This is a genomic window from Stenotrophomonas sp. 21LCFQ19 (assembly GCF_056861425.1).
In genome coordinates, this window is record NZ_JBSPUF010000007.1 from 110682 (window position 1) to 226024 (window position 115343).

General features: G+C 64.5%; 91 protein-coding genes, 1 tRNA gene, 1 pseudogene and 1 riboswitch (1 of these 94 only partly in view). Of the genes and pseudogenes, 54 read left to right on the top strand and 39 right to left on the bottom strand.

Annotated elements, in window-relative coordinates:
• Positions 1–93 precede the first annotated feature (93 nt).
• The 4 genes from ybgF to AC13FW_RS09755 all read left to right on the top strand — a co-directional run bounded on the left by ybgF (position 94) and on the right by AC13FW_RS09755 (position 2430).
• Entirely contained in the window at positions 94–822 is a 729-nt protein-coding gene (gene ybgF / locus AC13FW_RS09740; protein ID WP_482988919.1) for a tol-pal system protein YbgF, read from the top strand.
• A gap of 33 nt (positions 823–855) precedes the next feature.
• On the top strand, positions 856–1545 hold the full coding sequence (gene queE / locus AC13FW_RS09745; protein WP_296253826.1) for a 7-carboxy-7-deazaguanine synthase QueE: 690 nt from the start codon (positions 856–858) through the stop codon (positions 1543–1545).
• 77 nt (positions 1546–1622) lie between these two features.
• Positions 1623–2294 (top strand): 7-cyano-7-deazaguanine synthase QueC, encoded by a 672-nt coding sequence (gene queC, locus AC13FW_RS09750; RefSeq protein ID WP_296253817.1) that lies wholly within the window; start codon positions 1623–1625, stop codon positions 2292–2294.
• Between the two features lie 60 nt (positions 2295–2354).
• A tRNA-Lys gene (locus tag AC13FW_RS09755) sits at positions 2355–2430 on the top strand.
• A 235-nt stretch (positions 2431–2665) separates the two neighbouring features.
• Here AC13FW_RS09755 and AC13FW_RS09760 read toward each other — a convergent pair.
• Positions 2666–3478 (bottom strand): DUF5694 domain-containing protein, encoded by an 813-nt coding sequence (locus tag AC13FW_RS09760; RefSeq protein ID WP_296253597.1) that lies wholly within the window; start codon positions 3476–3478, stop codon positions 2666–2668.
• Between the two features lie 549 nt (positions 3479–4027).
• Here AC13FW_RS09760 and AC13FW_RS09765 point away from each other — a divergent pair.
• Together AC13FW_RS09765 and AC13FW_RS09770 are read left to right on the top strand one after the other, a co-directional pair.
• Complete coding sequence (locus AC13FW_RS09765) at positions 4028–4648, top strand: ECF-type sigma factor (protein ID WP_296253595.1); 621 nt, start codon at positions 4028–4030, stop codon at positions 4646–4648.
• Between the two features lie 23 nt (positions 4649–4671).
• Positions 4672–7425: a protein kinase domain-containing protein gene (locus AC13FW_RS09770; protein ID WP_296253593.1), complete on the top strand. Its 2754-nt coding sequence runs from the start codon at positions 4672–4674 to the stop codon at positions 7423–7425.
• Between the two features lie 37 nt (positions 7426–7462).
• Here AC13FW_RS09770 and recQ read toward each other — a convergent pair whose 3' ends face one another.
• Together recQ and AC13FW_RS09780 are read right to left on the bottom strand one after the other, a co-directional pair.
• Entirely contained in the window at positions 7463–9265 is a 1803-nt protein-coding gene (recQ, locus tag AC13FW_RS09775; RefSeq protein WP_482988920.1) for a DNA helicase RecQ, read from the bottom strand.
• A 468-nt stretch (positions 9266–9733) separates the two neighbouring features.
• Entirely contained in the window at positions 9734–10330 is a 597-nt protein-coding gene (locus tag AC13FW_RS09780) for a Dps family protein (RefSeq protein ID WP_282273315.1), read from the bottom strand.
• A gap of 88 nt (positions 10331–10418) precedes the next feature.
• On the opposite strand from AC13FW_RS09780, the gene hrpA reads away from it, so the two are divergent.
• Positions 10419–14645 (top strand): ATP-dependent RNA helicase HrpA, encoded by a 4227-nt coding sequence (hrpA, locus tag AC13FW_RS09785; RefSeq protein WP_482988921.1) that lies wholly within the window; start codon positions 10419–10421, stop codon positions 14643–14645.
• A 12-nt stretch (positions 14646–14657) separates the two neighbouring features.
• Here hrpA and AC13FW_RS09790 read toward each other — a convergent pair whose 3' ends face one another.
• Positions 14658–15170: a DUF4124 domain-containing protein gene (locus tag AC13FW_RS09790; RefSeq protein ID WP_482988922.1), complete on the bottom strand. Its 513-nt coding sequence runs from the start codon at positions 15168–15170 to the stop codon at positions 14658–14660.
• Positions 15171–15247: 77 nt separating this feature from the next.
• Positions 15248–15763, bottom strand: coding sequence for a hypothetical protein (locus tag AC13FW_RS09795; RefSeq protein ID WP_296251173.1), 516 nt, complete (start codon positions 15761–15763; stop codon positions 15248–15250).
• Positions 15764–15824: 61 nt separating this feature from the next.
• Here AC13FW_RS09795 and AC13FW_RS09800 point away from each other — a divergent pair, with 61 nt between their 5' ends.
• A complete protein-coding gene (locus tag AC13FW_RS09800; protein WP_482988923.1) occupies positions 15825–17981 on the top strand; it encodes a RelA/SpoT family protein in 2157 nt (718 codons plus the stop codon).
• A 13-nt stretch (positions 17982–17994) separates the two neighbouring features.
• Positions 17995–19542 (top strand): hypothetical protein, encoded by a 1548-nt coding sequence (locus AC13FW_RS09805; RefSeq protein ID WP_482988924.1) that lies wholly within the window; start codon positions 17995–17997, stop codon positions 19540–19542.
• 156 nt (positions 19543–19698) lie between these two features.
• On the opposite strand, the gene AC13FW_RS09810 is transcribed toward AC13FW_RS09805, so the two are convergent.
• On the bottom strand, positions 19699–21801 hold the full coding sequence (locus tag AC13FW_RS09810; RefSeq protein ID WP_482988925.1) for a glycosyltransferase: 2103 nt from the start codon (positions 21799–21801) through the stop codon (positions 19699–19701).
• Positions 21802–21897: 96 nt separating this feature from the next.
• On the opposite strand from AC13FW_RS09810, the gene mrcB reads away from it, so the two are divergent.
• The 4 genes from mrcB (at position 21898) to tsaB (ending at position 27833) form a co-directional block, all read left to right on the top strand.
• Positions 21898–24324: a penicillin-binding protein 1B gene (gene mrcB / locus AC13FW_RS09815; RefSeq protein WP_482988926.1), complete on the top strand. Its 2427-nt coding sequence runs from the start codon at positions 21898–21900 to the stop codon at positions 24322–24324.
• An 8-nt stretch (positions 24325–24332) separates the two neighbouring features.
• Positions 24333–24866 (top strand): tetratricopeptide repeat protein, encoded by a 534-nt coding sequence (locus AC13FW_RS09820; protein WP_482988927.1) that lies wholly within the window; start codon positions 24333–24335, stop codon positions 24864–24866.
• A gap of 153 nt (positions 24867–25019) precedes the next feature.
• Positions 25020–27116 carry a DNA repair helicase YoaA gene (yoaA, locus tag AC13FW_RS09825; protein ID WP_482988928.1) on the top strand — a complete coding sequence of 699 codons (2097 nt, stop codon included), beginning with the start codon at positions 25020–25022 and terminating at the stop codon, positions 27114–27116.
• Positions 27117–27125: 9 nt separating this feature from the next.
• A complete protein-coding gene (gene tsaB, locus AC13FW_RS09830; protein WP_482988929.1) occupies positions 27126–27833 on the top strand; it encodes a tRNA (adenosine(37)-N6)-threonylcarbamoyltransferase complex dimerization subunit type 1 TsaB in 708 nt (235 codons plus the stop codon).
• Positions 27834–28205: 372 nt separating this feature from the next.
• Here tsaB and AC13FW_RS09835 read toward each other — a convergent pair whose 3' ends face one another.
• Both AC13FW_RS09835 and gshB read right to left on the bottom strand, forming a co-directional pair.
• Complete coding sequence (locus tag AC13FW_RS09835) at positions 28206–29096, bottom strand: energy transducer TonB (protein WP_481547704.1); 891 nt, start codon at positions 29094–29096, stop codon at positions 28206–28208.
• On the bottom strand, positions 29096–30043 hold the full coding sequence (gshB, locus tag AC13FW_RS09840; RefSeq protein ID WP_482988930.1) for a glutathione synthase: 948 nt from the start codon (positions 30041–30043) through the stop codon (positions 29096–29098). Before gshB ends, AC13FW_RS09835 begins: the two co-directional genes overlap by 1 nt.
• A gap of 240 nt (positions 30044–30283) precedes the next feature.
• Between gshB and pilG the strand changes: the two genes are divergently transcribed.
• From pilG to AC13FW_RS09875, 7 genes are all read left to right on the top strand, one after another.
• Positions 30284–30685 carry a twitching motility response regulator PilG gene (pilG, locus tag AC13FW_RS09845; RefSeq protein ID WP_057628851.1) on the top strand — a complete coding sequence of 134 codons (402 nt, stop codon included), beginning with the start codon at positions 30284–30286 and terminating at the stop codon, positions 30683–30685.
• 17 nt (positions 30686–30702) lie between these two features.
• Positions 30703–31065 (top strand): response regulator, encoded by a 363-nt coding sequence (locus AC13FW_RS09850; RefSeq protein WP_282271119.1) that lies wholly within the window; start codon positions 30703–30705, stop codon positions 31063–31065.
• Entirely contained in the window at positions 31065–31595 is a 531-nt protein-coding gene (locus AC13FW_RS09855; RefSeq protein WP_282271121.1) for a chemotaxis protein CheW, read from the top strand. The genes AC13FW_RS09850 and AC13FW_RS09855 overlap by 1 nt, the downstream gene beginning before the upstream one ends.
• Positions 31596–31635: 40 nt before the next feature.
• Positions 31636–33672, top strand: coding sequence for a methyl-accepting chemotaxis protein (locus AC13FW_RS09860; RefSeq protein ID WP_282271122.1), 2037 nt, complete (start codon positions 31636–31638; stop codon positions 33670–33672).
• 108 nt (positions 33673–33780) lie between these two features.
• Positions 33781–40704 carry a hybrid sensor histidine kinase/response regulator gene (locus AC13FW_RS09865; RefSeq protein WP_482988931.1) on the top strand — a complete coding sequence of 2308 codons (6924 nt, stop codon included), beginning with the start codon at positions 33781–33783 and terminating at the stop codon, positions 40702–40704.
• Positions 40691–42034: a chemotaxis protein CheB gene (locus AC13FW_RS09870; RefSeq protein WP_482988932.1), complete on the top strand. Its 1344-nt coding sequence runs from the start codon at positions 40691–40693 to the stop codon at positions 42032–42034. The genes AC13FW_RS09865 and AC13FW_RS09870 overlap by 14 nt, the downstream gene beginning before the upstream one ends.
• Before the next feature lie 25 nt (positions 42035–42059).
• Positions 42060–42536 carry a chemotaxis protein CheW gene (locus AC13FW_RS09875; protein WP_282271128.1) on the top strand — a complete coding sequence of 159 codons (477 nt, stop codon included), beginning with the start codon at positions 42060–42062 and terminating at the stop codon, positions 42534–42536.
• A gap of 195 nt (positions 42537–42731) precedes the next feature.
• Here the strand turns inward: AC13FW_RS09875 and AC13FW_RS09880 are convergent, their stop codons facing one another.
• A complete protein-coding gene (locus AC13FW_RS09880) occupies positions 42732–43466 on the bottom strand; it encodes a 16S rRNA (uracil(1498)-N(3))-methyltransferase (RefSeq protein ID WP_482988933.1) in 735 nt (244 codons plus the stop codon).
• A gap of 124 nt (positions 43467–43590) precedes the next feature.
• Between AC13FW_RS09880 and nudE the strand changes: the two genes are divergently transcribed.
• The 11 genes from nudE to AC13FW_RS09935 all read left to right on the top strand — a co-directional run bounded on the left by nudE (position 43591) and on the right by AC13FW_RS09935 (position 51007).
• Positions 43591–44139: an ADP compounds hydrolase NudE gene (gene nudE, locus AC13FW_RS09885; RefSeq protein ID WP_296252621.1), complete on the top strand. Its 549-nt coding sequence runs from the start codon at positions 43591–43593 to the stop codon at positions 44137–44139.
• Entirely contained in the window at positions 44136–44945 is an 810-nt protein-coding gene (cysQ, locus tag AC13FW_RS09890; protein ID WP_482988934.1) for a 3'(2'),5'-bisphosphate nucleotidase CysQ, read from the top strand. Before nudE ends, cysQ begins: the two co-directional genes overlap by 4 nt.
• 78 nt (positions 44946–45023) lie before the next feature.
• On the top strand, positions 45024–45845 hold the full coding sequence (gene mazG / locus AC13FW_RS09895) for a nucleoside triphosphate pyrophosphohydrolase (RefSeq protein WP_482988935.1): 822 nt from the start codon (positions 45024–45026) through the stop codon (positions 45843–45845).
• Entirely contained in the window at positions 45842–46165 is a 324-nt protein-coding gene (locus AC13FW_RS09900; RefSeq protein ID WP_296252628.1) for a YnfA family protein, read from the top strand. The genes mazG and AC13FW_RS09900 overlap by 4 nt, the downstream gene beginning before the upstream one ends.
• A gap of 39 nt (positions 46166–46204) precedes the next feature.
• Complete coding sequence (locus tag AC13FW_RS09905) at positions 46205–46507, top strand: Mpo1-like protein (protein WP_296252631.1); 303 nt, start codon at positions 46205–46207, stop codon at positions 46505–46507.
• Positions 46508–46575: 68 nt separating this feature from the next.
• Entirely contained in the window at positions 46576–47544 is a 969-nt protein-coding gene (locus AC13FW_RS09910) for an SPFH domain-containing protein (RefSeq protein WP_296252634.1), read from the top strand.
• Between the two features lie 3 nt (positions 47545–47547).
• A complete protein-coding gene (locus tag AC13FW_RS09915; protein WP_282270620.1) occupies positions 47548–47979 on the top strand; it encodes an NfeD family protein in 432 nt (143 codons plus the stop codon).
• A gap of 90 nt (positions 47980–48069) precedes the next feature.
• On the top strand, positions 48070–49191 hold the full coding sequence (gene gcvT, locus AC13FW_RS09920; protein ID WP_482988936.1) for a glycine cleavage system aminomethyltransferase GcvT: 1122 nt from the start codon (positions 48070–48072) through the stop codon (positions 49189–49191).
• An 86-nt stretch (positions 49192–49277) separates the two neighbouring features.
• Entirely contained in the window at positions 49278–49673 is a 396-nt protein-coding gene (gene gcvH, locus AC13FW_RS09925) for a glycine cleavage system protein GcvH (RefSeq protein ID WP_282270622.1), read from the top strand.
• Between the two features lie 300 nt (positions 49674–49973).
• Entirely contained in the window at positions 49974–50177 is a 204-nt protein-coding gene (locus AC13FW_RS09930; RefSeq protein WP_482988937.1) for a hypothetical protein, read from the top strand.
• A gap of 287 nt (positions 50178–50464) precedes the next feature.
• A complete protein-coding gene (locus AC13FW_RS09935; RefSeq protein WP_303747130.1) occupies positions 50465–51007 on the top strand; it encodes a hypothetical protein in 543 nt (180 codons plus the stop codon).
• Positions 51008–51942: 935 nt separating this feature from the next.
• Here the strand turns inward: AC13FW_RS09935 and AC13FW_RS09940 are convergent.
• Positions 51943–53358, bottom strand: coding sequence for a serine hydrolase domain-containing protein (locus tag AC13FW_RS09940; protein ID WP_482988938.1), 1416 nt, complete (start codon positions 53356–53358; stop codon positions 51943–51945).
• Between the two features lie 79 nt (positions 53359–53437).
• Between AC13FW_RS09940 and AC13FW_RS09945 the strand changes: the two genes are divergently transcribed.
• Positions 53438–54043, top strand: a complete 606-nt coding sequence (locus tag AC13FW_RS09945) for a LemA family protein (RefSeq protein WP_482988939.1) — start codon at positions 53438–53440, stop codon at positions 54041–54043.
• 29 nt (positions 54044–54072) lie between these two features.
• Positions 54073–55998, top strand: coding sequence for a M48 family metallopeptidase (locus AC13FW_RS09950; RefSeq protein WP_482988940.1), 1926 nt, complete (start codon positions 54073–54075; stop codon positions 55996–55998).
• 206 nt (positions 55999–56204) lie between these two features.
• On the opposite strand, the gene AC13FW_RS09955 is transcribed toward AC13FW_RS09950, so the two are convergent.
• Entirely contained in the window at positions 56205–57800 is a 1596-nt protein-coding gene (locus AC13FW_RS09955) for a GMC family oxidoreductase (RefSeq protein ID WP_482988941.1), read from the bottom strand.
• Positions 57801–57969: 169 nt separating this feature from the next.
• Between AC13FW_RS09955 and AC13FW_RS09960 the strand changes: the two genes are divergently transcribed.
• Both AC13FW_RS09960 and AC13FW_RS09965 read left to right on the top strand, forming a co-directional pair.
• Positions 57970–59298, top strand: a complete 1329-nt coding sequence (locus AC13FW_RS09960) for an NTP/NDP exchange transporter (RefSeq protein WP_482988942.1) — start codon at positions 57970–57972, stop codon at positions 59296–59298.
• Positions 59299–59347: 49 nt separating this feature from the next.
• Complete coding sequence (locus AC13FW_RS09965) at positions 59348–59704, top strand: DUF1304 domain-containing protein (protein ID WP_482988943.1); 357 nt, start codon at positions 59348–59350, stop codon at positions 59702–59704.
• A gap of 127 nt (positions 59705–59831) precedes the next feature.
• On the opposite strand, the gene AC13FW_RS09970 is transcribed toward AC13FW_RS09965, so the two are convergent.
• The 4 genes from AC13FW_RS09970 to AC13FW_RS09985 form a co-directional block, all read right to left on the bottom strand.
• A complete protein-coding gene (locus AC13FW_RS09970; RefSeq protein WP_482988944.1) occupies positions 59832–60236 on the bottom strand; it encodes a hypothetical protein in 405 nt (134 codons plus the stop codon).
• 3 nt (positions 60237–60239) lie between these two features.
• Positions 60240–60722: a hotdog fold domain-containing protein gene (locus AC13FW_RS09975; RefSeq protein ID WP_482988945.1), complete on the bottom strand. Its 483-nt coding sequence runs from the start codon at positions 60720–60722 to the stop codon at positions 60240–60242.
• A 66-nt stretch (positions 60723–60788) separates the two neighbouring features.
• Positions 60789–63269, bottom strand: a complete 2481-nt coding sequence (locus AC13FW_RS09980; RefSeq protein ID WP_482988946.1) for an acyl-CoA dehydrogenase — start codon at positions 63267–63269, stop codon at positions 60789–60791.
• Positions 63266–64171 carry an alpha/beta fold hydrolase gene (locus AC13FW_RS09985; RefSeq protein WP_482988947.1) on the bottom strand — a complete coding sequence of 302 codons (906 nt, stop codon included), beginning with the start codon at positions 64169–64171 and terminating at the stop codon, positions 63266–63268. The genes AC13FW_RS09980 and AC13FW_RS09985 overlap by 4 nt, the downstream gene beginning before the upstream one ends.
• Before the next feature lie 164 nt (positions 64172–64335).
• Here AC13FW_RS09985 and AC13FW_RS09990 point away from each other — a divergent pair, with 164 nt between their 5' ends.
• The gene (locus tag AC13FW_RS09990; RefSeq protein WP_296252580.1) at positions 64336–64938 is read left to right on the top strand and encodes a TetR/AcrR family transcriptional regulator; all 603 of its coding nucleotides are present in this window, start codon (positions 64336–64338) and stop codon (positions 64936–64938) included.
• A gap of 50 nt (positions 64939–64988) precedes the next feature.
• Here the strand turns inward: AC13FW_RS09990 and AC13FW_RS09995 are convergent, their stop codons facing one another.
• The 5 genes from AC13FW_RS09995 to hslO form a co-directional block, all read right to left on the bottom strand.
• Positions 64989–66071: a class I SAM-dependent methyltransferase gene (locus tag AC13FW_RS09995; protein WP_482988948.1), complete on the bottom strand. Its 1083-nt coding sequence runs from the start codon at positions 66069–66071 to the stop codon at positions 64989–64991.
• A 276-nt stretch (positions 66072–66347) separates the two neighbouring features.
• Entirely contained in the window at positions 66348–68903 is a 2556-nt protein-coding gene (locus tag AC13FW_RS10000) for a TonB-dependent receptor plug domain-containing protein (protein ID WP_482988949.1), read from the bottom strand.
• Positions 68904–69070: 167 nt separating this feature from the next.
• Positions 69071–70819, bottom strand: coding sequence for a tetratricopeptide repeat-containing sulfotransferase family protein (locus AC13FW_RS10005; RefSeq protein ID WP_482988950.1), 1749 nt, complete (start codon positions 70817–70819; stop codon positions 69071–69073).
• A 58-nt stretch (positions 70820–70877) separates the two neighbouring features.
• Positions 70878–71702 carry an XOO1806 family protein gene (locus tag AC13FW_RS10010; protein WP_282265870.1) on the bottom strand — a complete coding sequence of 275 codons (825 nt, stop codon included), beginning with the start codon at positions 71700–71702 and terminating at the stop codon, positions 70878–70880.
• 151 nt (positions 71703–71853) lie between these two features.
• Complete coding sequence (gene hslO / locus AC13FW_RS10015) at positions 71854–72747, bottom strand: Hsp33 family molecular chaperone HslO (protein WP_482988951.1); 894 nt, start codon at positions 72745–72747, stop codon at positions 71854–71856.
• A gap of 74 nt (positions 72748–72821) precedes the next feature.
• On the opposite strand from hslO, the gene mtgA reads away from it, so the two are divergent.
• Genes mtgA through AC13FW_RS10030 form a run of 3 tightly spaced genes read left to right on the top strand, consistent with a single transcriptional unit; the run spans position 72822 to position 75018 of the window.
• On the top strand, positions 72822–73577 hold the full coding sequence (mtgA, locus tag AC13FW_RS10020) for a monofunctional biosynthetic peptidoglycan transglycosylase (RefSeq protein ID WP_481533520.1): 756 nt from the start codon (positions 72822–72824) through the stop codon (positions 73575–73577).
• Positions 73578–73604: 27 nt separating this feature from the next.
• Positions 73605–74627, top strand: coding sequence for a glycosyltransferase family 2 protein (locus AC13FW_RS10025; protein WP_482988952.1), 1023 nt, complete (start codon positions 73605–73607; stop codon positions 74625–74627).
• Positions 74587–75018: a CBS domain-containing protein gene (locus AC13FW_RS10030; protein ID WP_296252567.1), complete on the top strand. Its 432-nt coding sequence runs from the start codon at positions 74587–74589 to the stop codon at positions 75016–75018. Before AC13FW_RS10025 ends, AC13FW_RS10030 begins: the two co-directional genes overlap by 41 nt.
• A gap of 11 nt (positions 75019–75029) precedes the next feature.
• On the opposite strand, the gene AC13FW_RS10035 is transcribed toward AC13FW_RS10030, so the two are convergent.
• From AC13FW_RS10035 to AC13FW_RS10065, 7 genes are all read right to left on the bottom strand, one after another.
• Positions 75030–77000 (bottom strand): AsmA family protein, encoded by a 1971-nt coding sequence (locus AC13FW_RS10035; protein WP_482988953.1) that lies wholly within the window; start codon positions 76998–77000, stop codon positions 75030–75032.
• A 118-nt stretch (positions 77001–77118) separates the two neighbouring features.
• On the bottom strand, positions 77119–77754 hold the full coding sequence (trhA, locus tag AC13FW_RS10040) for a PAQR family membrane homeostasis protein TrhA (RefSeq protein ID WP_482988954.1): 636 nt from the start codon (positions 77752–77754) through the stop codon (positions 77119–77121).
• An 84-nt stretch (positions 77755–77838) separates the two neighbouring features.
• The gene (locus tag AC13FW_RS10045) at positions 77839–79443 is read right to left on the bottom strand and encodes a peptide chain release factor 3 (RefSeq protein WP_282265802.1); all 1605 of its coding nucleotides are present in this window, start codon (positions 79441–79443) and stop codon (positions 77839–77841) included.
• A gap of 95 nt (positions 79444–79538) precedes the next feature.
• Complete coding sequence (locus tag AC13FW_RS10050; RefSeq protein WP_482988955.1) at positions 79539–80909, bottom strand: hypothetical protein; 1371 nt, start codon at positions 80907–80909, stop codon at positions 79539–79541.
• Positions 80906–81814 carry an ABC transporter ATP-binding protein gene (locus AC13FW_RS10055; protein ID WP_482988956.1) on the bottom strand — a complete coding sequence of 303 codons (909 nt, stop codon included), beginning with the start codon at positions 81812–81814 and terminating at the stop codon, positions 80906–80908. The genes AC13FW_RS10050 and AC13FW_RS10055 overlap by 4 nt, the downstream gene beginning before the upstream one ends.
• Entirely contained in the window at positions 81811–82203 is a 393-nt protein-coding gene (locus AC13FW_RS10060; protein WP_482988957.1) for a GntR family transcriptional regulator, read from the bottom strand. Before AC13FW_RS10060 ends, AC13FW_RS10055 begins: the two co-directional genes overlap by 4 nt.
• Before the next feature lie 75 nt (positions 82204–82278).
• Complete coding sequence (locus tag AC13FW_RS10065) at positions 82279–83088, bottom strand: M23 family metallopeptidase (protein WP_482988958.1); 810 nt, start codon at positions 83086–83088, stop codon at positions 82279–82281.
• A 116-nt stretch (positions 83089–83204) separates the two neighbouring features.
• Positions 83205–83324, top strand: a riboswitch (SAM riboswitch).
• 71 nt (positions 83325–83395) lie between these two features.
• Between AC13FW_RS10065 and metX the strand changes: the two genes are divergently transcribed.
• The 4 genes from metX to rarD all read left to right on the top strand — a co-directional run bounded on the left by metX (position 83396) and on the right by rarD (position 87864).
• Positions 83396–84424, top strand: a complete 1029-nt coding sequence (gene metX, locus AC13FW_RS10070; RefSeq protein ID WP_482988959.1) for a homoserine O-succinyltransferase MetX — start codon at positions 83396–83398, stop codon at positions 84422–84424.
• A complete protein-coding gene (locus AC13FW_RS10075; protein ID WP_482988960.1) occupies positions 84421–85671 on the top strand; it encodes an O-succinylhomoserine (thiol)-lyase in 1251 nt (416 codons plus the stop codon). Before metX ends, AC13FW_RS10075 begins: the two co-directional genes overlap by 4 nt.
• On the top strand, positions 85668–86735 hold the full coding sequence (locus AC13FW_RS10080) for a homoserine dehydrogenase family protein (protein WP_482987663.1): 1068 nt from the start codon (positions 85668–85670) through the stop codon (positions 86733–86735). Before AC13FW_RS10075 ends, AC13FW_RS10080 begins: the two co-directional genes overlap by 4 nt.
• Positions 86736–86982: 247 nt before the next feature.
• A complete protein-coding gene (rarD, locus tag AC13FW_RS10085) occupies positions 86983–87864 on the top strand; it encodes an EamA family transporter RarD (protein WP_482987664.1) in 882 nt (293 codons plus the stop codon).
• A 4-nt stretch (positions 87865–87868) separates the two neighbouring features.
• On the opposite strand, the gene AC13FW_RS10090 is transcribed toward rarD, so the two are convergent.
• Both AC13FW_RS10090 and AC13FW_RS10095 read right to left on the bottom strand, forming a co-directional pair.
• Positions 87869–88747, bottom strand: coding sequence for a hypothetical protein (locus AC13FW_RS10090; protein WP_482988961.1), 879 nt, complete (start codon positions 88745–88747; stop codon positions 87869–87871).
• Between the two features lie 172 nt (positions 88748–88919).
• A complete protein-coding gene (locus AC13FW_RS10095; protein ID WP_296249371.1) occupies positions 88920–90302 on the bottom strand; it encodes an L-serine ammonia-lyase in 1383 nt (460 codons plus the stop codon).
• A 96-nt stretch (positions 90303–90398) separates the two neighbouring features.
• On the opposite strand from AC13FW_RS10095, the gene AC13FW_RS10100 reads away from it, so the two are divergent.
• Positions 90399–90629, top strand: coding sequence for a glutaredoxin family protein (locus AC13FW_RS10100; protein WP_481534277.1), 231 nt, complete (start codon positions 90399–90401; stop codon positions 90627–90629).
• Positions 90630–90791: 162 nt separating this feature from the next.
• On the opposite strand, the gene AC13FW_RS10105 is transcribed toward AC13FW_RS10100, so the two are convergent.
• Genes AC13FW_RS10105 through AC13FW_RS10115 form a run of 3 tightly spaced genes read right to left on the bottom strand, consistent with a single transcriptional unit; the run spans position 90792 to position 92622 of the window.
• Positions 90792–91364, bottom strand: coding sequence for a YceI family protein (locus AC13FW_RS10105; RefSeq protein ID WP_296249376.1), 573 nt, complete (start codon positions 91362–91364; stop codon positions 90792–90794).
• A complete protein-coding gene (locus tag AC13FW_RS10110; RefSeq protein WP_296249378.1) occupies positions 91361–91939 on the bottom strand; it encodes a cytochrome b in 579 nt (192 codons plus the stop codon). Before AC13FW_RS10110 ends, AC13FW_RS10105 begins: the two co-directional genes overlap by 4 nt.
• Positions 91936–92622 carry a YceI family protein gene (locus AC13FW_RS10115; protein ID WP_482988962.1) on the bottom strand — a complete coding sequence of 229 codons (687 nt, stop codon included), beginning with the start codon at positions 92620–92622 and terminating at the stop codon, positions 91936–91938. The genes AC13FW_RS10110 and AC13FW_RS10115 overlap by 4 nt, the downstream gene beginning before the upstream one ends.
• A 182-nt stretch (positions 92623–92804) precedes the next feature.
• Here AC13FW_RS10115 and AC13FW_RS10120 point away from each other — a divergent pair, with 182 nt between their 5' ends.
• Complete coding sequence (locus tag AC13FW_RS10120) at positions 92805–96335, top strand: hybrid sensor histidine kinase/response regulator (RefSeq protein ID WP_482988963.1); 3531 nt, start codon at positions 92805–92807, stop codon at positions 96333–96335.
• Positions 96336–96381: 46 nt separating this feature from the next.
• The gene (locus AC13FW_RS10125) at positions 96382–99939 is read left to right on the top strand and encodes a hybrid sensor histidine kinase/response regulator (protein ID WP_482988964.1); all 3558 of its coding nucleotides are present in this window, start codon (positions 96382–96384) and stop codon (positions 99937–99939) included.
• Between the two features lie 9 nt (positions 99940–99948).
• Here AC13FW_RS10125 and mdtD read toward each other — a convergent pair whose 3' ends face one another.
• The 5 genes and pseudogenes from mdtD to AC13FW_RS10150 form a co-directional block, all read right to left on the bottom strand.
• Positions 99949–101370, bottom strand: a complete 1422-nt coding sequence (mdtD, locus tag AC13FW_RS10130; protein WP_481534272.1) for a multidrug transporter subunit MdtD — start codon at positions 101368–101370, stop codon at positions 99949–99951.
• A 230-nt stretch (positions 101371–101600) separates the two neighbouring features.
• Positions 101601–102674 (bottom strand): uroporphyrinogen decarboxylase, encoded by a 1074-nt coding sequence (gene hemE, locus AC13FW_RS10135; RefSeq protein ID WP_296249391.1) that lies wholly within the window; start codon positions 102672–102674, stop codon positions 101601–101603.
• A 60-nt stretch (positions 102675–102734) separates the two neighbouring features.
• Complete coding sequence (locus AC13FW_RS10140) at positions 102735–102986, bottom strand: WGR domain-containing protein (protein WP_282265842.1); 252 nt, start codon at positions 102984–102986, stop codon at positions 102735–102737.
• A 223-nt stretch (positions 102987–103209) separates the two neighbouring features.
• Positions 103210–104319, bottom strand: a complete 1110-nt coding sequence (gene aroB / locus AC13FW_RS10145) for a 3-dehydroquinate synthase (protein WP_296249412.1) — start codon at positions 104317–104319, stop codon at positions 103210–103212.
• Positions 104320–104337: 18 nt separating this feature from the next.
• Positions 104338–104859, bottom strand: a pseudogene (locus AC13FW_RS10150) (shikimate kinase); the annotation flags it as partial.
• Between the two features lie 99 nt (positions 104860–104958).
• On the opposite strand from AC13FW_RS10150, the gene AC13FW_RS10155 reads away from it, so the two are divergent.
• Entirely contained in the window at positions 104959–105162 is a 204-nt protein-coding gene (locus AC13FW_RS10155) for a dodecin family protein (RefSeq protein WP_282265844.1), read from the top strand.
• A 136-nt stretch (positions 105163–105298) separates the two neighbouring features.
• Here AC13FW_RS10155 and AC13FW_RS10160 read toward each other — a convergent pair whose 3' ends face one another.
• Complete coding sequence (locus tag AC13FW_RS10160) at positions 105299–106132, bottom strand: kinase (protein WP_482988965.1); 834 nt, start codon at positions 106130–106132, stop codon at positions 105299–105301.
• Positions 106133–106141: 9 nt separating this feature from the next.
• Here AC13FW_RS10160 and pdxH point away from each other — a divergent pair, with 9 nt between their 5' ends.
• From pdxH to AC13FW_RS10175, 3 genes are read left to right on the top strand one after another with little or no spacing between them, the layout of a single operon-like run.
• Positions 106142–106774 carry a pyridoxamine 5'-phosphate oxidase gene (pdxH, locus tag AC13FW_RS10165; RefSeq protein WP_296249414.1) on the top strand — a complete coding sequence of 211 codons (633 nt, stop codon included), beginning with the start codon at positions 106142–106144 and terminating at the stop codon, positions 106772–106774.
• A gap of 18 nt (positions 106775–106792) precedes the next feature.
• The gene (locus AC13FW_RS10170; RefSeq protein WP_482988966.1) at positions 106793–107137 is read left to right on the top strand and encodes a YqfO family protein; all 345 of its coding nucleotides are present in this window, start codon (positions 106793–106795) and stop codon (positions 107135–107137) included.
• On the top strand, positions 107137–107937 hold the full coding sequence (locus tag AC13FW_RS10175) for a cobalamin-binding protein (protein ID WP_482988977.1): 801 nt from the start codon (positions 107137–107139) through the stop codon (positions 107935–107937). Before AC13FW_RS10170 ends, AC13FW_RS10175 begins: the two co-directional genes overlap by 1 nt.
• A 179-nt stretch (positions 107938–108116) precedes the next feature.
• On the opposite strand, the gene AC13FW_RS10180 is transcribed toward AC13FW_RS10175, so the two are convergent.
• Entirely contained in the window at positions 108117–109340 is a 1224-nt protein-coding gene (locus AC13FW_RS10180; RefSeq protein ID WP_482988967.1) for a citrate/2-methylcitrate synthase, read from the bottom strand.
• Between the two features lie 121 nt (positions 109341–109461).
• Here AC13FW_RS10180 and prpB point away from each other — a divergent pair, with 121 nt between their 5' ends.
• The 4 genes from prpB to prpF all read left to right on the top strand — a co-directional run.
• Positions 109462–110346, top strand: a complete 885-nt coding sequence (gene prpB, locus AC13FW_RS10185; protein ID WP_293713941.1) for a methylisocitrate lyase — start codon at positions 109462–109464, stop codon at positions 110344–110346.
• A gap of 221 nt (positions 110347–110567) precedes the next feature.
• A complete protein-coding gene (gene prpC, locus AC13FW_RS10190) occupies positions 110568–111725 on the top strand; it encodes a bifunctional 2-methylcitrate synthase/citrate synthase (protein ID WP_296249403.1) in 1158 nt (385 codons plus the stop codon).
• A gap of 323 nt (positions 111726–112048) precedes the next feature.
• Positions 112049–114664 (top strand): Fe/S-dependent 2-methylisocitrate dehydratase AcnD, encoded by a 2616-nt coding sequence (acnD, locus tag AC13FW_RS10195; protein WP_482988968.1) that lies wholly within the window; start codon positions 112049–112051, stop codon positions 114662–114664.
• A 184-nt stretch (positions 114665–114848) separates the two neighbouring features.
• On the top strand, positions 114849–115343 hold the 5' end (the start) of the coding sequence (gene prpF / locus AC13FW_RS10200) for a 2-methylaconitate cis-trans isomerase PrpF (protein WP_482988969.1). 699 nt of this gene lie beyond the right edge of the window; 495 of the gene's 1194 nt are visible here — the first part of the coding sequence; its start codon is at positions 114849–114851; the stop codon falls past the right edge of the window.

Genomic DNA, 115343 nt, shown 5'->3' on the forward strand with positions numbered 1-115343 from the left:
CCGCACTCCCCCGCCCCCACCCCCCCCCCGGCGCGGCGGGCGCCGCCGCCCGGGGGGGGCCCCCCCGCGCCCGCGTATGCACAGCGGGCAAGTTTGGCTGACCGTGTTGGCGTGCTGGAAACGCAGGTCAACAACAGCCAGGCCAATACCGACATGCTCAATCAGCTGCAGCAGCTGCGTACTGAAATGCAGGCGTTGCAGGGCACGATCGAGCAGCTTCAGCACGAGAACGAACAGCTGAAGCAGCGCAATCGCGATCAGTATCTGGACCTGGACGGTCGCCTCAATCGCCTTGAAGGCGGTGCTGGCGCTCCGGCAGCTCCTGCCACTGGCGCGGTGACGCCTGCCGCTGCGGCCGCAAAGCCGACAGCGGCTGCTGCCGAACGTCCGCCGACGGTACGTGGCGATGCCGGTACGCTGGCTTCGGCCGGTGATGAGCGCGCTGCCTACAACGTCGCGTTCGATGCGTTGAAGGCCGGCAACTATGCCGACTCCGCGCAGTTGTTCCAGAGCTTCCTTGAGTTGTACCCGAATGCTGCCTACACACCCAATGCCTTGTATTGGCTGGGTGAGAGCTTCTATGCAACCCGTAATTTCAAGATGGCTGAGGCACAGTTCAGCGATCTGGTTGCCCGTTATCCGACCCATGACAAGGCTGCCGGCGGTCTGCTGAAGCTTGGCCTGTCGCAGTTCGGTGAAGGCAACAATGCCCAGGCGCAACAAACCCTGGAAGAGGTTGTTTCCCGTTTTCCCGGCAGTGATGCGGCCCGTACTGCCCAGGACCGACTGCAGTCGATCCGGCTCGGCCAGCAGCTGCGTTGATGTGGTGCCGCACCGACGGTGCGGCCAATGAATATGAACTCTCCGAACGCCGCTGTTCCCAGCGAGATCGTGCAGTCGCCGTTGCCGCGACTGAAGATCACTGAAATCTTCCTGTCCCTGCAAGGCGAAGCCGATACCGCTGGCTGGCCGACCGTGTTCGTGCGCCTGACCGGCTGCCCGCTGCGCTGCCAGTATTGCGATACCGCCTATGCGTTCCATGGCGGCGACTGGTGGGACATCGACGATATCGTCGCCGAAGTGTTGAAACAGGGCGTGCGCCACGTCTGCGTGACCGGCGGTGAGCCGTTGGCGCAGAAGCGCTGCCTGATCCTGCTGCACAAGCTCTGCGAAGCCGGCCTGGATGTGTCGCTGGAGACCTCCGGCGCACTGGACATCGCCGATGTGGATCCGCGCGTATCACGCGTGGTCGACCTGAAGACGCCGGATTCGGCGGAAATGGCGCGCAACCGGCTGGAGAACATTCCGCTGCTGACCGCCCGTGACCAGCTCAAGTTCGTCATCTGCAGCCGTGGTGACTACGAGTGGGCCAGGTCCATGCTCAGCGAGCACCGTTTGCCGGAGCGCTGCATGGTGTTGTTCTCACCGAGCAAGTCGCAGGTCAGCCCGCGCGAGCTGGCCGACTGGATCGTCGCCGATCGCCTGCCGGTACGCTTCCAGATGCAGCTGCACAAATTGCTGTGGGACGACGCACCGGGTTACTGAGCCGGCGTCGCCCCCTCCAATCGTTACCCCGGCGCGGGACAGCGTGCTGGCTTTCCTCTCCCAACCGGATCATCACCATGAAAAAGAAAGCAGTCGTGCTTCTTTCCGGCGGCATGGACTCAGCCGCCGTCGTCGCCATCGCCCAGGAACAGGGTTTCGAAGTGCATGCCATGAGCGTGCGCTACGGCCAGCGCCACACCTCCGAACTGGAAGCCGCCGCACGCGTAGCCGCCGCCTTGGGCGTGGCCGGGCACAAAGTGGTCGCGGTCGACCTGCGCAGCATCGGCGGCTCGGCGCTGACCGACGACATCAACGTGCCCGAGGCCGGTGCCGGTGACACTATTCCCGTCACCTATGTGCCCGCCCGCAATACCATCATGCTGTCACTGGCGCTGGGCTGGGCCGAAGTGCTGGGTGCCAACGACATCTTCTGTGGTGTCAACGCGGTTGACTACTCCGGCTACCCGGACTGCCGTCCTGAGTTCATCGCCGCCTTCCAGGCGCTGGCCAACCTGGCCACCAAGGCGGGCGTGGAAGGCGCGGGCATCCGAGTGCATGCGCCATTGCAGTACCTGAGCAAGGCACAGATCGCACTGGAAGGGCAGCGCCTGGGCGTGGATTTCGGCCTGACCGTGTCCTGTTACCAGGCCGACATGGACGGCAAGGCCTGCGGCCACTGCGACGCCTGCCAGCTGCGCGCCGATGGCTTCACTGCCGCCGGCATGGCGGATCCAACCCATTACGCATGATGTTGTTTTTGCGTTTATTGCGTTAGAATACGCGCCCCGGCTACGGCCGGGTCTTTGTTTGGGCCGTTAGCTCAGTCGGTAGAGCAGAAGACTTTTAATCTTTTGGTCGAAGGTTCGAATCCTTCACGGCCCACCAGCATTACCAAGGCTTCGGAGCGATCCGGAGCCTTTTTTGTTTTCCCGCAGGAAGGTGACCGTTCCGCAAGTTGCCTGCACTGGCAGCTCGAGCGTAGCCCGGTAGGCGCAGCGCACCCGGGAGATGGCAATCCTGTGATCTTGACGGTTGTCGCTGAGAAGCCGCGGGAGCGCTGCGCTTGCCCGGGCTCCGGTCAGGTCGGCACGGCCGCGGCTTTCGCCACGGCCTTTGTGCGTTATTTCAGCAAGGCCTGCTGGACATCGACGATGCGCACATCGTGCATCTGCTCGAGATAGGCATCCAGATACGCCTTGTGCGAGGCGCCAACCAGAACCAGGGTGCGCATGCCCGGGGTCGGCCCCATCAGGTCGCGGATGTTGGCGGCCATGCGCAGGTTGCGGGTTTCCCAGGACGTGACATACATCCGCCCGTAACCCTGCGGGGAGGGTTCTTCCAGCGCTGCTCCGTAGTCGCTTTCGAACGCGGCCGGGGCGACGTCCGGGCCGTTGTCACGCCGATACATCGCCAGTGCGTTCTCGGGTGTGTCGAGTTGGGTCTCCAGGTCGCCGTGCAGCGCTGCCCGCTGCTTGCTGGCAGGGTTGTCCCACGCCTTGCGGACAGCCTTCACGTAGGCCTTTGGGTCCGGGCCATAGCGGTCGGCACTGTGGTCGTCCATCGGCCAGAGCCGTTGGTGGCCCAGTCGCACCGCCAGCTGTGCAGCGATCAGCGTGTTCTCGTTGCGACTGCTGCGCAGTGCTTCCAGCGCCTCCACCAGCTCCTGGTTCAAAACGCCCTCCGCGCGCCGCTCTGGCGCGGGCAGGTGCAGCCATTGGACAAGGGCGGAATCGTGCTCTCCGGCAGCGAGGAACTTGGCTGCCAGTTCGCGACGCTGGGCAGCGCTTGGTTGCGCCGGCCAATTCACCAGCATTTCCTCGGCGGCCGCAGTCGCTGCTGCCACATCCAATCCGGTCGCCTTTGCCGCCGCTGACACGTCAGGGCAGTAGTCGCTCACCGTCAATGCGTAGCGGGCAGGGTAGCGGCGCAACATGTCGCATTGCTGTCCCGAGACTGTCTCGACGGCGATTGCCTGCGGTTGCCACGCAGCAAGGCGGTCAATCAGCGGGACGAGCGTCGATCGATCAAAGGTTTCCGGCAAACGTGCCAGATGCGCCGTGGCTAGCACTGCGACTTCGTTCTGAGCCCCGAGTCGAGGGCCCTTGTGCGCGCCGGGAGCAAAGGACTCGGTTTGCCCGGCTTCAGCCTGGGCTCCTGCCGCCAACAGTGCGCAGATCAATATGCCTCGTCCCCACATGCCTTGCATCACGCCCTGTTGCATAGAATCTGCCGATTGAGCGCTTGGTGGGCGCGAAGTGGCGCAGCGTCCTTCTCCGGCCAGACTTTGTCAACGGTCAGGCAGGCCTCTGCTTCAGCGTTGTCGGGGCGGATCAACGAAGAAAACCAGCGAACGTCCCGGTGGTCCGTGCGGTTTGTGACGGTGTTCGCCATTTGTGGACTGGTGTGGCAGAAGCAGCTTCGGCAGATCGCTCAGTGCTGCAGCAGGAAAGAGCAGCATCAGCTGCTGTGGTTGGAAGTCGCGATGTCTGGTTCTAATATGCGGGATGCACCGTCGGTTGCCCTGGTGGGCGTCCATGCACTGGGGACAGGGTTGAGCAAGCAGATCACGCAGTTACTGCACCGATGGCAACAAGGCGACATGGATGCGCGCGAGCATCTGTTCGAAGCCTTGTACTCGGATTTGATGCTGATTGCCCGCAACCGCTTGTCGCAACAGACCAGTGGTACCTTGCAGCCGGCGGCGTTGGTCAACGAATCGTTGATGCGCCTGCTGGGCACCGATGCGGATTACAAGGACCGCGCCCACTTCATCGCCATCGCCGCGCTGAAGATGCGTTCGGTGCTGGTCGATCACCTGCGCGCGCGTGGGGCGGACAAGCGTGGTGGCAATGCCGAGCAGTTGACGCTGTCGTACGCGGACCAGGTGCAGGACGATTCGGCCGTCGGATACGACGTACTGGCCCTGCACCAGGCATTGAATCAACTGGCCGAACTCGAGCCGCGTGCAGCGAGCACCATTGAACTGACCTACTTCGGCGGCATGAGCCGCGATGAGATCGCGCTGGTGCTGGATGTATCCGCACCAACGGTTGACCGCGACCTGCGCTTCGCGCGGGCCTGGTTGAACCGGCAGCTGCGCTGAGCAGTGATGGCAGTGATGCGGTGATGGCGACGGAGCGTTGGCGGCAGGTTCGTGAGTTGTTCGATGCCATCTGCGAGCTACCGCGCGAGCAATGGCAGCAGGCACTCGACACGGGCAGTGACGACCCCGCGGTGCGCGAGGAAGTGTTGCAGCTGCTGCGCTCACAGACCGTGGGCCTGAGCCGGGTCAGCAATCGTCTGGATACCGCGCTGGCGCGTGCCCTAGCGCCGGAACTGGGCGTGGGTGAGCGGCTCGGGCCATGGCGGCTGACCGAGCGCATCGCACATGGCGGCATGGGTACCGTGTTCAAGGCCGAGCGCGCCGACGGTCTCTACCAGCGCATGGTTGCCATCAAGCTGTTGCATGGCATGCCCGGTGCCACCGAGGTGGAGCTGCTTGGCGCCGAGCGGCAGGTGTTGGCCGGCCTGCAGCTGTCCAATGTCGCGCGTCTTTACGATGGCGGCACCACGCCGGATGGGTATCCCTATCTGGTGATGGAATACATCGACGGGGTGCCGCTGGATTGCTGGTGTGCCGAGCAGGGCCTGGGCCTGCAGCAACGGCTTGCGCTGTTCCTGGAAATCTGCAGCATCGTGCAGTCGGCACATGAGCAGCTGGTGCTGCATTGCGATCTCAAGCCGCCCAACGTGCTCGTGCAGGCCAATGGCCAGCCTGTGTTGTTGGATTTCGGCTTGGCGCGCCTGCTCAACGAGGCGCGCGACAAACGCGATTCGGGTTACTGCACGCCGGGTTATGCAAGCCCGGAGTTGATCGCCGGGCATTCCGTCGGTGCCGCCAGCGATGTCTACAGTCTTGGTGTGATGTTGCTGGAGCTGCTGTCGACACAACCGTCGATGCGCGAGGCGCAGAACACGGGTGAGGCATTGATTGCGCCCAGTGCCAATACACCCGCTGATCTGCCTTGGCGGCGGCGCCTGCGTGGCGACCTGGATGCCATCGTCGCACGCGCATGCGCCAGCGACATCTCCCTGCGCTACCGCTCGGTTGAGGCCTTGATGGCCGATCTGCGCCGCTATCTGGAGATGCAGCCGGTACTGGCACGCAACGGTGGCCGCCTGTATCACCTTGGGAAAGCGCTGCGCCGGAACTGGCAAGGCACGGCAATAGGTATGGGTGCAACCGCGCTGCTGGCGGTGTTCGTATTTGGTTTGTGGGAGACCCGGCGGCAGGCGCAGGAAGAGGCGGTTGTGGCGCAGCAGATCAGCAACTTCATGGTTGGCATGTTCGAAACCGCTGATCCGTTTCTACGCACCGAGCGCGGTGCCGAGGAGTTGAGTTCGCGCCAGTTGCTGGACAAGGCCACGCTGCAGGTCGCGCGTGATCTGGCCGATGCCCCGGCACAGTTGGCACGGATGCGTGCAGTGCTCGGTGTTGCCTACCAGAACGCTGGTGCTTCGCATCAGGCCGACACACTGCTGCAACAGGCTTACGCCGGCTTCATGGATCCGCGCGTCGCGCGGCCATTGGATGCCGCGAATGTGCTGGCGGATCTGTCGGTGCAGAAGACGCTCGACGGTGATGGTGAGCAGGGTCGACAGTTGGCGGAGCAGGGGCTGCAACTGATTGGCAGCAAGGCGCCAGCCGTGGTGCAGGCACGCCTTTACAGTGCAAAGGGTCTTGCCTTGGTGAATCAGCAGCATTTTGATCTGGGCGAGGCGGCCTTCAACAGCGCGGCGGCGCTGTATCAGAATGCGAGGGACGTTGACGTCAGCGCCGAGAAAAGCGAGTTGTCGTACAACAAGGGCCTGATGTACCTGCGCTGGGGTCGGCAGGCATCGGCTGAGCAGGAGTTCCGGCAGATGCTGGACAACCTGCATGGTCGCCGGACCAGCCTGGCGTTGGCTGCCGAGACGCGGTTGGCGCAGATACTCCGCGAACAGGGCAAATACGAACAGGCGTTGCCGCTGCTGCAAACGGGTATGCAATATGCGCTGGAGCTGTATGGTGCGGAGAGCAGCTTTGTCCGCATGCAGTACGACGGCCTGGCTGACCTGTACCGGGATTCCGGTGATTACGCAGCTGCTGAGCAGCATTACCAGAAACGGAATGCCTTGAGCGCACGTCTGGATGGAGAGGATTCGGTCGAGTATTCGATGGGTCTGTTCAATTACGGTTCGTTGAAAGTGCTGCGCGGCGAACTGGCAGCGGGCGAAGCGCTGTATCGGCAGTCCTGGATGATCCGCAAACAGAAGCTGGGCGAGGATTCTCCCACCAGCCTGCGTGCCGAAAGCGAACTGGCGCGGCTGCTGATGCGTGATGGGCGGATGGAGGAGGCCGGCGTGATGCTGATGCACGCTGACAACGGGTTGAGCAAGAGCCTGCCGGCCGATGCCCCTGGTCGCGTGCAGGCCCACTTGAACCGGATCGATTGGCATGTGCGCAGTGGACAGTTGGCGCAGGCGCGACAATTGCTCGAGCGAATGGATGCACCCGTGGCGGATGAGCTGCAGCTGCGGCTGCTGGGAATCCGCGCTGACCTGGCGGTTCGGCAGGGCGAGGGTGAGCTGGCGCTCACGTTGCGCAAGGCTGCGCTGGAACTCGCCAGCAGCAGGCAGGGCAAAGGCAGTGCCGCCGTTGTCGAGGCGAGCCTGGCGCTGGCCGAGTCGTTGCTGCAATTGGGGCATGCGCGTTTGGCCAAGGAAGAGCTGCAGCGTGTGCTGCTGCTTATAGGGCGGTTGCAGGTGGCTGGCTCGCCGGATCGGCGCAAACTGGACGGGCTGCTACTGCTGGCCGAGCAGAATCTGAGCCAGCGTTAGCCGCCCCTGGCAGGGCTGGGCAGCTCGTCGCTGCGCGTCAGCCCTGCTCGCGCACGATCTCGACCAGGCGCTGGCCGTAACGGGCCAGCTTGCTGCCGCCAATGCCGCCAACCTTGCCGAGTGCGTCGACGCTGGTCGGGCGCTGCTCGGCGATGTTGCGCAGGGTGCTGTCGTGGAAGATCACGAATGCCGGCACGTTCTGCTCGCGCGCCAGTTCCGCGCGCAGCCCACGCAAGGCCTGGAACAGTGACAGATCGCCGGCTTGCACCGGCAGACCGGTGCGCGGGCCGCCGCGCTCGCGCTCGCGGGTTGGTGCCGCGTCGCGGCGCATCATCATCTGCCGGCGTCCGGTCAGCACATCGCGGCTGGCATCGGTCAGGCGCAGGCCGCCGTGGCTTTCCGGGTCCACTTCCAACAGGCTGGCGGCAACCAGCTGGCGGAACACGCCGCGCCAGGCGCGCGCATCCAGATCATTGCCGATGGCGTAGGTGCTGAGCTTGTCGTGGCCGAGCTGGCGGATGCGTTCGTTGTCGCTGCCGCGCAGGATGTCGATCAGGTGGCCGACGCCAAAACGCTGGCCGCTGCGGTACACGCAGCTCAGCGCCTTCTGCGCCGGAATGGTGGCATCCCAGGCGGCGGGCGGGGTAAGGCAGTTGTCGCAGTTGCCGCAGGGCTTGGGATAGGTTTCGCCGAAGCCGGCCAGCAGCACCTGGCGGCGGCACTGCATCGATTCGCAGTATCCGAGCAGATGGTCGAGCTTGGCACGCTCCAGCTGCTTGCGTTCCTCGCCGGCCTCGGACTGCTCGATCATCTGCTTGAGCAGCACCACGTCGCCCAGGCCGTAGCACAGCCAGGCTTCGGCGGCTTCGCCATCGCGGCCGGCACGGCCGGTTTCCTGGTAATAACCTTCCATCGATTTGGGCAGGTCGGTGTGCGCGACAAAACGCACGTCCGGCTTGTCGATGCCCATGCCGAAGGCGATGGTGGCGCACATCACGATGCCGTCCTCACGCAGGAAGCGGCGCTGGTTGGCGGCGCGTACCTCCGGCGGCATGCCAGCGTGATAGGGCAGCGCCTGCATGCCTTCGCCACACAGGAACTGCGCGGTCTCCTCGACCTTGCGCCGGGACATGCAATAGACGATGCCGGCCTCATCGCGGTGATTGCGCAGGAAGCCCAGCAGCTGGCGTTTGGCGTTGTCCTTCTGCACCACTGTGTAACGGATGTTGGGGCGGTCGAAGGAACTGACGAAATGCTGGGCGGTGGACAGGTCCAGGCGCTCGGCGATCTCGCGCTGGGTAGGCGGATCGGCGGTGGCGGTCAGGGCGATCCGCGGCACCTGCGGCCAGCGCTCATGCAGGATCGTCAGCTGCCGGTATTCGGGGCGGAAGTCGTGCCCCCATTGCGAGACGCAATGGGCCTCATCGATGGCGAACAGCGAGATGTGGGCGCGGCCCAGCAATGACAGGAAGCGCCCGGTCAGCAGGCGCTCCGGGGCGACGTAAAGCAGTTTCAGGTCACCAGCCAGCAGCTCGCGTTCGACCCGCGCGGCGGTTTCGGCGTCCAGCGTGGAATTGAGGAACTCGGCGCGCACGCCGACCTGGTGCAGCGCCTCCACCTGGTCCTGCATCAACGCGATCAGCGGCGAGATGACGATGCCGCAGCCTTCACGCAGCAGGGCCGGGATCTGGTAGCACAGGGATTTGCCGCCGCCGGTTGGCATCAAAACCAAGGCGTCGTTGCCGCTGGCAACGTGCTCGACGATGGCCTGCTGATCGCCGCGGAAACTGTCGTAACCGAAAACGCTGGAGAGCAGTTGTTGCGCGGGACTCTGGGGCATCGCGCTAGTTTACCCGTTGGCGGCCCGCGCTGAATGACCGATACAGCGTCAGGCAGGCAGCGACCTGCCTGTAGTGCCGAGCCATGCTCGGCAGGGGCCTTGCCGATAAACCCCCCGTAGTGCCGAGCCATGCTCGGCAGAGGCCTTGCCGATAGAGCTTCTGTAGTGCCGAGCCATGCTCGGCAGGGGTCTTGCCGATAGAGCTCCTGTAGTGCCGAGCCATGCTCGGCAGAGGCCTTGCCGATAGAGCCCCTGTAGTGCCGAGCCATGCTCGGCAGAGGCTTTGCCGATAAAACCCCTGCCGAGCATGGCTCGGCACTACCGAAAGCCGCTGCGATCCATCTTGAGCAACGCTCCCTTGAGTCAAGGGGGCGGGCCGAAGGCGGGGGGCTGGCCAGCAGATGAAGCAGGGTCCAAGCTTCCGTTCACGGAAGCTTGGAAAAACCGGAGGTGCGAAGCCCTACGGGTTTACTGAAGCAGCGACCGCAGCATCCACGCATACTTCTCATGAATCTGCAGGCGCTGGGTCAGCAGGTCCTCGCTGGGGGCGTCGTCGGCATCATCGGCCTGGTCCAGCACCTTGCGTGCGGTACGGCAGACGGCTTCATTGCCGACCACCAGCTGGCGGACCATCTCGCGCCAGTCGGCACTGTCATTCAGGCCTGGCTCTTCCGCAATCGAGGTCAACGCAGCGAACTCGCGGTAGGAACCCGGCGCGTTGAAACCCAGAGCGCGGATGCGCTCGGCGATCTCGTCCAGGGCGTTCCACTGCTCGGTGTACTGGTCCATGAACATGTTGTGCAGCGAGTTGAACATCGACCCGGTGACGTTCCAGTGGAAGTTGTGGGTCTTCAGGTACAGCGTGTAAGAATCGGCCAGGAAGTGCGACAGGCCGTCGGCGACCTTCTTGCGATCTGCGTCCTTGATCCCAATATTGACCGCGGGGGCCGAGGGCGCCGCGGCGGCCAGCTTCTTCTTGCCGATCTCGGTGCTGGTGGCAGCTGCTGCGACGGCCTGCTTCTTCTTTCCGGCTTCTGGTTTGCTGCTGTTCTTGGCCTTGGCCATGACGCTTTTCTCCTTGGCGGGTTGAATGGCTACACAATAGCGCTCCACGCACCATACCTGCATTTCAAGTTTTCACGTTGAACGATTGATGAGCACTATCGAGAAAGACCTGTCCGCGCGCCTGCGCGCTGCCCGCCCCGCGATTGACGGAGGCATGAGCCGTGACCGTGGGCGGCTGTTGGGGCTGCTGTCGCGCTGGCAGGGCAAGCCCGCGGACGCGGCGGCCGAGCAGGCCTTCCAGCAGCAGCTGCAGCGCTCGCACGCGCAGCGCCAGCAGCGCGCTGCGCGGCCGATCGCGGTCAGCATGGACGAAGCGCTGCCGATCGCACGTGAAGCCGAGCAGATCAGTAGCCTGATCCGGGCCCATCAGGTAGTGGTCATCGCTGGCGAGACCGGCTCCGGCAAGACCACCCAGCTGCCCAAACTGTGCCTGGCGGCCGGTCGCGGCGAGGCTGGGATGATTGGCTGCACCCAGCCACGGCGCATTGCCGCCCGCGCGGTGGCTGCTCGCGTGGCCGAGGAACTGCAGACCGAACTGGGCACAGTGGTCGGTTACCAGGTGCGCTTCACCGACAAGGTCGGTGAAGACAGCCGCATCAAGTTCATGACCGACGGCATCCTGCTTGCTGAAATCGCCTCGGACCGCTGGTTGTCGCGCTACGACACCTTGATCATCGACGAGGCGCACGAACGCAGCCTCAACATCGACTTCCTGCTGGGTTACCTGAAGCAGCTGCTGCGCAAGCGCCCGGACCTGAAGTTGATCGTGACCTCGGCCACCATCGATACCGAGCGTTTCTCGCGCCACTTCGACAATGCGCCGGTGGTCAATGTCGAAGGCCGCACCTACCCGGTGGAGGTGCGTTACCGGCCGCTGGAGGACATGGGGCAGAGCGCCGACAGCGCTGCGGCGCCGGCGCGCGGCAAACGCAGCGAGGCGGACAGCGATCCGGCGATGGATCCGGTCGCGGCCATTGTGGCTGCCGTCGATGAAATCACCCGCAGCGATGCGCGCGGCGACGTATTGATCTTCCTGCCGGGTGAGCGCGAGATCCGCGATACCCACCAGGCTTTGGAACGTCGCAAATACCGCGAAACCGAAGTGCTGCCGTTGTACGCGCGGCTGTCGGCCAAGGACCAGGACCGGGTATTCAATCCCGGCCCGAAGCGACGCGTGGTACTGACCACCAACGTCGCCGAAACCTCGCTGACCGTGCCGCGCATCCGCTACGTGGTTGATCCGGGTTTTGCCCGCGTCAAACGCTATAGCCCACGGCAGAAGCTCGATCGCCTGCATATCGAAGCGGTATCGCAGGCCAGCGCCAACCAGCGCAAGGGTCGCTGCGGTCGTATCTCCGAGGGCGTGTGTTACCGGCTGTACTCGGAGGCTGATTTCCTGAGCCGATCCGAGTTCACCGATCCGGAAATCCGTCGTTCTTCGTTGTCCGGCGTGATCCTGCGCATGCTGCAGCTGGGCTTGGGCAAGATCGACGAATTCCCCTTCCTGGAAGCGCCGGACGAGCGTGCGGTGGCCGACGGTTGGCAACAGCTGGTAGAGCTTGGTGCGATCGACGAGGAGCGCAAGCTCACCGCTATCGGCCGGCAGATGGCGCGCTTGCCGGTGGACACGAAACTGGCGCGCATGCTGGTGGCCGCGCAGAAGGGCGGTTGCCTGCGTGAGATGCTGGTGATTGCCTCCTTCCTTGGTATCCAGGACCCGCGCGAGCGGCCACCGGAAGCACGTGAGGCGGCCGACAATGCACACGCCTTGTTTGCCGATGCACGCTCCGAATTCATCGGCATCCTGCGGCTGTGGAATGCCTACCGCGATGCCCACGAAGAGCTCACCCAGTCCAAACTGCGCGACTGGTGCGGACGCCATTTCCTCGGTTTCCTGCGCATGCGCGAATGGCGCGAGCTGCACCGCCAGCTGCGCCTGCTGTGCGAGGAGCTGGGCTGGGCGATGGGCGAGGACGAAGCCTTCGGCAAGGCGCTGTTGGCGGCGCCGCCGGCCATGCCGGCCGGTGGTGATGCCGAGGCCAAGCGCAAAGCCACGCGTGGCGAGCAGCACAAGGCTGCACGTCTGGCCCGCGAGGGAAAACCGGCTTTAAAACCGGGGTCAGAGTCGGGTTTCCCAACTATTCATTCCGCGGCGGACAAAGTTCGGGGGAAACCCGACTCTGACCCCGGTTTTAAAGTCGGTTTTAACTCCATCCCGGACAAGGTACGCATTGCGGCATACCAGACCCTTCATCGCGCAGTTCTTGCAGGCCTGCCAACCCAGATTGGTCATCGCACCGACAAGGGCGACTTCCAGGCGCCGCGTCAGCGCCGTTTCCATCTGTTCCCGGGTTCGGCCCTGGCCAAGCGGCCGCCGCCGTGGGTGCTCAGTGCCACGCTGTTGGATACGGCGCGCGTCTGGGGCATGACCAATGCCTCGATCGAGCCGGATTGGGTGATTGCCGAGTTGCCGCATCTGCTGGCGCGCAAGCACTTCGATCCGCATTGGTCGCGTGCCCAGGGCCAGGTGCTGGCCTCCGAGCAGATCAGCCTGTTCGGGCTGGTGCTGGCGCCGAAAAAGCCGGTGCATTACGGCAGGATCAATCCCGGCGAGGCGCACGACATCTTCGTGCGGCAGGCGCTGGTGACTGGCGAGATCAATGCCCGCGCCGGTTTTGTCGCCGACAACATGAAGCTGTTGGAGCAGGCGCGCGAAGAGGAAGCCAAGCTGCGCCGCGCCGGTATCGTTGCCGACGAGGATTGGCAGGCGCGCTGGTATCTGGATCGGGTGCCATCGCATATCCATTCGGCCAATCTGCTCGATGGTTGGTACAAGGCCCTGCCACCGGAGCAGCGCCGCAGCCTGCACTGGTCGCTGACCGATCTGTTGCCGGGCGAGGGCAGTGAGCAGGATCGCTATCCAAAGTATTTCCCGTTGGGCGATGCAAGGTTGGCCATGCACTATCGCTTCGAGCCAGGCAGCGAGGAAGATGGCGTCACCCTCGACGTGCCGTTGCACCTGCTCAATGCACTGGATCCGGCGCGACTGTCATGGCTCGCCCCCGGCTTTGTCGCCGACAAGGCCTCGGCCCTGATCCGCAGCCTGCCCAAGGCCATGCGCCGCAACTATGTGCCTGCGCCGGACTTTGGCCGTGCGTTTGCGGAAGCCTGGGCGCAGCCGTCGGCTGACGACATCCGCGGCGAGCTGGCGCGCTTCCTGTCCAAGGCTACCGGTGCGATGGTCGCTGCGACGGACTTTGATATGGACGCATTGGACCCGCACCTGCGCATGAATCTGCGTTTGTTTGAAGCAGCATCCGGTAGCGCAACACGTGGCAAATCGGCTGGTGCTGGTGAGAAAGAAGGGATGAAGCTGCTCGCCATGTCACGTGACCTGGATGCACTGCGTGCCCGCTTCGGAGAGCGCGCCGGTAGTGCGTTTGCTGCACGTGCAGGCGCGGCCCTGGCAGCCGAGGGGCTGCGCGAATTTCCAGCCACCGCCATTCCCGAGCAGGTTCCGGGTGAAGCCGGGGTGCCGGCCTATCCGGCGCTGGTCGATACCGGCGAGGCCGCTGCGCTGCGCATCTTCGCCGACAAGAGTGAAGCTGCGCTTGCGCATCCGCAAGGCGTCCGCCGCCTGCTGGAGATCGCCTTGGCCGACAAGCTCAAGCAGGCACGCAAACAGCTGCCTGTGTCGCCCAAGACGGGCTTGCTGTATGCGTCCATCGAGTCGCAGGAGCGGCTGCGTGGCGATCTGGTCGATGCGGCGGTAAACGCGGTGCTGGCCGATGGCTTGGAAGCGATACGCACACCGGATGCCTTCCAGCAGCGCTGTGCCGACGCCGGCAAGCGCCTGTTCGGCGAAGCGATGGAGCGGCTCAAGCTGGCAGAAAGCATCCTCGGCTTGACCGGTGAGTTGAAGCCGCAGCTGGAGTCACCATTGATGGGCTGGGCGCGGGGCAACCTGGACGACATGCAGGCGCAGCTGGCCGGTCTGGTGCATGCGGGCTTCCTGCGCGAGACGCCGGCCGATGCGCTGGCGCAGTTCCCGCGTTACCTCAAGGCGATGATCCTGCGTGCCGAACGAGCCAAGCGCGATCCGCCGCGTGACCAGGCACGCATGCTGGAGCTCAAACCCTTCGTTGATGCCTTGCAGGAGGCACGTGTGCAGGGACTGGCGCAGCGACCGCAATGGGCGGCCTTGCGCTGGGACATCGAGGAGTTGCGGGTATCGCTGTTCGCCCAGGAGCTGGGCTTCCGTTCCGGTATCTCGGCCAAGAAGCTGGCGCAGCGGGTGGCAGCACTGCGCAGCTGAGCGCGGCTGCGTTCAGCGGGCGGTCGCGGCTCCCGGGCGGTGCTGCTGGACGCAGGCGCGACGGGCGGTGTTCATCTGTGTATGGGCGTTGGCATGTTCGCGGCTGATGGCCTGGCGAAAGGTCGCCATGCGTTCCCGCAAGGCCTTGCTGCGTTGTGCATCCTCGGCGGCAGCGAGCTGCTCGCCGAGCATGCTCATCTGCTGCTGCAGGGTGCCGACACGATCATTGGACGAGCCATAGATGGACGCGGTGGCTGTGCTGATGCAGCTGCGCTCGGCCTCGCGCGCCTCTGCCAGCTCCCTGCTGTCGACGGGCGTCGCCGCCGCCTGGCCTTCGTTGGTTGTAGGTTGCAGTGGCGCAGGAGTTGAAACCGGTGAATCACGCAGCTTCATCGGTTCGGCGCGGGCATCGCAGGGGTGCTCGGAATACATGGTTTCGCCGGACTTGCCTTTGCATTTGTACACCTGTGCCACGGCGCTGGTGGGCAGTAGCAGCAACAGCAGGGTCAGGACGGATACGCGCATGGCAAAGGCAGGCTCACAGTGGGAACGACCAGGAAACACCTGCCCAAGCGGATGCGGCCAGGGCAGGGTAGGGACAGTTACTTGGTACGGCGGACCTTGGCGCGGGTGTTGAGGCCATCGATCTGTAGATACCACACGTTCATCAGGCCGGGGGTGATACGCACCGCCGGGCTTTGCTTGCGCACGCCGCTGACGCGCGCTTCATCGGTCTGTTCCCAGATCTGGCCGTTGTCCAGGGTGTACTGACGGCCCTTGCCGAAGCCGCGGAACTCACCTTCGAGGTTTGCCTGGATGGGGTCCTTGGAGCCGAAATCAAAAAAACCGCGGTTCTTGACGATCACTTCCTGGCGGCCTTCTTCGCGTGCCTGTTCCACGGCAACACTGGCAGCCTCGGCGACCTTGCCCTGCAGCCAGTTGTTGAGCGTGACCAGCTCCTCGGGGCTGAGCTTGTTCAAGCCGGCGGCATTGAATTCCGCGGCGGACATCTGCTGTTGCAGATCCCCCTGCACCACGCGCTGGGCGTGTGCATCGATGAATGGGTACGACGACAGAGCGGTGGCGGCAAGCAGGACAGCAAGGCGGGGCAGCTTCATGAACATTGTTCCCAGAGAGGGTGGGCGCTAGTGTAGGGGCATCCGCCCGTAATTGAATGCTGTGAACAGTTCCCTCACCCCCGGCCTGGAAGCGCTGCTGCAGCGCGCCTCAACCCGTGCCCTGTCCGAGCCGCTGCGCCAGGCCTTGCTGGCCTGCTGGCAGCAAGCGGACACGGATGTGTCGCCGCGCCTGTCCTGGCCGGTACTTGCCGATACCCTGGATTCGCTGGCGCTGCTGTCCGCCGACGAAAGTGTGATCGTCGCCGCCCTGCTGTTTGATCTGCCTGGGCTGCGCGCGCGCGCGGCCGAGCTGCCGCTGGGGCCAAGTGCCACGGCGGTGACCGGACTGCTGGACGGGCAGGAGGCTGCGGACCAGGTGTGGGCGCTGCACGCCGGGCGCGAAGCCGGCCGCAACAGCGAAGGCCTGCGCCGGCTGCTGCTGGCGATCATCCATGACCTGCGGGTGGTGCCCATCCTGCTGTCCCGGCAGTTGGCCTGCATGCGTGCGGCCGACAAACTGCCGGCCGAGGAGCGCCGTGCGCTGGCCCAGCTGACCCGCGACATCCACGCACCGCTGGCCAACCGGTTGGGTATCTGGCAGTTGAAGTGGGAGCTGGAGGATCTGGCATTCCGCTTCCTCGAACCGGACACCTACCGCCATATCGCCCGCGAGGTGGACGAAACCCGTATCGCCCGTGAGCGCTATGTCGAGGCGGTGAAGAAGAAGCTGTCGGCTGCCCTGGCCGAGCAGGGCATCGGTGCTGAAGTCAGCGGCCGACCCAAGCACATCTACAGCATCTGGCGGAAAATGCAGAAGAAGCAGCTGGCCTTCGAACAGCTGTATGACCTGCGCGCGGTGCGGGTGATGGTCGATGACGTTGGTGCCTGCTACGCCACGCTCGGCGTGGTGCATGCGCTGTGGACGCCGATTCCCAGCGAGTTCGACGATTACATCGCGCGCCCCAAAGCCAATGACTATCGGTCGCTGCATACCGCGGTGATCGGCCCGGAAGGTCGCACCATCGAAGTGCAGATCCGCACCCACGAAATGCATGCGCAGGCCGAACTGGGCGTGGCCGCGCACTGGAAGTACAAGGAGGGCGGCAAGGGCGCGGAGAAGGCCTTCGATCGCAAGATCACCTGGATGCGGCAGTTGCTGGAGCAGGCCCAGGAGCCCGGCAGTGCGGATGATCTGGCCGGCGCGCTGGATGCCGAGCTGATCGAGGACCGGGTTTATGCGCTCAGCCCCAAAGGCGAGGTGATGGACCTGCCGGCGGGCGCCACACCGCTGGATTTCGCCTACCACGTGCACACCATGGTCGGGCACCGTTGCCGCGGGGCCAAGATCAACGGCCGGATCGTGCCGCTGACCTACCGCCTGCGCAGCGGCGACCGCGTCGAGATCCTTACCGGCAAGGAAGCTGACCCCCGGCGCGACTGGCTGCTGGTGTCCAATGGTTTCCTGGCCAGCGGGCGTTCGCGCGAAAAGGTCCGCAACTGGTTCCACAAGCTCGACCGTGCCCGCAACGTGCAGGCCGGCCGTGAGCTTCTGGACCGTGAATTGAAGCGATTGGGCCTGCAGCATTCGGACCTGATGGTGGCGGCGCGCAAGTTCCACGCCGACAGCGTCGACGATCTGTACATCCAGGTTGCTCTGGGCGATACCGGACCCAACCAGGTCAGCCGCGCGCTGCTGGAGGCCGAAAAAGCCGCCTCGCAACCGGCAGCACCGGTACTGCCAAGGCCGACTGCGCGCCGTGGCAGCATCGGCAAGTCCGATTTCACCGTGCAGGGCGTGGGCAATCTGCTGGTGCAGTTGGCGCGTTGCTGCCAACCGGTGGCCGGTGAGCCGATCACCGGCTACCTCACCCGCACCCGAGGTGTCACCGTGCATCGCATGGACTGCGCGTCGCTGGCGCGCTTGTCGGCCGCCCATCCGGAACGGGTATTGCCGGTCGAATGGGGACGTACCGGCACCGGCTATGAGGTGGATGTGATGGTGCGCGCGGTTGACCGCCGCTGGCTGTTGAAGGACATCACCAACCTGATCGCGCAGGAGGATGCCTATGTGCTGGAGATCAACAGCGACAACCTGCGCGAGAGCGGACGCATCCAATTGCGCCTGCGCTTGAAGGTGAGTGACTACGGCCAGCTGTCCACCCTGCTTGGAAAACTCGATGCCTTGCCCGGCGTAGACGATGCGCGAAGGCTGGGATAGGTAAGCTTGGCGCATGGAGAACTGGCGTCAGCGCGGCCAACAGGGATTGGAGACATTCGGCGACAAGCTGCGGCTGTACGGGCGCTGGTGGGTGGCGCGTGGCTGGAACAGCCCGCGTGCCTGGCGTTCGATCGCCATCGGCGTGGCCGCCTTGGCGCTGCTATTGGCGTTGTTCCGGCAGCCGCTGGCCGACTGGCTGTGGCCGGAAACCAAGATCCAGCAACTGCTCGATGACGGCCGCCTGGCGCTGCGCGAGGGGCGCTTGAGTGCCACCGACGGGCGCGGGGCACGTGAACTGTTTGAGGCTGCCGCCGCGCTGGACCCGGACCGCAGCGATGTGCGCAACGCGCTGGTACAGACCGCGCAGGCAGCGCTTGCACAGGCGCGCACACAGTTGGCGGCAGGCGATCGCGAGGCGGCTGCGGCCAGCCTGGCGCTGGCGCGGCAACTGCAGGCACCTTCCGCCGAGATTGATCTGCTCGCGGCCAGGCTGCAGCAGGCGGTGCGCGGGAATGACGGCATCGAGCAGCTGTTGCAGCAGGCCGAGGCCGCGCAGGCGCAGGGCCGTCTGGATGATGCGGCGGACGCGGCCTTGCCGCTGTACCAACGTGTGCTGGCGCTGCAGCCGGACAAGATGCAGGCGCTGGAAGGGCGTGACGAGGTGCTGTCCGACCTGTTGACCCAGGCCACGCGGGCGGCGGATCGCGGTGATCTGGCTGCAGCGGCGGCCTTGCTGCAGCGGGTGGAGCACTATGATGCTGGTCATGCCAATCTGCCCGGGGTCAAGGCGGTCATGAATGCCGCGCTGGAACAGCGTCGGCAGCAGGGCGAGCGTGATCTGGCACGCGGCCGCCTGCAGCGCGCAGCCACTGCTTTCCAGCAGGTGCTGGCGGCAGGCGAGGACCCGGTCGCCCGCCAGGGGCTGCAGCGCGTCGCCCATGCGCAGGTGCAGGAAGCATTGCGTCTGGCTGCGGATTTTCAGTTTGAAGCGGCTGAGCGCGCGCTCCAGCACGCGCGTGAACTGGCGCCAGACAGTGCCGAGCTGAGCCCTGCCGAACAGGTGCTGCAACGCGCGCGTCAGGCCCGGCAGTCGATGGAGGCACCGGTTGCCGGCGCCGAGCGCGAGCGCCGCTTGAAGGCGCTGCTCAAACAACTCGACGAAGCCGAGGCCCGCCAGCAATGGTTGTTGCCACCGGGCAGCAGCGCCTACGACCGCTTCAAGGCGGCACAGGCGCTGGCACCGCAGGACCCGCGGGTCAAACGCGCGGCGGCAAGGATACTTCCGGCCGCGCGCACCTGCCTGGATGACAACCTGCGCGGCAATCGGCTGCGTGCGGCACGTACCTGCCTGGATGCCTGGCAGGCGCTTGCCCCGACTGATCCTGCATTGGCACCGGCGCGGCGACGGCTGGCGCAGCGCTGGATCGCGGTTGGCAGCGAGCGTTTGGGAGGCGGCGACACCGCCTTTGCACAGCAGGCGCTGCTGCAGGCACGCGAAATCGATCCGGCGACGCCGGAAATTGCCGGCTTCAGCGAACGGGTGCGCAACGCGCTGCGTTGATTGTCGCGGGCGCTGGGCCGGGATGAGCCGGATAGCGCTGAGCTACGCTCGGCTGGGCTTTACCGGTATGGCTCCAGCGCAGCATGACCGCGCTCCATCGATGGTCCGGCTGCGCGTGCACGCTTGCATCTGGTGTGATTGAACGAGCGACGTGCGCTATGGGGAAAAAAACACCCGCTGCACGGCGAGGCACGCCGCATCCATCGAGAAGTGCTCGGCAATATTGGCCAAACCGTTGCCTGACAGCTTTTCCCATAGCGCCGCGTCGTCATACAGGCGCAGCACTGCATCGGCAAAGGCCTGGCTGCCGTCGGCAACCAGTACATCCTGGCCATCATGCAGGTGCATGCCTTCCACGCCGCAGGTGGTGGCCACAACTGGCTGGCCGTGGGCCATGCTCAGGTTGACCTTGCCCTTGACCCCGGCGCCGAAGCGCAGCGGCGCCACCGCAACACGCATGCCGGTCATGAAGGGAACAACATCGGGGACATAGCCATGTACCTGCACGCCGGGGCTGCCGCCGGCCAGCGCATGGATGCTGTCAGGTACATCGGCGCCGATGCAGTGGAATTGGATCTCCGGACGCTGGGCATGGATCAGCGGGAACACCTCGCCGATGAACCAGGTCATCGCATCCAGATTCGGTGGGTGGCGGAAGCCGCCGACGAACACCAGATCATGCCGTTGTGCCCAGCCCTGGCCAGCGCCAGCGACTTCATGCAGATTGGAGATCAGTTCGACCTGCACCTGTGGTGCGTCGGTCGCCAGCTGCTCTTTTTCAGCCGCGCTGACCAGCAGGGTCACATCGGTGGCTGCCATCACCGCCAGCTCGCTGGCGCGGGTGCGTTCGGCGCTGCGCAGCAGGCGCTGGTCGCGGGCCAGCTCGGCACCACGGCGCTCGCGCAGGTAGTGCAGGTCGACGGTGTCGAACACGGTACGCGCCTGCGGGGCAAACTGTTTCAACAACGGCAGGCACTCGTTGGCAACGTGGTAGCGGACCAGCATGACCACGGCGAAGCGTTTGCCGTTGTCACGCAACCAGCTGCCAACGCGGTCGAGGAAGGGCGCATGCCAGACCTCCACGCCCATGGCCTGCAGGGTCTGGCTCGCCGCGCTGGCGGGTTCGCCGCGGGTAGGCAGGAACACCACATGCGCGCCTTCTGCCAGCAGCATGCGGATCAGGTTGAACTGGCGCAGCGAGGCCGAATCACGGTCGGGTTGTGGCAGGCACTCATCGATGATCAGGATCTGTCGCTGGCGGCGATGCAGCAGGGCAGGTGACGGTACGCTGCCTGCTGCTGGCTGCGCGGCAAGTGCGTCCTGCCAGACCTTGGCGAATACCGCTTGATTGCGGACCTGATAGGCCTTGACCCCGGTGCTGGTGTCGGTGCCATTGCTGGTGCCCTCGTCGTGCACGACGCGGCTGGCAGGTTGCACCAGCACGCGGCGTCCAGCGGCGCGTACCTTGAAGGCCAGGTCGGTGTCTTCGTAATAGGCCGGCGCATAGCGGCTGTCCAGCCCACCCAGTTCTTCAAACAACAGCCTTGGTATGGCCAAGACTGCGCCGGAGCAATAGTCGGCATCGCGTAGCGCGCTGTAGCGGGGGTCTTCGGCCGACTCGAAACGGCCGTAGCTCCAGCAGCTGCCATCGGCGAAGACCACGCCGCCGGACTCCTGCAGGCGGCCATCCGGATACAGCAGCTGTGCACCGACCAGGCCGGCGTCCGGCACGCGGTCGAAGGTTTCCAGCAGTGCGTCCAGCCAGCCGGGTTGGGGAATGGTGTCGTTGTTGAGCAACACCACATGGTCACCGCGGCTGAGGCGCAGGCCATCGTTGCAGGCTGCGATGAAGCCACCGTTTTGCGGCCGCAGGTGGTAGCGCAGTCCATCGATCTGTTGCATCCATTCGCGGGTGTTGTCGCTGCTGCCGTCATCGATCACCAGGATCTCGCAGCTGGCGGCAGGCGGATGCGCGGCCAGGGCGCGCAGGCAGGCCAGCGTATGAGCGCAATGGTTGTAGACAGGAATGACGATGCTGGCCGTTGGGCGCTCGCTGCCGGGCACACGGAACGGCGCAAACGGGACGTTGGCGGGGAAGTACAGCGGTTCGCGCTGAGCGGGCGGTTGGCGGCGGGTGTGCACGCCAACCCGGTGCAGCGTGGCCCGCCAGCCGCGGGTGCGCAGGCTGGCCAGGCCCCGGCGGATCAGGCCGATGATGCGATTGACGGCGTAGCGCGCATCGGCCAGCGAAATCGACATTCCTTTGGAACTCCAGCTTAAGCAGGGAACTGACAGCCAACGCCCCCGGGGATGCGGCTGCGTTAGACTCATTGCAAACCACATTCTCGCATCCCTGTGCCACGACGCCACGATTCCGACCAGTTCGAAGACGATACCGACGGCAACAGCCCTGTGTGGCGGAGCCGCTTGATCACCTGGGGATTGGCTGCAGCCGCATTGGGGCTGGGTTTCATGATCCCGTATACGCTCTACCTGAACAGTCAGGTCAGCCAGCGTTTTGGCGAGCTGCGTTGGCAGATCCCCACCCGCGTCTATGCGCGGCCGCTGGTGCTCAGCCCGGGCACGGCGATGAACGCCAATACGTTGAAGACCGAGCTGGCGGCGTCCGGTTACCGCGATGATGGCGCTGGCAACAGTCCCGGCACCTACAAGGTGCAGGGCGGCAGCTTCAGTATTTCCAGCCGCGGTTATGTCGACGTTGATGGCAATGTCGCCGCGCGCAAGGTGGACGTGGTGGTTTCCGGTGGGCAGGTGGCTTCATTGCGCGATGCTGGCAGCCGCAAGGCGCTGAAAGCCGCGAGGCTGGATCCGGCACGTATCGCCACCTTGTACGGGCAGAAGCAGGAAGAGCGCCGGCTGGTGCGGGTGGGCGATGTGCCGGAGCTGCTGGTCACCGGCCTGCAGGCAGTGGAAGACAAGGACTTTGCCCGTCATCACGGCATTGATCTGAGCGGCATCGCGCGCGCGGTGTGGGTGACCATCCGTACGGGGGGTGAGACCAGGCAGGGCGCCAGCACCTTGACCCAGCAGCTGGCCCGCAGCGGCCTGCTCGGCATCGGCAAGGAACAGACGATCACCCGCAAGTTCAACGAGGTGCTGTACGCGCTGATCATGGAAGCGCGCTACGACAAGTCCACCATCCTTGAGGCCTATCTCAACCAGGTCTACCTGGGCCAGCGCGGCAAGCAGGCCATCCATGGCGTGTCCTCCGGTGCTGAGTTCTGGTTTGGCCGCGACCTCAACTCGCTGAGCAGCGAACAGATCGCCTTGCTGATCGGTCTGGTCAAAGGCCCGTCGTTCTACGACCCGCGGCGCAATCCCGAGAACGCACTGGACCGCCGCAACTTCGTGCTGGGCAAGCTGCACGAAAACAAATTGATCGACGATGCCGAGTACCAGCGTGCCCTCAAGGCGCCGCTGGGCGTGTCCAAGACGGCAGGTATCGCCGCCGCCAACCGGTTCCCGGCCTATGTCGACCTGGTACGTCGCCAGCTGGGTAACGACTACCCGGAAAGCGTGCTGCAAGGCGCCGGCCTGAATGTCTTCACCGGCATGTCGCCGTCGGCCCAGGCCTATGCCGAGGGCGCGGTGGCGCACACCATCAAGGCGCTGGAGAACAAGCGTCGCCCGGAGCTGCAGACCGGCCTGGTGGTCACTGACGTGCACAATGGTGACGTGCTGGCCGTGGTCGGCAGCCGTGATGTATCCGAACCGGGTTTCAACCGCGCCATCGACGCGCAGCGGCAGGTTGGTTCGCTGCTCAAACCCTTTGTCTACCTGCTGGCATTGGCTCAACCGGATCGCTACTCGCTGGCCAGTTGGGTCGATGACTCACCGGTGACCGTCAAGCTCAGCCGCGGCCGCAACTGGACGCCGGGCAATGCCGACAACCGCAGCCACGGTACGGTGCGGCTGATCGATGCGTTGGCCCGTTCCTACAATCAGGCCACCGTGCGCGTTGGCATGCAGGTCGGTCCGGAACGGCTGACCCAGTTGATCAATGTGCTGGCCGGGCTCAAGGCCGAGTCCAATCCGGCGGTGATCCTGGGTTCCACCGACCAGAGCCCGTACGGCATGGCGCAGCTATACCAGTTCCTCGCCTCCGGCGGTGAAATCCAGCCGCTGCATGCGGTGCGTGGCGTGGTCGATGCGCAGGGCAAGCTGCTCAAGCGCTATGACAAGAGCCCGGCGCCGGCACAGGAGGGCGATTCGATCGCCGCCAACCTGATCAGTGTCGGCCTGCAGCAGGTGGTGTCCAGCGGCACCGCCTCGGGCTTGAACGCCGCAGGCCTGTCGCGGCTGCAGGCCGCCGGCAAGACCGGTACTTCCAACGACGGCCGTGACAGCTGGTACGCCGGTTATACCGGTGACCATCTGGCGGTGATCTGGATGGGCAACGACCAGAACGAGCAGACCGGTTTGTTTGGCGCTTCCGGCGCGATGCGGGTGTGGTCGGGTATCTTCCGCAACCTGCCGAGCAAGGCCCTGCAGGTGAACAACAAGGGCCTGGACTGGCAGTACGTGGAAGCGGCAGGCAGCAATGCCACCGACGAATCCTGCCCGGGCGCGCGCCGCTTCCCGTTCGTGGTTGGCTATGCGCCGCAGTACGTGCCCTGTGCTGTGCCGGCGGAAGTGCCACTGGAAGAAGGTGCTGACGGTGCGCAGGAACAGTCCGGCGGCGGCTGGCGTGGTTGGCTGGGACTGGATCGCAAGGAACCTGAACCGGCTGCGGCCCCCGCTGCGCAGACGCCTGCGCGATAATCCCGCCCATGAATACCAAGTCTTTGATCCGCTACGCGCTGCTTGCTGCTGCAGCTTCCCTGTCACTCGCAGGCTGCGTCAGCGCACCACCGGCAGCAAAGCCGGCGGTAGTCGACAACACCACGCCGACCCAGCGTTTGGCTGCGGTCGATGCCATCGCCGGCGTCGATGACACCGAGCTGTCGGTGCAGCCGCTGCGCGATGCGCAGGTGGATGATCTGCGCGAGACCGCCATCGCCCTGCGCAAGGCCGGTGACCTGGCCGGTGCAGCTGAAGCCCTGAACGAAGCGCTGCTGCAGGTGACCGATGACCCGGGCATCCTGCAGGAACGCGCCGAAATCGCCCTGCTGCAGGCCGACTGGGCGCGCGCCGAGACCTTGGCCAGGAAGGCGGTGGATCTGGGCTCGCGCACGGGTCCGCTGTGCCGCCGCCACTGGGCCACCATCGAACAATCGCGTCTGGCCCGCGCCGAAAAAGAGAATGCCGTCTCCGCGCATGCGCAGATCGAAGGCTGCACCGTGCCGGGGATCAAGCGTTTTTGATTTGTGCCGGGAATCGGGAGTTGGGAACAGGGAATGAAAGTGCCTGATCGCCGGGCGAGGGTGTACTCCGTCAGCGCCATGGCGCGAACACCGTTTCGATTGAGGCCAGCGGCCATTCCCCATTCTCGATTCACCACTTCCGGCGCTTGAGCCATGTCCTCCCTGGTCACCGCCAGCTGCGAAGCACTCAGTGAAGGTGGCGCGCTTGCGCGTCAGCTCGATGCCTTCGTGCCGCGCCCCGCGCAGCTGCGTTTGACTGGCGCCATCGCCGAGACCTTCCAGCAGCGCGATGTGCTGCTGGCCGAAGCCGGTACCGGCACCGGCAAGACCTACGCCTACCTGGTGCCGGCCTTGCTGTCCGGTTTGAAGACCATCGTTTCCACCGGCACGCGCGCGTTGCAGGACCAGCTTTACCACCGTGACCTACCACGCGTGCGTGCGGCACTGGGTGTCGGTCATCGATCCGCGCTGTTGAAGGGGCGGGCAAATTATCTGTGTCGCTATCGACTGGACCAGGCACGCGGCGAGCCACGCTTCACCTCGACCGAGCAGGTAGCGCAGTTCCAACGCATCCTCACCTGGTCCGGCCGCACCCAGTACGGCGATATGGCCGAGTTGGACGGGTTGGCCGATGATTCGCCCTTGCTGCCGATGGTCACCTCGACGGTGGACAACTGCCTGGGCACCGATTGCCCGTTCTGGGGCGATTGTTTCGTGGTGCAGGCGCGGCAGCGGGCGCAGGAAGCGGATCTGGTGGTGGTCAATCACCACCTGCTGCTGGCCGATCTGGCGCTCAAGCAGGAAGGTTTCGGCGAGATCCTGCCCGGCGCGCAGGCCTTCGTCATCGACGAGGCGCACCAGCTGCCGGAGCTTGCCGCGAACTTCTTCGGTGAAGGGTTCGGCATGCGTCCGTGGCAGGAACTGGCGCGCGACTGCATGGCCGAATGCCGCAGCGTCGCTGGCGCGCAGGCCACCCTGCAACAACCCGTGGCGACGCTTGAGCTGGCCCTGCGCGAACTGCGCGAGGCGATGGAGAAACTGCCGCAGCGCGGTACCCGTTGGCGCGCCCTGGCAGTGCCTGCGGTGGCCGAGGGTTTTGACGCGGTTGCCGCGGCGATGGCGCAGCTGCGCGATGCATTGAACGTTGTGCGCGAAGCCTCGCCGGGCCTGGATGCCTGTCATGCACGTGCGCTGGAAGGCGTGTCACGGCTGTCGCGCTGGTTGGATGACGGCGACAGTGGCGCGGTTGATGCGTGGGATATCGATGAGGTTGCAGTCGCGCCGGAAGATAGTGCCGCACCAGCCGCCAGCGATTCGCTATTCCCCGTCGATGATGGCAATGATGTGCTGTGGTACGAGCTGACCCCGCGCGGCTTCCGCTGCCAGCGCACGCCGATGGATGTGTCCGGCCCGTTGCGCGAGCACCGTCTGCGCTCGATGGCGGCCTGGGTGTTCACTTCGGCCACGTTGACCGTGGATGGTGGCTTCGAGCATCTGTCCAAGCGCCTGGGCCTGGATGATCCGGATACTTTGGTGCAGCCCAGTCCCTTCGATTGGCAGCAGCAGGCGCTGTGCTATCTGCCACAGCAGCTGCCCGATCCGGCGGCGCGTGGTTATGGCGCGGCCTTGATCGCCACCTTGCGGCCGGTGCTGGAAGCGTCGCAGGGCAGGGCATTCCTGTTGTTTGCCTCGCACCGCGCGCTGCGTGAGGCCGCCGATGCGCTGCGCGACGGCCCTTGGCCGCTGTTCGTGCAGGGTGAGGCGCCACGCGCCAGCCTGCTGCAGCGTTTTCGTGAGTCGGGCAATGGTGTGCTGCTGGGCGCGGCCAGCTTCCGTGAAGGCGTGGATGTGGTCGGTGATGCGCTGAGCGTGGTGGTGATCGACAAGCTGCCGTTCGCTGCCCCTGATGACCCGGTATTCGAAGCGCGGCTGGATGCGATCCGCCGCCAGGGCGGCAATCCGTTCCGCGATGAGCAGCTGCCGCAGGCAGTGATCGCGCTCAAGCAGGGCGTTGGCCGGTTGATCCGGAGCGAGACCGACCGCGGCGTGCTGGTGCTGTGTGACCCGCGCCTGCTGTCGCGCGGCTACGGCCGGATCTTCCTGGATTCACTGCCGCCCTTCCGCCGCACCCGCGCACTGGCCGATGTGCAGGCCTTCTTTGCGCGACAATGGGCGCCGGAGGCAGATTCTGCCAGCGCGACGGCCTCGGCCGACGCTGGCTCCGAAGCGCCGCCGTTCTCCCTTTCCTGATGTGATGCCATGAAGCTGCTTGCCTTTGAAACCGCCACCGAAGCCTGTTCCGTCGCCCTGTATGTGGATGGGCAGGTATTGGAGCGGTTTGAAGTCGCTCCGCGTCGGCATGCCGAGTTGAGCCTGCCATGGGCCGAGCAGTTGCTGGCCGAAGCCGGTGTCGCCCGCAGCCAGCTGGACGCCATCGCGCTGAGCCGTGGGCCGGGTGCTTTCACCGGTGTGCGCTTGGCTATTGCGATCGCGCAGGGCATTGCCTTGGCACTGGACCGGCCCTTGCTGCCGGTATCGACCCTGCAGACCTTGGCACTGCGCGCACCGGCCGATGCGCCGCGGGTGCTGGCCTGCATCGATGCGCGCATGGGCGAGCTTTACGCAGCGCGTTATCTGCGCGATGCCGATGGCGAACTGCAGTTGCAGGAGCGTGAGTTGCTGGTCGCGCCGGATGCCGTGCAGTTGCCGGCCGACGACAGCAGCTGGGCTGGTGTTGGTACTGGCTTTGCGGCGGGCGAGGGCGTGTTGAGCGCGCGCCTGCAGCCGCGGCTGGGGAGTGTGGATGCGCAGGCATTGCCCGGTGCCGCCGACGTGCTGAAGATTGCCGTGCCGGCGATGCTGCGCGGCGAAGCCATCGCCCCGGAGCTGGTGCAGCCGGCCTACCTGCGCGACAACGTCGCGCTGACCCTGATCGAACAGCAGGCCTTGCGCGATTCCAAGCGCTGAAGCGGTCGCGGTGTGTGATGGTTGTGGAAGCGGTGTAAACCGCGAAGCTCATGCACCATCAGATGGCGATCAGCTCCGTGGTTCGGGCATTGCCAGCCTCGCGGTTTACACCGCTCCCACAACAACACAGCGGCATCACCGCTTGTGGGAGCGGCGTGAGCCGCGAAGCTCATGCACCATCAGATGGCGATCAGCTCGGTGGTTCGGGCATTGCCAGCATCGCGGTTTACACCGCTCCCACACAACACAGCGGCATCACCGCTTGTGGGAGCGGCGTGAGCCGCGAAGCTCATGCACCATCAGATGGCGATCAGCTCGGTGGTTCGGGTATTGCCAGCTTCGCGGCTTACGCCGCTCCTACAAAAAACCGGTTCAGCGATCGTCGTGCAACTGCCCGCCGGGCAGGAACATCCAGGTGCGGGTGACCTGCAGGATGTCGATGTCGTCCTTGGTCTCGGGCAAGGCCGGGAAGGGCTGCGCCTGCTCGATCACGCGCAGGGCGGTGGCATCCAGCAGGGGCACGCCGCTGCTGCGCAGCACCCGGCTGCTTTCAACGCTGCCATCGCGCCGCACGCCGACGGTGATCACCACCTGGCCGGCAAGCCGGCGCTGGCGCGCTTCGTCGGGATAGTTCAGGTTGCCGACGCGCTCGGCGCGGTCGACCCAGGCGCGCAGGTAGTTGGCATAGGCGTATTCGCGGGTGCTGGCCGAGACGAACTTGCGGTTGGGGCGCTTGGCGTACTGCTCCGAGCGCAGGTGCACTTCGGCCGCCAGTCGCGCCATCGCTGCATCACGTTGTTCGCGTGCGCTCATCGGCGCGTTGGCATCGGGGCGATCCGGCAGCGGCTGGGTCTGCGCGGTCGCTACCGGGTCCTTGCCCTGGGTGCTGGTGATGATGCGCGCCTGCGGTGGTGGCGGCGCGGCCGCGCTTTGCGCCTGCAGCGGTACCGGTGCCAACCCGTCCTGCAACTGCGGCACGATGCCGGCCTGGGAATCGCGAGGACGCTGGGCCTTGTCATGGTCGCCGCCGCCCTGCTGGTTGGCCTGGGCGAGGAAATCGGCCTGCTTGGGCGTGAGCGGCGTGCTGGTCTGGCTGAAGATCACATCCAGCGTCGGTACCAGCGGTGCGTTGTCGCTCACTGCAAAGCCGACGCCGAGGATCAGCAAGCCATGCACCAGCGTGGACAGCACCAGGGTGGCGGTCAGGCGTTGCTGCTCGCTGACCCGCGGTGCCGCGGGCAGGACGTCAGGCTGGGAATACATCAGGCCAGGCCAGCCTCGATGGCATCAAACAACTGCCCAGCGATGTTCAGGCCGAACTGTGCATCCAGCTCACGCACGCAGGTGGGGCTGGTGACGTTGACTTCGGTCAGGTAGTCACCAATCACATCCAGGCCAACGAAGCGCATGCCGCGGCGCTTCATTTCCGGACCAACCTGGGCAGCAATCCAGCGGTCGCGTTCGCTCAGCGGGCGGCCTTCGCCACGGCCGCCAGCGGCCAGGTTGCCGCGGAATTCGTCGCCCTGCGGGATGCGCGCCAGGCAGTAGTCCACCGGTACACCATCGATCAGCAGGATGCGCTTGTCGCCAGCGCTGATGTCGGGGATGAAGCGCTGCGCCAGGGCCAGGTGCTGGCCGCCATCGGTCAGCGTCTCCAGGATCACGTTGAGATTGGGGTCGCCGGTGCCGCTGCGGAAGATCGAGCGCCCGCCCATGCCGTCCAGTGGCTTGAGCACGGCAAGGCCGTGTTCAAGCACGAAGGCCTTGAGTTCGCGTGCGTTGCGGCTGACCAGGGTCGGCGGGCAACACTGCGGGAACAGCAGCGCGGCCAACTTCTCGTTGAAGTCGCGCAAGCCCTGCGGGTCGTTGACCACGGTGGCGCCGGCCTGCTGGGCGACGCTGAGGATGTGCGTGTCGTACAGGTATTCGCCATCGAATGGCGGGTCCTTGCGCATCAGCACGATCTGCCCCGGGCCGAATGCCAGCGGGGCGAACTCGCCCAGGCTGAACCAGCCGGCCTTGTCGTCGCGTACCTGCAGCGGGGCAACCTCGGCCTGGGCCTGGCCACCGTGCAGGGACAGCCCGCCGGGGCGCACGTAGTGCAGCCGATGCCCGCGGCGCTGGGCTTCCAGCAGCATGGCAAAGGTGGTGTCCTTGGCGATCTTGATGTCGGCGATGGGGTCCATCACCACGATGACGTCTAAAGGCATGACTTGAATCCAGCAGATCTGGTCGACGATGTTAGCTGTTCAGGGCGGGGTCGCACAGCGCGGAAAGCGGAACGCTGAGGCTGAATGGTGCTGCGCTTTTATTGAGATGCAGGTCACATTACATTGGGGATCGGCCAAGTCCTGCGGACATCGCTTGACAGTTCGCGGCTGGGCTGGGATATAGATGCGCTTTCGCGGCAATATCGCACTTGGTATCGGTCGCGCGTTCGGGGAACAAAAATGGTTGAAAACATGGCTGCGGGTGGGGAACTCGCAGGGCTGAAGGTGATGGTCATCGATGATTCGAAGACCATCAGGCGCACGGCTGAAACACTGCTCAAACGTGAAGGTTGCGAGGTCGTTACCGCTACTGACGGTTTCGAAGCGTTGGCCAAGATCGCCGACCAGCAACCACAGATCATCTTCGTCGACATCATGATGCCGCGGCTGGATGGCTATCAGACCTGTGCGCTGATCAAGGGCAACCAGCTGTTCAAGTCGACGCCGGTGATCATGCTGTCATCCAAGGATGGCCTGTTCGACAAAGCCCGTGGCCGCATCGTCGGTTCCGAGCAATACCTCACCAAGCCATTTACCCGCGACGAACTACTAGGTGCCATCCGCACATACGTCAACGCCTGACCAGGGGGTAAGGCACAATGGCTCGAATTCTTTTGATCGAGGACTCACCGACCGACAGGGCGGTGTTTACACAGTGGTTGCTCAAGGCTGGGCACGAGGTGTTGTCGGCTGACAATGCCGAGGACGGCCTGCAGATTGCCCGTGAGCAGGCTCCGCAGCTGGTGCTGATGGACGTGGTGTTGCCGGGGATGAGCGGTTTCCAGGCGACCCGCGCGCTGTCGCGTGACGAGTCCACGCGTGCCATCCCGGTGCTGATCGTCAGCACCAAGGGCATGGAAACCGACAAGGCCTGGGGCATGCGTCAAGGCGCCAGTGATTACATCGTCAAGCCGCCGCGCGAGGATGATCTGATCGCGCGGATCAACAAACTGGTGGGTTGATGCGTTCTCCATTCGACATCCTTGAAGCCTACGAACGCCGCAGTCTGGCGCACGCGGTACAGCTGCCCGAGCGCAGCTTTTCGCAGGATGTCTGGCGTGGCGTGGGGTACCGCGTCGGCAGCCGGCATCTGGTCTCGGACTTCCGCGAAGTCGTGGAAATCGTGCCGATGCCGCCGGTCACGCCGGTTCCCGGCGCCCAGCCCTGGTTGCTGGGCGTGGGCAACCTGCGCGGCAACCTGTTCCCGGTGGTGGACCTGAAGAACTTCCTGGAAGGTGAGCGTACGCCGCCACAGGAAGGTCAGCGCGTGTTGATCATGCGCCAGAGTGGCGGCGACGTGGCGCTGGTGATCGACGAGTTGTATGGCCAGCGCAGCTTCGAGGCACCGATGCAGGTGCCAGCCGGTGACATCGCCCAGGGCCGTTACGCGCACTTCGTCGAACGTGCCTTCCACGATGAAGGCCGTGACTGGGGCGTGTTTTCGCTGTCGCTGCTTTCCCGCACTCCTGAATTCCGGCAAGCAGCCGCCTGACGGCACGCTTGCCTCTTCGTATTGAGACCGAGGTCGAACGATGAGTACTGCTCCTGAAGCCGCCAAGGCTGGCAAGCTTGGCAATGTAAGCACCAACTTCTGGTTGGGCTTGTTGGTGCTCTCGATGGTCGTGTTCGGTGCCAACACCGGCGTGGCCACCTGGCAGGGCAGTCGTCTGGCCGGCGCCAGTACCGGCGCCGCCGATCTGCAGGTGCTGTCACAGCAGCTGGCCAACCAGGGCCGTGAAGCCGTGGCTGGTAGCCGCGAAAGCTACGCAGCGTTCAAGGACACGCGCAGCAAGGTGGAAAGTACGGTCAGCGAGTTGCAGGGCCGTTACGGCAATGAGACTGGCGTGTCCGGCCCGCTGAGCGCGCTGGTCGATACCTGGAAGCCGCTGTCCAAGAACGCCGAGCAGATCGTCGCCTCCGAGCCGGCCGTGCTGGCCCTGGCCGGTAACGCCGATGCCTTCGTTGGCGCGGTGCCGCAGCTACAGGCGCAGTTGAACGAAGTAGTGCGCGCAATGACTGCCGGCGGCGCCCAGTCCTCGCAGGTCTACAACGGCCTGCAGCAGGTGGTGGTGGTGGGCACCATGGCCCGTCGCGTCACTGAAATCCGCGCCGGTGGTGCTGGCGCAAGCGGCGCTGGCGACGCACTGGCACGCGACATGGTGGTGTTCACCCAGGTGCTGGAAGGCCTGCGCAACGGCAATGAGGAAATGGGCATTTCCGCCGTGCGCAATGCCAATGCACAGGTTGCGCTGGAACAATCGGCCAACCAGTGGGCAAAGATGAAGAAGGATGCCGACGCCATTCTGGCCAGCTCGCGCAACCTGTTTGCTGCACAGTCCTCAGCGGCCGCACTGGCGACCGGCTCGGACAAGATGCTGGAGAGCAGCCGCAAGCTGTTCGATGCGTTCTCGGCGTTCGGTTCGGCCCGCGATACCCGCATCTTCCCGAACTTCTGGTGGAGCGTGATCTTCGGCGGCCTGTCGGTGCTGTCGATCATTGGCTTCGTCTGGAGCACCGTGCGTACCCGTTCGCGTGAGCAGGACGTGCGTTACCAGACCCAGGTGGAATTCAACAGCCGCAACCAGCAGGCGATTATGCGTCTGCTGGACGAAATCAGCTCGCTCGGTGAAGGTGACCTGACGGTAAAGGCCTCGGTGACCGAGGACATGACTGGTGCCATCGCCGACGCTATCAACTACGCCGTGGACGAACTGCGCCACCTGGTGACCACCATCAACGACATCTCCTCGAAGGTGGCAGTGTCGGCACAGGAAACCCAGGCAACGGCAATGCAGCTGGCCGAAGCCGCAGGCCACCAGGCCGACGAGATCACCAGCGCCTCGGACCGTATCGGCGAAATCGCTACCTCCATTGAGCAGGTGTCGCGCAACTCCACCGAGTCGGCCGAAGTGGCACAGCGCTCGGTGGTCATCGCGACCGAAGGTGCCGGCGTGGTGCGCCAGACCATTCAGGGCATGGACCAGATCCGCGACCAGATCCAGGAAACCTCCAAGCGCATCAAGCGCCTGGGTGAGTCCTCGCAGGAAATCGGCTCGATCGTGGAACTGATCAACGACATTTCCGAGCAGACCAACATCCTGGCATTGAACGCCGCCGTGCAGGCAGCCTCGGCCGGTGAAGCCGGTCGCGGTTTCGCCGTGGTGGCCGACGAAGTGCAGCGCCTGGCAGAACGTACCTCCGGCGCAACCCGTCGAATCGAAGGTCTGGTGCAGGCGATTCAGGCCGATACCAACGAAGCGGTTACCTCGATGGAACAGACCACCGCCGAAGTGGTGTCCGGTGCGCGCCTGGCCGAAGACGCCGGTACCGCACTGACCGAAATCGAGCGCGTGTCCAACGCACTCAACAACTTGATTAAAAGCATCTCCATCGCCGCCAACCAGCAGGCCTCGGCAGCTACCGATATCACCCAGACGATGGGCGTTATCCGGCAGATTACCGGCCAGACCTCGCAGGGTGCCGGGCAGACCGCCGACTCGCTGGGTCAGTTGAACCAGTTGGCGGCAGAGCTGCGCCGTTCGGTGGCCGACTTCAAGTTGCCGGCCTGAACGGACTGATCGGGCGGGGATGCAGAGGAATCAGCAGATGAAGTTTCGTCACAACGCAACGCAGGGCCGCCCGGACGGCATGCAATTGATGCTGCACGGGGGAGTGCGATGAGTACCTTGCGCGATGCGATGAGCCACGCAGCTCTTGGGTGGGTAAAGCCCGAGCTGGACGAGACCCTGCGCCAGGTGCGCAACGAGGTCGAAGCGTTCGTGGAAGATCCCAGCGATTCCAGTCGCATGCGTTTCTGCGCCGGTTACCTGCACCAGGTGCAAGGCACGCTGCGGATGGTGGAGCTGTATGCACCGGCGATGGTTGCCGAGGAGCTGGAACTGCTGGCCAATGCGGTGCGTGAAGGTGGCGTCGCCGACCGCGATGAGGCCTGCGCCACGCTGATGCGCGGCACCGTGCTGCTGCCCGACTACCTGGAGCGCCTGCAGAACGGCCACCGTGATATCCCGATCGTGCTGCTGCCGTTGCTCAATGACATCCGCGCGGCACGCGGCGCTGAAGGCATCAATGAAAGCGTGCTGTTCGCCTTCAATCCCGATGCCAGCGACGCCAGCCCGGACGAGCTTGAGCACGCCCGTGGCAGCGTGAGCGGGCGTAACCGCGAACTGCTCGATACCGTCGGCAGTGCGGTCAAGGAAGAGCTGATGCGCATCAAGGATGCGCTCGATCTGCATATGCGCATGGATGGCAATCCGGCCGACCTGCAGGTGCAGGTCAATGAGCTGGGCGCCGTCTCGGATACCTTGGGCGTGATGGGCCTGGGCGTTGCCCGTGGCATCGTTGCCCAGCAGCGCGATTCGCTGCACGAAGTCGTCAACGGCAGTCGTCAGATCGATGACAACCTGTTGCTGGATATCGCTGGCGCGCTGCTCTATGTGGACGCCTCGCTGGACGAGCAGGTTGCCCATCTGGGCGCCAACGTCGCGGGTGAAGATGATGCGGGTTCGGTGGAGACACGCCGTACCGTGGAAGTGCTGGCGCATGAAGCCATCGCCAATTTCACCGCTGCGCGCGAATCCTTTGTCGCCTTCATCGAGACCAATTGGGACCATGCTCGCCTGGCCGAAGTGCCACGTCTGCTGGGCGAGGTCTCCGGCGCACTGCGCATGCTGGAAATGCCGGCGCCGGCCGATTACCTGCAGGCTGTACGCCAGTACATCGACGTCGAACTGATCGCACGCCAGCGGATCCCGAGCGGCCGCCAGCTCGACACCCTGGCCGACGCGATGGCCAGCCTGGAGTACTTCCTTGAAGCCCTGCGCGATCGCCGCCCGGGCCGCGAGGAAATCCTCGATATCACCCGCACCAGCCTGGAAACCCTGCGTTACTGGCCGATTCCGTCGCAGCAGGCCGTGGCCGACAGTGCTGTTGTCGAGACGGCGGTTGCCGGCCTCAGCACCGCAGCCGTTGCGGACAGCGCAGGCATCGCCGTGGCCGATTCGGCAGCTGCGGATGTGGTCGAAGCACCGGCTGAAACTGTGGAAACGGCGGGCGAAGCGTCGCCGGTTGTCGAACAGTCAGCGATGATCGCTGCAGCGGCCGTGCCGCCGCCGTTGCCGCCACTGGAAGTGGAAGAAAAGCCGCAGGCTGCTGTCGCCGATTACCCATTGGTGTTTGGCGCGGCGATCAATGCCGTGGCAACCCCAGTCGCACCGGTCCAGGTTGTGGACGTGCCTGCGGTGTCTGCGCCGCAGGCAGCAGACGGCGCAGCCGGGAGTTTTGCATTCGATCCAGTGGCCGCCGAGACGCCGGAAGCCGCTGCGAGCAGTTTCAGCCTGGCGCCGATGGTGCTTGAAGGCCAGGAGCCAGCGGATTCGAACGGCGCGGAAGCACCGGCGTCGTTTGCCGCGAGTTTCGACCCGGTCGCCGCCGAGGACGCGACGTCCACCGTCGCCAGCGACAGCTACCACTTCGACGCCTCGCTGTTGACGCTGGACGGTACCGATACAGCAGCAGCGCAGGTGTCCGAGCCTGCCAGCACCGGCGCGCTTGATGCCGAGCTGGTCAACCTTGAGTTTGCCGACACCGATGTGTTCTTCAGCCCGGAGCTGGAAGCCGTCAACCCGGTGATCGATGACACAACGAACGCGCCGGTATCGCTGACCAACGACTGGGAGCTGGCCGCCACGCCAGTTGAACAGGCATCCGCCCCGATCGAACCGGCATCCATGCCAGCGGAAGCCGTATCCAAGCTGGATATGGAAACCGCTGCGTTCATGGCGCAGCTTGATGCAGCTGCCGAGGCCTTCGATCCGTTCGCGCTGCCTGAGCCGCTGCAGCCTGAGCCGGTTACGGCGGAAGTTGCCGGTAGTGCTGCCAGTGCTGCCGCGCCGACGCGTGCTTCCGCGCCGGCGCAGCAGCTTGATGGCGGCTTCATCGATGGCGGCGATGTAATCGATCAGGACATCCGTGACGTCTTCATCGAGGAATTCGACGAAGAGCTTGAGAACCTTGGCAACCTGCTGCCCGCTTGGCGCGCGGCACCCGCCAACATGGAGCGTCTGCGCCCGGTACGGCGCGTATTCCATACCTTGAAGGGCAGCGGGCGCCTGGTGGGTGCACGCACCCTGGGCGAGTTCAGCTGGAAGATCGAGAGCATGCTCAACCGCGTGCTCGACGGCAGCCGTCCCGCCAGCCCCGCCGTCATGGCTGCGGTGACCCAGGCCTATGACGTATTGCCGGAACTGAATGCCGCGCTGCGCGGCGTTGGCAACATCCAGTCCGATCTATTGGGCATACAGGATGTGGCTGACCGCGTTGCCGCTGGCGAAGAAGCGTTCTACGTGACCGGTGCCAGCGCTGTTGCAGCGGCTGCGCCGGCTGAGCAGGTGGCGCCGGAGATCGCGATCGTCGCGCCGGCGGAAAGCGACGTTGCAGCAGCCATCGAAATCGACGACGCGGAAGGTACCCCTGCGTCGGTGGACGAGGTGCTGCGCGAGATTCTCGAAGCCGAGATCGGCGCGCATCTGGTCACGGTCAATGCCTGGCTGGCTGGCTCGGCTGCACAGCCGCAGCCGGTGTCCGAAGACCTGTTGCGCGCCGTGCACACCATGAGCGGTGCATTCGCGATGACCGATGTGCCGGTGATCACCCAGATCACCAGCCCGGCGGAAACCTTCGTCAAGCGTTCGCTGGCGGCTGCGGTTACGCCGACAGCTGCGGGCGTGGATGCGCTGGCGCAGATGGCGGTGGCGGTACAGACCACGATCACGGCGCTGCGTGCGTCGTCACCACGCATCCCGGCGTTCCCGGGCGTGGCTGAGCGTCTGCAGGCGCTGGTTGATGCCCTGCCGGAAGGCAAGTGGCCACCGATGCAGGCCGAAGACGACCTTGTCGCAGACGATATCGCGGCTGTGCCGTCGACCGGTTCGCTGGACAGCGACGTTGGTTCCGAGCCGGTTGGTACGGAAGACCTGTCCGCGTACTTCGATGCCGGCTTGCTGGATGAGACGCCTGGCAGCGAAGCATCGCAGGACGTCCCTGCGCCGCTGGCCGCAGCCGAACCGGAGTTCCTGCGGGCTGGTGCCGACGTTGCCGAGCACGATGCACACGAGACAGCTGACGGTGCTGATGCGGTTGATGTGGAGCCGCTGTCGCAGCCGGTCGACGCCGCCGTTGCAAGCGGGTCGGAAGCCGTGGTTGCCGTTGATGAAGTGAGCGGGCAGATCGACATCGCCGGATCGGCTGAAGTCGTCGAGCCGGTTGCCCCGCAGCAAGCCGTCGAAGCTGAAGACCACTATGACGCGGTGCGGGCGTCCACCTGGGGTGCTGCACACGACGCTGAGGAGACAGCAGAAGCAACGGATCCGCAGCTTGTCGTTGAAGCTGGCAAGGTCGAATCCGAATCGGCTGTCGGCACTGAAGTTGATCTGGCATCTGCAGCCGAAGCAGTCGACACGCAGGTCGAAGATGGTCAGCAGAACGCGTCGGTCGCGCTGGAAGCGTCCAGCCATCCGGATGACCGTGACAGCGTGGTCGCACGCGCCCTGGCCATCGCCACCGCTGCAGCTGGTGTTGGCGCAGCACAGCTTGGCTCGGTTGAAGCCGAAGCCGAAGCCGAAGCCGAAGCCGAAGCCGAAGCATCAAGCCCGGCTGGGCAGGCTGCAGAAAGCGAGCTGGCGGTAGCAGACGCAGAAGAAATTGAAACGGCTGTGGCCGAAGAGCAGGCTGATGCTGCCGCGGAGCTCGACGAAGTCACCGATGACAGCGACGTGCCTTCGTCGATCGCGGCCGCCCAGACCGACGTTGTTGCTCCGATTGGCGAGGAGCCGGTTGTGGATACAGCGTTGGAGCTGGAAGCTGTAGAAGCCGAAGCCGAAGCCGAAGCTGAAACTGAAACTGAAACTGAAACTGAAACAGCAGTAGAAGCTGAAATCGAAGCTGAGGCAGCTGTCGACGAAGCTGCGTTGATCGAAGACATCGCTTCGAACGAAGAAGATGCGTCGGTCGAGGACGCGCTGGCAATCGAAGAGGCCGAGCAGCTTGAAGAAGCCGCTCAGCTTGACGATGTGGCTGTGAGCGAGGTTGTCGAGCCAGTTGGCGTCGAAACCATTGCCGTTGCCAAGACCGTGCTGGCACCGCTGACCGCAGCGTTGCCGGAACAGGCTGAGGTACCAGTCGCTGCGGCCGTGGCGCACGAACTGGACGCCGGGCCGCTGAATTTCGCCGACCTGGATCGCGAGCTGGTCGATATCTTTGTCGAGGAAGGCAAGGACCTGCTCGACCATTGCGATGGTCTGGTCAACGACATGCGCGCCGCGCCGGAAGACCGCGAGGCGCTGGCGGGCCTGCAGCGTGACCTGCACACCCTCAAGGGTGGTGCACGCATGGCCGGCATCAATGCCATCGGCGACCTTGGCCATGCCATCGAATCGCTGCTGGAGGCGGTTGCCGCCAACCGCACCGAGATCACCCGCGCCGACGTGCAGCTGCTGGAGCGCGGTTTCGACCGTCTGCACCAGTTGTTGATCCGCACCGGTGAGCATCGCGCAGTGGTCATGCCGACCGATCTGATCGAGGCCTTCGAAGCGCGTACCGATGGGCGCGCCGAAGCTGCGCAGGCACCGGTGGAAGCAGCTGCCAGCACGTTCGAACCGGCACCGGCAAATGCTGCTGCCGACGTGCTGCCGAAGCCGCTGGCGGCGATCGAGCCGCTGTCTGCACCGCTGCGCGAAGAACAGGCGAGCAACGAGGAAGAAGGCGCGCCGCGCGGCCAGGAACAGGTGCGCGTGCGCGCTGACCTGCTCGACAGCCTGGTCAACCACGCCGGCGAAGTGGCGATCTACCGCTCGCGCCTGGAGCAGCAGCTGGGCGCGTTCCGTGGCGCCATGGCCGAGCTGGACCGTACCAACGCACGACTGCGTGACCAGCTGCGTCGTCTGGATCTGGAAACCGAAGCGCAGATCGTGGCGCGTTACCGCCGAGAGCATGAGCAGGCCGACCAGACCTTCGATCCGCTGGAACTGGACCGCTTCTCCACCCTGCAGCAGCTCAGCCGTGCGCTGAACGAATCGGCGGCCGACTTGGGCGGTCTGCAAGGTGTGCTGGACGATCTGTCGCGCAACTACGACACCTTGCTGCAGCAGCAGTCGCGTGTCAGCTCGGAACTGCAGGATGGCCTGATGCGCGCGCGCATGGTGCCGTTCGATGGTCTGGTGCCGCGCCTGCGCCGCGTGGTGCGCCAGGCCGCGCAGGAAACCGACAAGCAGGTGCACCTGAAGCTGGAAGGCACCCACGGCGAACTCGATCGCAACGTGCTGGACCGCATGGTCGCGCCGCTGGAGCACATGCTGCGCAACTCGGTTGCGCACGGCCTGGAACAGCCGGCCGCACGTGCTGCCGCGGGCAAGCCGGAAGAAGGCGAAATCGCCCTGCGTCTGCGCCGCGAAGGTTCGGAAATCGTGCTGGAAGTGGGCGATGACGGTGCCGGCCTCGACCGCGAGGCGATCCGCCGCCGCGCCGAGCAGCGTGGCCTGCTGGGCAGCGACGAGCAGATCGACGATACCCAGCTGGACCAGATGATCTTTGCGTCCGGCTTCAGTACCAGCGAACAGGTCAGCCAGTTGGCAGGCCGCGGTGTGGGCATGGACGTGGTGCGCAACGAAGTGCGCCAGCTTGGCGGCTCGGTGGACATCCACTCGGTGCGTGGCCAGGGCGCGACCTTCACCTTGCGCCTGCCGCAGACGCTGGCGGTCACCCAGGCGGTGTTTGTCCGCATCGGCGAAACCACCTACGCGGTGCCGGTGGCATCGGTCAGCGGTATCGGTCGTATCTCCCGCGAGCGTTTCGAGTCCGGGCAGGGCGGCTACCACTACAACGGCGAAGATTTCAGCCTGTACAACCTCGGCACCCTGGTGGGCCAGGTTGCTGCCAAGGCCGAAGGCCAGGCCGAGATCCCGCTGCTGCTGGTGCGCTCCGGCGACCTGCGCGCAGCGGTTGCGATCGACCAGGTGCTGGGCAACCGCGAAGTCGTGGTCAAGCCGGTGGGGCTGCAGATCGCGTCGGTGCCGGGCATCTACGGCGCCACGATCACCGGCGAAGGCAACGTGGTGGTGATCCTGGACGTGGCACCGCTGGTGCGTCGTCACCTCACCCAGCCGCAGCAGTTGGTCGAGCACACCGAAACCAGCAATCAGCGCCATGTGCCGCTGGTGATGGTGGTCGACGATTCGCTGACCATGCGCAAGGTCACCGGCCGTGTGCTGGAACGTCACAACCTGGATGTAGCGGTGGCCCGCGACGGCGTGGAAGCGCTGGAGCAGCTGGAAGAGCGCATCCCGGACCTGATGCTGCTGGATATCGAAATGCCGCGCATGGACGGCTACGAGCTGGCCACCGCGATGCGTGCCGATCCGCGCTACAAGAACATCCCGATCGTGATGATCACCTCGCGCAGTGGCGACAAGCATCGCCAGCGCGCATTCGAGATCGGCGTGCAGCGCTATCTCGGCAAGCCGTACCAGGAGCTGGATTTGATGCGCAATGTCTATGACCTGCTGGGGATCGCCCGTGCACGCGACTGACGACACTGCCAAGCCGGTTGCATTGCTGGCCCGTGCCGGTGCCGCCCGTGATCGCCTGCGCGAGGCGTTGGTCGCCGCTGGCGGCCGCATCGTGCTGGAAGAAGACCCCAACCAGCTGGAGCCGGCGACGCTGACCTCGGCTGCGCCAAAGGTCGTGCTGGTGGCCCTGGAGCCTGCAGTCGAGGATGCGCTGGAGCGGCTGGAGTCGGTGCTGGAGACGCCCGAGCTTTCCTTGTTGTTCGAGGAGGCCGAGCTGGCTGCGCGTCGCGAAGGCTGGGAAGCACAGCGTTGGATCCGCCATCTGGCCGCCAAGCTGCAGGGCCACGACAACGTGCTGCCACCGGGCCTGGAGAACGAAGACGCCGAGCCGGCCATCATCCTGGAACCCGGCTTGCCGCCACGTCCGGAAGACGGGCATGTGGATGCACCGTTGCAGTTTCATCTGGACGAGGCACAAGTGCAGGCTTATGACCTGCCTGCCGATGAGATCTACGTCGCTCCGGTCAGCGCGCTTGAACCGCCCCCGGAAGTGCTGTCGTTCGAGGAACTGATCGGCGGGAACGCGCAACCTGCGCAGCCATCGTCGCCGAGCCTGCCACCGCCGCTGCCGCCGGAGCCGGCTGTCGCGCCGGTTGAAGCTGAGAGCAGGAAGGCACCGATTGCTGACTTCAGCAGCTGGTCGCTGGTGGAGGACGACGGCTACGAGACGGCGCCTGCTGCAACCACCAATACCCCGGAGCCGCCTCCGGCCCTGGCCAGCCTGCTCAACAGCGAGTTGTCCCTGGTTGAGATCGACGCTGGCCCTGCCGAAGGTAATGGTGCGGTGCTGCTGATCGCCGGTATTGGCGGCCCGGATGCGGTGCGCCGCGTGCTGGCCAGCCTGCCGGAAGACTTCGCGCGGCCGGTGCTGGTGCAGCTGCGCCTGGATGGCGGTCGTTATGCCAACCTGGTCAAGCAGATGGCACGGGCCACGCCGTTGCCGGTGACCTTGGCCGATCCGGGCCAGAACCTGGTCCCGGGCGATGTCTATATTCTTCCCGACGTGATCGGCGTGGAGTCGAGCGCCGAGGGCCTGCGCTTCTGCGCGGAAGCCAACGACCTGCTCGGCGCCTTGCAGCCGGACCGCAGCGCGGTGCTGATGCTCAGTGGTGCCGACGTGGCGATGGTCGCTCCGGTATTGGAGTTTGCCGGCAAGGGCGGCTGGGTGGCGGGGCAGATCGGCGAGGGGTGCTATGACCCGGCCGCTGCCAGCCAACTGGCTGTCGCTGGCATGAGCGCCGGCGATCCGGAATATCTCGCCGCCGAATTGGCTGTGCATTGCGCGGCCTGACCGCAGCGCGACCCAGGAACTGACGATGAGCTACGCAAACAACGATGAAGTCCGTGGGGTACTGATACAGGCCGGTACCGAGCGCGTATTGCTGCCCAACGCGACGGTGGCGGAAATGATGTCCCGCGTTGCGGTCGAGCCGATTGCCAATACCCCCGGGTGGCTGGTCGGGCAGATCGCGTGGCATGGCTGGAGCGTGCCGTTGCTGTCCTATGCCGGGCTCAGTGGCCATGGCAATGAAATGGTGACCAGCAACAACAAGGTGGTGGTGCTCAAGGCGCTGGGTGGTAACCCGGACCTGCCGTACTTCGCCCTGCTGACCCAGTCCTTCCCGCAGCTGATCGCGGTACCCCGCGACGGCCTGCTGGCCGACGCATCGGAAGAAAGCCTGCCGGTAGGCGTGCACATGCGCGTACTGCTGGGCGAACAAAGCGCGCTGTTGCCGGACCTGGATGCGGTCGAAAGCGCGGTCATCCTCGCCCTGGCAGAAGCCGTAGCCTGACCTGGTTGTGCGGTAGTGCCGAGCCATGCTCGGCAGACGCTTTCCCGCCCGAGCATTGTAGGAGCGGCGTGAGCCGCGAAGCTCGCGTCACATCAGATTGCAGACGGGCCGGTGATTTCGGCAGTGTCAGCTTCGCGGCTGACGCCGCTCCTGCAAAAGCCGACACTGGACGCCCCAGCCGAGCATGGCTCGGCGCTACAGGTCGCCCAGCCGCGCCTGCAGGGCCGCGATTGCGGCCAGGCCGGCGGTCTCCGTGCGCAGGATGCGCGGGCCCAGCTGCAGGCCCTGGAAGCCCGCCTCGCTCAGTTGCTGGCGATCGCGCGGCGACCAGCCACCTTCCGGGCCAATCGCGATCACAACTCCGTTTGCCGGTGCGTCAGGCAGCGAGGCCAAGCGGTGTTCGCCCAGTGGGTCCAGGGTCAGGCGCAGGGTCTGCTCGGGCAGTGCCGCAGCGGCCGCGGCCAGCGCCTGCGGGCTGCCAATGGATGGAATCCGCGCGCGCCCGGATTGACCGCAGGCCGAACCCACCACGTTGCGCCAGTGAGCGATGCGCTTCTCGGCCCGTGCCGCGTCCAGCTTGACCTCGGTACGCTCGGCATTGACCGGAATGATGCGGCTGACTCCAAGCTCGGTGGCCTTCTGCAGGATCAGGTCCATCTTCTCGCCGCGCGCGATGCCCTGCAGCAGGGTGATCGCCAGCGGTGATTCGTTGTCGATGGCCTGGGCACTGTCGATGTGTACCTGTACCTCGCGCTTGCTGATCGCGCTGAGGGTGGCTGCGTAGTCGTTGCCATCGCCGTTGAACAGGATGCAGCCTTCGCCCTCGCGCAGGCGCATCACCCGTACCAGATGATTGGCCACGTCCTCCGGCAGGGACAGGGTCTGGCCGACGGCAAGTGGCAGTTCGATCGGGCTACGGGTAAGGCGCATGGGAGTTCTCGCAAAGGCGGTGCCACATGGGGAGCGGCTGGGTCTGCTAGCATTTCAACGTCATGAAAACGTATCTGCCAATGCGCATTCTATCGGTCTACCGTCGTTTTGCCCGGAGTGGCGCATGAGTCGCCGCCTGCCACAGATCCACAACGTGGTCGAAGAACACATCGGTCCCTTCCGCCAGCAGCAACTGGATCTGGAGTTTTCCAACGGCGAGCGCCGGCATTTCCAGCGGCTGGTCAGCGGCGGCCACGGCGCTGTCGTGGTGGTGCCGATGCTCGATGAAGAGACCGTGCTGCTGGTGCGTGAATACGCCGCCGGCCTGCATCGCTACGAGCTGGGCCTGGTCAAGGGGCGCATCGATGAAGGTGAAACGCCGATCGAAGCGGCCGACCGCGAACTCAAGGAGGAGGCCGGTTATGGCGCGCGCAAGCTGGATGCGCTGCGCAGCCTGACCTTGGCACCTACTTATATGAGTCATCAGTCCACCCTGGTGCTGGCACGCGACCTGTATCCGCAGCGTTTGCCCGGCGACGAGCCCGAGGAACTGGAAGTGGTGCCGTGGAAGCTGGCCGAGCTGGACCAGCTGATGCTGCGCGAGGATTTCTCCGAGGGACGCTCGCTGGCAGCCCTGTTCATTGCCCGTGAGTGGCTGCGAGGTGGCGCATGAACGCAGTAGTTGATGACGTGCTGCGCGAAGGCGTGCTGGATATCGCCCAGCGCGCAGGCGCGGCGATCATGCAGGTCTATGCCAGCGGTTTCGATATCGAGCAGAAGGCCGACGATAGTCCGGTCACCACGGCCGACCTGGCCGCCCATCGGCTGATCGTTGCAGGCCTGTCGCAGCTCACCCCGGATATCCCGGTGCTGTCCGAAGAATCCGCGCAGTTGCCTTGGGAGACGCGTCGGCAGTGGCAGCGCTATTGGCTGGTGGACCCGCTGGACGGCACCCGCGAGTTCATCAAGCGCAATGGCGAATTCAGCGTCAATATCGCGCTGATCGAAGATGGCGTGTCGGTGTTTGGGGTGGTGCAGGCCCCGGTGACCGAGGTTATCTGGCATGCACAGCGCGGTGGCCAGGCCTGGCGCCGCAACGGTGAGCAGCAGGATGCGATCAATACGCGGGTGCCACCGGCATCGCCGCTGCGGGTCGCCGCCAGCCGCTCACATGCCAGTGCCCGTACGGCCACCTTGTTGGCGCGGATGGGCGAGATCGAGCTTGTCGCGCAGGGTTCCTCGCTGAAGTTCTGCCGCATCGCCGAAGGGACGCTGGATGTGTACCCGCGCCTTGGGCCAACCAGTGAATGGGATACCGCCGCCGGTCAATGCGTTCTGGAGGCAGCAGGCGGTGCCGTGTTGGCGGCCGATGACGGCGTGCCGTTTGCCTACAACCAACGCCCGCGTCTGCTCAATGGCGACTTCGTCGCCCTGGGTGATGCCTCGTTGCCGTGGCAGGAGTGGGTGGCCGGGCTTTGACGCCCAGCCACTGGCTGCCTGCAGTGAACTTCAAACGCCGGCAATTGCCGGCGTATTCGTAACAAAGGTGATGCGCGCATGTCCGAACTGACCGATATCCAGACCCTGTTGCAGATCATGGCGCGCCTGCGCGATCCCAATGGCGGATGCCCGTGGGACCTGGAACAGGACTTCGCCAGCATCGCGCCGTATACGGTGGAGGAGGCTTACGAAGTGGCCGACGCCATCGACCGCAACGATCTGCCGGACCTGAAGGACGAGCTCGGCGATCTGCTGCTGCAGGTGGTATTCCACGCGCAGATGGCCAGCGAGCAGGGGGCCTTCGATTTCGGTGATGTGGTGGCCTCGATCAGCAACAAGATGATCCGCCGCCACCCGCATATCTTTGCCGACACCGAAGTCAGTGATTCCGACGAAGTATTGGCCAACTGGGACGAGATCAAACGCAGCGAACGCGCCGCCAAGGGCGAGCAGGATGGGTCGGCATTGGCCGGTATTTCGCGTGGACTGCCGGAGTGGCTGCGCGCCACCAAGCTGCAGTCGCGTGCGGCCCGTACCGGCTTCGATTGGCCCGACGCGGTGCCGGTGCTGGACAAGCTGCGCGAGGAAATCGACGAAGTGCAGGCCGAGTTCGCGCTTGCCGCCACAGGCATGGACAACCACACCCGCCTGCAGGAAGAACTGGGCGATGTGTTGTTTGTCTGCGCCAATCTTGCCCGCCACGCCAAGGTCGATAGCGGCACCGCCCTGCGTCATGCCAACCACAAGTTCGAACGCCGCTTCCGCGCGATGGAAGCGCTGGCGGTTGCGCAGGGAAACGCAATGTCGCAGCTTGACCTGCAGCAGCAGGAGGCACTGTGGCAGCAGGTGAAGCAGCAGGAAAAGGACGCGGCGAAGTGAAAACCCTCGCCCTGTTCCTGCTGACCGCATTGGCCGAGATCGTCGGCTGCTACCTGCCGTGGCTATGGCTGCGGCAGCAGGGCAGTCCGTGGCTGCTGTTGCCGGCTGCCGCCAGCCTTGCCTTGTTTGCATGGCTGCTGACCCTGCATCCGGCCGCCAGTGGGCGTGTCTATGCCGCCTACGGTGGTGTCTATGTCTGCATGGCACTGCTGTGGCTGTGGCTGGTGGACTCGGTCAAGCCCACCCGCTGGGACCTGCTCGGCGGCGGTCTCTGCCTGCTTGGCATGGCGGTGATCATGTTCGCCCCACGCAGCAACTGAAACGCCTATGCTGGGCGCATCCTGTCCTGGGTGCCGGCCATGTCGCGTTTCAGCAGCTTCCGCCAGTTCTATCCGTTCTACCTGGGCGAACACAGCAACGTCGTCAGTCGCCGCCTGCATTTCATCGGCAGCTGCGGCGTGCTGCTCTGTGTCGCGATGCTGCTGTGGAGCGGCCAGCTGCGCTGGCTGTGGTTCGCGCTGCTATGCGGCTACGGGTTTGCCTGGGTTGGGCACTTCTTCTTCGAGAAGAACCGGCCGGCGACCTTTCGCCACCCCTTCTATTCATTTGCCGGTGACTGGGTGATGTTCGTCGACATCCTGCGCGGGCGGGTGCGCCTGTAAGCACCTGACCGGTTGTGTCCGAAGCTGTCGCTATACTCGGCACATCAATCAGCACAAGGAATGGTCTCATGGGCGGCGGAGCAGGGTTGTTGGCGTTGGTGGTCGTGGTGGCCGGCATCATCGTGCTGTTCAAGACGGTGCGGATGGTGCCGCAGGGTTACGAATGGACGGTGGAACGCTTCGGCAAGTACACGCATACGATGAGCCCCGGCCTGCACTTCCTGATCCCGATTGTTTACGGCGTCGGCCGCAAGGTAAACATGATGGAGCAGGTGCTGGACGTTCCCAGCCAGGACGTCATCACCAAGGACAATGCGGTGGTGCGGGTGGATGGGGTGGTGTTCTTCCAGGTGCTGGATGCGGCCAAGGCGGCCTATGAAGTGGCCAACCTGGAAGTGGCGATGATCGCCCTGGTGCAGACCAATATCCGTACCGTGATCGGCTCGATGGACCTGGATGAATCGCTGAGCCAGCGAGAGACCATCAATGCCAAGCTGCTCAACGTGGTCGACCATGCCACCAATCCGTGGGGCGTCAAGGTCACCCGCATCGAGATCAAGGACATCCAGCCGCCGGCCAACCTGGTGCAGTCGATGCAGCAGCAGAAGATGGCCGAGCAGAACAAGCGTGCAGCGGTGCTGGAGGCCGAAGGTATCCGCCAGTCGGAGATCCTGCGCGCCGAAGGCCAGAAGCAGTCGGCGGTACTGGAGGCCGAAGGCCGCAAGGAAGCCGCGTTCCGCGATGCCGAGGCGCGCGAGCGCCTGGCCGAGGCCGAGGCCAAGGCGACCGCGATGGTGTCCGACGCGATTGCCAACGGCAGCGTGCAGGCAATCAATTACTTCATCGCGCAGAAGTACGTGGAAGCCTTCAGTGAACTGGCCAACTCGCCCAACCAGAAGTTGGTGCTGATGCCGATGGAGGCGACCGGTGTGATCAGCTCCATTGCCGGTATCTCGGAACTGGCCAAGGAAGCTTTCGCCAAGCAGGGCGAAACCAAGCAGCCTGCACGCGGCAACCCGCCGCCGCTGGGGCGCTGAGCCATGCGCTGGGAAGTGGTGATCTGGGCGGCGCTGGCGGTGACCTTGTTCGCCGCCGAGGCGCTGGCGCCGGGCGCCTTCATGCTGTGGATGGGCATCGCTGCAGCGGCGGTGTTCCTCACCGTCTGGGCAATCGACGGCATGAGCGTGCTGCTGCAGGTGATCCTGTTCGTGGTGCTGAGCTTTGTCTCGATCCAGGTCTATCGCACCTGGTTCCGGCAGCGTGCACGGCCCAGCGACCAGCCGTTGCTCAACCGCCGCGCCGAGCAGTTGATCGGGCGGGTGGTGACGCTGGAGCAGGCGATCAGCGCCGGTGTCGGCCGGGCCAAGGTGGACGATGCGTTCTGGGTGGTAGCCGGTCCCGATCTGCCGCAGGGCAGTACGGTGCGGGTAGTGGCCGTGGATGGCATGACGCTGAAGGTACAGCCAGTCTGAATACCGCTGCGGTACTGCCGTTGTGGCAGTGCCGCAGGTTTTAAAAGTAACCATCTGGGATAATGGCGGTCCCCTTAGTGTGGAACGGCCATGACCCTGAAGACTTTGCTCAACGAAACCCACCGCTCACTCGGCGCCAAGATGGTCGACTTCGGAGGTTGGGACATGCCGATCCACTACGGCTCGCAGATCGACGAGCACAACCTGGTCCGCACCGCTGCCGGCATGTTCGACGTCAGCCACATGACCGTGGTCGACCTGAAGGGGGCGCGCACCCGCGAGTTCCTGCGCCAGCTGCTGGCCAACTCCATCGACAAGATCAAGGTCCGCGGCAAGGCCCTGTACTCGTGCATGCTCAATGCGCAGGGCGGGGTGATCGACGACCTGATCGTCTACTTCCTGGCCGAAGACATGTTCCGCATGGTGGTCAACGCCTCCACCCGCGAGAAGGACCTGGCCTGGATCCGTCAGCACGCCGAAGCCTTCGGTGTCGAGGTGGTCGAACGCGAAGACCTGGCCATCGTCGCCGTGCAGGGACCGCAGGCGCGTGCGCTGGTCGCCGGGCTGGTAGCGGAGTCGGATCGTGCCGCGCTGGACAAGCTCGGCCGCTTCGCTGCACTGACCGTTAGCTCCATCGACGGCGTTGAGCTGTTCGTCGCACGCACCGGTTACACCGGCGAAGACGGCTACGAAGTGTTGCTGCCGCAGGGCGCGGTCGTCGCGTTCTGGAATGCGCTGTTGGCTGCTGGTGTGAAGCCGGCCGGCCTGGGTGCGCGCGACACACTGCGGCTGGAAGCCGGCATGAATCTGTACGGCCAGGACATGGACGAAGCCATCACTCCGTACGAGGCGGCGCTGGCCTGGACCGTGGCGCTGGATGATCTGGCCGATGGCACGCCGCGCGCGTTCACCGGTCGCGCCGTGCTGGAAGCGCAGAAGGCCGCCGGCAACGCGCGCCAGATGATCGGCCTGGTGATGGACGAGAAGGGCGTGCTGCGTCACGGCCAGAAGGTGCTCACCGCCAATGGCGAAGGCGAGATCCTGTCCGGCACCTTCTCGCCGACGCTGGGCAAGGCGATTGCCTTCGCCCGCGTGCCGGCTGGCGCGCCGGGTGATGTGCGGGTGGACATCCGCGGCAAGGAAGTGCCGGTGCGCATCGTCAAGTTCCCGTTCGTGCGTGACGGCCAGCCGCAGGCCGGCATCAATCTTTGACCTGTAGGACCGCGCCGGAAGCGACCTCGCTTCCGGTTCGTTAAACTAGCGCTTCATCCCGACCACCGTTTTTCCGGAGTAGTTCCATGAGCGAGATCCCTGGCGACCTCAAGTTCCTCAAGTCCCACGAGTGGGCACGTGTCGAAGGCAGCAACCGCGTTACCGTCGGTATTTCCGATCATGCCCAGGGCTTGCTGGGTGACCTGGTCTACGTCGAACTGCCGGCTGTCGGTGACAGCGTGCAGGCCGGCGTTGGCGCAGCGGTGGTCGAGTCGGTGAAGGCTGCTTCCGACGTCTACAGCCCGGTGTCCGGCACCGTTGTCGAAGTCAACGAAGCGGTGACCGACAAGCCGGAAACCATCAACGAAGATGCTTACGGCGACGGCTGGCTGTACGTGGTGGAGCTGTCCGATCCGGATCAGTTGAATGACCTGCTTGGCCCGGACGACTACGCCGAGATGTTGGAGAACGAGGACCACTGAGTCCTGTCGTGATCCGAAAAGCGGCCGCTACCAGCGGCCGTTTTTTTTATGCCGGTGTCAGCATCACGTGATGATCGGTAGTGATGAGCGGCTGGTGTTGACGCGTTGAAGCCGATGCCGAGGGACGCGAAGTGGTTCTGATCGGTGTCGCTGCGGACTGCGAAGTGGTCCAAAAAGTTTGCGCAAAATGATCCGTCGCGCAGCTAAAGCGTTGCCGTCGGCAAACTTTTTTTCGGGTGCTGGAAGTGGTCGGCGACGACTGTTGGTCGCATGTCTTGAGATGCCGTTGGTGTACTGCCAATGCAGCAGCGTGTTGGCGGCGTCGAAACGAATAGTGCACTTTTACCGATGTTTTTTTACTTTGTGTTTTTTTTGAAGCACGCATGCATGGCGACGACGGGTGCACATCGTGGGCTGTGGCGGCGGGCGGCCGGGCGCGGAAGGCTGAAGGCTTCCGAAAAATATTTTGCAAAGATGGTTGACAGTAAAAAAAACCGTGATTAGGTTTCGCCCAGCAGACCTTTCCTGCGGAAGCGAGTGAGCCGGATCAACATTCAGACGCGAAGCACAACTTGGACGTCCGCCAGGATTCTCTTGATGGTGGAGCAGGACTCGCTTCCTTCCGCGAAACACCCCCCCTGATTTCTATCTGGCACCTGCAGCGGGACCCGTTGTGGGTGTTTCTGTATCCGTAACGATGCGCTAGACGCGTCGTCGGTCCTCCGCCGAACACCGCGGATTTGCTTCAACTGGGCATTTCAATTCCATAGATCACTGACGAGGAACAAACCATGGCTACGAAGAAAGCAGCTAAAAAGCCGGCCGCCAAGAAGGCGGTAAAGAAAGTCGCCAAGAAGGCTGCCGTGAAGAAGGTTGCCAAGAAGGCAACCGCCAAGAAGGCAGTGAAGAAGGTCGCCAAGAAGGCTGTTGCCAAGAAGACCGTGAAGAAGGCAGCCGCCAAGAAGACCGTCAAGAAGGCAGCAGCCAAGAAGACCGTCAAGAAGGCAGCAGCCAAGAAGACCGTCAAGAAGGCCGTAAAGAAGGTTGCCAAGAAGGCAACTGCCAAGAAAGCCGCCAAGAAAGTAGCTAAGAAGGCCGTAAAGAAGGTTGCCAAGAAGGCAACTGCCAAGAAAGCCGTCAAGAAAGTAGCAAAGAAGGCCGTCAAGAAGGTTGCCAAGAAGGCAGCTGCCAAGAAGGTCGTAAAGAAGACTGCAAAGAAGGTTGCCGCCAAGAAGCCGGCCGCCAAGAAGGTTGCTGCGAAGAAGAAGCCGGCCGCTCGCAAGAAGAAGGCCGCTCCGGTTGCGCTGCCGGCTACCCCGGCGCCGCTGATCTGATCCAGCTCCACTAGCAATACCTGAAACTCCTTCCCCGACTGCCCAGCGGGGAGGGAGTTTTTTTTATGGGCGCCTTTTGGAGTGGCGAGGCAGTGGATGTCGGAGCGGCGTCAGCCGCGAAACCGGCTACACATCCGAGGAGCCGAGCCCTCCCTTTGCCGCAGGCAAGGGGAGGGTTGGGAGGGGTGCTTTTGATTTGCGGGTGATGCCTCTGCCGAGCATGGCTCGGCACTACCGGTGCGGTGAACCTTGCCGACCAACCAATCGGCGCGGAGGAACCGAGCCCTCCCTTTGCCGTAGGCAAGGGGAGGGTTGGGAGGGGTGCTTTAGGTTTGCTGGTAAAGCCTCTGCCGAGCGTGGCTCGGCACTACACGTGCGGTGAACCTTGCCGACCAACCAATCGGCGCGGAGGAACCGAGCCCTCCCTTTGCCGTAGGCAAGGGGAGGGTTGGGAGGAGTGCTTTTGATTTGCGGATGAAGCCCCTGCCGAGCATGGCTCGGCACTACACGTGCGGTGAACCGGGCCTACCAACCAATCGACGCCGAGGAACCGAGCCCTCCCTTTGCCGTAGGCAAGGGGAGGGTTGGGAGGAGTGCTTTTGATTTGCGGATGAAGCCCCTGCCGAGCATGGCTCGGCACTACCGGTGCGGTGAAACTCGTCGACCAACCAATCGACGCCGAGGAACCGAGTCCTCCCTTTGCCGCAGGCAAGGGGAGGGTTGGGAGGGGGGCTTTTGATTTGTGCGGGTGAAGCCCTGCCGGGCATGGCTCGGCACTACAGGTGGCACCGGCCTTTGTAGGAGCGGCGTCAGCCGCGAAGCTGACGGTGCATCCGATCTACCGGCGCTGGCTCCTACCCAAGGCGGCGCTACCGAGCAAAGAAAAAGGCGGCCATTGGCCGCCTTTCGGGTACTGCTGGAGATCGCAACGCAGCTCAGCGCGGCGATGCCACCGCACGATCGGAAGACGCGCCCTTCTTGCCGCCGCGCGCCGGAGCCGCATCCTCGGCCATCAGGTTGTCGCTGCCGAAATCGGTGTCCACGTCCAGCCAGCGCTGCGCCGGCAGGCCGATGGCGCGATCGAGGATGGTCGGCATCATGCCGCTGGGCAGGCTGCTTTCGCCGTTCCACATGATGGCGATGCCAAGGTCACGTTCCGGCAGCAGCGCGACCAGGCCGCGATAGCCCTGCACTGCACCGGCGTGGAAGACCACCTGGTGGCCGGAGTAGTCGAACACGCGCCAACCCAGTGCATAGCCAGCCGAATCCAGGCGCTGGTGACGCCAGCCAGAGCGCATTTCACCCGGCGTGTTCACCAGCGGCGCATGCAACGTTGCCAGCAACGGTGCCGGCAATACATCCGGACGGTGGCCGGTATGCGCCAGCAGCCATTGCGCCATGTCGCTGGCACTGGCGTTGACGCCGGCAGCCGGTGCGACGCGGTAGTAGGTGGGCTTGGGCGTCAGCGACACCCAGCCGTTGCGGCTGCGCACGTGCGGGCGTGCCCAGCGCGAGCTGGCCTGGATGCCTGCCAGGCCGAGGCTGGCATCGTTCATGCCCAACGGCTTGAGGATGCGCTTCTCAACGGCCTGCTCGTAGAAGCTGCCCGAGGCCGCAAACACCACATCGCCGACCAGGCTGAAGGCGACGTTCTGGTAGGAGTAGCAATCACCGGGGGAGCACTTGAGCGGCGCGCTGGCCAGCTTCTGGGTCAGCGTGTAGTAGTCGGCATTGGCCTCGACATCGCGGTCATAGGCATTGCTGGTGAGGCCGACGCGCTGGCTCAGTACATCGGCAACGGTGAGCTTGTCGGTGGCTTCGGGCGTGGCCAGGCGGAAACCGGGAACGTAATCGGTGACCTTGCTGTCCCAGCGCAGGGTGCCATCGTTGACCAGCAGGCCGGCCATGGTGCCGGCGAAGGCCTTGGACAACGACGCCAGGCGGAACACGGTGTGCGCGTCCACTTCCTGCGGATTGCTGATGTCGGTGACGCCATAGCCACGTGCCGACAGCACGCGGCCGTTCTGGACGATGGCCATCGCCATGCCGGGAACGCGGTTGCCGTAGGTCAGCTGTTCGGCCAGCGACTCGATGGCGGCGACATTGAAGTCGGCCGGCAGTGGTTGCACCTGGTCTGGGCGCAGCGCGGTGCGATATGGCATCGGCTGCGTCGGCGATTGTGCGGGCGCGTTCTCCAGGTTCACCGGCAACGCCACGGCAGCCGATGCTTCGGCGGGCAGGGCGGTGGGAGTGGGAGTCTGCGCGGTAGACGACAATGCAAAGGGCATCAACACCCCCAGCAATCCCGATGCCACCGGACGAATGTGCCGGCGCTTGCTCTTGTCTTTCATCGTGATCGGTGCCTGTAAGCTACTGCTGTGGGCGATTCTAGCGCCGCTTTTCATCAATGCACAAACGGGGAGAGAATGAATGGGCATCGCGTTGATATTGCTGATCTTTCTTGTGGTGGCTGTCGCAGTTGTGGCGGTGGGTGTGGGGATCTACAACGGGCTGGTGCGGGCCCGTAACAGCTACAGGAATGCGTTTGCGCAGATCGACGTGCAGCTGCAGCGGCGTTTTGACCTGATTCCCAACCTGGTGGAGACCGCCAAGGCCTACATGGGCCATGAGCGGCAGACCCTGGAAGCGGTGATCGCGGCGCGCAGCGCGGCGCAGTCAGGTTTGGCCGCAGCCAAGGCCGATCCGGGCGACCCGGCGGCAATGGCGCAACTGGCGGCCTCGCAGGGGCAGTTGAATGGTGTGCTGGGCAGGCTGATGGCGGTGGCCGAGGCCTACCCCGAGTTGAAGGCCAACCAGAACATGCTGCAGCTCAGTGAGGAGCTGTCCAGCACCGAGAACAAGGTGGCGTTCGCGCGGCAGGCGTACAACGATGCGGTGATGGGCTACAACAACCGCCGCGAGACCTTCCCGGCCAATGTATTCGCCGACATGTTCAATTTCGCCACGGCCGCACTGCTGGATATCCCGCTGGAGAAGCGCGAGCAGGTGCGCGAGGCGCCCAAGGTGCAGTTCTGAACCTGGCGCAGGTGTAACAGGGGCGCGGGATGAATTTCTTCGAACACCAGGCCCAGGCGCGGCGCAACTCAGGCCGGCTGGTGCTGCTGTTTGCACTGGCGGTGCTGGCCATCGTGCTGATGGTGGACGCACTGGTGTGGTTGGGCACCGGCAGCATGCGCGGCGTGCTGTGGAGCAGCGTGTTGACGGTGGCGGTGATCGGGCTGGCATCGCTGTACCGGATCAGCTCCCTGCGCGGTGGCGGCGAGGTGGTGGCCGTGCAGATGGGCGGCACGGAAGTGCCTGCCGATACCCGCGATCCGGCACTGCGGCGGTTGCGCAACGTGGTGGAGGAGATCGCCATTGCCTCCGGCGTGCCGATGCCGCGCCTGTATGTGTTGGAGCAGGAAGCAGGCATCAACGCCTTCGCCGCGGGCTATTCGCCCGCCGATGCGGCCATCGCGGTTACCCGCGGCACCTTGCAGCGGCTCAACCGCGATGAGCTGCAAGGCGTCATCGCGCATGAGTTCAGCCACATCCTCAACGGCGACATGCGCTTGAACATCTGCCTGATGGGCGTGCTGTTCGGCATCCTGATGCTCAGCGTGATCGGCAAGCGTGTGTTGCTGCATATGGGCGGCGGTACCCGTGCGCGCTTCGGCCGCAGCGTCGGGCCGGTATTCCTGCTGATGCTGGTTGGCTTGGCTGGCATCGCCATCGGCAGCATCGGCGTGCTGTTCGGGCGGCTGATCAAGGCGGCGGTATCGCGCCAGCGCGAGATACTTGCCGATGCTTCGGCAGTGCAGTTCACCCGCCAGACGCAAGGCCTTGCCGGCGCCTTGAAGAAGATCGGCGGGCTCGACGACGGCTCGCGCCTGGCCGACCGTGCCAGTGCCGAGGAAGTCAGCCATATGTTGTTCGGCGAAGGCCTGCGTCTGTCCAGCTGGTTCGCCACCCATCCGCCGCTGGTTGCGCGCATCCAGCGGCTGGAGCCATCGTTCCGCGCGGAGCAGCTGCAGACACTGCGAGGCAACTGGTCCAGCGCACCGCCGGACGGACTGGCCGAAGACCGTGTGCTGGGCCTGGCAGCGCGCGATGCGCCCAACGTGGATGCGGTGATGCTGCCGTTGCCTGGAATGCAGCAGATTCCGGTGGATCCGACGCTGGTTGCCGCACAGGTGGCGACGCCTGCCGATGACGACTACCGGCAGGCGATACGGCTGGCGGGCAGTCTGCCAGCGCCGTTGCGCCGCTTGGCCGCTGACCGTGGCGCGTCGCAGCCGTTGTTGCTTGCGATGTTGCTGGACGAAGATGCCACGGTCGCTGCGCGCCAGCGCACTGCAGTGAGCGAACAACTGGGCGAGTTGATGGCCGACAGCGTACAGAACATTGCGGCTGGGCCTTTGCGTGAGCTGCACGCGGCGCTGAAGCTGCCGCTGGCAGCCTTGGCATTCCCGACCCTGCGCAGCCTGCCGCGCCCGCAGTTGACTGCATTCATGCGCTGCATCGATGTCCTGACCCACGCGGATGGGCGGATCTCCCTGTTCGAGTACTGCCTGTCGCGCTTGCTGCTGGTGCAGGTGCAGGCAGCCTTGGATCCATCGCGTCACCTGCATTTCGGCCGCCGCAAAGCCACTGGCGTGCAGCGTGAATTCGCCACCCTGCTGTCTGTGGTGGCGCGCGCCGGCAACCCAGGCGACGAGGCTGCTGCGCGTCACGCCTACCTGGCCGGCCTGCAGCGCATCCTGCCGCAGGATCATCTGCCATATGCGCCGCCGGCGAATGGGGTGCTGGCCCTGGATGCGGTGTGGGCACCGCTGGATTCGATGGACCCGCTGGCCAAGCAGCTGCTGGTGGAAGCGGTGACTGCGACCGTCAGCCACAACCAGCGCGTCAATGTTGCCGAAGCTGAGTTGCTTAGGACCATCTGCGCCACCTTGCATTGCCCCTTGCCAGCGATGCTGCAGGTGGTCTGACAAGCGCGTAGCCCGGGTAAGCGCAGCGCACCCGGGACTGTTGGCGGACGGCTGGAATGACTTGTGAACCTTGCCCCCGGGTGCGCTGCGCTTACCCGGGCTACCTTATTGCGGCTGCTGAACCTTGCTGCCGATCAGGTTTGCTTTTGCGTGTCTTCGCCTGCGATCAGAAACTCCCGCAAATTTTCCGACTGAAGCACCGGGCCTCACCCCAGAATCAACCCCGCCGCCCGCTCCGCAATCATGATGGTCGGCGCATTGGTATTGCCGCTCACCAGGGTCGGCATCACCGAGGCATCGATCACCCGCAATCCGTCGATGCCGCGCACCCGCAGCTGCGGATCGACCACCGCCGCGTCGTCGCTGCCCATGCGGCAGGTGCCGATCGGGTGGTAGATGGTCTCGGCCTTGGCGCGGATGAAGGCTTCCAGGCCGGCATCGTCTAGGTGCTCATCGGCGGGGAACAGCGGCGCCTTGCGCCACGGCGCGAACGCGGCCTGCTGCAGGATGTCGCGGCTCAGGCGCGCGGCCTCGATCATCATCTTCAGATCGAAGCCTTCGGCATCGCTCAGGTAATTGGCCTGGATGCGCGCGGGTGCGGCTGGGTCAGCGCTGGCCAGGCTGATCCGGCCACGGCTGCGCGGATGCAGGTAGCAGGCGTGCAGGGTGTAGCCGTCGCCGGGCAGGCGATTGCGGCCGTGGTTGTCCAGCATCGCCGGGACGAAATGGAACTGGATATCGGCGCGCTCGTCCGGTGCGAAACGCGAGCGCACGAAGCCGCCGGCTTCGGCCACATTGCTGGTGCCCGCGCCCCGATGGCCACGCAGGAAGTAGTTGAGCCCGATCATGATCTCGCTGGCGCGGTCGTAGCTGACGCCCGGCACGCTGCGGTACAGCGTGCAGATATCCAGGTGATCCTGCAGGTTGGCACCGACGCCCGGTTGGTCGAGCTGGACGTCGATGCTCTGCGCGCGTAGCGCATCGGCGGGGCCGATGCCGGACAGCATCAACAGTTGCGGCGAGTTGATCGCCCCGGCGCTGAGCAGCACTTCAGCGGCAGCACGGTAGTGCTGGCGCTGGCTGCCGACGCGCAGGTGCACGCCGGTAACGCGCCCAGCGTCGATCTGCAGCCGTTCCACCAGCGCGCCGGTGATCACCTGCAGATTGCTGCGCGAACGCACTGGGGCGAGATAGGCGGCCGCTGAAGAACAACGTGCGCCGTCCTTTTGCGTTACCTGATAAAGCCCAACGCCTTCGTGCTGGACGCCGTTGAAGTCGGTGTTAAGGCTGTAGCCGGCCTGTTGCCCGGCTTCGATGAAGGCGTGGCTGAGTGGATTGACATGGCGCAGGTCGGCCACCTGCAGGGGACCATCGGTACTGTGCAGCGTATCGGCGCCACGCGCATTGCCTTCGCTGTGACGGAACCAAGGCAGCACGCTGTCCCAGTTCCAGCCGCTGGCACCGGCCGCTGCCCAGCGGTCGTAGTCGCCGGGCACGCCGCGCACATAGCACATGGCATTGATCGAGCTGGAGCCGCCCAGCACCTTGCCGCGCGGCCACCACAGGCGGCGGTTGCCCAGCGCGGGCTCCGGCTCGGTGTCGTAGCTCCAGTTCACGCGGCGGTTGTTGACCAGTCGGGCGATGCCCGCCGGCATATGAATGAAGGGGTGCCAGTCGCGCGGCCCGGCTTCGATCAGCAGCACACGGAGCTGTGGGTCGGCACTGAGCCGGTTGGCCAGTACGCAGCCGGCCGAACCGGCGCCGACGATGATGTAGTCGAATTCCTTTGCAGCTTCGCTCACACGCTTCTCCCTCCCGAGTCACTCAGGATAGAACGGCGCGTTGTACCGGAGTAAGCCCTGCCGCACTGGCGATGTTGCAGTGCATTAGATAACGTACGCGCTCTGCCGAGTCCCACCGGAGTTCCCCGATGCCGCCGTCCTCTTGCCACCCGCTGCGCCGGGGTGCCGCATGACCGTTCCGCGCGGACCCGGTGCAGTGCATCGACTGATGCTGGCACTGCGTGGCTCGCCACCGCTGTGGTGGTCGTTCCTGTACTTCTTCTGCCTGCTCAGCGGCTACTACGTGCTGCGCCCGGTGCGTGAGGCGATGGCGGCCTCGGCGGACATGGAGGCCCTGTTCCCGCCCGGGTTGATCGCCTGGTTCGCGGCCCATGGCATGCCGCTGAAGGACTTCACCCTGCAGTTCCTGTTCTCCTGTGTGTTCCTGATCATGCTGGTGCTGCAGCCGCTGTACGGTTGGCTGGTCAGCCGCTATCCGCGACGGGTGTTCCTGCCGCTGGTGTATGGCTTCTTCATCTTCACCCTGTTCGTGTTCTACGCGATGTTCAGCGGCAACATCCCGGGCCGGGGCATGGCGTTCTTCTTCTGGATCACCGTCTTCAACCTGTTCGCGGTGGCGGTGTTCTGGAGCTTCATGGCCGACGTGTTCTCCAACGTGCAGGCGCGTGCGTTCTACGGCTACATCGGCGCGGCCGGCACAGTGGGCGCATTCCTCGGGCCGATCATCACCAGCTCATTGGTGCAACGGGTCGGCATCGCCAACTTGATGCTGGTCTCGGCCGGTTTCCTGTCGATCTGCCTGTTCTGCATCTGGAAGTTGCGGCCGTGGGCGGTGCAGCGCGAACGCGAACAGCAATTGGCCGATGGCGAGCAACCGATGGGCGGCAGCGTGTTCGACGGGCTGAAGCTGATCGCGCGTGAGCCGCTGCTGCGCTGGTTGGCCCTGATGGTGATATTCGGGGTCGGCGTTGGGACCATGCTGTACAACGAGCAGGCGGCGATCGTACGGCGCATGATCACCGATCCAGCGGCCAGCACCGCGTTCTATTCGCGCATCGACCTGGCGGTGAATGCCTTGACCCTGATCATCCAGCTGGGCCTGACCCGCTGGTTGCTGTCGCGCTACGGAGTGGCGCCGGCGCTGTTGATTCCGGGATTCGCGATCATCGTCGGCTTCTCGATCGCGGCAGCGTCACCGTTGCCAGTGATGGTGGCGGTGATCCAGGTGCTGACCCGCGCCAGCGAATTCTCATTGGGCAAACCTGCCCGCGAGACGATCTATACGCGGGTAGACCGGCAATGGCGCTACAAGGCCGGTGCGGCAATCGATACCGTTGTTTACCGCGGCGCCGACCTGACCTTCGCCTGGGTGCACAAGGGCTTGTCCCTGTTTGGTTCTCAGGCGGTGTTCGTCGGCGGTGCCGCAGTGGCGGTGTTCATGACGCTGTCGGCGCTGGGTGTCTTGCGCGAAGAGAAGAAGCTGCCGCAGGATCGTTGAGTGATTACCCTGCGGCGGGTTACCGCCGTGCTGCGAGGATGAGATGACGATGAGCGTATTGGGCGTGGGTGCGATGGTGATGACGCTGCTGGTGGCGGCGCTGCATGTGTACTTCCTGGTACTGGAGATGTTCCTGTGGACCAAGCCACAGGGCCTGAAGACCTTCCGCAACACACCGGAAAAGGCACAGGCGACGCGGGTGCTGGCGGCGAACCAGGGCCTGTACAACGGCTTCCTCGCTGCCGGCATCATCACCGGGCTGGTGCTGGCGCAGCCGGTGCTGGTGACCTTCTCGCTGGTCTGCGTGGTAGTGGCCGGTGCCTATGGCGCGTACAGCGTCAGCCCGCGCATCTTCTACGTGCAGGCCGTACCCGCAATCGTCGCGTTGCTGCTACGCGCGCTGTAGTGCCGAGCCATGCTCGGCAGGGGCATTGCCCGTAGAGCCCGTGCCGGGCATTGCCCGGCGCTACGGTTGGGTTGGCTTGTAACGCCCCTGCCGAGCATGGCTCGGCACTACAGGGCATCGCTTTGGATCAGTGGCTGATGTAGCGCGCGAATCCCAGCCACAACGGGATTGCGTACAGCACCGCACCGAGCACGAACAAGGCGGTCAGCAGGTGCACGCGCCAGTCATTGATGCGCAGGAAAACGAATTGCTCGATGGCGCGGCCCAGCCAGAACACGGCCATGAACGCCAACACCACGTGCCCCAGCCGGGTATCGAGCAGTTCGCGGGTGAACGCCAGTGACAGCACTGCCATTCCCACAAACACATAGATCAGGCGCAGGTTGAGGATCTGCATGATCGCGCGGTTGGCTGCGCTGAGCTTTGCCAGCTCGTGCTTCCAGCCGAACAAGCGCCAGAACGCGAGGTGGAACAGGGCAAAGCCCAGACAGTGCAGTCCGCCAAGACGCAGCATCCATTCCGCGGTCTGCATGCGTCAGCCTCCGCTGCGGCTGGGACGTGGTGATACCCACATCGCGATGATGGCCTGGAATACCTCGGTACCGGCGGCATCGGTGACGCTGACCTGCACCGGCAAGTCATAGCCGTGCTCGGCACTGATGATGGGCTGCCGTGGGGTTGCCACCGCCTTCAACACGCCCAGCGCCTTGGCCTGGTACTTCACTTCCATGCCCTTGGGGATCCAGCGCATGTCAGCTGGCAGGCTGGCATCCACCATCACGCCGCCGACTAGCTCGGCAAGATTGCACATCGCGATCGCATGCACCGTGCCGATATGGTTGCTGATGCGGCGGCGCTGGCGGATCACGCCTTCGCAGCGGCCCGGCTCCAGCGCAGTGATGGTTGGCGAGATGCTGGCGAAATAGGGTGCCTTGAAGCAGACCGCGCGTGAGAACAGCCAGTTTCCTGCTGGCCAGCGGGTGAAACGACGGTATAGCGAGAGCAGGGGCGCAGTCATGGCATGGTGTCCTGATATGAAAACGGCGGGCACAAGGCCCGCCGTCGGTATTGCATGTGGCTTGGCTTACGCGGCCTGCTGCGGCTGCGGGCGCTGCTTGCCCGGCAGGTCGTAGTAGCCGGCCGAACGCAGTTCATGCGGCTCGAAGTCGTCCACGGTGATGGTGTCCATGGTGATCTCGCGCAGCTCTTCGAGCAGCTTGCGCTCGTCCTGGGTGATCACGCCCTCGGCCACGGCCTCGTCCAACTGGGTGGCGAAGGTCAGCGCTTCGATGCCCTTGGTCTTCAGCGCCTTGATGAACTTGCGCTCGACCGGCTCGGCCATGATCGCCTTGGACAGGTAGCTGTTGATGCGGCCGCCCGGGTTGTTCTCGCACGGGGTCAGGAACACGCCCTGGGCCAGGCGGTCACGCGCTTCGCCCGGTGCCATCAGCGTTGCCGCAACGCGGCGACTCAGGCGATCACCCGGGGCCTCGGCGCGACGGCCGAACGGGAAGATCAGTGCCCACATCAGCCAGCCGATCGGACGGATCGGGAAGTTGCGCAGGGCAGCCGACAGCGACTCTTCGATCTTGTGCACACTGTCGTGGAAGGCCCAGGCCAGCAGCGGCTGATCGGCGGTAGGTGCGCCTTCGTCGTGGTAACGCTTGAGCATGGCGCTGGTCATGTAGATGTGGCTGAGCACATCACCCAGACGACCGGACAGCGATTCCTTGAACTTGAGCTTGCCGCCGAGGGTCATCATCGAGATGTCGGCCATCAGCGCCAGGTTGGCCGAATAGCGGTCCAGCTTGCGGAAGTAGCGGCGGGTGTAGGCGTCGCCCGGGGCGGCACCGAAACGCGCACCGGTCAGGCCGAACCACAGCGAACGCACGGCGTTGGAGATGCCGAAGCGAACGTGGCCGAACAGCGCCTGGTCGAATTCACGCAGGCCGGCCTTGCGGTCTTCATCCTGCGCAGCCTTCATTTCCTTCAGCACCCACGGGTGGCAGAGGATGGCGCCCTGGCCGAAGATCAGCAGTGAGCGGGTCATGATGTTGGCACCTTCCACCGTGATGGCGATCGGTGCGGCCTGCCAGCTGCGGCCGGCAAAGTTGCGCGGCCCGAGGATGATGCCCTTGCCGCCGATCACGTCCATCACGTCGGAAATGACTTCGCGGCTCATGTTGGTGCAGTGGTACTTGGCGATCGCCGACGGCACCGACGGCACGTCGCCACGGTCAACCGCAGCGGCGGTGGCCTGCGACAGCGCGCTGATCTTGTAGGCCTTGCCGCCGATGCGGGCCAGCGCTTCTTCCACGCCCTCGAAGCGGCCGACCGACAGGCCGAACTGCTTGCGGATGCGTGCATAGGCACCGGTCACCACCGCACCGGCCTTGGCACCACCGGAAGCGGTGGAGGGCAGGGTGATGGAGCGGCCGACGGCCAGGCACTCGTTGAGCATGTTCCAGCCCAGGCCGCGCTTCTCGGCGCCGCCGATCAGCTGGCTCATCGGGATGAACACGTCCTTGCCGCGGATCGGGCCGTTCTGGAAGGTGGAGTTCAGCGGGAAGTGGCGGCGGCCGATCTCCACGCCATCGGTGTCACGCGGCAGCAACGCCAGGGTGATGCCGATGTCCTTGGTATCGCCGAGCAGACCGTCCGGGTCGTACATGCGGAAGGCCATGCCGATCAGGGTCGCGACCGGGGCCAGGGTGATGTAACGCTTGTCGAAGGTGAGCTTCAGGCCCAGCACTTCCTCGCCCTTCCACATGCCCTTGCAGACGATGCCGAAGTCGGGAATCGAGGTGGCGTCGGAGCCTGCGAACGGGCCGGTCAGGCCGAAGCACGGCACTTCCTGGCCGATGGCAAGGCGCGGCAGGTAGTAATCCTTCTGCTCCTGCGTGCCGTAATGGTTGAGCAGTTCACCCGGGCCCAGCGAGTTGGGCACGCCAACGGTGGAGCTGACCACGCTCGATACCGATGCCAGCTTCTGGATCACCTTGTGGTGGGCCAGCGCACTGAAGCCCAAGCCGCCGTATTCCTTCGGGATGATCATGCCGAAGAACTTGTTCTTCTTGATGAATTCCCACATGTCCGGCGGCAGGTCCGCGTGCACGTGGGTGATCTCGAAGTCATTGACCATCTTGCAGAGCTCTTCCACCGGGCCATCCATGAAGGCCTGTTCTTCGGCGGTGAGCTGCGGCTTGGGGTAGTTGAGCAGGATGTTCCAATCCGGGTCGCCGGTGAACAGCTCGCCTTCAAAACCGACCGAGCCGGTTTCCAGGGCGATGCGCTCGGTCTTGGACAGCGGCGGCAGCACCTTGCGGAACACACCCATGAACGGTGCGGTGATCAGCGGCTTGCGCAGGAACGGCAGCAGCACCGGCACGCAGATCAGCGCAACGATGGCGGCGGCGACGATGATCGCGGTCTGGTTGACACCGGCAAACCAGCACATGGTCAGGGCCACCACGCTGATGACCGTCCATACGACGAGTCGCATGCGGTGGTAGGCAACAAAGGCACCTGCAAGCAGCAGGGCCAGGAAAGGTACGACGATGCTCATGGACGTGCTCCGGTAACGTGCTCGGTTCGGGCGGACGCTGCGGAAGGCAGTGCGTCCAGATAGTTCAACACAGCGGCGGTAAACGCATTGTTGTCATCGCCGGCCACCATGTGGGTGGCGTGCGGCAGATGGACATGCTGTGCGTGTGGCACCAGCGCCATGAATTCTTCAACGGTCTGCGGCGAGACCAGGTCACTGCGGCCACCGCTGACCAGCAGCAGCGGGCACTGCACTTGTCGCGCGGCGTCGGCAATCACGCCTTGATGTTGCTCGCTGTCGCGTGCCAGTTCGTTGACCAGGCGCGGGTCCCAATGCCAGTTCCAGCGGCCGTCCTTGCCCGGGCGCAGCAGCGCACGCAACGCGTCTTCGCTCTTGCGCGGGCGGTGCGGCATATAGGCGGAGATGGTGTCGGCGGCGGCCTGCAACGAGGCGAAACCGTCCGGGTGCGCGCTCATGAAGGCAAGGATGCGCTCCACGCCGCTGGTTTCCCAGCGCGGGGTGATGTCCACCAGCACCATCGCCGAGAACAAGCCCGGCCAGCGCGCTTCGGCCATCAGGCCAAACAGGCCGCCCATGGAAGCGGCGACCAATACCGGCGGCTGCGGCAGTTCGCCGGCTACCACGATCAGGTCATCGGTGAACTGGTCGCCGTGGTAGGGCAGATCGCTGGCGTTCCAATCCGAATCGCCATGGCCGCGGGCGTCATAGCTGAGTGTGGCGTGGCCTTCGGCATTGAGCGCTTCGGCTGTTGCAGTCCATGCGCCGCGGGTCTGGCCAAAGCCATGTGCGAACAGGATGCAGGGCTGTTTTCCGCTGGTTCTGGACGCGCCAAGGCCAGTGCCATGCGCGCCTTCCAGACGGATGTCCTCAGGGGATACAGAGATGGGAGTTGGCGTAACCATACCTGATGGTATGGAATGGCCTGAATGACTGTCAATACCTATGGGTATGGAAATGCTGACTGGGGAGGATGAGCGCGTCGGACCTGATCATTTATTTGCCAGATTGTCCGTATTTTGTCGCCCACATACTGCAACCAGTCCCCGCCGTATGGTTAAATCTGCCCATGAACGATTCTTCAGATTCCAGCACCGAGTCCCGCAGCACGCGGAACAGCCGCCTGAGCGCGGATGACTGGGCGCAAGCGGCCTTGGACCTGATCGCTGAACAGGGTGTGGGTGCGGTCGCGGTCGAGCCGCTGGCGCGTCGCCTTGGCGTGACCAAGGGCAGCTTCTATTGGCATTTCCCCTCGCGCGACGCGCTGCTGCAAGCGGCCTTGGAGCGCTGGGAAGTCGTCGAGCAGCAGCAGGTTTTCGGCAGCCTGGAAGAGGTGCCCGATCCGCGCACCCGTCTGCGCGCGCTGTTCCAACTGGTCGCGCATGAAGTCACTCCGCACGTCATCTACAGTGAACTGCTGAAGGCCTTGGACAACCCGATGGTGCGTCCGGTCATTGATCGCGTCTCGCAGCGACGCATGGAATACCTGATCGCCTCGTTCCGCCAGGCGGGTCTGAGTTCCACCGACGCGCGTCATCGTGCACGCCTGGCCTATGCGGCCTATGTCGGCTTCCTGCAGCTGTCGCTGCAGCTGCAGCAGCCCAAGCAGGCCCGCGAGGATTTCGAGGCCTATGTCGAGCATGTGATCGAGACCTTGATTCCGAATAGTTGATTTTGGGACCAGATTGGCCGAGTGGGCCGGCGTAGTGCCACCATGCGGCGTCAGCGTCTTCGCGCGGAAATGGCAATCCCGAGTAGGTGGCCGTCTTGCTTCAGGTCGGACACTCCCTCCAGATGCAGGTCGAATGTCGCCAGATACGATGCGAGCTGCGCTTGTTGGGTAGTGCTCATTGCCGCTTTCAATAAAGCGTCGTAACGCTCACCAGCATCTTCAAGTTGAAGTTGATGGCGTTGGCATTCATGCAGGGCACTAGTGGCGTCCGGCTCGTTGCCTGCCAGTGCCAGAACCTGCGGAACCCAGCGTAGAAATTCAAATAATAAATCAGGTGCGATAGCTACGGTCGCTGCAGCTCTTACCTGTGTCATCGCATTGTTGAACTCATCGCGGGTGGAGCGAGCAGAAGGGCTGGCATCCAACTGTCGACGTCCTTCGCTGGTGCTGGCGGCAGGCATGAGTTTTGCCATTTTCCTCACTTGCTCAACCGCTCCCCCTGGGGCTGTGAGCAAACGCACGTGGGCTATCTCATCACGTCCGACATCGACTATTCGAGATCCGCTGCTGTGGATCACGGCGGCGAAAATTCCATCGGCACGCAATGTGCGTGCAACCTCAGCGAGACTCCGATTCAAGTCAGAGTATTCAATTCCATATTGACTGGTGACAAGGTCAAAGCTGGCATTGCTGAATGGCAGGGCTTCGCAAGAGATATGGCTGTGGAATCTTGGTAATGCTGCCTTGTTTGGCGGTAGCCAAGTGGGAGCTATTTGCGCCGCATCGATGCCGTCGATGCTCAAATCGGGGCGCCAGTGCAGCAGCAGGCGAGGCAGGGGGCCATTACCTGTGGCTAGATCCAGTACTGATGCGGTATCAGGCAATCGCTGCGCTATGCCTTGCCAGAAGCTGGAGATCGCTTGGCCGTAGCCAGCATCAAATGTACCTGGCAATGAATGATCAGGCTGCAGGGCCCAATACCTGCTCCAGGAGTCACGGTTGCGGAAAGAACTGTTGTTGTCCGGTGGGCTCATTTTCATCAGCGATTTTTGTTGCTCTGCTTCTGACGAAGGAGGGGGCATTTGAGGCGCTGTTTGAAGAACTGGGGCCTGGATGCCAGTGCCATTGAACATTAGCAAACTTCGTTGAAAGGAGGCGCTTTGAATGAAGCTTGTTGCTAGCGGTGATAAATCAGCGGCGGGAATTGTAGTTGGTTGATTGGTTTGGGGGGAGTTGTGCCTCGCATTGGAGGGTTCCGGTCGTTGGCGAACAGGCTGCATGGGGCGGGAACGGAATTGAGCTGCAATAACTGTACAAGCTAGCTTTCAGGGTTTGAATGACGTATCTGCCGCACAAAAAAGAAAGGAGCCCGAAGGCTCCTTTCTTTCTAGATCAATACTTCAGGCCCATCAGAAGCGCTGTTCGTAACGGACGTACGGGGTACGGCCGTATGCGTCATACAGGTTGAAGTTGAACGGGCGACCGTCGTAGCTCAGCAGTTCCGGCATCTTGTTGGTGAAGTTGTTGATGCCCAGCATGATCTTGCCGTTCCACGGAGTCGCATAGCTCAGCTGCACGTCGTGGGTCAGGTAGTGACGAGTGTAATCGGTCTCGGAGCCGTTGGAGCTGATATAGCGAGCGTTGTAGCCAACGGTCCAGTCACCACGGTTCCAGGTGTTGTTGAAACTCACGCGACCGCGCGGGAAGCCCTGCAGGCCGACCTGCTCTTCGCCGCCGTCGATGGTGTAGGAGCGCTGGTAGCTGGCCTGCAGCATGTTGCTCAAAGAGCCCCAGGTGCCCAGATCGAACTTGGTCCGCAGGGTCATGTCGACGCCGTCGGTCTTGACCTTGCCTTGGTTGAAGTAGCAGTTGTGGATCTCTTTGATCGGGCTGCCGAGGGCATTTGCCAGGGCATCGTCGCGGATGATCGAGCACGGTGCGCCCGGCATCGGTGTCGGGTCGTCGCCCAATTCGATGTCGATCAGCTTCTGCGAGCCGAAGTAGGCGATACGGTCCTTGATCTCGATGTTCCAGTAGTCAAGGGTGATGTTCAGCCAATCGGTTGCATCCCACACTGCACCAACCTGGAACTGGGTGGACTTTTCTGCACTCAGGCCTTCGGCCTTTTCGCGGTAAGCATCAACCTGCAGGTCGGTGTTCGTGGCCTGTGCAGCACACTGTGCCTGAGTGCCTGCGCCCTGGTCCAAGCAGCTGGCGGGGTCGTAGACCGAGTCAGCGGAGAAGGCTGTAGCTTGGGAGATGACGTCCAGGGTCGGTGCAACAAAGCCCTTGCCGACTGAGGCGCGCAGGGTCAGGCTGTCAATCGGATGCCAGCGCAGCGACAGCTTCGGGGCGAAGTTGTTGCCGTAATCGCTGTAGTCCTCAAAACGACCAGCCAGATTTGCCTCGAAGGTCGAAGTGATCGGGAACAGCATTTCGAAGTACGCAGCGCTGACTTCTCGGTCGTCACCAGCAGAGGCGCCGGAGCTGCCGAGGACAACGCCTGCTGACGACAGCGAGTCGTAGAGATCCTCGAACTCTTCCTTGCGGAACTCGGCGCCGATCGCCAAGCTGGCTGCGCCACCGCCCATCTGGAACAGGTCGTTGAAGGTCAGGTTCGCGAAGGCTTCCTTGGTGGTGAAGGAGCTGTCACGGCTGATGGTGGCCTTGATCGAGTTCAGCACATCTACCGGAGTCGACGTCGGGTCGTAGATGTTGTAGTCGCCACGATTGATGGCTTGCTCAGCCAGCGACTGCACAATGTAGTTGCGGCCAAGTTCCTTGTAACGATAGGTGTTGTAGCGAACGCCACCGTCGAAATCGATGTTGTCGCTGACCGAGCCGCGGGCGCCGAGCAGGACGTCATACACGCTGCCGTCGGTGGTGTTGTCACGGTTGCCAGCAGCGGCAAAGCGGTGATAGAGGTAGGTGAGTGCACCGGGGGTCGGATTCTGTGCCGAGGTCGGGTCAATCGCTACAACGCCTGGGGTCGGGGCGTAACGGCCGAATGAAGTGGTGTTCGACACGGTGGTGTTCGCATACACCGCCCAGTTGTCATTGACCTGGACTTCACCGTTGAGGAAGAAGGACTTGTTCTGGGTGGAAGCTTCGTCAGCTGCAACCTTGTTGAAGTTGTACGAGCAGCGACCGTTAGGCTGCATCCAGAAGTTTGCATTGGTGCAGCCGCCCGGCAATGCGGTGGTTGCATTGAGCGGGACGCCGGTCACGGGATCAAAGGAGCGGTAGTTGTTGCCGTACACCGAAACGCCCAGCTCCTGGCCCCAAGGGCGAGAGCTGGTATAGATCATTGCGCGACGGTTGTGCGAGAAACCACCAATCACGCGGCTACGCTCACCGGAGGTGCCGAACAAAATGGAACCTTCGTCGGTCGGGCCCCACTTCGGATCGGACTTGCCGATCATGATCTGGGCGCCTTCGAAGTCCTTGCGGGTGATGATATTGATCACGCCGCCGACGGCGTCAGCACCGTAGATTGCCGAGGCGCCATCGGTCAGCACTTCAATGCGCTCAACGGCCGCCAGCGGGATGGTGTTCAGGTCTGTGCCTGAGCCAGCTGAGAACGGTGCCTTCGGTGCGCGGTGACCGTCAATCAGCACCAGCGTACGCTGGCCGCCAAGGCCGCGCAGGTCAGCGAATGCGCCTGCCTGGGCAGAGCTGCCGGACTGCGGACGGAACTGGCCAACCGAATTGAAGGTGGTCGTGCGCAGATAGTCGGAGACCGTGGTCTCGCCGCTGGCGTCGATTTGCACGCGGTCGATCACGGTAACCGGCACAGCGCCTTCGACTTCGGCGCGCTTCAGGCGCGAACCGGTGACTTCAATGCGGTCAAGGGTCGTCTCGTTCTTGTCGGAGGCATTCTGGGCGAAGGCGGTGCCGCTGACAGCGACACCGGACAGCAGGGCAAGCGTAATTGCTTCGCGCAAGCGGGTGGTCTTGAGGCTCATACTCTCTCTCTCTCGTGTGACTGGGGAAAATCCCTTGGGACCTTCAGGCGGCTCCCAAATAGGGGAGCCAACAACTCAAGGTCGTACCTGATCGTAGCTGTGTATCAGATGAAATTAAAGTCTTGTTAATAATTTCTATTGAAATTTTACAAAAGAGCTGAATCTGGTCAGCAATGCGGTGCTTCTGGGTCTTTGCTGAATAGGGCTGGATAGTTCTTCCATCGACCGATGGATCTCGTATGAATGGGTTCGCGAACCTGCCACCGACTTGGTGTCTGTACGGTGCCCGCGGTTTCGTGTGCCTTTAGGACAGCGGGGTCCCATTTCAAGCCACTGAATTCAATAAGTTTTTCTGCGCCATTGCGAGGGTCGGTAGCTAGGGCGGCGTAGTCCTGGACGTATATGGGGAGGCTCAGGGTGCGTTGCCAAAGGTCCAGCAAGTGTTCCTCTGCCTCTTGGTATGCGGCAATGCCCGCCATTGAGGTAGAGAAGCTTGATGCGGGGGAGAAGTTCTCACTGTAGATCGACAGCGCCACATCACGTGGGTCTCGTCGGCACCAGATCACCCGAGCTGCAGGGAAGATTGCTTGGATCAGGCTCAACTGAAAGAAATTCAGGGGAGCTTTGTCTACCAATACGGTCTTCCCGGCTTGGGCGTGCCGGCTTGCTGAGCGTAGATAGTTCGAACGCATTGACGACAGCTGCTGCGCCGGGATCTTGTTCACCAGGGTTGGCCAACTCGGGCCAAGCTCAAGTGCCAATCGGGGGAAATCCGGCAGTTCTCCGCAGCCATGAACCGATGGGTGCGCAGAGAGGATAGTTTCGGTGAGCGTTGTTCCTGAGCGTGGCATGCCAACGACGAAGATCATTTGCATCTCCTCTTTCACGTCATTGGATGCAATGGATGTAAGAGGAGCTGTTTCAAGCATTCTAATGTGACGATCCAGCCAACTTGGATCGAAGCTGCCAGCGGATACCTCTCGGCTTTTGTTTGCGGTTTGCCACGCCTGCAATGCCGCTGGGTAACGACCCATGGCATCCAGAGCTTTGCCAAGCGCATATCCAAGCAAGGCCCGTTCGTCGTGAGGTGTAGTCGCGTTTTCAATAAGCGTTTGGGCAGTGTCCAGCAGGTCGGTGCTGGCGTTGCCGCGTTTGAGGTTGAGGAGTCCTGCCAAAGCGAGCACCCAGGCTGGTCGTGAGCTCAGTGCAGATAGGTAGGCCTGCTCAGCTGCAGCGTTGTCGCCGTCGTCCTCCAGGGCTTGTGCAAGGGCCATGAACAGTGAAGGGTCATCGGGGGTGAGTTCGAGGCCTGCACTTATGAGTTCACCTGCCTTTGAGTTGTCTCCCAGCTGGTTATGTGTTTCGGCAAGCCTGAGGCGCAGCGGTACGTCTTTGGGGGTTGCTTTCAGAAGAAGGGAAAGAAGTGGTAGTGCCAGTTCCGGGTGGTCCGCTTCAAATTCGGCATCCGCCAGAATGCGAGTGCTTGTCCGGGATGGCGCTCGTTGATGTGCATCCCTCAAAAATGGAAGGGCGCTCTGTAGTCGGTTTTGATGCTTGAGGCAGGCACCCAGCTCCAATGCGTAAGCTGGATTGAGGGGAGACAGGTGGTGGGCATGGGCAAAGAACACGTTCGCTTGTTCAAAGTCGCCATCGGCTACCGCTAGACGTCCAGCACATGATTGCAGCTGCGCATTGGTAGGTGACGCGTCCAATGCACTGGCAAGTAGGTTCCGTACCTGCGGTGCGGAACGATTTGCGTCCACGATTTCAATGATGGCTGCGACAGCCTCCGGTGGCGAGGTTGCCAGGGAGTCCAGCAGTAATTTGCTGCCGCTGCTGATCTGATTGGAGCGAAACAACTGGAGTGCCCTCTGCTTAAGAGGGAGTGGCGGCGTACTTTCGATATGGTCGGGCATTGGGTCGCTTAAGCGCAGGACAAACTGTCCCGCACTCTAGCAAGCCACGACCGGGGTCTTACAGGTCCTGTTCGTAGCGGACGTACGGGATTGCCCCGTCGTCATTGCTCTCGTTACGCGGCGAGAACGGGTTTTTGCCGCGGGTGATCACGTTTTCAGCGCCGACCGTGAGCTGGCCGCTCCACGGGGTGCGCCAGGTGATGCCCAGGCCCAGGCCTTCCCACTTGCCACTTTGGCCGGGTGCGTCGACCACGCGGCCGATCACATTGGCGCTGAAAGCGCCGTAGCCGCCTCCGACGCTCAGGCTCTTGCTGTCCCACTGGTCGGCGACTGCCGGGGCGGCGTCGGTCAACGGGACCAGACGGGCCTTGGCGTAGGTGCCGCCGATGGAGACGAAGCCTTCGCGGCCGATGTTCTTCTGGCCAAATACGGTCAGGTCGTTCTGTTCGACGCGCGCTGCGCCAGCTTTGCCGCCGTTCGACAACCATGCCGGAAGCGTGTCGCGGCCCGTGCCGGCGGTAATGCCAACGCGGCCGCCGGGGCGGTTGAATGCGGTGGTGGCAGAGATATGACGATCATTGTCATCGTCGTCATCGCCCAGGCTGGCGAGCATGCAATGGCTGGCAAGGCCACCAATGCTGCTGCCGCCGCTGCCGTTGCAGAGCAGGCCGAGCGAGTCGCCGGAGGACAGGCCAAAGGCCGCATCCAGCGAGCTACGGCCGAAATTCCAGCGCGCGCCGACGTTCTGGGTGCCAGTGGGTTCCAGATAGAGCAGGGCTTCAACCTTGCCGCTACCGCGGTTCCAAACCGGCAACACGGTGCTGTCCACGGCCCGCGGCTTGCTCTGTGCATGCACGCCCGTGACCACGCCAAGGGCGATCATCAGGGCAAGCGGTAGGCGCAGTAAGGCGTTCATGGACTCAGTAAGACCCCGTGTGCGCCAGGAAGTTCCCGGCGCGTGAGTTCTTGATCCTATGCGGTTTATGGTTTCTTAACAAGTCTTCGCCCTCCCCAGAACGTAACTCGTTGGACCCTTATTGCAGCCGCTCGGGAGCGGGCTGGTTGGCCGGTGTGGAACTGAACAATACGCCGAATTCTGCTAATGGGAAGTGATATTCCTGACCGCAGAACTCGCAGCGTACCTCGACCTGCCCGGTGGGCTCGGCGGCGGCCCGGGCTTCCTCCTCGCCAAGCGACTGCAGCATGGCGCTGACCCGTTCGCGGGAGCAGGAGCAGCCAAAGCTCAGGGCCTTGTCGCCGACCAGTTGCGGGTTCTCTTCATGGAACAGGCGGTGCAGCAGTTCGCTGCCCGGCAGGGCCAGCAGCTCGTCGCGGCCGAGGGTGTCAAACAAGGCGCCTGCGCGAACCCAGCCATCCTCGTCACCCTCGTCACCCGGCAGTTTCTGCAGCAGCAGGCCGGCGGCGTGCTCGCCGTCGCTGGCAAGCAACAGGCGCGTCGGCAGCTGTTCGGAGTGGCGGAAGTAATCCTCGAATGCCTCGTCCAGGCTGTCGCCGGTCAGTGCGACCAGGCTCTGGTAGCGCTGCGGTTCGCGCGGGTCCAGGCCGGGGTTCTCGATGGTGATGGCGAGCAGGGCATCCTCGCCAAGGGCGCTCAGGCTGGACGGCGCGTCTTCGCCGTCGTTCAGCTGGGCGATGCCACGCAGGGTGCCGGCCGAGGTGCATTCGCTGAACAGCGCGCGCAGTGCGGTGCTGCTGCGAAGCTGAATGGACAGCCGTCCATCCACCTTGGTGTGCCCGGTGAACAGCGCAGAGGCCACGCTGGCTTCGCCGAGCAGGCTGGTGGCGGCGGCCGGGTAGTCGCCATGGGACAGAATTTCGCGCCAGCTCTGGCCCAGCCGGACATGGACGCCGCGCACACCGGCGGCGGGCAGGAGGAAGCGGACAAGCAGGTCGGAAGTGTCGGTCATGGGGCTGGATCTACGCGAGGTGGGGCCGGTGCCGGATAATGCGCCGGACAAAAGGTCTTGCAAGGTGGATATCAATGGGGGCGGAGCAGGCCGAGCTCAAGGTGGAGCAGGAATCAGGGACAAAGGCAGGGCGCCGGAAGCGCTGGTTGCGGCGCTTGCTGTGGGCGCCGGTGGTGTTTGCAGCGTTCAGCGTAGTGCAGGTGGTGGTACTGCGCTTCGTCGATCCGCCGTTTTCCACGGTGATGGTGTTCCGGCAGATGGAGGCACTGGGGCAGGGGGACTGGAAGTTCCGCATCCGCTACCAATGGCGTGACCTGGACCAGATGGCACGCAGCGTGCCTATTTCCCTGGTGGCGGCCGAGGACCAGCGTTTCCCGGAACACAACGGTTTCGACCTGCAGGCCATTGAAAAGGCGCGCAAGCACAACGAACGCGGTGGACGTCTGCGCGGCGCCAGTACGATCAGTCAGCAGACGGCAAAGAACGTGTTCCTGTGGCAGGGGCGCAGTTGGCTGCGTAAAGGCCTGGAGGTCTGGTACACGGTGTTGATCGAAGCGCTATGGCCGAAGCAGCGGATCATCGAGATGTACGCCAACGTGGCCGAGTTCGGTGACGGCATCTATGGGGTGCAGGCGGCATCGCGCGCTTATTGGGGCAAGGATGCCGCGCGCCTGAGTCCGGCGGAAAGCGCGAGGTTGGCGGCGGTGTTGCCGTCGCCGCGGCGTTACAACGCTGCCAAGCCTGGGCCGTATGTGCAGCGCCGGGCCGCCTGGATCCAACGGCAGGCGCGCCAGCTGGGTGGGGCGGATTATGTCGACGACGGCAATTGATCCCATCGCTGTTGTTAGACTTCGCCGATGAATACGCCAGAACGCCTGACCCTGCTGATCACCGCTTTCAACGAGCAGGAGGCGTTGCCGCAGCTGCATCCGCGCTTGTGTGCGCAGCTGCAGGCGCTGGATGGGAATGTCGATGGTCGCATTCTGTATGTCGATGACGGCAGTAGCGATGCGACCTGGGCAGTGATGCAACAACTGGCGGCGCAGGAGCCGCGGGTCTCGGCGCTGCGCTTGTCGCGTAATTTCGGCAAGGAAATCGCCTTGACCGCAGGGCTGGACTTTGTGGACGAAGGTGCGGTGATCCTGCTTGATGCCGATGGCCAGGATCCGCCAGAAATGATTCCGCAGTTCGTCGCGCTGTGGCAGCAGGGGTATGACGATGTCTACGGCACGCGCCTGGAGCGTGGCGGTGACGGCTGGCTGAAGCGGTTTACTGCAGCGGCTTTCTACCGTGTGATGGGGCGTCTGTCGAAAACACCGATTCCGGCCGATACCGGTGACTTCCGTCTGCTTTCGCCGCGCGCGCTGGCCGGCTTGCGGCAGCTGCGCGAGCGCCACCGTTTCATGAAAGGCCTGTTCGGCTGGGTCGGCTACAACCGGGTCGCGCTGCCTTATCGGCGTGAGCCGCGTTTGGCCGGCAACAGCAAGTTCGGCTTCTGGAAGTTGTGGAACTTCGCGTTGGAAGGCATCACCAGCTTCTCCACTGCGCCATTGCGGGTGGCGACCTATCTGGGGCTGTTCACCGCTGCGGGTGCATTTGGCTTTGCGATATGGGTGATCGGCAAGGCGGCCCTGTACGGCGACCGGGTTGCTGGCTGGCCGACGATGATGGCGGTGATCCTGTTCCTGGGCGGGGTGCAGCTGATCGCACTGGGCTTGATCGGCGAATACCTGGGAAGGATGTACATGGAGGCCAAGCAGCGGCCCTTGTACCTGGTTGATACCTGGCAGCCGGCGAACGTGGCAGTATCTGCCCCATCCGCCAGCGCAGGAGAACGCCATGCAGACCGTTCGACAGTTGCTAGGGGCCAAGTCCCCTGAGATCCACGCCGTACCGCCGGATGTGGCGGTGGTGCAGGCGATCCGCCTGATGGCCGAGAAAGGCATCGGCGCCGTGCTGGTGATGGATGGACGCACGCTTGTCGGCATACTTTCCGAGCGTGACTACGCACGCAAGATCGTGTTGATGGACCGTTCTTCGGCCACCACACCTGTGCGCGAGATCATGACCGCCGAGCTGGTCACGGTGGCACCGTCGGTGACGGTCGAACAGTGCCTGGAACTGGTGACGAATCGACGCATCCGCCATCTGCCGGTGGTGGACGGTGATGAAGTGGTAGGCGTGATCTCGATCGGCGACCTGGTCAAGTCGGTGATCGAGGCCCAGCGCCTTGAGCTGGGCCAGCTGCAGCAATACATCACCGGCACCTGAACCTGTCGGCGCTACCTAGCGTAGCGCCCGCCACACTGCGCATCCTTGCCAGGTCCGGTTTCAATCGTGGCCAGCAGGGCTGCGGGCGGGGCAATGCTGGCCAGGGTCAGGGCGATCGCGCCGCGCAGGCCCAACGCCTTGAAGTCCGGGCGGAAGGACGGATCCTTGAAGCTGCCGCCGATGCGCAGCGGCGAGCGCAGGGCGAGGATGCTCACGTCCTTGGGGCGTGGGCGCAGCAATAGATCCAATTGCTCCTGCTTGAGGTTGATCGTGCCTTCGCCGACAACCAGGGTGTCGGTGGTGTCGAAGGCCAGCGCGCGCGACTGCATCAGGCCGTTGCGCACGCCGAAGTCGCCGAAGGCGCAGCGCAATGGAATCTGCTTGTCGCCGGTGAAGAGGAACTTCAGCGACTCGGCTACATCCAGCCCGGCCAGCTCCATCAGCAGGTTGCCGATGTGGCCACGGCCCATGCCCAGCGCGATATCGCCATTGCTGCTGCCCAGCATCGCGGCGATCGAGTTGCCGTTGCCGCTCAGGCGGATGTCGCCACCGATGCCGCCGGATGCCTGCTCGGCCAGTTTTGCATCGGGGAACAATTGACCGAGCTGGACTCCGCGCAGGCTGGCAGTGAGCGTGGTGCTGATCTGCGGGCGGCGCGCATCCATGCGGACGGTGCTGCGGATGTCGCCACCGGCCACGCCGAAGTTGAGCGGCTCCAGCCGCAGTAGCCCGTCGTCCAGCAACAGACGTGCGTCCATGTCGTCCAATGGCAGTTTGGGCGCGTTGATGTGTTGTGCCTTCCAGCGCACATCGGCGTCCATCGCACGCAGCTTGCCCAGGTTGTAGGGGGTGTCCGGCAATACCGTGGGCTTTGCGGCGAGTTGCGCGGCTTCGGCCTTCTGTTCGGCGTTGGCGGATTCATCGCCGTCGGTCTTCGGAGGTGCGCCGAGGAAGCCGGCGAGGTCGTCGAAATCCAACCGTTTTGACAGCAGGTCGGCGGTCAGCCGGGGGCGCTCGCCGGCGACATCGATTTCCACATCGCCAGCCAGGTCGCTGTCACCAACGCGCCCACTGAACTTCTCGTAGTGCCAGCGCTGGTATTCGCGCTTCAGTCGCCCGTCCAGCCGGTACGGCGGCGACGAAGGAATGGCGATGCCGATCAGCGGATAGAGGTCTTCCAGATCCTGCCCGCTTAGCTGGAACTGCAGGTCGAACACTTGGAACTGGAAGGGGTTGGTCAGCGTGCCGCTTGCGATGGCGTGGGTGGCGCCAGCACGGGCATCGAGGTGGATGCGGAACGGGTGCTCGCTGTTGCTGAGTTCCAATGGCGATTCCGTGCCGCCTTTCAGGGTGAACGCAGCACCTTGCCAGCGGCCCTTGCCTTCGATCAGCACGGGAGGTGCGACGTCTGCCTGTTTCGGGGTGCCGCTGTGGACCGTCACATCAACCGTGGTGCGCCCGGGTTCGTCGAGGAAGTGCAGCTTGCCGTCGGTGATATGCAGGCGTTTGAGTTGCGGCGGTTCGCCACCACCATCGCCGAGGAAGTCCCAGTTGCCGGGCTCGCCCTTGCGCGGGGCGGTCTGCAGCAGCACCTCGGGGCGGCTCAGGCGTATCTCTGGAATCTGCACGCTGCCACGCAGTAGTGGCCAGATGCGGATGTCCAATTCAACACGATCAGCGCTGGCCATCTGCGGTTGTTTTGCCCAGCTGGCATTGGCAAAACGGATGTCGTCGCCACGAACGGTGGTGGTGCGGCCCAGGTCTACATCCAGGTTGCCGATCTGCAGGGCGCGGCCGGTGCGGGCCTGTACGGCACGTTCGAGCGGGCCTTTGAACCAGTTCCAGTCCCACAGCAGGATCAGTGCGAGGATTGCGATCAGCACCGCCGCAGCGGCAATCAGCCAGCGTTGGCCGCGCTTGCCGGGGTGTTGCAGTCGCCAGCGCGACGCTGCTGGCGTGGCCGGGGGCGGAGAAGTAGTCACGTCGCCATCGTGGCGTGCTCCGTGTTCACGCCGCGCGAATCGGGCATTGGCGCGATGTGAACACGGTGTTGCCAGGATGTTGCCGGGAATTCCGGTGGGTATGGCGGATCTGTTGCGTTTACAGGATCTGCGCGGTCACCGAGATGAAGTGGCAGACGCTGCCAGCGATGACGAACAGGTGCCAGATCGCGTGCGAATAGGGCAGCTGCTCGCGGTGATAGAACACGGTGCCCAGGGTGTAGAACACGCCGCCGCCGAACAGCCAGCTCAAGGTCCAGCCATCAAGCGAGGCCCACATGGGCTTGATCGCGACGATGACCAGCCAGCCCATCGCGATATAGATCGCGGTGGAAAGCTTCTTGAAGCGGCCGGTGTAGAACAGCTTGAAGATGACGCCGAAGACGGCCAGCGCCCAGATCGCGGAGAACAGTCCCCAGCCCCAGGGGCCGCGCAGGCCGATCAGGGTGAACGGCGTATAGGTGCCGGCGATCAGGATGTAGATCGCGCAGTGGTCGAAGATCTTCAGCCGGCCCTTGGCCACCGGGTGCTGGATGGCGTGGTACAGGGTGGAGGCGGTGTACAGCAGCAACAGTGCGACGCCAAAGACAATCGCGCTGGCCAGCTGCCAGCCATCACCATAGATCGCGGCGAGGGTGATGAGTACAGCGCCGCCAGCCAATGCGCTGACTGCGCCCAGACCGTGGGTGAGGGCGCTGGCGACTTCTTCGCGGATCGATGCAACGGTTGCAGTCATGGGCAATGAGGGCGCGGGCTGGGGGGAGGCCCGGTGCCCGCTATCATCACCCCGAACGGCGGCGTGTGCACGCCGCCATCGGACTTAGGCGACCGAAACCGTGTGCGCGGCCTCACGCGTGGCGGAGAAACGTACGTCTGGCGCGCGTTCCTGGGCCAACTGCAGGTTGACCCGGGTCGGTGCCAGATAGACCAGGTGCCCGGCGGCATCGATGCTGAGGTTGCTGGCGTTCTTCTCGCGGAACTCTTCCAGCTTCTTCGCATTGCTGCAGCTGATCCAACGTGCGGTATTGACCGAGACCGGCTCGAACACCGCTTCCACGCCGTACTCGTCCTTCAGCCGGTAAGCGGCCACGTCGAACTGCAGCACGCCGACCGCGCCGAGGATGAGGTCGTTGCTCATCAGCGGGCGGAAGAACTGGGTGGCGCCTTCTTCCGACAGCTGCGCCAGGCCCTTCTGCAGCTGCTTGAGCTTGAGCGGATCCTTCAAACGGGCACGGCGGAACAGTTCCGGGGCGAAGTTGGGGATGCCGGTGAAGGTAACCGCTTCGCCTTCGGTGAAGGTGTCACCGATGGAGATGGTGCCGTGGTTGTGGATGCCGATCACATCGCCCGGCCATGCCTCGGCGGCAATCTCGCGGTCGCTGGCCATGAAAGTCAGCGCGTTGGCCAGCTTCATTTCCTTGCCGGTACGCACATGGAAGGTCTTCATGCCTGCGGTGAACTTGCCCGAGCACACGCGCATGAAGGCGACACGGTCGCGGTGCTGCGGGTCCATGTTGGCCTGGATCTTGAACACGAAGCCGGTCAGTTTGTCTTCCTGCGGGGCGATGTCGCGGCCGGTGGTCGCGCGGGTCTGCGGTGCCGGTGCGTGCTCGACGAAGAAGTCCAGCAGCGGCTGCACGCCGAAGTTGTTGACGCCCGAACCGAAGAACACCGGCGTCTGCTTGCCAGCCAGGTAGGCCTCGACGTCGAACGGGTGGCTGGCGCCCTGCACCAGTTCCAGTTCGTCGCGCAGGTCGGCCAGCATCTTCTCGCCGATCTTCTCGGCCAGGCCGGGGGAGTCCAGCGACGGGAAGATGGTCGAGTCCTGGCGGGTGAAGTTGCGGCCCTGTTCGTACAGGTGCACTTCGCCGGTAAGCAGGTGCACCACGCCCTTCAGGCGCTGGCCCATGCCGATCGGCCAGGTCACCGGCGCGCACTGGATGCCGAGCACGGTTTCCACTTCGTCCAGCAGCTCGATCGGGTCCTTGCCCTCGCGGTCGAGCTTGTTGATGAAGGTCATGATCGGGGTGTCGCGCAGGCGGCAGACTTCCATCAGCTTGATGGTGCGTTCTTCCACGCCCTTGGCCACGTCGATCACCATCAGCGCCGAGTCCACCGCGGTGAGCACGCGGTAGGTGTCCTCGCCGAAGTCGGCGTGGCCGGGGGTGTCGAGCAGGTTGACGATCTTGCCTTCGTACGGGAACTGCATCACCGACGAAGTGACCGAGATGCCGCGTTCCTTTTCCAGCGCCATCCAGTCCGAGGTGGCGTGGCGCGCTGCCTTGCGGCCCTTGACCGAGCCGGCCATCTGGATCGCGCCCCCGAACAGCAACAGCTTTTCGGTCAGCGTGGTCTTGCCGGCGTCAGGATGGGAAATGATGGCGAAGGTGCGGCGGCGCGCGGCTTCGGTGGCGACTTCGGACATGGCAGGGGCGCCCGCCCGGGCGCATCAGAAACGAATGAACCGGTGATTATACCTGTCCGCCGCCCACGGCTGCGGGGCGCCGTGGGCGGATCGGTTCAGTTCTGCAGCCAGGGATGGGCGCGCCTGCCCAGCCAACGGAGGGCGAGGGCGGAGGCCAGTGCTCCTCCCAGCATTGCGATTGACCATGCAGACAGCAGCCAGGCTGGCGCCGGTCGTGGCAGAGCGGTCGCCACCAGTGCGACCGGAAGCACCACCATCAGGGCGGTCTGCAGGGCGCGACCGAGGCGACCCTGCAGGGCGAACAAGCTGGTCGCATGCAGCCAGAGCAACGCGCTGGTGCAACTCCAGAGCAGTACCAGGGCATAGTTCCTGCCGGCTCCAAGCAATGCAGCGGTAGCTGCCAGCACCAAGATCGCCGGGGCTGCACGCAGCAGCATCTGTCGGCCCAACTGGTTGGCCAAGGCCTTGGCCGGGCGTCGTGGAAGGCCTGGCAGCAGGGCCGGCTCGTGCAGGCCCTGTGCGGGGCGGCGCACCAGCGTATGCAGTCGCATCATCGGCGGAAACGCGACGACCACCACCAGAAGCGGAATGAACAGCAGTGCCGTGCTGGCGACATCCTGTTTGTTCATCAGCAGCCACAGTATTGCGACACCGAGGATGGGCAGTTGGCCGCGCAGCCAGCTTCGGGCGGTGGGGCGGCCGAAGCCAGGGCCAAGCGCGATCGAAAGCGCCTGGTCGGTGTGGCGGCGCAGCTCATGGCCGACCGGCGTGCCTTCGCCGAACAGGGCCTGTGCCGAGGTGTCGTCGCTGCGGCTCAGGCGGTCCTGGCTCAACAACAGTGCGATCGAGGTAGTCCATTGCGTGCTTGCGGGTTGCTTTCGCATCCCCCAGCAGAAAACGGCGACAGCCAGCAGCAGCAAGGTAGCGGTAGCCGTGAGGCTCAACAGCGGGGTGTTGCTGATCGTGCTCCACGCGTTGTCGGTACGCTCCAACAGCCAATCCAGGGCGTAGCCCAGCGGCAGCAATACCCAGACGATCCAGGGAGGCATGGACACCCAGGCCAGGCCCAGCAGCAGAGCGTTGAGCAGTACAAGCAGGTTGAGCGCTACCTGCGTGTCGCCAACCGCGGCCATCAGTCCCGTCGGGACCAGTACACCCAGCAACAGGGCCATCGCAACCTGTCGAAATGCCTGTTGCGCAATATTGGGCAATCGCAGCCGGGATGCCAGCAGGGTCGTACCGATCAGGCGACCACCGCCCAGCATTGCCCAGAACAGTACTGTGCATGCGCACAGCGCCAGGTGCAGCGGAAATGCCTTGGTCAAGCCGCTGCCAAGCAGCGGTAGCGCCAGTGCAAGCAGCCAGCCAAGGCCGAGCAGCAGGTTGGTCCAGCTGGCGGAGGCCAGCACCGTGCGGAGCGTCGTCCACGGGCGTGCCGCCGGAGTGGTCTGCAGGGTGGCGTTCATTCGGCGATCTCGATGAACAGATCTTCAAGCCCCATGCGGTCCACGCGCAGTCCGTCTATCAGCAGAAACTCACCTGGCAGGTTCTGCCTGTCGATCAGGAGGCTGAGTGTGCCGTCGTTGAGCTGGCGGCGCAGCAGTTCGCCCGGCAGGCACTGCGGCAGGCTCTCAGCCACGACGGCCGGCAACAGCAGGCGGACGATCCGCTCCTTCAATTCGTCCAATGGCTGGTTGAGCATGATCCTGCCACGGTGAAGCAGCGCGACATGCGAGGCGACGCGTTCCAGGTCGCTGATGATGTGGCTGGAAAACAGCACCGTGGCCTCGTTGTCGATGGCCTGCTCGATGATGTCGCGCATCAACTCCCGGCGTGCGATGGGGTCCAGCGCGGATGCGGGTTCATCGAGCACCAGCAATGCAGGGCGTGGAGCCAGTGCCCGGATCAGCGCCAGGCGCTGGGCCTGGCCCGGCGACAATTTCGCGATACTGCGGTCGGGATCCAGTTCCCATCGTTTGAGCAGCGTATTGGCGTAACTGCGGTCCCAACTGGGATACAACTGGCCCAGGTACGAGAACAGTTGTCCAATCTTCATCCACGCGAACGATTGCGGCTGCTGCGGGACATACGCAACGCGCATTTTTCGTGCATCGTCCATGTCGAGTGCCGGGGCACCCATCACCATTGCCTGGCCCGATTGCGGTTGCAGCAAACCGAGCATGCAGCCGATCAGGCTGCTTTTACCAGCGCCGTTGCGGCCGATCAGGCCCAGTACCTGGCCACGTGGCAGTTGCAGGCTGACATCACGCAGTACCTCGTGCTTGCCATAACGGAGCTGCAATGCGTGGGCCTGCAATGGCATGGACAGATCAAGCGCGTAGGCGCCGGTGGGTTGGGTCAACACATTCATGTCGGTTCCTTTTCGAGCAGTTGCTGCAGCCGCGCCAGGACGCGGTCGGTGGGGAGTTCCAGTTGCATGCAGTGGCGGGCCAGTTCCTGCAGCAGGGGGTCGGCCTGCAGCAGGCGCTGTTCGAGGCTGTCGCCACCAGAACGCCGACTGGCGACCGCCATACCCTTGCCGCGCAGTCGTTCCAGCAATCCTTCGGTTTCCAGTTGGCTGTAGGCGCGGGATACCGTCATGGGGTTGATTGCATGCGCAGATGCCACTTCACGTACGGAAGGCAGCAGGGTTCCTGCCGGCAGTTGCCCGGCGCTGATCATTCGTCGCAGCTGTTCGGCGATCTGCCGGTAGATCGGCTCGGCCGCTTGCGGGGCTATGTGCAGTGCTTTTGCGTCCATGTGTATCAATACATCAATACACTTGATGTTTGTCAAGCCTTTCCTGTCTGCCGTGCCACCCAGGGGCTCAATGGTTCAGGGAATTTGGCGGGGAAACTTCAGCTCGCCGCGCGCGCTGCCCATGCGGAACGGGATAGAGCGCAATGCCAGCCCGGTATTGGCCTGAATGACGAAATGCAGGTGCGGGCCGCTGCTGTGGCCGGTGTTGCCGGACAGGGCGATGGCTTGCCCGACAGCCACGCTCTGCCCGAGGCGGACCTTGGCGCTGCCAGCCTGCAGATGGGCGTACAGGGCCATGCTGCCGTCGCTGTGCAGGATGCGCAGCAGGCTGCCTTGCTCCTGGCTGTCCACTACCTGCATCACCCGGCCGGCACGTGCGGCCAGCACTGGCGTGCTTTCGGGTACAGGGAAATCCACCGCGTACAGGTTCTGTGGGTCGGTGTGGCTGTAATGCCCGGCGAAGGCCTGGCTGACCCGGATGCTGGCGCTCTGCAGTGGCAATAGATAGAGATGATCCTGCGGTTGCGCTGCCGGGTCGCCAGGAAACGCATCCAGGGCCAGGCGCAGTGGATTGCCATCATCTTCCAGCCATAACAGGCTGCGCTTCTCACCCGCGGCCAATAGGGTGGCGGCAGGTGCCCGGCTATCGCTGCGCAGGCGGACCTGTACCGGACCAGCGGTCAGATTGCTGACCACGGCGCTGCGTCCGCCTGCACGTGCCTGCAGCTGCAGGCTGGCGAAGGCGTCCGAGCTGGACGCCGCCACGGCAGGCGTCGGTGCCGCAGGCAGCCTCCAGGCCTCACGCCAGCGGCTGCTTGGGCTGGCTTCGGCGTCGCTGGCACATAGCAGTGCCAACGACAGCAGTACAGGAATGGTTCGGGGCACAGTCAGGGTCCTTGGTGCAGCGCCTGATTGTGCCTGTTTGGTTGCCCTGGAAACTTATTCATCTCTTTATGCGAATAAAGCGATTGACAGGCGGAAAGGGGGCTGGCAATGTAGCGTCACCATCGAGACCGGCAGAGGGACAGGCCCTTTGAAGCCGGGGCAACCAGCGGACGCGCAAGCGGCTGCGTTTGGTGCCAAATCCTGCGGTGACCTCCGTGTCCGCCGAAAGATGGTTCGTTCCGTACCGTGTGTACGGCGAACACGAGCTCCGCGAAAGCTCGATGGCCGCTCCTTATCGGATACCGCCATGAGTTTCGCCACCGCTACCGCAGTCCAGCTTGCCCCCATCGCTCTCATCGACCGTGCCGACAGCGGCGTTACCGCTGTGCGTGGCGAGATCGAGGTGCAGCTGCGCATGCGCCACGCAGGTCAGCGTGCGCTGCGCCTGCGCTACGAGCTGGTGGGCGCTGCCAACGCACCGGTGGTACTGGTCGCCGGTGGTATTTCCGCACACCGTCATCTCGCTGCGAATGCGGGCTATGCCGAAAAAGGCTGGGCCGAAGGTCTGGTCGGCGCTGGCCGCGCATTGGATCCGGCGTGTCGTCGCTTGCTTGGTTTTGACTTCATCGGCGCCGATGGCGAGTTGGATGCACCCATCGATACCGCCGATCAGGCCGATGCCATCGCGGTCCTGCTCGACGCACTGCGCATCGAACAGCTGCACGGCTTCGTCGGCTACTCCTATGGCGCCCTGGTTGGCCTGCAGCTGGCGATCCGCCATCCGCGCCGCCTGCACAAGCTGATCGCGGTCAGCGGTGCGCATCGCCCGCATCCGTATGCCTCGGCCTGGCGCGCGCTGCAACGCCGCGCGGTCGCGCTGGGGCAGCTGCAGTGCGCGGAGAGCCACGGTCTGGCATTGGCGCGTCAGTTCGCCATGCTCAGCTACCGCACCCCGGAAGAATTTGGTGAGCGCTTCGATGCGCCACCGGAAGTGGTCAATGGCCGTGTGCGTGTCGCCGCCGAGGATTACCTCGACGCAGCCGGCGCGCAGTACGTCGCCCGCACCCGCGTCAACGCCTACCTGCGTCTGTCCGAATCCATCGATCTGCACCGGGTTGATCCGGCTGCGGTCAGCGTGCCGACCCTGGTGGTCGCGGTTGAAGGTGACCGGCTGGTGCCGCTGTCGGACCTGGTTGCGCTGGTCGAAGGCCTGGGCCAGCGCGGCAGCCTGCGTGTGCTGCGCTCGCCTTACGGCCACGACGCCTTCCTCAAAGAAACCGATCGCATCGACGCGATCCTCGCCACTGCCCTACGCCTGCCCGGAGAAACCGCATGAGCCTGTCCCACACTTCCGATATCTCCTGTAGCCGGGCCACTGCCGCTGTGCGTGCGGGCATCGACCGCGATACCGCCTACGGTGCGGTGACACCGCCGATCGTGCTGTCGTCCAACTTCAGCTTCGATGGCTTCGGCAACAAGCGCCAGTACGACTACACCCGCAGTGGCAACCCGACCCGCGACCTGCTGGGCGAAGCACTGGCCGAGCTGGAGGGGGGCGCCGGCGGGGTGATCACCGCCACCGGCATGGGCGCGATCAACCTGGTGTTGAACGCCCTGCTGGAGCCGGGCGAGCGCCTGGTGGTGCCGCACGATGCCTACGGCGGCAGCTGGCGCCTGTTCAATGCGCTGGCCAAGAAGGGTCACTTCGAGCTGATCACCGCCGACCTGACCGATCCGCGCTCGCTGGCCGATGCGCTGGCGCAGTCGCCGAAGCTGGTGCTTATCGAAACCCCGTCCAATCCATTGCTGCGCATCACTGATCTGCGCTTCGTCATCGAGGCTGCGCACAAGGCCGGTGCCAAGGTGGTGGTGGACAACACCTTCCTGTCGCCAGCGCTGCAGACGCCGATCGCCTTCGGTGCCGACGTGGTGCTGCATTCGACCACCAAGTACGTCAACGGCCACAGCGACGTGGTCGGCGGAGCGGTGATCGCACGCGATGCCGAGGTGCACCAGCAGCTGGTGTGGTGGGCCAATGCGTTGGGCCTGACCGGTTCGCCGTTCGATGCCTTCCTGACGTTGCGCGGCCTGCGTACCCTCGATGCGCGCCTGCGCGTGCACCAGGAAAACACCCGTGCCGTGGTTGAGCTGCTGGCAGCCAGCGATGCAGTTTCCAATGTGTACTACCCGGGCCTTGAGTCGCATCCGGGCCATGCGGTGGCGGCGCGCCAGCAGAAGGGTTTCGGCGCGATGCTCTCGTTCGAGCTGGCCGCCTGCCAGGGCGACGATCCGTATGCAGCGGTGCGCGCCTTCCTGGATGGCCTGCATTACTTCACCCTGGCCGAATCGCTGGGTGGCGTGGAAAGCCTGGTCGCGCATCCGGCGACCATGACCCATGCCGCGATGAGCGCCGATGCGCGTGCTGCGGCTGGCATCAGTGAGTGCCTGCTGCGCCTGTCGGTGGGCATCGAATCCAGCGAGGACCTGGTCGCCGACCTGCACGCAGGTCTTGAGCGCGCTGCCAAGGTGATTGCCGAGGCGCAGCTGTCCGCTGGCACCTGTAAAAAAACGGTGGATGCATGAGCGCGGTCCTGCGTCCGCTGGAACAGCCGCAGGCGCGGCTGGTGTTGTTGGGAACCGGTACGGTCGGCTCGGCGTTTGTTGCACGCTACCAGGCATTGCAACAGCGACAGTTGAGCCTGCCTTCATTGCATGTGGTGGCCAATTCGCGCATCGCGCTCGCCTGTGAAGATGCGCCGCATGCGGCGCTGTCGCGTGCGCGTGACGCGCAGCGGCAGGGCGATGAGCCGGTGCATCGCGAGGAAGTAGGGCGCCTGCGTGTTGGCGACATCGTGGTGGATGCCACCGCCAGCGAATCCGTCGCTGCCGACCATGCGCTGTGGTTGGCACAGGGCATTCATGTGGTGACGGCCAACAAGCTGGGTAATGGCACGGCCTTGGCGCGCGCGCAGCAGATTGGCGCCTTGGTTGCGACCGGGAATTCCCGCTACGGCGACGCGGCAACGGTCGGTGCGGGCCTGCCCCTGTTGCGCAGCATTCGCGCTCTGGTTGCCGGTGGTGACCACGTGCATGCCATCGAAGGCGTGCTGTCTGGCTCGCTGGCCTGGTTGTTCGACCGTTATGACGGCAGCCAGCCGTTCTCGACCTGCGTGCGCGAAGCCGCCGCTGCCGGTTACACGGAGCCGGACCCGCGCATCGATCTGTCCGGCGAAGATGTACGCCGCAAGCTGCTGATCCTTGCACGTGCAGCGGGCGTGCCGCTGGAGGCCGATCAGATCAAGGTCGACTCGCTGGTGCCGGCGGCATTGGCGGTGCTGTCCGCTGAAGAGGTGGATGGCGCGTTGTCGCTGCTGGACGCACCCTTGGCCGAACGCCTGCAGCAAGCACGCGCGCAGGGTCTGAAGCTGTGCTTCGTGGGCCGCCTGGATGCGCAGGGGGCAAGCGTCGGTCTGCGTGCACTGCCGCAATCCCATGCACTGGCTGGCGGCAGCGGCACTGACAATCGTGTGGCGATCCATAGTGACCGATACAACGCCCAGCCGCTGCTGATCCAGGGGCCGGGCGCAGGTGCCGAAGTGACAGCTGCAGCCTTGCTGGACGATGTACTGGGCATCGTCAATCGCTGAGTGTTGCTGCAGCACCCTTTGCGTGCTGCAACGCCGATTCGTTGCCGATCCAGCCCGGCTGCTGCGGAGTGGGGGGACTGGTATCGGCTCGCACTCGCGCAGACTCCGGATCGGCGGCAAGCATGCCCTTCGAAACTGGCGCTGCAACGTTCTGGCTTTATGATGCCGGGGTATTGGCGTCATGGCGCCAACGTTGCCATTCCGTGCAGCCCGCAGGCTGCCGGTTTCTTGCTCTGACAGGTGTGCTGTGTCCAAAGGTGTTCTGGTTTCGCTGGCAGCGTCCCTGCTGTTCGGTCTGATGTACTACGCCAGCCCGCAGCTGGCACCGCTGCAGGGTGGCGACATCTTTGGCTGGCGCGTGTTGTTCGCGGTGCCGTTGGTGGCATTGATGCTGCATGTGAGCGGCGAGAAGACACTGATTGTCGATACCCTGCGACGCCTGCGGGTTGAGCGTCGGCTGTGGTGGGCGTTGCCGCTGTGCGCAGGCATGGTTGGGGTGCAGCTGTGGTTGTTCCTGTGGGCGCCGTTGCACGGCCGCGCGCTGCAGGTATCGATGGGTTACTTCCTGCTGCCCCTGGTGATGGTGCTGCTCGGGCGCGTGGTCTATGGCGAGCGTCTGTCCGTCCTGCAGAAACTGGCGGTGGCCAGTGCCGCGCTGGGCGTGGGCTGGGCCTTGCTGCGCAACCACGGCCTGTCCTGGGAAATGCTGCTGGTGGCGCTGGGTTATCCGGCTTATTTCCTGCTGCGCCGGCATCTGCGCATTGGCCATCTGGGTGGTTTCTGGGTGGAGCTGGTGCTGTTGCTGCCGGTAGCCTTCTGGGCGGCGATTGGTGACGGCCAGCAACTGCTGGCAGCGTTGGCGCAGAAGCCCGCCCTGTACGCCTTGATCCCGCTGCTCGGGGCGATCAGCGCGGTGGCGTTGATGTGCTACATGCTGGCCTCGAAGATGCTGTCGTTCAGCCTGTTTGGTCTGCTTACCTATGTGGAGCCGGTGCTGCTGATGCTGGCGGCCTTGCTGCTCGGCGAGAGCGTAGGCCACGGGCAGTGGCCGACCTATGTGGCGATCTGGCTGGCGGTGGCGCTGTTGGCCCTGGAGGGCGTGCTGAAGCTGGGCAGGCGCGGCGCCTGAGTGCTCAGCCGCGCTTGGCCCTGGCGGCAAGGTGCTTCATGACTGCCTCACGGCTCATGCGCGTGCCGTTGCTGTCGACGGTGGTGAAATCGACACCGTTTTCCCAAAGCTGCGGGGCGAACAGCACCGCGATGTCTTCGGAGGCGGTCTGCGTCTGCAGGTTCAACAGGCGCTGGTTGAAGCCGGCAGCGCGCAGCCACGCGTTGTAGCTGGAGTTGTGCTCGGTAGCGAACTGGACCTGGTAGTGGCACTCCTTGCGCTCCGCCTCCTCGGGACGTGCATCACACTGCGGATTCCATTGGTGCAGGCCGATCACCGCATCGGCCTCCAGCTGCCGTTGGTTGGCGGCGGCCCAAAGCGCCACGCACATGCTGGCGCAGTGCGAGCGGACCCGCACCGTAAGGTTGTTGCGGTTGATCAGGCGTGCTGCTTCCAGGCCCGGGTTGGCATAGCCGCCACCGCTGGTGATATCGATGCGACGCACGCTGGGGTTGGCATCCAGCATTGCCTTCATCTCGTTGGCGAAGTTCCGGCCTACGCTGCCTTCGATGCGCAGCACGTTGCCGCCTTCCTGTACCGACATCCGCGCCTCGTCGATGTTGGCCATCGTCGTGGACTTCTCGCCCTGGATCACCAGCGCTGCGGGGCCTGCGTGCGGCGAAGCGGTGGCAGTTGCAGCGACATCAGGTGCTGCTGCGGCTGTGTCCGTTGCTGGAGGAGCCGGCTTGCGATTGCCAAAGTAGTACGCCAGCAACAGCAGGACTACCGCAGCAAGCACGAGCTTGATCAGGGTTGCCCTGCCATTGCCGGGCGCTGCGGTACGTGCTGCCGTACGTGGGCGTCGTAGCGGTGCCTGCTCGCCAGATTCCTTTCCGCCGTGCATCTGCTTCCCCTGAAGCTGCATTGTGATGGGCGATTCTGGTGTACCCGCGCGCGCCATTGCAAGATGCCGCAGGCAATGGCGGAGCCGCTCACGACGTGGCGGTTGCTTCTACCGTGGCAGAAGCATCAGCAGGTACCAGCGCCGGATGGGCTGGCACCTGCGTTGGCGTGGATCAGCACTCGATGACGTTGACGGCAAGGCCGCCACGGCTGGTTTCCTTGTACTTGTCCTGCATGTCGCGGCCGGTGTCGCGCATGGTCTTGATCACCTTGTCCAGCGAGACCTTGTGCTTGCCGTCGCCGCGCATGGCCATGCGGCTGGCATTGATCGCCTTCACCGAGCCCATCGCGTTGCGCTCGATGCAGGGGATCTGCACCAGCCCGCCGATCGGGTCGCAGGTCAGGCCGAGGTTGTGCTCCATGCCGATTTCGGCGGCGTTCTCGATCTGGCCGGGGTTGCCGCCCAGTGCCGCCATCAGGCCACCGGCTGCCATCGAGCAGGCCACGCCGACTTCGCCCTGGCAACCGACTTCAGCGCCGCTGATCGAGGCGTTTTCCTTGTACAGGATGCCAATGGCGGCAGCGGTCAACAGGAAGTTGAACACGCCCTGCTCGTTGCTGCCCGGGCAGAAGCGGTCGTAGTAATGCAGTACCGACGGAATGATGCCGGCTGCGCCGTTGGTGGGCGCGGTGACCACACGGCCACCGGCGGCGTTTTCCTCGTTGACCGCCAATGCGTACAGATTGACCCAGTCCAGCGTGGTCAGCGGGTCGCGCATGGCGGCCTCGGGACGCGAGGACAGTTCGCGGTACAGCGTGGGTGCACGGCGGCTGACATGCAGGCCACCAGGCAAGGTGCCTTCGGAACGGATGCCGCGGGTCACGCAGGACTGCATCGCGTCCCAGATCTCGCGCAGGCCGGCGCGGATCTCTTCCTCGCTGCGCCAGCACTTCTCGTTCTCGTACATCATCTGGGCGATGCTCAGGCCGCTGCGCGCGGCCTGCGCCAGCAGCTCGTCGCCGCTCTTGAACGGGTAGGGGATCGGCGTCTGGTCCGGCACGATGCGGTCATCGGCGGCATCATCCTCATTCACCACGAAGCCGCCACCGACCGAGTAGTAATCACGGGTGGCGATGATCTGGTCGTCGGCATCGTAGGCGGTGAAACGCATGCCGTTGGTGTGGTACGGCAGCTTCTGGCGTTTGTTCAGGGCCAGGTCGCGCTTCTCGTCGAAGGCGATCTCGCGCTGGCCCATCAACTTGATGCGCTTGCTGCTGCGGATGCGTTCCAGCGTGGCCGGGATGATGTCCGGGTCGATCTCGTTGGGGCGATTGCCTTCCAGGCCCAGCAGTACGGCCTTGTCGGTGCCATGGCCGCGGCCGGTCAGGGCCAGCGAACCGAACACCTCGGCGCGGATGCGCACGGTGTTGTCCAACTGGCCCGGATCCAGCAGCCAGCGGTGGACGAAGCGCTCGGCCGCGCGCATCGGACCAACGGTGTGTGACGAACTCGGGCCGATGCCGATCTTGAACAGGTCGAACGTACTGACGGACATGCTGATTCTGCGTACTGCGTTGAGATGGCCGCTATTCTACGGGTTCATTGCTGCAGGCCATGTCTGCAGCGCAGCATTCCTTGCGCAGGTGCCGAAGTGGGATTGATCCTTTACCAACGTGATGATTGCCATCTATGTGACCTGGCACTGGCGGTGCTGGCACAGGTGCGGGCGCCGGAGTTCGACAGTGTGTTCATCGATGACGATGCGGCGCTGGAGGCGGCGTACGGCGCGCGCGTGCCGGTATTGCGGGATGCGGGCGGCAGGGAGCTGGAGTGGCCGTTTGATGCGGCCGTGTTGGTCGCGTGGTTGCCGCCACACCTGTAGTGCCGAGCCATGCTCGGCTGGGGCGTTGCCGGGAAGGCCTCTGCCGAACATGGCTCGGCATTACATGCTTGGGGTTTACCGGGAAAGCCCTTGCCGAGCATGGCTAGGCACTACATTCCCCTCTCCCGCGTGCGGTAGAGGGGTTGGGGCGAGGGCAACGTCTTACTTGGCGTTCAGCTTGACGATGGTGCTGATCGCGGTTTCGTTGGGGATGGTCTTGGTGTCGGCCCAGTCGCCACCACCCACGCCGAAGTCCAGTCGCTTGACCGTGGCCTTGCCGGTCAGCACGGGCTGCGCGCCCGCTGCCCAGGTGAAGGTCAGCGTCACCGGCTTGCTGACGCCGCGCAGCTCCAGCGTGCCGTCGGCGGCGTACTGGTTGTTGCCCAGCGCGCGGAAGCCGTTGGCGGTGTAACGGGCCTGGGCGAACTGTGCGACGTTGAAGAAATCCGCGCCCTGCAGGGTGGAGTCGCGATCGGTATTGCCGCTCTTGGCACCAACCAGCGGGATGGTCACGTCCAGTTTGCCGGCAGCCGGATTGGCCGGGTCAAAGCTGACCTGGGTCTGGAAGCCGGGGAAGCTGCCGGTGAACACTTCGCCGTCATATTTGGTCGCAAACACGAGGATGGAGCCGGCGCCCGGGGCCTGCTGGTAGTCGGCGGCCATGGCCGGGGCGACGGCGAGCATGCCGGCAAGGGCGGCGGCAACAGCGGCGGGGGAGGTGAGCTTGATGTTCATGCGGAATCCTTTTGCGGAAGGTTGAGCCAGCCTTGCGGCAGCATGCGTGCCAGCGTGGCATCGCGTAGATGAATGTGGTGATAGAACGCGGCACCGGCATGTGCCAGCACCAGCAGGATCAGCGCCCAGAAGCCCCATTCGTGGATGGCATGGGAGAACTGGCTGGCCTGCTCGCTGGGGGCAACCAGCTTGGGCATTTCGACCAGCCCGAACAGCTTGAACGGACGCAGGCCACTGGCCGAGTCGTACAACCAACCCGACAACGGGATGGCGAACATCAGCACGTACAGCAGCCAATGCGTGGCCGAGGCAATGCGCTCCTGCCAGCTCGGGGTGCCAGGCACCGGTTCCGGCGCGCCGGCATACAGGCGCCACCCCAGGCGAACCACCACCAGCACCAGTACGGTGATGCCGATGGATTTGTGCATGGTGTAGATCCAGAAGTACTTCGGCGTCTTCGGGAACTCGCCCATGGTCAGGCCGACGATGCCGAGGGCCAGGATCAGCACGGCGATCAGCCAGTGCAGGCTTTTGCTGAGGCTGCCCCAGCGTTGCGCGGTGTTTTCAAGGCTCATGGGTGTTTTTCCGTTTCTGTTGCAGATTTCAGGGCTGCGTCGGCGGCGTCTTCGAGGCTGCTGTCCGGCGCGGGTATCGGTTCGGTGGTGGCGGGCGGTGCTTCGGCTCCGGCATCGCGTACGGCTTCGGCCTCGATGCGCAGTTCGACCTTGTCGCCGATCACCGAAGGCCAGGCGCTGATGCCAAAGTCGGCGCGACTGAGCGTGGTGGTCGCCGAGAACCCGGCGGTGCGCCGGAACGGTGGCAACGGATGGCGCTTGAGCGCATTGAGGGTGACCTCCAGCGCGACTTCACGGCTGACCCCGCGCAGTGTCAATTGACCGAACACCCGGGCGTGGTTGGCATCAATCGGCTCGACCCGGCTGGAAACAAAGCGTGCCTGCGGGAAGCGCTCGCCATCGAGCAGGTTGCGCGCCAGCGTGGCCTGGTTCCATTTGTCATCGCCCAGGTCCAGCCGGGTGATCGGCACGGCGACGTCGAGCCTGGCATTGGCCCAGTCCTGCGGGTCGAAGTCGAGTACGCCCTCGCTGCCGGAGACCGTGCCCAGCGCATGCGAGAAGCCGGCATGCTCGATGGAGAACAGTACCCGGGTATGCACGGGATCAAGCCGGTAGCGCTCATTGGCAGCAGTGGCGGCAAAGGAGAGCAGGCCGCAGGTCAGCAGTAGCAGGCGTGGCAGCAAGGTCCGGCTCCGGGTCGGGATAGGGGATTCTAGGCGGATGCAGGTGATGGTTTGTGCGCATATTGCGCAACGGTTTGTTACGCAGTCGGTTCAGGTGACTTTGCCCGGGGCCGGGGCCGGCGCTAAAGTCGCACCGATTGGGGTGAGGCATGTGGGGCCGCGATGGGGAGTGTCGGGCGTTGATGAAAAGGATTTTTCGGGGTGCACGGCTGACGGTGCTGGCGTTGCTGCTGTTGTGGCCGTGCTGGGCGGTGGCGCTGGATCTGGCTGAAACGCCGCGCATGCGGCGCCTGGGTGTGGCGGAAGGCCTGCCGTCGCGGACCGTGCTTGCGTTGGGCCAGGATCGTCACGGCTACGTCTGGGCGGCTACCGATGACGGCCTTGCACGCTACGACGGTACCCAGTTGCGGGTATGGAGGCACGACCCGCAGGTGTCGGGCTCGCTGCCGGGCAACACCCTGGAAACCCTGCTGATCGATGCACAGGACCGGGTCTGGGTCGGTGCCAACGGTGCCGGCCTGGCGATGCTGGATGCCAACCGTCAGCGCTTCACCCGCTTCGCCGAGCTGGAGGCCATCTGCAAACAGCAGGTCTGGGCGTTGGCCATGCAGGGCAGCGACCTGTGGGTGGGTACCAGCGGCAGCGGTATCTGTCTGCGGCATGCCGATGGCCGGATCAGCCGCTACCAGCACCAGCCGGATGATCCGCGCAGCCTGACGGACGACACCATCTACGCCTTGCTGCCCGGCAAGGACAACAGCATGTGGATCGGTACCACCAGTGGCCTGGTGCGCTGGCGGCGGGGGGACGGCTTTGCGGCTGTGCGTTCGCCACTGCTCGAAGGCAAGGATGTGATCCGCCTGAGCGGCGACCGCGATGGCGGCATCTGGGTAGGCACCGATGCCGGCCTGTACCGGGTACTCGACGACGGTACGGTGTCGGCTGCGCCATGGCCGCAGGCGGCGCAGGCGCGTGCGGCCATGGTCCTGCATGATCGCGATGGGCGCTACTGGATGGGCAGCTCCTCCGGCCTGTATCGCGGCGATGCGCATAACCTGCAGTTGCTGGACGGCGATGGCGGCAGCGGCTTCCTGACTGCCAACAGTGGTGTGCTGGACCTGTTGCAGGATCACGAAGGCGGCATCTGGACCGCCATGTTGACCCAGGGCATGGCCTATCTGCGCCCGGACTGGTCCAGGTTTTCCAGCCACTACCAGCTCGACGGCAAGTCGCTGGAGAGCCTGTACCTGATCAATTCGGCCGCCGATGGCAAGGGCTTCCTGGTGGTCGGCGGCCATGGCCTGTACCAGTTGGATGCAGCCGGCAAGCTGTCCCAGCTGGCCGGTGAAGCGCAACTCGGCCCTGGCAGTATCTGGTCGGTGCAGCGCGGCAGTGATGGGGTGATCTGGCTGGGCCGCGCCGGCGGGATCACCCTGTACCGGCCTTCGGATGGACAGGTGCGGCGGATCGATCTGGGCGTGGGCGATGATCCGACGCAACGCGCGGATCTGATGCGGCTGGCGGCTGACGGCAGCATGTGGCTGTCCATCATCAATCACGGCCTGCAGCACCGAGCGGCCGATGGCCGCTTGTTGGCGGACTATCCGCAGGGAACGGCCTCTGGCCTGCCGGAAAAGCTGGTTGAGCAGCTGCGACAGGGCGCCGATGGCAGTCTGTGGCTGGTTGGCGGCGGCGGCGTGCAGCGCTTTGATGGCAAGCGTTTTGTCGTCGTGCCAGGCGTTTCGGAAGGAATGGTCTATGACCTGGTGTTCCTCGCCGATGGCAGCGCCTGGTTGGCGCGTGATGGCGCGTTGGAACATTACGCTCATGACGCGAAGGGGTTCTCCCTGCTGCAGCGGCTGGGTGCCGATGAAGGGGTGCCGGCCGTAGCGATGGGGGGGCTGGTGGTGGGCTGCAGTGGCCAGTTGTGGTCGACAACGACGCGCGGACTACTGTGGTGGCAGCCGGGCGCGGCGCGGGTGCGGGTGCTGGAAGAAGGCGATGGCCTGACCGATACCGAGTTCACCGCGCGGCCACCGGCGCATGCAGGTTGCGGACGGGCATTGGCGGTGTCTGCGACAGGCCTGCTCAGCTTCAATCCCGATGCCAAGGTCACCGCGCCAGTGGGCTCGCAGCTGGTGATCGAGTCGATCGGCGTGCGTCGCGATGATGCTGCACGCGAGCAGCGGCTCAAGGGGACGTCGATTCACCTTGGGCCAGAGGATCGCGATCTGCGGGTGACCGGGCGACTGCTGTCCTATGTCGATCCGGCGCGGCATCGTTTCCGCGTCCAGATCGAAGGCTACGACCAGAACTGGGTGGATCTGGGCAGTGATGGTGAACGCCTGGTATCGCGCCTGCCTGCCGGCAGCTACCGGATGCAGGTGCAGGGTGCAGCCGCCGATGGTCCGTGGACGCTACCGCAGACATTGCAGATCGAGGTCGCACCACCGTGGTGGCGCAGCAACTGGGCGCTGGCGGCCTGGGCGCTGCTGCTCGGAGTGTTGGCGGTGGCAGCGGTGCTCGGGTACCGGCGGCGTGAGCGTCGGCGCAACGAATGGCAGCTGGCGCTGCACAAGCAGGAATTGGCCGAACAGGCCTCGCAGGCGAAAACCCGCTTCCTGGCAACCTTGGGCCATGAGGTGCGCACGCCGTTGACCGGTGTCCTGGGCATGAGTGAGTTGTTGCTGAGCACCGACCTGGACGAACGCCAGCAGCGCTTTGCCGGTGCGATCCAGCAGGCCGGCACGCACCTGCTGGCGTTGGTCAATGACGCGCTGGACCTGGCGCGCATCGAAGCCGGCAAGCTGGAGCTCGACAATCGTCCCTTCGACCTCGGCCGCCTGCTGCAGGAAGTGAGCGCTCTGATGGCACCGATGGCGGAGCGTCGCGGGCTGGTGTTCGAGGCTGCTGCGCCATTTGCAAACCCGGTGATGGTGGTGGGGGATGCCATGCGCCTGCGGCAGATCCTGATGAACCTGTTGGGCAATGCAATCAAGTTCACCGAGCGTGGCAAGGTCGCGGTTGGCGCGCAGCTGTTGCCAGGGCATGGCGGCATCTGCCTGAGCGTCAGCGACACCGGGCCGGGCATCAGTGCCGAGCAGCAGAGTCGTCTGTTCCAACGTTTTGAGCAGGCTGACGGCAACCGTACCGCATCGCGCTACGGTGGCAGTGGTCTGGGCCTGGCGATATGCCAGGAGCTTGCAATAGCAATGGGCGGCAACATCCGCGTCGAGAGCCGTCTGGGTGAAGGCGCGTGCTTCGTGCTTGAAGTGCCGCTGCCATGGCAGCACTCGAGCAGCGCCGGGGCGGCTGCTGCCGAGCCTGCGGTCGCGCTGCGGCCACTGACCATACTGCTGGTGGAGGACGATCCGACCGTGGCCCAGGTGATTACCGGTCTACTGACCGCGCGCGGCCATCAGGTGATACATGCCGCACACGGCTTGGCTGCGTTGGCGGAGGTTGGCGAGCGGGTATTCGATGTGGGTCTGCTGGACCTGGATCTGCCGGCGTTGGATGGCATTGCGCTGGCCGACCAGCTGCGTGGGTCCGGCCACCGCTTCCCGTTGATCGCGGTCACCGCGCGCGCCGACGCACAGGCCGAACAGCTGGCGCGCGCTGCAGGTATGAAGGGTTTCCTGCGCAAGCCGGTGACCGGGCAGATGCTGGTCGATGCGATCGCTGATGCGTTGGCGCCGGGACAGGCACAATAGTCGCCATCACAGGCGCGCCGTGCGGCGTGGCAGGAGGTTGGGTTTGATGAAATGGCTCGCAGGGTTGTTGCTGGGCGGACTGTTGCTGGTGCCATCTGTGGCACTGGCCGAAGTGCCTGCAACACCGCAGCCACGGCAGTTGACCGTGGCCGATGGCCTGCCTTCCAGCAACATCAATGCCTTTGCCGAAGACCTCACCGGTTACCTGTGGCTGGCCAGCCGTGACGGGCTTGCCCGCTACGACGGCCGCAATTACCGCATCTGGCGCGCGGAGAACGGGCTGCGCGACAACGTGGTGTGGAGTTTGCACGCGGATAAAAGCAACCGGCTGTGGATTGGCACGCAGAACGCCGGGCTGGTGATGTTGTCGCCGGACCGGCTCAAGTTCACCTTCTTCGACCAGCAGACCTATCCGCAGATAGGCAGTAATACGATCTGGGCCATCGCCTCCACGCCTGATGGCAGCGTCTGGTTCGGTACCGCTACCGGTGGTCTGCACCGGCTCGATCCGGACGGCAATATCCGTCGCTTCATGCCGATAGCCGGCGATGAGCACAGCCTGCCGGCGGCGTCGGTGACCTATATGACAGTCACCCCGGATGGCAGCCTCTGGGTTGGCACCAAGGGCGGCTTGGCGCGTTGGAATGGTGCAGGCTTCGACCGGGTCAGCAATGCACTGCTGCCTTCGCCGCGTATCAATGGCTTGAAGGTGGATAAGCAAGGGCGGCTGTGGGTGGCCACCAACGAAGGTGTGGTCCAGCGCCATGCCGACGGCCGCTTCGAGGCGGCAACCTGGGCAGGTGCCGCGCCCGGCGATGTGTTCAACATGCTGCAGTATTCAGCCGATGGCAGTTACTGGCTGGATACCCGTTCCGGGCTGGGCCGGATCCGCGGCAACGTGGTGCGCAACGTGCCCTTGTACAGCGCGCAGGAGCGCGGGATCGTCAAGCCCAACTGGTCCAGCGCCTACGAGGACCGCGAAGGCGGGCTGTGGTTCGCCAGCACCAATGCCGGGTTATGGCATCTGCCACCGAGCTGGCGGCAGTTCTCGGTGTTGTCGCGGCATCTGGACGATCCATCCTCGTTGCGCAATCCCTATGCACTGGCCTTGGCGCCATCGGCCTCTGGTGGTATCTGGGTGGTGGGTACGCGCGGCGCCCTGGATCGGCTCGACCCCGGTACCGGTGAAGTGCAACACCACCTGCAGGCGATTGATGGCAAGAACTGGCCGCAGTCGTTGGTTGAGGATGCACACGGCAAGGTCTGGATAGGCAGTCTGGATGCGCTGGTGCGCTACGACCCGGGTGACGGCAGCGTACAGCGCTGGCATGGCAATGACGGCAAGGACGCGGCGATGATTGGTGATGCCGACATCGTGCGCAGCTGCAACGGGGGCCGGATCTGGATCTATTCCGAAGACGGCGGCATGCAGCAACGCGATGCCGATGGCCACGTGCTGCTGCAGCTGAAACCGGGCCAGGCCGGGGTGCCGGAAGCACTGATCGAGGACATGCAGTGCGGCCCCGCTGATCAGCTGTGGTTGGCGACAGGCACCGGCCTGCATGCCTGGCAGTCGCAGCAGGGGCGCTTCGCGCCGGTGCCGGGCGGGCCGACAGGGCGCGTCTCCACCTTCCACGTCACCGATACCGGTGTGGTCTGGATCGCCGGCCTTGGGCGCATGGATCGCTATCTGTGGGATGGGCAGCGCATGACCTTGCTTGATCGCGTCGGCGTCGAGCAGGGTTTTCCGATGCTGGCTGCCACCGGCCTGCTGGTGGACGCCGAAGGCGTGGCGTGGGCGATCAGTGCGCGTGGCCTGATCCGCATTGACCCGGCCAATCGCTCGGTGCGCATGTATGGCGTGCACGATGGCCTGCCTGGGCAGGAGTTCCGCCGTCGCTCGCTGGTGCAGGCGCGTACCGGCCAGCTGGCCGGTGGCACGCCCGATGGTGTGGTGTTGTTCGATCCCAGCCAGGTGAAGCCTTCAACCCGCCGACCGCCGCTGATCATCGAGCGGGTCAGCGTGCGTCGTGGCGACAAGGAACGCGACATCACCCTGGAATCGCCCTTGCAGATCCTCGATGGCGACCGCGACCTGCGCATTGCCGCGCGCCTGCTGTCCTTCGCTGACTCGGCGACCAATACCTACCGCTTCCGCCTGGCCGGCTATGACCCGGACTGGGTGGACGTGGGCGCGTCCGGCGATCGCGTGTTCTCGCGGCTGCCGCCGGGGCGCTATCAGCTGGAGATACAGGCCGCCACTTCGGACAATGTGTGGTCGCCGGTGCAGACCCTGGCCTTCCGCGTGCAGCCGCCATGGGCGCGCAGCCCGGCCGGGGTGATGACTTTCCTCGTGATTGCTGTTGCGCTGATATTGAGTGGTGCCTGGCTGTACCAGCGGCGTCTGCGCCGCCGCAATGAATGGCAGCTGGCGCGACACAAGCAGGAGCTGGCCGAGCAGGCGTCCCTGGCCAAGACCCGCTTCCTTGCCACGCTTGGCCATGAGGTGCGCACGCCGATGACCGGGGTGCTGGGCATGAGCGAGCTGTTGCTGGCGACACCGCTGGACGAGCGCCAGCGAGGCTACACGCAGTCGATTCGCCGGGCGGGTGAACACCTGCTGCGGCTGGTCAATGATGCGCTGGATCTTGCCCGTATCGAAGCCGGGCGACTGGAGCTGCAGAATCAGCCCCTGGAGCTGCGGCAGCTGCTGGAAGACGTGCGCGGCCTGATGGAACCGCTGGCGCAGCGGCGCGGGCTGGCATTCGAGTTCGACAGCGGCGCAGCGCCACGCACGCGCCTGATCGGCGATGTGATGCGTTTGCGGCAGATACTGCTCAACCTGCTTGGTAATGCGATCAAGTTCACCAGCCATGGTTCGGTGAGCCTGCGCGTGCGCCTGCAGGACGGTGGCAAGGGTGTCCGTTTCGAGGTCAGTGACACCGGTCCGGGTATCAGTGCCGAGCAGCAGCAGCGCCTGTTCCGTCGCTTTGAACAGGCCGATGGCGCGCGCACTGCCGCGCGCTATGGTGGCAGCGGTCTGGGCTTGGCCATCTGCAACGAGTTGAGCGTGGCGATGGGCGGCAGCATCGATGTGGAGAGCAGTCTGGGTGAGGGCACCTGCTTCATCGTCGACCTGCCGCTGGCCTGGGAAGTGCCGCCGACCTCGATGGACGATGATGTCACCAGCGGCGCGTGGATGAACCTGCCGGCGCAGCGGGTGCTGCTGGTGGAGGACGACCCGACGATTGCTGCGGTGATCCGTGGCTTGCTCGAAGTGCACGGGCATAGCGCGGTGCATGCCGCGCATGGCCTGGCAGCATTGGCCGAACTGTCCAGCCAGGAGTTCGATGTGGCCTTGCTGGATCTGGATCTGCCCGGCATCGATGGCTTCGGGCTCGCACGGCAATTGAAGACAATGGGCTACGAAATGCCGTTGATTGCGGTAACCGCGCGCTCCGATGCCGAGGCCGAACCACTGGCGCGCGATGCCGGCTTTGCCGATTTCCTGCGCAAGCCGGTGACCGCACAGATGTTGCTGGAGGCAATCGCTGGCGTATTGGAGGCGCAGCGCCGGCAACAGGCGCAGGCCGCGCCCGACTGAAGGGTGGGTTTACTCGGCAACTTCTTCCACCGCCCGCGGGTGCGGGCGGTTGTCGGGCAGCTGCCAGAACACCAAGGTCGAGCTGAGGGTGATCGCCCCGACGCAGAGGAAGGTGGCATGCAGTGCTGCGGTCGCACCGTGGCCGCTCAAGTGATTGCCAAAGGCCGCCAGCAGGCTGCCGGCGGTGGCCGCGCCAAAGCCGGTGGCGAGCATCATCACCATCGACAACAAGCTGTTGCCGCTGCTGGCCTGGTGCGTGTCCAGGTCGCGCAGGGTGACGGTGTTCATCACGGTGAACTGCATCGAATTGACCGCGCCGAAGATAGCCAGTTGAGTCAGTCGCAACCACAGCGGCTGCTCGGCGGTGATCAGCGCGAAACTGGCCATCGCCAGGCCCACGCAGACCGTATTGATCATCAGGATGCGGCGGTAGCCAAAGCGTTCCACCAGACTCACCGCTGCGCGCTTGGCGGCCATGCCGGACAGGGCTACCGGAATCATCATCATGCCTGCGGTCATCGGGCTCAGGCCCATGCCGACCTGCAACAGCAGCGGTATCAACAGCGGCATCGCTCCGCTGCCAATGCGCGAAAACAGGTTGCCGAGGATGCCGATGCGGAAGCTGATCACCTTGAACAGGCTCAGCGGAAACAGCGCATTGGCGGCGTTGGCCGCATGCAGCCAGTAACCGGCCAATGCGGCGATGCCAACCACTGCCAGCAGCAGCACCAGTGCATGCGCCGAGTTGAGCGCTGACACGCCATCCAATGCCAGTGACAAGGCAATCATGCCGAACGCCAGCATCACATAGCCGGCCAGGTCGAAGCGTTGATTCCGCTGGCCGTAGTGGTCGGGCATGATCTTCAGCGCGGCGACGAAGCCGATGATGCCGATCGGCAGATTGATCAGGAAGATCCAATGCCAGGAGGCGACTTCCACCAGCCAGCCGCCGAGGGTCGGGCCCAGCAGGGGGCCGATCAGCGCGGGGATGGCGATGAAGCTCATCGCCGACAGGAACTGTTCGCGCGGCACCGAACGCATCACCGCCAGACGGCCGACCGGCAGCAACATCGCGCCGCCAATGCCCTGCAGCACGCGTGAGGCCACCAGCCACTGCAGCGTGGGTGACAGCGCGCAGGCCAGCGAGCCCAGGGTGAACAGCACGATCGCGGCGAGGAAGGTGCGACGCGTGCCGAAGCGGTCGGCGATCCAGCCCGAGGCGGGAATGAAGGTGGCCACCGCCAGCGCGTAGCTGAACACCACCGACTGCATCTGCAGCGGGCTCTCGCCGAGGCTGCGCGCCATCGCCGGCAAGGCCGTGTTGACGATGGTCGAGTCCAGCATTTGCATGAAGATGGCCAGCGACACCAGCCATAGCAGCGGCTTCTGGGCGGAACTGGCAGGCTGCGGGATGGGGGGAGCTGGGGGCATCAAGACGACTCGCTCTGGAGCAGGCGCTTATTGTCCTCCGATGCGTGTGCAGATGTTGCGTATGTAGTGCCGAGCCATGCTCGGCTGGGGCTTTACCCGTAGTGCTCGGTTCACCTGTAACGCCGAGCCATGTTCGGCAGAGGCTTTCGGACTACGTGCAACGCTCTTGCCGAGCATGGCTCGGCACTACAGGGAAAGAAAGGGCCCGGATTGCCCCGGGCCTTCAAGCATCAGCGGCGGCTGAGGCGATGCACCGCATCCACCAGCACGGCGACGTGCTCGGGGTTCATGTCCGGCGACATGCCGTGGCCCAGGTTGAACACATGGCCTTCGCGCGAGCCGCCGTTGCCGGCGGCATAGCTTTCCAGCACCTTGCCGACTTCGCGGCTGATCGCATCGGGCGAGCCGTACAGCGTGGTCGGGTCCAGGTTGCCCTGCAGTGCGACCTTGCCGCCGGCTGCGCGTGCAGCGTCTTCCAGCGAGATGGTCCAGTCGACGCCGACGCCTTCAGCGCCGCTGGCGGCCAGCTCGGCGACGTACTGGCCGGTGCCCTTGCCGAACAGGATCAGCGGGGTGCGCTCAGCGCCGTCGCCACGCTTGAGCTCGCTGGCGATGCGGTTGAGGTAACGCAGCGAGAACTCGCGGTACATCGCCGGACCGAGCACGCCGCCCCAGGTGTCGAACACCTGCAGGGCCTGCGCACCGGCAGCGCGCTGTGCCGACAGGTAGGCGATGACCGCATCGGTCACCACCTCCAGCAACTGGTGCAGGGCCTTGGGCTCGTTCAGCGCCATTGCCTTGATGCGGGCGAAATCCTTGCTGCCGCCGCCTTCGATCATGTAGCAGGCCAAGGTCCACGGGCTGCCGGAGAACCCGATCAGCGGCACCTTGCCGTCGAGCTCGCGGCGGATAAGGCGCACTGCATCCATTACATAGCGCAGCTCGGTTTCCATGTCCGGCACCGCCAGCTTGGCGACCGCGGCGGCATCACGCACCGGGTGCTTGAACTTGGGGCCTTCGCCGTCGACGAAGTACAGACCCAGGCCCATGGCGTCCGGCACGGTGAGGATGTCCGAGAACAGGATCGCGGCATCCAAGTCGAAGCGTTCCAGCGGCTGCAGGGTCACTTCGCAGGCGACTTCCGGGTTCTTGGCCATGCCCAGGAAACTGCCGGCGCGGGCGCGGGTAGCGCGGTATTCCGGCAGGTAGCGGCCGGCCTGGCGCATCAGCCAGACGGGGGTGTAGTCCACGGGCTCGCGGCGCAGGGCGCGCAGGAAGCGGTCATTGCGAAGTGGGCTGGTCACATGGAACTCCTGGGTAAGAACCGCAGGCGCGCTGCGGCGCACCTGCAGGGAATGCGGGATTCAGGGCGCGGGCTGGCCGGCGGTGAACATCACCTGGAAGCCTTTCTTGATCTGGCCATCGCGGGCCTTTTCGAAGGCGTGGATGGCGTCGTCGTGCTGCAGGAAAAGCTCGCGGCGCAACTGGATGCGGCCACCGGTCTGGCCGCTCTCACGCAGCAACTCCCAGCCGCCGAGCAGATCCGGCACCAGGGACAGTTGAACGTAGCGGGGGGCTTCTTTGCCGCTGGGCGGCTGTTGCAGTAGGACGCGCATGGCGGCGATTGTAGCCGGTGTGCGGGTTTTGGGCTGGTTTTGGGGAACGATTGGATAAGACCCGCGCCCCCCTTCTCCCCTCGGGAGAAGGTGCCCGAAGGGCGGATGAGGGTAGGGGCGAAGCCTCGTGCTCTTTTGACGTCACCGGGCTTCGCCCGTACCCTCACCCCAACCCCTCTCCCGCAGGGAGAGGGGCTTCAGCGCGCGGTGGTCGACTTCCCGCTCAGCCCTGCCGCAGCACGTCCAACACCGCCGCCTCATCCACATCCGGCACCACCTCGGCCTTGCCGATGCCGCGCCACAGCACCAGTCGCAGGCGCCCGGCGATGTTCTTCTTGTCCAGCCGCATATGCCCAAGCAGCGCCTCGGCATCCAGGCCTGCGGGGATGTTCGTCGGCAGGCCGTAAGCCTCCAGCAGCTCGCGCAGAACCTCGGTATCGGCCGCATCGGCCATGCCCAGCGCCGCCGACAGCCTGGCCGCCAGCACCATGCCGACCGCGACCGCCTCACCATGGTTGAGGTTGTCGTTGCCCGGCGCGCCGTAACCCTGCGCGGTTTCGATCGCATGGCCGAAGGTGTGGCCGAGGTTGAGCAGGGCGCGTTCACCCTTCTCCAGCGGATCGCGTTCGACGATCTCGGCCTTGTGCTCGCAGCTGCGGGCGATGGCCTGGGCCAGCGCGCCGTCGTCGCCGGCCAGCAGGGCCTGGCGTTCTGCCTGCAGCCACTGGAAGAACAGCGGATCGCGGATGGCACCGTACTTGATCACCTCGGCCAGACCGGCCCGCAGCTCACGTGCAGGCAGGGTGCGCAGCGCAGCGGTATCCGCGACGACTGCACGTGGCGGATGGAAAGCACCGACCAGGTTCTTGCCCTGCGGAATATCCACCGCGGTCTTGCCACCGACCGAGGAGTCGACCATCGACAGCAGGGTGGTGGGCAACTGCACGCAATCCACGCCGCGCATCCAGCAGGCCGCGGCGAAGCCGGCCAGGTCGCCGACCACGCCGCCGCCCAGCGCCAGCACGCAGGCGTCGCGGGTGGCGCCGAGGCTTGCCAGCGCGTTGATCGCGCCAGCGAAATTGTCCAGGGTCTTGGAGGCCTCGCCGGCCGGGATGATGTGCTGGCCGATCTTCAGGTCGGGTCGGGCTGCCAACAGCGCGGTCTGTACCTTGGCCAGGTACAGCGGTGCGACGGTGTCGTCGCTGACCAGCAGCACATGGCGGCCACGGATGGCGCCGACCAGCGCCTGTGCCTGCGACAGCAGGCCCGGGCCGATATGGATCTGGTAGGGGTGTTCGCCGCCGACGGCGACGGTGCGGGTGGGAGCGGTCATGCGGGGCGGTTCCAGGATCTGCCATTGCGCGGCAAGCCGTGTGACGGTGTGCGCGGTGGCGTCGGCGGGGGTGTAGAGGTCGGTATCGATGATCAGGTCGGCCAATTCGCTGTACAGCGGGTCGCGGATGGCCGCCATGGCGTGCAGCACCTGCTCGCGGTCGGGGCGTTGCAGCAGCGGGCGGGTCTTGTCGCGCTGCAGTCGCGACAGCTGCGAGGCCACGCTGACCCGCAGGTAGACCACGAAACCATGGGCGCGGATGCGTTCACGGTTCTCCCGGTCGAGCACGCAGCCGCCGCCGGTCGAGACCAGTTGGCCGCTGCCTTCCAGCAGACGGGACAGGACACGCTTTTCGTGGGCACGGAAGCCGGCTTCACCGACGTTCTCGAAAATGGCTGGAATGCTGGAGCCCACGTCGTCGACGATGGCTTGGTCGGCATCCACGAACACCAGCCCGAAACGCTCGGCCAGGCGACGGCCGATGCTGGTTTTGCCGGCACCCATGGGGCCGACCAGGATGAGATTGGGGGCGGGATTCATTACCGGAAGATGCTAGCACCTCGTGTCAGTGCCTTAACACGGTAGCAGCCAAGCTCGGCAGTTCCACGAATGGTTCGTGGTGCAACCAAGGAGTTGGACATGTCAGTGGCGAAAATCATTGAAGTCAACGCGTCCTCCAAGACCAGCATCGAGGATGCGGTGCGCAGCGGCATCAAGAAGGTGGCCGAGACGGTCAAGGGTATCCAGGGTGCGTGGATCAACGAAACCAAGGTTGTCACCGACGGCGACGGCAACGTCACCGAGTGGCGGGTCAACCTGCGGATCACGTTCCTGGTGCAGTAATGCATTTGCAGTAATCGCGCGGTGGGTGCCCGCTGATCAGGCTGGGCACGCATCTGCAAGGGCTCGGCGGCGCCAGCGCCGTCGAGCCATTCATGCGAAACCGTTGTGCTGCGGCTGGCCGGGTCGCCTCGTCGCCTCAGTCCGCTGTATCCGCCAACGGCTGCCGTTGCGCATCCAGGGCAATGACCCGGTCGGCGATGCCGGGCAGGGTGCGTAGCGCCTGCCGACTGATGCGCTCGTAGAACTGCACGAAGCGCTCCAGCTGCGGCCTTGTCATGCTGCTGCGGCCAGGCGATGCCTGCTGCAGCGCCTGCTCCTGCTGCCAGCGCCAGTGCGGGACCACCGCGAAGCTTGGCGGTTGCAGCATCCACAGCCGGTCAAAACGCTGCCATAAGCCGGGGTAATGCTCGGCCAGTGACTGGTTGCACCAGCGCCGCCAGCGGCCGTCGGCATCGGCCTCGCGTTCCAGTGCGTTCAAGGGCAACTGCAGCGCATCGTCGGCCTCTGCCGGCGTGCCCAGGAACCAGCCCTCGAACACCAGCAGGTCCAGCGGTTGCTCGATCTTCTTCCACTGTGCTTCCGGCACCCGTTCATCGGCGAGTTTGTCAAAGCGCGGCAGCAGGAAGCCTTGCCCGGCCTTGGCCGCATCCAGCGTGGCCATCGCCAGGGCCAGGTCATGCGTGCCCGGCGGTCCGCGCGTGGCAAGCAAGGGATGCACGCGATCGGCAAGCCGTTGCCGTTGCGCGCGGGTCAGGTAGGTGTCATCGATGGACACTGCCGCAGCGCACAGGCCGCGCGTGCGCGCCAGGTCCACGATCTGCGCGGCCAGCGTGGACTTGCCACTGCCTTGCACACCACTGATTGCCAGTACCGGCGTGCCGTTGGTGCTGGCCAGCGCATCGTCCAACGCCTGTGCAACCAGTGTCGGCGCAAAGCGGCGTTGGGAAAAACTGTGCGGAACGGGGGACATGCCGCCACAATAGCCCAAACACGTGCCCTACGAAGCAGGACCATGACCAATCTTTACGCAGAAGCGCTTTCGACTTTCGCCGCATTGTTTGAAGAGGCCAAGGCTGGCAAGGAGATCGATGCCACCGCGATGACGGTTGCCACCGCTGACATCGATGGCCGCCCGTCGGCGCGCACGGTGTTGCTGAAGGCTTTCGACGAGCGCGGCTTTGTGTTCTATACCCATCTGGACAGCCGCAAGGGCCGCGAACTGCACGACAACCGGGCAACGGCGTTGTTGTTCCTGTGGCGCAGCCTGCGCGAGGCGGGCATCCAGGTGCGGATCGAAGGTGATGCGCAGCTGGTGTCGGCTGCCGAATCCGATGCCTACTTCGCCAGCCGCCCGCGCATGAGCCAGATTGGTGCCTGGGCCTCGGTGCAGTCGCAGCCATTGGCGTCGCGCGAGGAGTTCGAACAGCGCCTGGCCAACTTCGAGACACGTTTTGAAGGCCGCGATGTGCCGCGTCCGGACGGCTGGGGCGGGGTGCGTGTGGTGCCGCGGCGCATCGAGTTCTGGTACGGCGCTGACTTCCGCCTGCATGAGCGTTGGTGCTACGAGGCCGATGCGGCGGGCGAGTGGAGCAAGCGGATGCTGTTCCCGTAACGATGAGGGGGCATCGGCATGCGGTTGATTCCCGTCTTCCGCATCACCGTGTTCGTGCCGCCTGCGCAGCTGGAAACGCTGAAGCAGGGGATTCTGGCGGTGGATGACCTGGCCGCCGGTGGCTACGCGCACGGTATGTGGGAATCCGCGCCGGGCGTGGAGCAGTTCCGCGTGATCGAAGGCACGCACAGCGCCGTTGGCCAGGGCGGGGAGCTGGTGCGCGCGCCCACGGTGCGGCTGGAGTTCTGCATTGCGCGCGATCCGCAGCGGCTGCAACGGATTCTGGATGATGGCATTGCCGCCCATCATCCCTGGAACAGCCCCGCCGTATTCGTCGATACAACGGAGTTCGCCGCACCATGATTGGCCCGCGCCGCATTGTCTGCCTGACCGAAGAGCCGACCGAAACGCTTTATGCACTCGGCGAGCAGGACCGCATCGTCGGCATCAGTGGCTTTACCGTGCGGCCGCCCGAGGCACGCCGTGACAAGCCCAAGGTCAGCGCCTTCACCAGCGCCAAGGTCGGCGAGATTCTCAAGCTGAAGCCGGACCTGGTGATTGGTTTTTCCGATATCCAGGCCGATATCGCTGCCGAGTTGATACGCAACGGTGTGGAAGTGTGGATCGCCAACCACCGCAGCGTCGCCGGCATCATCGACTACATCCGTCGGCTGGGCGGGTTGGTGGGCGTGGCCGCGCGTGCCAATGCCTACGCGGACGAACTGCAGCAGGGCTTGGATGCAATTGCCGGGCAGGCGGCTAAGCTGCCGCAGCGCCCGCGCGTCTATGTCGAGGAATGGGATGAGCCCATCATCACCGGCATCCAGTGGGGCGCGGAGCTGGTGGAGATCGCCGGCGGCATCGATGTGTTCCCGGAGTTGTCGCGCGAGCCGCTGGCCAAGGCGCGCATCCTTGCCAATGGTGACCCAGTGATCGCGCGCAACCCGGACATCATCATCGGCTCATGGTGCGGCAAGAAGTTCCGTCCGGAGCGGGTGGCTGCGCGTCCGGGTTGGGAGGCGATCAACGCCGTGCGTGATGGCGAGCTGCACGAGATCAAGTCACCGCTGATCCTGCAGCCCGGGCCGGCGGCCTTGACCGATGGCGTGCAGGCGATCGCGCAGATCATCAATCAGTGGTCTAAGCGGGCAGGGGCCCTGTAGGAGCGGCGTAAGCCGCGAAGCTCACAACAGCCCAGCCGCCGATCAATCTGCAATCACGGCGCATCTACAGGATGTGGGAGCGGCATGAGCCGCGAAGCTGGTGATGCTGGAAAGGCCGCAAGAGCTTACCCCTCCCCAACCCGCCCCTTGGCCTTTGGCAAAAGGGAGACGGCGAGAGCTCACCCTCTCGGTGCCAACCCCGTATATCTGGCACGCGGCCGTATCAAGGTGCCCAGGGCTTGCTGCTCCAATGCATGCGCCAACCAACCAGTAAGCCGGGCGGTAGCAAACATCACCAAGGCATGCGCGCCTGGCAGTTCGTGCACATAACAGATAGCCCCCAGCATCCCGTCAATATTCGGCCGCTGCCCGCTGACTTCTTCGGTAGCAGCCAAAACCGCTTCCACATGGCGCATGCGCGGTGAATCGCCGCGCAGTTCGCGCAATTGACGCAGAACCTCCGCGCCTCGTGGGTCGCCATCGGGATACAGCAGATGGTTGAAACCGGGTAGTTCGTCACCGCGCCGCCAGCGTTCGGCGATGAAGGTGGCGGGTGATCCGCTGGTTTCGGCATCGACCAGGAGGGCATGTGCACGCGCGGTAGCACCGCCATGGCGCGGGCCGGACAGGGCAGCCAATCCAGCGCTCACCGTCGCGTGCAGGTGTGCGCCAGTGGAGGCGACCACGCGCGCTGCAAACGCCGAAACATTCAGTTCGTGGTCGGCACACAGCACCAAGGCCGAGCGCACCAGTTCGGCGAAGTCCGCATCCCCCGGCATCCAGGCATCGGCGAGCAGGCGATGTACCGGCCGCGCATCGGGCTCGGTGCCGACCAACAACGCCGCGTTCTGGCGCAGCAGCATCGCAGCGACCTCGCGACGCACGGAGACCGCTGCGTTGAGCGACTGGCGTTGCTCCAAGGCCAGCAGCGGAATGCAGGCCATTGCGCGCTCCACCGGCGGCAGGCTGCCATCAAGCGCCAGGCTGGCAATACGCGGCGGCCAGGAGGGCAGGGCGGCCGCGGCGAACGGATCCTGCTCCTCGCATTCCCATAGCAGGCGCGCGATGTCTTCCAGGGTGGCACCGGCCTGTGCGGCAGCCACGGCTGAACGGCCCCGGTAATAGGGCGCATCCGGACGGATCAGCGAGATACGGGTTTCCAGCACTGGCAGGCCGCGGTCCAGGCTCTGCGCAGCGCCGCGTTCGGCGCCTCGTCCGGCTTGCTTGCGCTGCGCCAGGCGTTCGACTTCCGCCCGCAGGTACACCCGGCTGCGCGCCGACGTGCCGGGCCGCGAGCTGAGCAGACCGCGGCTGACATAGGCGTACAACGTGGCGGCGCTGATGCCGAGCAGGGCACAGGCTTCACTGGCGGGTATGAGTTCGGGGTTGAGGGCGTCGGACATGGCGTATTCAATATATTGATTTATTGAATCAAGATTGATCAATGCATCTGATGGTGACAGATTAACCGTCACAGCGGAATGGCATGCTCGCCTCCGCCCAGCCACAAGCCAGGAGCCACCCATGAGTCTTTCTTCCGCCGGCGCTGCATTCCGCGCCGCACTGGCCGCCGAGTCCCCGTTGCAGGTGGTGGGCGCGATCAACGCCAACCACGCCCTGTTGGCCAAACGCGCCGGGTACCGTGCCATCTACCTGTCCGGCGGCGGCGTTGCCGCTGGCTCGCTGGGCCTGCCGGATCTGGGCATCAACACGATGGAAGACGTGCTGATCGACGTGCGCCGCATCAGCGATGTCTGCGATCTGCCGTTGATGGTCGATATCGACACCGGTTTCGGCCCGAGCGCGTTCAACATCGCGCGCACGGTGAAGTCGCTGATCAAGGCCGGTGCAGCTGCCTGTCATATTGAAGACCAGGTGGGTGCCAAGCGTTGTGGCCACCGCCCGGGCAAGGAAATCGTCTCGCAGGGTGAAATGGTCGATCGGGTGAAGGCTGCCGCCGATGCCAAGACCGATCCGGATTTCTTCCTGATCGCCCGCACCGATGCCATCCAGATGGAAGGCGTGGACGCAGCCATCGAGCGCGCGCTGGCCTGCGTGGAAGCCGGCGCCGACGGCATCTTTGCCGAGGCTGCCTACGACCTGGAGACCTATAAGCGCTTCGCCGACGCGGTGAAGGTGCCGTTGCTGGCCAACATCACCGAATTTGGCGCGACGCCGCTGTTCAGCCGTGATGAACTGGCCTCGGCCGGTGTGGCGATGCAGCTGTTCCCGCTGTCGGCGTTCCGTGCAGCGAACAAGGCGGCCGAGAACGTCTACGAAGCCATCCGCCGTGATGGCCACCAGCGTAATGTGGTGGACAGCATGCAGACCCGCGAGGAGCTGTACGACCGCATCGGTTACCACGAATTCGAGCGCAGCCTGGACAAGACGTTTGCTGCGAAGAAGTAACAGCACTTCCTTCTCCCTGTGGGAGACAGAACGGCAGGATTGCCGTTCTGCACGGCGAAAGCCGCCCGAAGGGTGAGCGCCAAGGATGGCGCGAATGTAGATGGCGCGTAGCGCCGGATGAGGGTACGGCGAAGTCTTTGTGGCTGACTGCACCCTCACCCCAACCCCTCTCCCGGCGGGAGAGGGGCATCAAAATCCCGCATCTGATCGAGGTTCACACCATGTCTGAATCCACCGCCGCACCGGCGTTCAAGCCGAAGAAGTCCGTCGCCCTGTCCGGTACCGCTGCCGGCAACACCGCCCTGTGTACCGTTGGCCGCAGCGGCAACGATCTGCACTACCGTGGCTACGACATCCTGGACCTGGCCAACACCAGCGAGTTCGAGGAAATCGCCCACCTGCTGGTACACGGCAAGCTGCCGAACAAGGCCGAGCTGCGTGCCTACAAGGCCAAGCTGAAGGCGCTGCGTGGCATCCCGGCATCGGTGAAGGCCGCGCTCGAAGAACTGCCGCCGTCGGCGCACCCGATGGACGTGATGCGTACCGGCGTTTCCGTGCTGGGCTGCGTGTCGCCGGAGAAGGACGACCACAATCACCCGGGCGCACGCGACATCGCTGACAAGCTGATGGCCTCGCTGGGTTCGATGTTGCTGTACTGGTACCACTGGAGCCACAACGGCAAGGTCATCGACGTGGAGACCGACGATGACTCGATCGGCGGCCACTTCCTGCACCTGCTGCACGGCGAGCAGCCGCGCGACTCCTGGGTCAAGGCCATGCACACCAGCCTGATCCTGTACGCGGAGCATGAATTCAACGCCTCGACCTTTGCCTGCCGCGTCATCGCCGGCACCGGCAGCGACATGTACAGCGCCATCACCGGCGGCATCGGCGCACTGCGTGGCCCGAAGCACGGTGGCGCCAATGAAGTCGCCTTCGAAGTGCAGAAGCGTTATGAAACCCCGGACGAAGCCGAAGCCGACATCAAGGCTCGCGTCGAGCGCAAGGAAGTGGTGATCGGTTTCGGTCACCCGGTCTACACTGTGTCCGATCCCCGCAACAAGGTGATCAAGGACGTCTCGCGCGAGCTGTCGGCCGAGCAGGAAAACATGAAGATGTACGACATCGCCGAGCGTCTTGAGTCGGTGATGTGGGACATCAAGAAGATGTTCCCGAACCTGGATTGGTTCAGCGCCGTCAGCTACCACATGATGGGCGTGCCGACCGCGATGTTCACCCCGTTGTTCGTGATCGCACGTACCGCGGGTTGGAGCGCGCACATCATCGAGCAGCGCATCGACGGCAAGATCATCCGCCCGAGCGCGAACTACACCGGCCCGGAAGACCAGACCTTCGTGCCGTTGGACAAGCGCGCGTAAAACCCGCGGAAAACCTCCCGCAAGCGCGATAAAGCCCCTCTCCCGCTTGCGGGAGAGGGGTTGGGGTGAGGGGAGGCTCCTGGCACGTGGAGCAGCTTTTCGCTCTGAAGGAAAAAGCGAAGCAACGCTGAAACAAGAGCAAGAGCTCCCCCCATCCGCCCTTCGGGCACCCCCGCCTTCGCGGGGGCAGGCCCTTTGTTCCCCCGCAGGCGGGAGAAGGGAAATGCCAGATTTCATGTGTTGCTGTGGGATTGCTGCAATCACACGCATCTGCGCAGCACTCCACCGCAGCACCAGCAAGCCCAGACCCTCACAGGCCAGCCATGAATACCGATTACCGCAAACACCTCGCAGGCAGCACGCTCGACTACTTCGATGCACGCGCCGCAGTCGACGCCATCCAGCCCGGCGCCTACGCCACGCTGCCGTATACCTCGCGCGTGCTGGCCGAGAACCTGGTGCGTCGCTGCAATCCGGCAACGCTCAGCGATTCGCTCAAGCAGCTGATCGAGCGCAAGCGTGACCTGGATTTCCCCTGGTTCCCGGCGCGCGTGGTCTGCCATGACATCCTCGGCCAGACCGCACTGGTCGATCTCGCGGGCCTGCGTGACGCGATCGCCGACAAGGGCGGTGACCCGGCCAAGGTCAACCCGGTGGTGCCGGTGCAGCTGATCGTCGATCACTCGCTGGCCGTTGAATGCGGTGGCTACGATCCGGACGCGTTCAACAAGAACCGCGCCATCGAAGACCGCCGCAACGAAGACCGCTTCCACTTCATCGACTGGACCAAGCTGGCCTTCGAGAACGTCGACGTGATTCCGCCGGGCAACGGCATCATGCACCAGATCAATCTGGAGAAGATGTCGCCGGTGATCTACCAGCAGGGCGGGGTGGCCTTCCCGGATACCTGCGTCGGCACCGACAGCCATACCCCGCATGTGGATGCGCTGGGCGTCATCGCCATTGGTGTCGGCGGACTGGAAGCCGAGAACGTGATGCTTGGCCGCGCCTCGTGGATGCGCCTGCCCGACATCATCGGCGTCAAGCTGACCGGCAAGCCGCAGCCGAACATCACCGCCACCGACGTGGTGCTGGCGATCACCGAGTTCCTGCGCAAGGAGCGCGTGGTTGGCGCTTACCTTGAGTTCTTTGGCGAAGGCGCCGCCGCACTGACCATCGGTGACCGCGCCACCATCTCCAATATGTGCCCCGAATACGGCGCAACCGCGGCGATGTTCTACATCGACCAGCAGACCATCGACTATTTGCGACTGACCGGCCGCGAGGAGGCGCAGATCGCGCTGGTCGAGAATTACGCCAGGACCACCGGTCTGTGGGCGGACGCACTGGAAACCGCGCAGTACGAGCGCGTCGTTGAGTTCGACCTGTCCAGCGTGGTGCGCAACATGGCCGGCCCCAGCAATCCACACAAGCGCCTGCCGGTGTCGGACCTGGCCGAGCGCGGCATCGCCGACGAAGCCAAGCTGCTCAGTGGCAGGGGCGAGGAAGCCGAAGGCCTGATGCCGGATGGCGCGGTGATCATCGCTGCCATCACCAGCTGCACCAATACTTCAAATCCGCGCAATGTGATTGCCGCCGCGCTGCTGGCGCGCAATGCCAATGCGCGTGGCTTGACCCGCAAGCCGTGGGTGAAGTCTTCGCTGGCGCCGGGCTCCAAGGCGGTGCAGCTGTATCTGGAAGAAGCCGGCCTGCTGCCGGACCTGGAGCAGCTGGGCTTCGGCATCGTCGCTTTCGCCTGCACCACCTGCAACGGCATGAGTGGCGCGCTGGACCCGAAGATTCAGCAGGAAATCATCGATCGCGACCTGTACGCGACCGCCGTGCTGTCGGGCAACCGCAACTTCGATGGCCGCATCCACCCGTACGCCAAGCAGGCCTTCCTGGCCTCGCCGCCGCTGGTGATCGCCTATGCCATCGCCGGTACCGTGCGCTTCGACATCGAGAAGGACGTGCTGGGTGTGGACGCCGACGGCAAGGAAGTGCGCCTGAAGGACATCTGGCCGAGCGATGCCGAGATCGACGCTGTAGTGAAGGCGGCAGTGAAGCCGGAGCAGTTCCGCAAGGTCTACAACCCGATGTTCAACGTCCGCGTCGAGCATGGCGAGAAGGTCAGTCCGCTGTACGACTGGCGCCCGCAGAGCACCTACATCCGCCGCCCGCCGTATTGGGAGGGTGCATTGGCCGGTGAGCGCACGCTGCGCGGCATGCTGCCGCTGGCGGTGCTGCCGGACAACATCACCACCGACCACCTGTCGCCGTCCAACGCGATCCTGCTGTCCAGCGCCGCCGGCGAGTACCTGGCCAAGATGGGCTTGCCGGAAGAGGACTTCAATTCCTACGCCACCCACCGCGGCGATCACCTCACCGCGCAGCGCGCCACCTTCGCCAATCCCAAGCTGTTCAACGAGATGGTGCGCAATGAGGATGGCAGCGTGAAGCAGGGCTCACTGGCGCGGGTGGAGCCCGAAGGCAAGGTCATGCGCATGTGGGAAGCAATCGAGACCTACATGGAACGCAAGCAGCCGTTGATCATCATCGCCGGTGCCGACTACGGCCAGGGCAGCTCGCGTGACTGGGCGGCCAAGGGCGTTCGCCTGGCTGGTGTTGAAGCGATTGCCGCTGAAGGTTTCGAGCGCATCCACCGCACCAACCTGATCGGCATGGGCGTGCTGCCGCTGGAGTTCAAGCCGGGCACCAACCGCAACACGCTGGGCATCGACGGCACCGAGAGCTATGACGTTATCGGCCTGCGCACCCCGCGTACCGATCTGACCCTGGTCATCACCCGCCGCAACGGTGAAGTGGTCAGGGTGCCGATGACCTGTCGCCTGGATTCGGATGAAGAAGTGGCGATCTACGAGGCCGGTGGCGTACTGCAGCGGTTTGCGCAGGACTTCCTGGAATCGGCAAACGCATGACTTGAGCCCCTCTCCCGCGCGCGGGGTGAGGGGGCCTGTAAGCGAACCCCTGGTTCGCGGCCCCACGAACGCCCTTGCGCCAGCGCAAGGGCCGGGGCGCGGAGCGGGGGTTGGGGTGAGGGCATAGGCGGCTAGCATCGCATCCGGCCTTCCACATCACGATCGAAGCAAGGAAACCCGCACCATGTCCCACATCCCCCAGATCAAGATCCCGGCAACCTACATGCGCGGCGGCACCTCCAAGGGCGTGTTTTTCCGCTTGGAAGACCTACCAGCCAGCGCCCAACAGCCGGGCCAGGCACGTGACCGCTTATTGCAGCGGGTGATCGGTTCCCCCGATCCCTACGCCAAGCACACCGACGGCATGGGCGGCGCCACATCCAGCACCAGCAAGTGCGTGATCATCTCGCCCAGCAGTAAGCCCGATCACGATGTGGATTATTTATATGGGCAGGTGTCGATCGATACCGACTTCGTCGACTGGTCCGGCAACTGCGGCAACCTGTCCACGGGTGCTGGCGCATTCGCGCTGCACGCGGGCTACGTTGATCCGGCACGCGTGCCCGAAAACGGCGTCTGCGCGGTGCGTATCTGGCAGGCCAACATCAGCAAGACCATCATTGCCCACGTGCCGGTCAGCAACGGACAGGTGCAGGAAACCGGTGATTTCGATCTCGAT

Bases quoted from the DNA above. Each gene is read 5' to 3' on its own strand.
- queE (WP_296253826.1), top strand. From the start codon at position 856: ATGAACTCTCCGAACGCCGCTGTTCCCAGCGAGATCGTGCAGTCGCCG.
- queC (WP_296253817.1), top strand. From the start codon at position 1,623: ATGAAAAAGAAAGCAGTCGTGCTTCTTTCCGGCGGCATGGACTCAGCC.
- AC13FW_RS09760 (WP_296253597.1), bottom strand. From the start codon at position 3,478: ATGTTGCGCCGCTACCCTGCCCGCTACGCATTGACGGTGAGCGACTAC.
- AC13FW_RS09765 (WP_296253595.1), top strand. From the start codon at position 4,028: ATGTCTGGTTCTAATATGCGGGATGCACCGTCGGTTGCCCTGGTGGGC.
- AC13FW_RS09770 (WP_296253593.1), top strand. From the start codon at position 4,672: ATGGCGACGGAGCGTTGGCGGCAGGTTCGTGAGTTGTTCGATGCCATC.
- recQ (WP_482988920.1), bottom strand. From the start codon at position 9,265: ATGCCCCAGAGTCCCGCGCAACAACTGCTCTCCAGCGTTTTCGGTTAC.
- AC13FW_RS09780 (WP_282273315.1), bottom strand. From the start codon at position 10,330: ATGGCCAAGGCCAAGAACAGCAGCAAACCAGAAGCCGGAAAGAAGAAG.
- hrpA (WP_482988921.1), top strand. From the start codon at position 10,419: ATGAGCACTATCGAGAAAGACCTGTCCGCGCGCCTGCGCGCTGCCCGC.
- AC13FW_RS09790 (WP_482988922.1), bottom strand. From the start codon at position 15,170: ATGCGCGTATCCGTCCTGACCCTGCTGTTGCTGCTACTGCCCACCAGC.
- AC13FW_RS09795 (WP_296251173.1), bottom strand. From the start codon at position 15,763: ATGAAGCTGCCCCGCCTTGCTGTCCTGCTTGCCGCCACCGCTCTGTCG.
- AC13FW_RS09805 (WP_482988924.1), top strand. From the start codon at position 17,995: ATGGAGAACTGGCGTCAGCGCGGCCAACAGGGATTGGAGACATTCGGC.
- AC13FW_RS09810 (WP_482988925.1), bottom strand. From the start codon at position 21,801: ATGTCGATTTCGCTGGCCGATGCGCGCTACGCCGTCAATCGCATCATC.
- AC13FW_RS09820 (WP_482988927.1), top strand. From the start codon at position 24,333: ATGAATACCAAGTCTTTGATCCGCTACGCGCTGCTTGCTGCTGCAGCT.
- yoaA (WP_482988928.1), top strand. From the start codon at position 25,020: ATGTCCTCCCTGGTCACCGCCAGCTGCGAAGCACTCAGTGAAGGTGGC.
- tsaB (WP_482988929.1), top strand. From the start codon at position 27,126: ATGAAGCTGCTTGCCTTTGAAACCGCCACCGAAGCCTGTTCCGTCGCC.
- AC13FW_RS09835 (WP_481547704.1), bottom strand. From the start codon at position 29,096: ATGTATTCCCAGCCTGACGTCCTGCCCGCGGCACCGCGGGTCAGCGAG.
- gshB (WP_482988930.1), bottom strand. From the start codon at position 30,043: ATGCCTTTAGACGTCATCGTGGTGATGGACCCCATCGCCGACATCAAG.
- pilG (WP_057628851.1), top strand. From the start codon at position 30,284: ATGGTTGAAAACATGGCTGCGGGTGGGGAACTCGCAGGGCTGAAGGTG.
- AC13FW_RS09850 (WP_282271119.1), top strand. From the start codon at position 30,703: ATGGCTCGAATTCTTTTGATCGAGGACTCACCGACCGACAGGGCGGTG.
- AC13FW_RS09855 (WP_282271121.1), top strand. From the start codon at position 31,065: ATGCGTTCTCCATTCGACATCCTTGAAGCCTACGAACGCCGCAGTCTG.
- AC13FW_RS09860 (WP_282271122.1), top strand. From the start codon at position 31,636: ATGAGTACTGCTCCTGAAGCCGCCAAGGCTGGCAAGCTTGGCAATGTA.
- AC13FW_RS09865 (WP_482988931.1), top strand. From the start codon at position 33,781: ATGAGTACCTTGCGCGATGCGATGAGCCACGCAGCTCTTGGGTGGGTA.
- AC13FW_RS09875 (WP_282271128.1), top strand. From the start codon at position 42,060: ATGAGCTACGCAAACAACGATGAAGTCCGTGGGGTACTGATACAGGCC.
- AC13FW_RS09880 (WP_482988933.1), bottom strand. From the start codon at position 43,466: ATGCGCCTTACCCGTAGCCCGATCGAACTGCCACTTGCCGTCGGCCAG.
- nudE (WP_296252621.1), top strand. From the start codon at position 43,591: ATGAGTCGCCGCCTGCCACAGATCCACAACGTGGTCGAAGAACACATC.
- cysQ (WP_482988934.1), top strand. From the start codon at position 44,136: ATGAACGCAGTAGTTGATGACGTGCTGCGCGAAGGCGTGCTGGATATC.
- mazG (WP_482988935.1), top strand. From the start codon at position 45,024: ATGTCCGAACTGACCGATATCCAGACCCTGTTGCAGATCATGGCGCGC.
- AC13FW_RS09905 (WP_296252631.1), top strand. From the start codon at position 46,205: ATGTCGCGTTTCAGCAGCTTCCGCCAGTTCTATCCGTTCTACCTGGGC.
- AC13FW_RS09910 (WP_296252634.1), top strand. From the start codon at position 46,576: ATGGGCGGCGGAGCAGGGTTGTTGGCGTTGGTGGTCGTGGTGGCCGGC.
- AC13FW_RS09915 (WP_282270620.1), top strand. From the start codon at position 47,548: ATGCGCTGGGAAGTGGTGATCTGGGCGGCGCTGGCGGTGACCTTGTTC.
- gcvT (WP_482988936.1), top strand. From the start codon at position 48,070: ATGACCCTGAAGACTTTGCTCAACGAAACCCACCGCTCACTCGGCGCC.
- gcvH (WP_282270622.1), top strand. From the start codon at position 49,278: ATGAGCGAGATCCCTGGCGACCTCAAGTTCCTCAAGTCCCACGAGTGG.
- AC13FW_RS09930 (WP_482988937.1), top strand. From the start codon at position 49,974: ATGCAGCAGCGTGTTGGCGGCGTCGAAACGAATAGTGCACTTTTACCG.
- AC13FW_RS09935 (WP_303747130.1), top strand. From the start codon at position 50,465: ATGGCTACGAAGAAAGCAGCTAAAAAGCCGGCCGCCAAGAAGGCGGTA.
- AC13FW_RS09940 (WP_482988938.1), bottom strand. From the start codon at position 53,358: ATGAAAGACAAGAGCAAGCGCCGGCACATTCGTCCGGTGGCATCGGGA.
- AC13FW_RS09945 (WP_482988939.1), top strand. From the start codon at position 53,438: ATGGGCATCGCGTTGATATTGCTGATCTTTCTTGTGGTGGCTGTCGCA.
- AC13FW_RS09950 (WP_482988940.1), top strand. From the start codon at position 54,073: ATGAATTTCTTCGAACACCAGGCCCAGGCGCGGCGCAACTCAGGCCGG.
- AC13FW_RS09960 (WP_482988942.1), top strand. From the start codon at position 57,970: ATGACCGTTCCGCGCGGACCCGGTGCAGTGCATCGACTGATGCTGGCA.
- AC13FW_RS09965 (WP_482988943.1), top strand. From the start codon at position 59,348: ATGAGCGTATTGGGCGTGGGTGCGATGGTGATGACGCTGCTGGTGGCG.
- AC13FW_RS09970 (WP_482988944.1), bottom strand. From the start codon at position 60,236: ATGCAGACCGCGGAATGGATGCTGCGTCTTGGCGGACTGCACTGTCTG.
- AC13FW_RS09975 (WP_482988945.1), bottom strand. From the start codon at position 60,722: ATGACTGCGCCCCTGCTCTCGCTATACCGTCGTTTCACCCGCTGGCCA.
- AC13FW_RS09980 (WP_482988946.1), bottom strand. From the start codon at position 63,269: ATGAGCATCGTCGTACCTTTCCTGGCCCTGCTGCTTGCAGGTGCCTTT.
- AC13FW_RS09985 (WP_482988947.1), bottom strand. From the start codon at position 64,171: ATGGTTACGCCAACTCCCATCTCTGTATCCCCTGAGGACATCCGTCTG.
- AC13FW_RS09990 (WP_296252580.1), top strand. From the start codon at position 64,336: ATGAACGATTCTTCAGATTCCAGCACCGAGTCCCGCAGCACGCGGAAC.
- AC13FW_RS09995 (WP_482988948.1), bottom strand. From the start codon at position 66,071: ATGTTCAATGGCACTGGCATCCAGGCCCCAGTTCTTCAAACAGCGCCT.
- AC13FW_RS10000 (WP_482988949.1), bottom strand. From the start codon at position 68,903: ATGAGCCTCAAGACCACCCGCTTGCGCGAAGCAATTACGCTTGCCCTG.
- AC13FW_RS10005 (WP_482988950.1), bottom strand. From the start codon at position 70,819: ATGCCCGACCATATCGAAAGTACGCCGCCACTCCCTCTTAAGCAGAGG.
- AC13FW_RS10010 (WP_282265870.1), bottom strand. From the start codon at position 71,702: ATGATCGCCCTTGGCGTGGTCACGGGCGTGCATGCACAGAGCAAGCCG.
- hslO (WP_482988951.1), bottom strand. From the start codon at position 72,747: ATGACCGACACTTCCGACCTGCTTGTCCGCTTCCTCCTGCCCGCCGCC.
- mtgA (WP_481533520.1), top strand. From the start codon at position 72,822: ATGGGGGCGGAGCAGGCCGAGCTCAAGGTGGAGCAGGAATCAGGGACA.
- AC13FW_RS10025 (WP_482988952.1), top strand. From the start codon at position 73,605: ATGAATACGCCAGAACGCCTGACCCTGCTGATCACCGCTTTCAACGAG.
- AC13FW_RS10030 (WP_296252567.1), top strand. From the start codon at position 74,587: ATGCAGACCGTTCGACAGTTGCTAGGGGCCAAGTCCCCTGAGATCCAC.
- trhA (WP_482988954.1), bottom strand. From the start codon at position 77,754: ATGACTGCAACCGTTGCATCGATCCGCGAAGAAGTCGCCAGCGCCCTC.
- AC13FW_RS10045 (WP_282265802.1), bottom strand. From the start codon at position 79,443: ATGTCCGAAGTCGCCACCGAAGCCGCGCGCCGCCGCACCTTCGCCATC.
- AC13FW_RS10050 (WP_482988955.1), bottom strand. From the start codon at position 80,909: ATGAACGCCACCCTGCAGACCACTCCGGCGGCACGCCCGTGGACGACG.
- AC13FW_RS10055 (WP_482988956.1), bottom strand. From the start codon at position 81,814: ATGAATGTGTTGACCCAACCCACCGGCGCCTACGCGCTTGATCTGTCC.
- AC13FW_RS10060 (WP_482988957.1), bottom strand. From the start codon at position 82,203: ATGGACGCAAAAGCACTGCACATAGCCCCGCAAGCGGCCGAGCCGATC.
- metX (WP_482988959.1), top strand. From the start codon at position 83,396: ATGAGTTTCGCCACCGCTACCGCAGTCCAGCTTGCCCCCATCGCTCTC.
- AC13FW_RS10075 (WP_482988960.1), top strand. From the start codon at position 84,421: ATGAGCCTGTCCCACACTTCCGATATCTCCTGTAGCCGGGCCACTGCC.
- AC13FW_RS10080 (WP_482987663.1), top strand. From the start codon at position 85,668: ATGAGCGCGGTCCTGCGTCCGCTGGAACAGCCGCAGGCGCGGCTGGTG.
- AC13FW_RS10090 (WP_482988961.1), bottom strand. From the start codon at position 88,747: ATGCACGGCGGAAAGGAATCTGGCGAGCAGGCACCGCTACGACGCCCA.
- AC13FW_RS10095 (WP_296249371.1), bottom strand. From the start codon at position 90,302: ATGTCCGTCAGTACGTTCGACCTGTTCAAGATCGGCATCGGCCCGAGT.
- AC13FW_RS10105 (WP_296249376.1), bottom strand. From the start codon at position 91,364: ATGAACATCAAGCTCACCTCCCCCGCCGCTGTTGCCGCCGCCCTTGCC.
- AC13FW_RS10110 (WP_296249378.1), bottom strand. From the start codon at position 91,939: ATGAGCCTTGAAAACACCGCGCAACGCTGGGGCAGCCTCAGCAAAAGC.
- AC13FW_RS10120 (WP_482988963.1), top strand. From the start codon at position 92,805: ATGAAAAGGATTTTTCGGGGTGCACGGCTGACGGTGCTGGCGTTGCTG.
- AC13FW_RS10125 (WP_482988964.1), top strand. From the start codon at position 96,382: ATGAAATGGCTCGCAGGGTTGTTGCTGGGCGGACTGTTGCTGGTGCCA.
- mdtD (WP_481534272.1), bottom strand. From the start codon at position 101,370: ATGCCCCCAGCTCCCCCCATCCCGCAGCCTGCCAGTTCCGCCCAGAAG.
- AC13FW_RS10140 (WP_282265842.1), bottom strand. From the start codon at position 102,986: ATGCGCGTCCTACTGCAACAGCCGCCCAGCGGCAAAGAAGCCCCCCGC.
- aroB (WP_296249412.1), bottom strand. From the start codon at position 104,319: ATGACCGCTCCCACCCGCACCGTCGCCGTCGGCGGCGAACACCCCTAC.
- AC13FW_RS10155 (WP_282265844.1), top strand. From the start codon at position 104,959: ATGTCAGTGGCGAAAATCATTGAAGTCAACGCGTCCTCCAAGACCAGC.
- AC13FW_RS10160 (WP_482988965.1), bottom strand. From the start codon at position 106,132: ATGTCCCCCGTTCCGCACAGTTTTTCCCAACGCCGCTTTGCGCCGACA.
- AC13FW_RS10170 (WP_482988966.1), top strand. From the start codon at position 106,793: ATGCGGTTGATTCCCGTCTTCCGCATCACCGTGTTCGTGCCGCCTGCG.
- AC13FW_RS10180 (WP_482988967.1), bottom strand. From the start codon at position 109,340: ATGTCCGACGCCCTCAACCCCGAACTCATACCCGCCAGTGAAGCCTGT.
- prpB (WP_293713941.1), top strand. From the start codon at position 109,462: ATGAGTCTTTCTTCCGCCGGCGCTGCATTCCGCGCCGCACTGGCCGCC.
- prpC (WP_296249403.1), top strand. From the start codon at position 110,568: ATGTCTGAATCCACCGCCGCACCGGCGTTCAAGCCGAAGAAGTCCGTC.
- acnD (WP_482988968.1), top strand. From the start codon at position 112,049: ATGAATACCGATTACCGCAAACACCTCGCAGGCAGCACGCTCGACTAC.